General features: G+C 65.9%; 102 protein-coding genes, 2 tRNA genes and 1 pseudogene (1 of these 105 cut by a window edge). 63 read left to right on the forward strand and 42 right to left on the reverse strand.

Going from position 1 to position 113,938, the window contains the following annotated elements:
• The first annotated feature begins 678 nt into the window (after window positions 1–678).
• Window positions 679–1,844: pseudogene (locus EDF57_RS07440) on the forward strand (IS3 family transposase).
• 48 nt (window positions 1,845–1,892) lie between these two features.
• On the opposite strand, the gene EDF57_RS07445 reads toward EDF57_RS07440, so the two are convergent.
• The 4 genes from EDF57_RS07445 to EDF57_RS07460 all read right to left on the reverse strand — a co-directional run bounded on the left by EDF57_RS07445 (window position 1,893) and on the right by EDF57_RS07460 (window position 6,663).
• Window positions 1,893–3,332, reverse strand: coding sequence for a lipopolysaccharide biosynthesis protein (locus EDF57_RS07445; protein ID WP_134093765.1), 1,440 nt, complete (start codon window positions 3,330–3,332; stop codon window positions 1,893–1,895).
• Between the two features lie 46 nt (window positions 3,333–3,378).
• Entirely contained in the window at window positions 3,379–4,314 is a 936-nt protein-coding gene (locus EDF57_RS07450; RefSeq protein WP_134093766.1) for a glycosyltransferase family 2 protein, read from the reverse strand.
• A gap of 199 nt (window positions 4,315–4,513) precedes the next feature.
• Entirely contained in the window at window positions 4,514–5,806 is a 1,293-nt protein-coding gene (gene opgC / locus EDF57_RS07455; protein ID WP_134093767.1) for an OpgC domain-containing protein, read from the reverse strand.
• A gap of 179 nt (window positions 5,807–5,985) precedes the next feature.
• Complete coding sequence (locus EDF57_RS07460; RefSeq protein WP_134093768.1) at window positions 5,986–6,663, reverse strand: TetR/AcrR family transcriptional regulator; 678 nt, start codon at window positions 6,661–6,663, stop codon at window positions 5,986–5,988.
• Between the two features lie 90 nt (window positions 6,664–6,753).
• Here EDF57_RS07460 and EDF57_RS07465 point away from each other — a divergent pair, with 90 nt between their 5' ends.
• The 5 genes from EDF57_RS07465 (at window position 6,754) to EDF57_RS07485 (ending at window position 12,255) form a co-directional block, all read left to right on the forward strand.
• Window positions 6,754–8,259, forward strand: a complete 1,506-nt coding sequence (locus EDF57_RS07465; protein ID WP_132269779.1) for an efflux transporter outer membrane subunit — start codon at window positions 6,754–6,756, stop codon at window positions 8,257–8,259.
• A 49-nt stretch (window positions 8,260–8,308) separates the two neighbouring features.
• Window positions 8,309–9,259, forward strand: coding sequence for an HlyD family efflux transporter periplasmic adaptor subunit (locus tag EDF57_RS07470; RefSeq protein WP_134093769.1), 951 nt, complete (start codon window positions 8,309–8,311; stop codon window positions 9,257–9,259).
• The gene (locus tag EDF57_RS07475; RefSeq protein WP_134093770.1) at window positions 9,256–10,188 is read left to right on the forward strand and encodes an ABC transporter ATP-binding protein; all 933 of its coding nucleotides are present in this window, start codon (window positions 9,256–9,258) and stop codon (window positions 10,186–10,188) included. Before EDF57_RS07470 ends, EDF57_RS07475 begins: the two co-directional genes overlap by 4 nt.
• Complete coding sequence (locus EDF57_RS07480) at window positions 10,185–11,324, forward strand: ABC transporter permease (protein ID WP_134093771.1); 1,140 nt, start codon at window positions 10,185–10,187, stop codon at window positions 11,322–11,324. The genes EDF57_RS07475 and EDF57_RS07480 overlap by 4 nt, the downstream gene beginning before the upstream one ends.
• A 241-nt stretch (window positions 11,325–11,565) precedes the next feature.
• Window positions 11,566–12,255: a hypothetical protein gene (locus EDF57_RS07485; protein ID WP_134093772.1), complete on the forward strand. Its 690-nt coding sequence runs from the start codon at window positions 11,566–11,568 to the stop codon at window positions 12,253–12,255.
• Between the two features lie 100 nt (window positions 12,256–12,355).
• Here the strand turns inward: EDF57_RS07485 and EDF57_RS07490 are convergent, their stop codons facing one another.
• From EDF57_RS07490 to EDF57_RS07520, 7 genes are all read right to left on the reverse strand, one after another.
• Window positions 12,356–13,093 carry a FadR/GntR family transcriptional regulator gene (locus tag EDF57_RS07490; RefSeq protein ID WP_132269788.1) on the reverse strand — a complete coding sequence of 246 codons (738 nt, stop codon included), beginning with the start codon at window positions 13,091–13,093 and terminating at the stop codon, window positions 12,356–12,358.
• 129 nt (window positions 13,094–13,222) lie between these two features.
• Window positions 13,223–14,125, reverse strand: coding sequence for a rhamnogalacturonan acetylesterase (locus EDF57_RS07495; protein ID WP_243840946.1), 903 nt, complete (start codon window positions 14,123–14,125; stop codon window positions 13,223–13,225).
• A 62-nt stretch (window positions 14,126–14,187) separates the two neighbouring features.
• Complete coding sequence (locus EDF57_RS07500; protein ID WP_134093774.1) at window positions 14,188–14,940, reverse strand: glucose 1-dehydrogenase; 753 nt, start codon at window positions 14,938–14,940, stop codon at window positions 14,188–14,190.
• Window positions 14,941–14,953: 13 nt separating this feature from the next.
• Window positions 14,954–16,216: an MFS transporter gene (locus EDF57_RS07505; protein ID WP_208324819.1), complete on the reverse strand. Its 1,263-nt coding sequence runs from the start codon at window positions 16,214–16,216 to the stop codon at window positions 14,954–14,956.
• The gene (locus tag EDF57_RS07510) at window positions 16,213–18,504 is read right to left on the reverse strand and encodes an alginate lyase family protein (protein ID WP_208324820.1); all 2,292 of its coding nucleotides are present in this window, start codon (window positions 18,502–18,504) and stop codon (window positions 16,213–16,215) included. Before EDF57_RS07510 ends, EDF57_RS07505 begins: the two co-directional genes overlap by 4 nt.
• Window positions 18,501–20,807 carry a polysaccharide lyase 6 family protein gene (locus tag EDF57_RS07515; protein WP_243840947.1) on the reverse strand — a complete coding sequence of 769 codons (2,307 nt, stop codon included), beginning with the start codon at window positions 20,805–20,807 and terminating at the stop codon, window positions 18,501–18,503. The genes EDF57_RS07510 and EDF57_RS07515 overlap by 4 nt, the downstream gene beginning before the upstream one ends.
• A 105-nt stretch (window positions 20,808–20,912) precedes the next feature.
• On the reverse strand, window positions 20,913–23,714 hold the full coding sequence (locus tag EDF57_RS07520; RefSeq protein ID WP_166675203.1) for a TonB-dependent receptor: 2,802 nt from the start codon (window positions 23,712–23,714) through the stop codon (window positions 20,913–20,915).
• Between the two features lie 377 nt (window positions 23,715–24,091).
• Between EDF57_RS07520 and EDF57_RS07525 the strand changes: the two genes are divergently transcribed.
• Entirely contained in the window at window positions 24,092–24,751 is a 660-nt protein-coding gene (locus EDF57_RS07525) for a redoxin domain-containing protein (protein ID WP_134093777.1), read from the forward strand.
• Between the two features lie 4 nt (window positions 24,752–24,755).
• Window positions 24,756–25,172: a metalloregulator ArsR/SmtB family transcription factor gene (locus EDF57_RS07530; RefSeq protein ID WP_166675204.1), complete on the forward strand. Its 417-nt coding sequence runs from the start codon at window positions 24,756–24,758 to the stop codon at window positions 25,170–25,172.
• A gap of 5 nt (window positions 25,173–25,177) precedes the next feature.
• Here the strand turns inward: EDF57_RS07530 and EDF57_RS07535 are convergent, their stop codons facing one another.
• Window positions 25,178–26,788, reverse strand: a complete 1,611-nt coding sequence (locus EDF57_RS07535; protein WP_243840948.1) for an ATP-binding cassette domain-containing protein — start codon at window positions 26,786–26,788, stop codon at window positions 25,178–25,180.
• Window positions 26,785–28,368, reverse strand: coding sequence for an ATP-binding cassette domain-containing protein (locus EDF57_RS07540; RefSeq protein ID WP_243840949.1), 1,584 nt, complete (start codon window positions 28,366–28,368; stop codon window positions 26,785–26,787). The genes EDF57_RS07535 and EDF57_RS07540 overlap by 4 nt, the downstream gene beginning before the upstream one ends.
• A 159-nt stretch (window positions 28,369–28,527) precedes the next feature.
• Between EDF57_RS07540 and EDF57_RS07545 the strand changes: the two genes are divergently transcribed.
• Genes EDF57_RS07545 through cydX form a run of 3 tightly spaced genes read left to right on the forward strand, consistent with a single transcriptional unit; the run spans window position 28,528 to window position 31,412 of the window.
• A complete protein-coding gene (locus EDF57_RS07545; protein WP_208324835.1) occupies window positions 28,528–30,123 on the forward strand; it encodes a cytochrome ubiquinol oxidase subunit I in 1,596 nt (531 codons plus the stop codon).
• Between the two features lie 13 nt (window positions 30,124–30,136).
• The gene (cydB, locus tag EDF57_RS07550) at window positions 30,137–31,285 is read left to right on the forward strand and encodes a cytochrome d ubiquinol oxidase subunit II (protein ID WP_132267957.1); all 1,149 of its coding nucleotides are present in this window, start codon (window positions 30,137–30,139) and stop codon (window positions 31,283–31,285) included.
• A 10-nt stretch (window positions 31,286–31,295) separates the two neighbouring features.
• Window positions 31,296–31,412 (forward strand): cytochrome bd-I oxidase subunit CydX, encoded by a 117-nt coding sequence (cydX, locus tag EDF57_RS07555; protein WP_132267958.1) that lies wholly within the window; start codon window positions 31,296–31,298, stop codon window positions 31,410–31,412.
• Between the two features lie 73 nt (window positions 31,413–31,485).
• On the opposite strand, the gene EDF57_RS07560 is transcribed toward cydX, so the two are convergent.
• Window positions 31,486–32,937, reverse strand: coding sequence for an NAD-dependent succinate-semialdehyde dehydrogenase (locus tag EDF57_RS07560; protein WP_134094141.1), 1,452 nt, complete (start codon window positions 32,935–32,937; stop codon window positions 31,486–31,488).
• Window positions 32,938–33,175: 238 nt separating this feature from the next.
• On the opposite strand from EDF57_RS07560, the gene EDF57_RS07565 reads away from it, so the two are divergent.
• The 6 genes from EDF57_RS07565 (at window position 33,176) to EDF57_RS07590 (ending at window position 39,978) form a co-directional block, all read left to right on the forward strand.
• Window positions 33,176–34,600, forward strand: a complete 1,425-nt coding sequence (locus EDF57_RS07565) for an aldehyde dehydrogenase family protein (protein WP_243840950.1) — start codon at window positions 33,176–33,178, stop codon at window positions 34,598–34,600.
• A gap of 13 nt (window positions 34,601–34,613) precedes the next feature.
• Window positions 34,614–35,414: an SDR family oxidoreductase gene (locus EDF57_RS07570; RefSeq protein WP_134093781.1), complete on the forward strand. Its 801-nt coding sequence runs from the start codon at window positions 34,614–34,616 to the stop codon at window positions 35,412–35,414.
• Window positions 35,415–35,416: 2 nt separating this feature from the next.
• A complete protein-coding gene (locus tag EDF57_RS07575) occupies window positions 35,417–36,739 on the forward strand; it encodes a cytochrome P450 (protein WP_134093782.1) in 1,323 nt (440 codons plus the stop codon).
• Between the two features lie 8 nt (window positions 36,740–36,747).
• Complete coding sequence (locus tag EDF57_RS07580; RefSeq protein WP_208324821.1) at window positions 36,748–37,770, forward strand: NADP-dependent oxidoreductase; 1,023 nt, start codon at window positions 36,748–36,750, stop codon at window positions 37,768–37,770.
• A gap of 33 nt (window positions 37,771–37,803) precedes the next feature.
• Window positions 37,804–38,841, forward strand: a complete 1,038-nt coding sequence (locus EDF57_RS07585) for a DUF2889 domain-containing protein (protein ID WP_243840951.1) — start codon at window positions 37,804–37,806, stop codon at window positions 38,839–38,841.
• Window positions 38,842–38,973: 132 nt separating this feature from the next.
• Window positions 38,974–39,978, forward strand: a complete 1,005-nt coding sequence (locus EDF57_RS07590) for an LLM class flavin-dependent oxidoreductase (protein WP_134093784.1) — start codon at window positions 38,974–38,976, stop codon at window positions 39,976–39,978.
• Between the two features lie 44 nt (window positions 39,979–40,022).
• On the opposite strand, the gene EDF57_RS07595 is transcribed toward EDF57_RS07590, so the two are convergent.
• From EDF57_RS07595 to EDF57_RS07615, 5 genes are all read right to left on the reverse strand, one after another.
• Entirely contained in the window at window positions 40,023–40,475 is a 453-nt protein-coding gene (locus EDF57_RS07595; protein ID WP_132267969.1) for a MaoC family dehydratase, read from the reverse strand.
• A 63-nt stretch (window positions 40,476–40,538) separates the two neighbouring features.
• Window positions 40,539–40,958 (reverse strand): hypothetical protein, encoded by a 420-nt coding sequence (locus EDF57_RS07600; RefSeq protein WP_134093785.1) that lies wholly within the window; start codon window positions 40,956–40,958, stop codon window positions 40,539–40,541.
• Between the two features lie 107 nt (window positions 40,959–41,065).
• Complete coding sequence (locus tag EDF57_RS07605; RefSeq protein WP_132267972.1) at window positions 41,066–42,910, reverse strand: acetyl/propionyl/methylcrotonyl-CoA carboxylase subunit alpha; 1,845 nt, start codon at window positions 42,908–42,910, stop codon at window positions 41,066–41,068.
• The gene (locus EDF57_RS07610; protein WP_134093786.1) at window positions 42,907–43,218 is read right to left on the reverse strand and encodes a DUF3088 family protein; all 312 of its coding nucleotides are present in this window, start codon (window positions 43,216–43,218) and stop codon (window positions 42,907–42,909) included. The genes EDF57_RS07605 and EDF57_RS07610 overlap by 4 nt, the downstream gene beginning before the upstream one ends.
• 5 nt (window positions 43,219–43,223) lie before the next feature.
• A complete protein-coding gene (locus EDF57_RS07615; RefSeq protein ID WP_134093787.1) occupies window positions 43,224–44,825 on the reverse strand; it encodes a carboxyl transferase domain-containing protein in 1,602 nt (533 codons plus the stop codon).
• Between the two features lie 125 nt (window positions 44,826–44,950).
• Here EDF57_RS07615 and EDF57_RS07620 point away from each other — a divergent pair, with 125 nt between their 5' ends.
• Entirely contained in the window at window positions 44,951–45,826 is an 876-nt protein-coding gene (locus tag EDF57_RS07620) for a LysR family transcriptional regulator (protein ID WP_134094143.1), read from the forward strand.
• Here EDF57_RS07620 and EDF57_RS07625 read toward each other — a convergent pair.
• On the reverse strand, window positions 45,823–46,614 hold the full coding sequence (locus EDF57_RS07625; protein ID WP_134093788.1) for an IclR family transcriptional regulator C-terminal domain-containing protein: 792 nt from the start codon (window positions 46,612–46,614) through the stop codon (window positions 45,823–45,825). The genes EDF57_RS07620 and EDF57_RS07625 overlap by 4 nt on opposite strands.
• Window positions 46,615–46,732: 118 nt before the next feature.
• Here EDF57_RS07625 and EDF57_RS07630 point away from each other — a divergent pair, with 118 nt between their 5' ends.
• The 5 genes from EDF57_RS07630 to EDF57_RS07650 all read left to right on the forward strand — a co-directional run bounded on the left by EDF57_RS07630 (window position 46,733) and on the right by EDF57_RS07650 (window position 52,847).
• On the forward strand, window positions 46,733–48,310 hold the full coding sequence (locus EDF57_RS07630; RefSeq protein ID WP_134093789.1) for an AMP-binding protein: 1,578 nt from the start codon (window positions 46,733–46,735) through the stop codon (window positions 48,308–48,310).
• 33 nt (window positions 48,311–48,343) lie between these two features.
• A complete protein-coding gene (locus EDF57_RS07635; protein WP_134093790.1) occupies window positions 48,344–49,486 on the forward strand; it encodes a MaoC family dehydratase N-terminal domain-containing protein in 1,143 nt (380 codons plus the stop codon).
• A gap of 102 nt (window positions 49,487–49,588) precedes the next feature.
• Window positions 49,589–50,611 (forward strand): alpha/beta hydrolase, encoded by a 1,023-nt coding sequence (locus EDF57_RS07640; protein WP_134093791.1) that lies wholly within the window; start codon window positions 49,589–49,591, stop codon window positions 50,609–50,611.
• Window positions 50,611–51,819 carry a CoA transferase gene (locus EDF57_RS07645; protein ID WP_134093792.1) on the forward strand — a complete coding sequence of 403 codons (1,209 nt, stop codon included), beginning with the start codon at window positions 50,611–50,613 and terminating at the stop codon, window positions 51,817–51,819. Before EDF57_RS07640 ends, EDF57_RS07645 begins: the two co-directional genes overlap by 1 nt.
• A gap of 110 nt (window positions 51,820–51,929) precedes the next feature.
• Entirely contained in the window at window positions 51,930–52,847 is a 918-nt protein-coding gene (locus EDF57_RS07650; RefSeq protein WP_134094144.1) for an SDR family NAD(P)-dependent oxidoreductase, read from the forward strand.
• Window positions 52,848–52,944: 97 nt separating this feature from the next.
• Here EDF57_RS07650 and EDF57_RS07655 read toward each other — a convergent pair whose 3' ends face one another.
• The 4 genes from EDF57_RS07655 to dcd form a co-directional block, all read right to left on the reverse strand.
• Complete coding sequence (locus tag EDF57_RS07655; RefSeq protein ID WP_134093793.1) at window positions 52,945–55,881, reverse strand: TonB-dependent receptor; 2,937 nt, start codon at window positions 55,879–55,881, stop codon at window positions 52,945–52,947.
• A 290-nt stretch (window positions 55,882–56,171) separates the two neighbouring features.
• Window positions 56,172–56,247, reverse strand: a tRNA-Val gene (locus EDF57_RS07660).
• Window positions 56,248–56,490: 243 nt separating this feature from the next.
• Window positions 56,491–57,078, reverse strand: coding sequence for a DoxX family protein (locus EDF57_RS07665; RefSeq protein WP_134093794.1), 588 nt, complete (start codon window positions 57,076–57,078; stop codon window positions 56,491–56,493).
• Window positions 57,079–57,151: 73 nt separating this feature from the next.
• Window positions 57,152–57,706 carry a dCTP deaminase gene (dcd, locus tag EDF57_RS07670; RefSeq protein WP_132267991.1) on the reverse strand — a complete coding sequence of 185 codons (555 nt, stop codon included), beginning with the start codon at window positions 57,704–57,706 and terminating at the stop codon, window positions 57,152–57,154.
• 142 nt (window positions 57,707–57,848) lie between these two features.
• Here dcd and wecB point away from each other — a divergent pair, with 142 nt between their 5' ends.
• Together wecB and wecC are read left to right on the forward strand one after the other, a co-directional pair.
• Complete coding sequence (wecB, locus tag EDF57_RS07675) at window positions 57,849–58,985, forward strand: UDP-N-acetylglucosamine 2-epimerase (non-hydrolyzing) (protein WP_132268707.1); 1,137 nt, start codon at window positions 57,849–57,851, stop codon at window positions 58,983–58,985.
• A complete protein-coding gene (wecC, locus tag EDF57_RS07680; RefSeq protein ID WP_132267993.1) occupies window positions 58,963–60,264 on the forward strand; it encodes a UDP-N-acetyl-D-mannosamine dehydrogenase in 1,302 nt (433 codons plus the stop codon). The genes wecB and wecC overlap by 23 nt, the downstream gene beginning before the upstream one ends.
• Window positions 60,265–60,319: 55 nt before the next feature.
• Here wecC and EDF57_RS07685 read toward each other — a convergent pair whose 3' ends face one another.
• From EDF57_RS07685 to EDF57_RS07695, 3 genes are all read right to left on the reverse strand, one after another.
• Window positions 60,320–60,541 carry a hypothetical protein gene (locus EDF57_RS07685; RefSeq protein ID WP_132267994.1) on the reverse strand — a complete coding sequence of 74 codons (222 nt, stop codon included), beginning with the start codon at window positions 60,539–60,541 and terminating at the stop codon, window positions 60,320–60,322.
• 205 nt (window positions 60,542–60,746) lie between these two features.
• Window positions 60,747–62,126 carry an L-serine ammonia-lyase gene (locus tag EDF57_RS07690; protein ID WP_134093795.1) on the reverse strand — a complete coding sequence of 460 codons (1,380 nt, stop codon included), beginning with the start codon at window positions 62,124–62,126 and terminating at the stop codon, window positions 60,747–60,749.
• 152 nt (window positions 62,127–62,278) lie between these two features.
• Window positions 62,279–62,695 (reverse strand): secondary thiamine-phosphate synthase enzyme YjbQ, encoded by a 417-nt coding sequence (locus tag EDF57_RS07695; RefSeq protein ID WP_134093796.1) that lies wholly within the window; start codon window positions 62,693–62,695, stop codon window positions 62,279–62,281.
• Window positions 62,696–63,162: 467 nt separating this feature from the next.
• Between EDF57_RS07695 and accD the strand changes: the two genes are divergently transcribed.
• From accD to EDF57_RS07725, 6 genes are all read left to right on the forward strand, one after another.
• Window positions 63,163–64,011, forward strand: coding sequence for an acetyl-CoA carboxylase, carboxyltransferase subunit beta (accD, locus tag EDF57_RS07700; protein WP_132268000.1), 849 nt, complete (start codon window positions 63,163–63,165; stop codon window positions 64,009–64,011).
• A complete protein-coding gene (accB, locus tag EDF57_RS07705; RefSeq protein ID WP_132268001.1) occupies window positions 64,008–64,451 on the forward strand; it encodes an acetyl-CoA carboxylase biotin carboxyl carrier protein in 444 nt (147 codons plus the stop codon). The genes accD and accB overlap by 4 nt, the downstream gene beginning before the upstream one ends.
• Window positions 64,452–64,465: 14 nt before the next feature.
• The gene (accC, locus tag EDF57_RS07710; protein ID WP_132268003.1) at window positions 64,466–65,815 is read left to right on the forward strand and encodes an acetyl-CoA carboxylase biotin carboxylase subunit; all 1,350 of its coding nucleotides are present in this window, start codon (window positions 64,466–64,468) and stop codon (window positions 65,813–65,815) included.
• Window positions 65,816–65,850: 35 nt separating this feature from the next.
• Window positions 65,851–66,798, forward strand: coding sequence for an acetyl-CoA carboxylase carboxyltransferase subunit alpha (locus EDF57_RS07715; protein ID WP_134093797.1), 948 nt, complete (start codon window positions 65,851–65,853; stop codon window positions 66,796–66,798).
• Between the two features lie 152 nt (window positions 66,799–66,950).
• A tRNA-Gly gene (locus tag EDF57_RS07720) sits at window positions 66,951–67,024 on the forward strand.
• Between the two features lie 107 nt (window positions 67,025–67,131).
• Window positions 67,132–67,398, forward strand: coding sequence for a hypothetical protein (locus tag EDF57_RS07725; RefSeq protein ID WP_132268007.1), 267 nt, complete (start codon window positions 67,132–67,134; stop codon window positions 67,396–67,398).
• Between the two features lie 74 nt (window positions 67,399–67,472).
• On the opposite strand, the gene EDF57_RS07730 is transcribed toward EDF57_RS07725, so the two are convergent.
• From EDF57_RS07730 to EDF57_RS07745, 4 genes are all read right to left on the reverse strand, one after another.
• Entirely contained in the window at window positions 67,473–70,436 is a 2,964-nt protein-coding gene (locus EDF57_RS07730) for a TonB-dependent receptor (RefSeq protein WP_134093798.1), read from the reverse strand.
• A gap of 219 nt (window positions 70,437–70,655) precedes the next feature.
• Window positions 70,656–72,077 (reverse strand): aldehyde dehydrogenase family protein, encoded by a 1,422-nt coding sequence (locus EDF57_RS07735; protein ID WP_134093799.1) that lies wholly within the window; start codon window positions 72,075–72,077, stop codon window positions 70,656–70,658.
• Window positions 72,078–72,171: 94 nt separating this feature from the next.
• The gene (locus tag EDF57_RS07740) at window positions 72,172–73,947 is read right to left on the reverse strand and encodes a thiamine pyrophosphate-binding protein (protein ID WP_134093800.1); all 1,776 of its coding nucleotides are present in this window, start codon (window positions 73,945–73,947) and stop codon (window positions 72,172–72,174) included.
• A 138-nt stretch (window positions 73,948–74,085) separates the two neighbouring features.
• Entirely contained in the window at window positions 74,086–75,285 is a 1,200-nt protein-coding gene (locus EDF57_RS07745; protein ID WP_134093801.1) for a CoA transferase, read from the reverse strand.
• A gap of 151 nt (window positions 75,286–75,436) precedes the next feature.
• Here EDF57_RS07745 and EDF57_RS07750 point away from each other — a divergent pair, with 151 nt between their 5' ends.
• The 4 genes from EDF57_RS07750 to EDF57_RS07765 all read left to right on the forward strand — a co-directional run bounded on the left by EDF57_RS07750 (window position 75,437) and on the right by EDF57_RS07765 (window position 79,658).
• Window positions 75,437–76,603: an acyl-CoA dehydrogenase family protein gene (locus EDF57_RS07750; RefSeq protein WP_134093802.1), complete on the forward strand. Its 1,167-nt coding sequence runs from the start codon at window positions 75,437–75,439 to the stop codon at window positions 76,601–76,603.
• Window positions 76,604–76,718: 115 nt separating this feature from the next.
• Window positions 76,719–77,606 carry a CoA ester lyase gene (locus EDF57_RS07755; protein ID WP_134093803.1) on the forward strand — a complete coding sequence of 296 codons (888 nt, stop codon included), beginning with the start codon at window positions 76,719–76,721 and terminating at the stop codon, window positions 77,604–77,606.
• The gene (locus EDF57_RS07760; protein WP_243840952.1) at window positions 77,603–78,874 is read left to right on the forward strand and encodes an acetyl-CoA hydrolase/transferase C-terminal domain-containing protein; all 1,272 of its coding nucleotides are present in this window, start codon (window positions 77,603–77,605) and stop codon (window positions 78,872–78,874) included. The genes EDF57_RS07755 and EDF57_RS07760 overlap by 4 nt, the downstream gene beginning before the upstream one ends.
• 1 nt (window position 78,875) lies before the next feature.
• Window positions 78,876–79,658 carry an enoyl-CoA hydratase-related protein gene (locus EDF57_RS07765; protein WP_243840953.1) on the forward strand — a complete coding sequence of 261 codons (783 nt, stop codon included), beginning with the start codon at window positions 78,876–78,878 and terminating at the stop codon, window positions 79,656–79,658.
• Window positions 79,659–79,716: 58 nt separating this feature from the next.
• Here EDF57_RS07765 and EDF57_RS07770 read toward each other — a convergent pair whose 3' ends face one another.
• Together EDF57_RS07770 and EDF57_RS07775 are read right to left on the reverse strand one after the other, a co-directional pair.
• Complete coding sequence (locus tag EDF57_RS07770; RefSeq protein ID WP_243840954.1) at window positions 79,717–81,603, reverse strand: NAD(P)/FAD-dependent oxidoreductase; 1,887 nt, start codon at window positions 81,601–81,603, stop codon at window positions 79,717–79,719.
• Between the two features lie 101 nt (window positions 81,604–81,704).
• Window positions 81,705–82,661 carry an SDR family NAD(P)-dependent oxidoreductase gene (locus EDF57_RS07775; RefSeq protein ID WP_243840955.1) on the reverse strand — a complete coding sequence of 319 codons (957 nt, stop codon included), beginning with the start codon at window positions 82,659–82,661 and terminating at the stop codon, window positions 81,705–81,707.
• Between the two features lie 239 nt (window positions 82,662–82,900).
• Here EDF57_RS07775 and EDF57_RS07780 point away from each other — a divergent pair, with 239 nt between their 5' ends.
• The 5 genes from EDF57_RS07780 (at window position 82,901) to EDF57_RS07800 (ending at window position 88,523) form a co-directional block, all read left to right on the forward strand.
• Window positions 82,901–84,511 carry an SMP-30/gluconolactonase/LRE family protein gene (locus EDF57_RS07780; protein WP_134093805.1) on the forward strand — a complete coding sequence of 537 codons (1,611 nt, stop codon included), beginning with the start codon at window positions 82,901–82,903 and terminating at the stop codon, window positions 84,509–84,511.
• A gap of 1 nt (window position 84,512) precedes the next feature.
• Window positions 84,513–84,926 (forward strand): EthD domain-containing protein, encoded by a 414-nt coding sequence (locus EDF57_RS07785; protein ID WP_134093806.1) that lies wholly within the window; start codon window positions 84,513–84,515, stop codon window positions 84,924–84,926.
• On the forward strand, window positions 84,919–86,148 hold the full coding sequence (locus EDF57_RS07790) for an MFS transporter (protein ID WP_243840957.1): 1,230 nt from the start codon (window positions 84,919–84,921) through the stop codon (window positions 86,146–86,148). The genes EDF57_RS07785 and EDF57_RS07790 overlap by 8 nt, the downstream gene beginning before the upstream one ends.
• 88 nt (window positions 86,149–86,236) lie before the next feature.
• Window positions 86,237–87,595 (forward strand): aromatic ring-hydroxylating dioxygenase subunit alpha, encoded by a 1,359-nt coding sequence (locus tag EDF57_RS07795; protein ID WP_134093808.1) that lies wholly within the window; start codon window positions 86,237–86,239, stop codon window positions 87,593–87,595.
• A 19-nt stretch (window positions 87,596–87,614) separates the two neighbouring features.
• The gene (locus tag EDF57_RS07800) at window positions 87,615–88,523 is read left to right on the forward strand and encodes a glyoxalase (RefSeq protein ID WP_134094148.1); all 909 of its coding nucleotides are present in this window, start codon (window positions 87,615–87,617) and stop codon (window positions 88,521–88,523) included.
• A gap of 67 nt (window positions 88,524–88,590) precedes the next feature.
• Here EDF57_RS07800 and EDF57_RS07805 read toward each other — a convergent pair whose 3' ends face one another.
• Window positions 88,591–89,181 (reverse strand): TlpA disulfide reductase family protein, encoded by a 591-nt coding sequence (locus EDF57_RS07805; RefSeq protein WP_132268029.1) that lies wholly within the window; start codon window positions 89,179–89,181, stop codon window positions 88,591–88,593.
• Window positions 89,182–89,200: 19 nt separating this feature from the next.
• Here EDF57_RS07805 and argH point away from each other — a divergent pair, with 19 nt between their 5' ends.
• The 7 genes from argH to EDF57_RS07840 all read left to right on the forward strand — a co-directional run bounded on the left by argH (window position 89,201) and on the right by EDF57_RS07840 (window position 95,305).
• Window positions 89,201–90,574: an argininosuccinate lyase gene (gene argH / locus EDF57_RS07810; RefSeq protein ID WP_134094149.1), complete on the forward strand. Its 1,374-nt coding sequence runs from the start codon at window positions 89,201–89,203 to the stop codon at window positions 90,572–90,574.
• Window positions 90,575–90,579: 5 nt separating this feature from the next.
• Entirely contained in the window at window positions 90,580–90,819 is a 240-nt protein-coding gene (locus tag EDF57_RS07815) for a hypothetical protein (RefSeq protein ID WP_132268031.1), read from the forward strand.
• A gap of 71 nt (window positions 90,820–90,890) precedes the next feature.
• Window positions 90,891–92,150: a diaminopimelate decarboxylase gene (gene lysA / locus EDF57_RS07820; protein WP_134093809.1), complete on the forward strand. Its 1,260-nt coding sequence runs from the start codon at window positions 90,891–90,893 to the stop codon at window positions 92,148–92,150.
• An 81-nt stretch (window positions 92,151–92,231) separates the two neighbouring features.
• Complete coding sequence (locus tag EDF57_RS07825; protein WP_134093810.1) at window positions 92,232–93,035, forward strand: NAD(P)-dependent oxidoreductase; 804 nt, start codon at window positions 92,232–92,234, stop codon at window positions 93,033–93,035.
• A 180-nt stretch (window positions 93,036–93,215) separates the two neighbouring features.
• Complete coding sequence (locus EDF57_RS07830; RefSeq protein WP_132268037.1) at window positions 93,216–93,398, forward strand: hypothetical protein; 183 nt, start codon at window positions 93,216–93,218, stop codon at window positions 93,396–93,398.
• Between the two features lie 6 nt (window positions 93,399–93,404).
• A complete protein-coding gene (locus tag EDF57_RS07835; RefSeq protein ID WP_134093811.1) occupies window positions 93,405–94,409 on the forward strand; it encodes a hypothetical protein in 1,005 nt (334 codons plus the stop codon).
• A complete protein-coding gene (locus EDF57_RS07840) occupies window positions 94,409–95,305 on the forward strand; it encodes a transposase (RefSeq protein ID WP_243840958.1) in 897 nt (298 codons plus the stop codon). The genes EDF57_RS07835 and EDF57_RS07840 overlap by 1 nt, the downstream gene beginning before the upstream one ends.
• 83 nt (window positions 95,306–95,388) lie before the next feature.
• Here EDF57_RS07840 and ruvX read toward each other — a convergent pair whose 3' ends face one another.
• From ruvX to pyrE, 7 genes are read right to left on the reverse strand one after another with little or no spacing between them, the layout of a single operon-like run.
• Window positions 95,389–95,874, reverse strand: coding sequence for a Holliday junction resolvase RuvX (ruvX, locus tag EDF57_RS07845; RefSeq protein WP_134093813.1), 486 nt, complete (start codon window positions 95,872–95,874; stop codon window positions 95,389–95,391).
• Complete coding sequence (locus EDF57_RS07850) at window positions 95,856–96,971, reverse strand: DUF3089 domain-containing protein (protein ID WP_134093814.1); 1,116 nt, start codon at window positions 96,969–96,971, stop codon at window positions 95,856–95,858. Before EDF57_RS07850 ends, ruvX begins: the two co-directional genes overlap by 19 nt.
• Before the next feature lie 32 nt (window positions 96,972–97,003).
• Window positions 97,004–98,101 (reverse strand): AI-2E family transporter, encoded by a 1,098-nt coding sequence (locus EDF57_RS07855; protein ID WP_132268046.1) that lies wholly within the window; start codon window positions 98,099–98,101, stop codon window positions 97,004–97,006.
• Window positions 98,101–99,069, reverse strand: a complete 969-nt coding sequence (lepB, locus tag EDF57_RS07860) for a signal peptidase I (RefSeq protein ID WP_134093815.1) — start codon at window positions 99,067–99,069, stop codon at window positions 98,101–98,103. The genes EDF57_RS07855 and lepB overlap by 1 nt, the downstream gene beginning before the upstream one ends.
• 19 nt (window positions 99,070–99,088) lie before the next feature.
• Entirely contained in the window at window positions 99,089–99,499 is a 411-nt protein-coding gene (acpS, locus tag EDF57_RS07865; protein WP_134093816.1) for a holo-ACP synthase, read from the reverse strand.
• A 16-nt stretch (window positions 99,500–99,515) separates the two neighbouring features.
• Entirely contained in the window at window positions 99,516–100,256 is a 741-nt protein-coding gene (locus tag EDF57_RS07870) for a pyridoxine 5'-phosphate synthase (RefSeq protein WP_132268051.1), read from the reverse strand.
• 47 nt (window positions 100,257–100,303) lie between these two features.
• Window positions 100,304–100,888: an orotate phosphoribosyltransferase gene (gene pyrE, locus EDF57_RS07875; protein WP_134093817.1), complete on the reverse strand. Its 585-nt coding sequence runs from the start codon at window positions 100,886–100,888 to the stop codon at window positions 100,304–100,306.
• A 279-nt stretch (window positions 100,889–101,167) separates the two neighbouring features.
• Here pyrE and coxB point away from each other — a divergent pair, with 279 nt between their 5' ends.
• The 15 genes from coxB (at window position 101,168) to EDF57_RS07945 (ending at window position 112,721) form a co-directional block, all read left to right on the forward strand.
• Window positions 101,168–102,160 carry a cytochrome c oxidase subunit II gene (gene coxB, locus EDF57_RS07880; RefSeq protein WP_314468302.1) on the forward strand — a complete coding sequence of 331 codons (993 nt, stop codon included), beginning with the start codon at window positions 101,168–101,170 and terminating at the stop codon, window positions 102,158–102,160.
• A gap of 27 nt (window positions 102,161–102,187) precedes the next feature.
• The gene (ctaD, locus tag EDF57_RS07885; protein WP_132268057.1) at window positions 102,188–103,876 is read left to right on the forward strand and encodes a cytochrome c oxidase subunit I; all 1,689 of its coding nucleotides are present in this window, start codon (window positions 102,188–102,190) and stop codon (window positions 103,874–103,876) included.
• A 92-nt stretch (window positions 103,877–103,968) separates the two neighbouring features.
• Window positions 103,969–104,880, forward strand: a complete 912-nt coding sequence (locus EDF57_RS07890; protein WP_132268059.1) for a heme o synthase — start codon at window positions 103,969–103,971, stop codon at window positions 104,878–104,880.
• A gap of 11 nt (window positions 104,881–104,891) precedes the next feature.
• Window positions 104,892–105,023 (forward strand): hypothetical protein, encoded by a 132-nt coding sequence (locus EDF57_RS26190; RefSeq protein WP_279388332.1) that lies wholly within the window; start codon window positions 104,892–104,894, stop codon window positions 105,021–105,023.
• Complete coding sequence (locus tag EDF57_RS07895; protein ID WP_134093818.1) at window positions 105,023–105,628, forward strand: cytochrome c oxidase assembly protein; 606 nt, start codon at window positions 105,023–105,025, stop codon at window positions 105,626–105,628. The genes EDF57_RS26190 and EDF57_RS07895 overlap by 1 nt, the downstream gene beginning before the upstream one ends.
• A 90-nt stretch (window positions 105,629–105,718) precedes the next feature.
• On the forward strand, window positions 105,719–106,540 hold the full coding sequence (locus EDF57_RS07900; RefSeq protein ID WP_132268062.1) for a cytochrome c oxidase subunit 3: 822 nt from the start codon (window positions 105,719–105,721) through the stop codon (window positions 106,538–106,540).
• A gap of 100 nt (window positions 106,541–106,640) precedes the next feature.
• Window positions 106,641–107,207: an SURF1 family protein gene (locus EDF57_RS07905; RefSeq protein ID WP_134093819.1), complete on the forward strand. Its 567-nt coding sequence runs from the start codon at window positions 106,641–106,643 to the stop codon at window positions 107,205–107,207.
• Window positions 107,208–107,416: 209 nt separating this feature from the next.
• Entirely contained in the window at window positions 107,417–108,817 is a 1,401-nt protein-coding gene (thrC, locus tag EDF57_RS07910; protein ID WP_134093820.1) for a threonine synthase, read from the forward strand.
• Window positions 108,817–109,719, forward strand: coding sequence for a class I SAM-dependent methyltransferase (locus EDF57_RS07915; protein ID WP_134093821.1), 903 nt, complete (start codon window positions 108,817–108,819; stop codon window positions 109,717–109,719). Before thrC ends, EDF57_RS07915 begins: the two co-directional genes overlap by 1 nt.
• A gap of 26 nt (window positions 109,720–109,745) precedes the next feature.
• Entirely contained in the window at window positions 109,746–110,117 is a 372-nt protein-coding gene (locus EDF57_RS07920; RefSeq protein ID WP_134094150.1) for a dihydroneopterin aldolase, read from the forward strand.
• A gap of 3 nt (window positions 110,118–110,120) precedes the next feature.
• The gene (locus EDF57_RS07925; protein ID WP_134093822.1) at window positions 110,121–110,441 is read left to right on the forward strand and encodes a Rossmann fold domain-containing protein; all 321 of its coding nucleotides are present in this window, start codon (window positions 110,121–110,123) and stop codon (window positions 110,439–110,441) included.
• A gap of 36 nt (window positions 110,442–110,477) precedes the next feature.
• Window positions 110,478–111,482, forward strand: coding sequence for a GTP 3',8-cyclase MoaA (gene moaA, locus EDF57_RS07930; protein WP_134093823.1), 1,005 nt, complete (start codon window positions 110,478–110,480; stop codon window positions 111,480–111,482).
• Window position 111,483: 1 nt separating this feature from the next.
• Window positions 111,484–111,720, forward strand: a complete 237-nt coding sequence (locus EDF57_RS07935) for a MoaD/ThiS family protein (RefSeq protein ID WP_134093824.1) — start codon at window positions 111,484–111,486, stop codon at window positions 111,718–111,720.
• Window position 111,721: 1 nt separating this feature from the next.
• On the forward strand, window positions 111,722–112,168 hold the full coding sequence (locus EDF57_RS07940; protein ID WP_134093825.1) for a molybdenum cofactor biosynthesis protein MoaE: 447 nt from the start codon (window positions 111,722–111,724) through the stop codon (window positions 112,166–112,168).
• A 118-nt stretch (window positions 112,169–112,286) separates the two neighbouring features.
• Entirely contained in the window at window positions 112,287–112,721 is a 435-nt protein-coding gene (locus tag EDF57_RS07945; RefSeq protein WP_134093826.1) for a hypothetical protein, read from the forward strand.
• A gap of 126 nt (window positions 112,722–112,847) precedes the next feature.
• Here EDF57_RS07945 and EDF57_RS07950 read toward each other — a convergent pair whose 3' ends face one another.
• Window positions 112,848–113,369 carry a hypothetical protein gene (locus tag EDF57_RS07950; protein WP_132268718.1) on the reverse strand — a complete coding sequence of 174 codons (522 nt, stop codon included), beginning with the start codon at window positions 113,367–113,369 and terminating at the stop codon, window positions 112,848–112,850.
• 372 nt (window positions 113,370–113,741) lie between these two features.
• On the opposite strand from EDF57_RS07950, the gene rplU reads away from it, so the two are divergent.
• Window positions 113,742–113,938 carry the 5' portion of a 50S ribosomal protein L21 gene (rplU, locus tag EDF57_RS07955; protein ID WP_132268078.1) on the forward strand. It continues 100 nt past the right edge of the window, so 197 of the gene's 297 nt are visible here — the first part of the coding sequence; the start codon lies at window positions 113,742–113,744; its stop codon lies off the right edge, out of view.

Below are 113,938 nucleotides of genomic sequence, written 5' to 3' on the forward strand. Positions count from 1 at the left end.
TTGACTGCTCGATATCCACTCGCAAGGCCTCCATGTGCCCCGCGAAATTCACACCAATGCCGCTCTGTACAAGGCCGGGTTCCGTCGGCGCTTACAGATCGGTCTCGCCAACATCGCGTTCAACTTCAAACGCTTCCTATGCTGGGAATGTCGGCCGAACTCGGCATGATGCACGCCGCCACCGCGCTGATGCCTCCACAGGGCGCCCCCGGTGGGCAGAAAACACCCCGTAGCCGCACGCGCGATGCCCAAGACTGCGTCTGATACCCTCAGTCCAATACACAAGCCGGGTAAATCAGGGTGTCCGATTGGGTTCCGATTCGATATCGCAACGTGATCAGCGGTTGCCATGAAACGTTCGAGGCTAGAAGAATCGAACCAAGTAATTCTTGCTTGACAGGGGTATGTTAAATGGACCGAAATCGAAAATAAAATCGGATATTTCTGGAATAAACAAGGGCTTGTTTTAAAAATTATACTCCCGCTACCGCTACATTTTCAAAAAATTCTCAGATCACAGCGGTATCGGTTCACACCGCTGCTGTGAATGGCGAGGGCACGCTGTCGGGGCCTTTGCCAATCTGCCAAAGCGCTTGTGACCCTGTCCCGGATAATGCCTCCAGCGGGAATGAGAGGAATCTGGCAAAAATCGAAGCGGATTTGAGCTGGAGATTTTGCATGAAGAAGTCGAAGTTCACAGGCGAGCAGATTGCGTTTGCGCTGCGTCAGGCGGAGGTTGGCACGCCAGTCGCCGAGGTGTGCCGGAAGATGGGCGTCTCGGAGGCGACGTATTAGCGATGGAAGCAGCTATACGGGGGCCTGGGGCCTTCGGAGCTGCGCAAGATGCGGCAGCTTGAAGAAGAGAACCAGAAGCTGAAGCGGCTCGTGGCCGATTTCTCGCTGGACAAGGCCATGCTCCAGGAGGTTCTGGCAAAAAAATGTAGCGCCTGGTCGACTGCGCGAGATCGTCCATTGGGTGCAGGATCGTTATCGGGTGAGCGAGCAGCGTAGCTGCGCGGTTCTCCGGTTCGATCGCAAGACGCACCGTTACCGGTCGATCCGAAGCGACCAGGCGCCGCTCAGGAACAGGATCAAGGAGATCGCCGCGACCCGCGTCCGCTATGGCTATCGTCGCATCCACGTCCTGCTTCGGCGAAGGTTGGACGGTGAATGTGAAGCGGGTACACCGCCTCTATCGCCTGGAAGGCCTTAATTTACGGGCCAAAAGGCCCCGCCGGCACGTCATGGCCGCGCGGCGAGTGGAACGGCCGCTGCCCTCGCACAGGAACGAGATCTGGGCAAAGGACTTCGTGTCCGATGCCCTGTTCGATGGTAAGCGCTTCCGCGCCTTGACCGTCGTTGATGCCTACACTCGCGAGTGCCTGGCAATCCATGTCGATCAGGGGATCAAGGGTGTGCAGGTCGTCGCTGTGATGGATCGCCTGCTGTTCGAGCGCGGCGGCGCGCCTGAGAAGATCAGGGTGGACAACGGCCCGGAATTTATATCTCGGGCGCTCGATCATTGGGCCTATGTCAACCGCGTAACGCTGGACTTCAGCAGGCCTGGAAAGCCGACGGATAATGCCTTCGTTGAAAGCTTCAACGGCCGGTTTCGCGACGAATGTCTGAACACGCACTGGTTCTTGTCTTCGAACGACGCCAGGAGCACGATCGAGGCGTGGCGGACGGACTTCAATGAGACCCGACCTCACACATCTCTGGGGTTCACCCCGGCCGATGAAAAGCCGGATCTCTCGTTCTGGCCGGTGGCAGAACTGGGACAGGGTCACTTGCCGTACCGGCTTCAGCATTTGGAGCAGCTCAAAGCGAATCGCTCGAGTTAGGTCATGGGAGCCTCACACCTGCTGCGTTCGCCGCGCAAATTCCGCCCGTCAGGAGCGCTTTATCAGTCTCCGGGCTTCGCTTAACAGGGTGAGAAGGGTTGCGCGGCCGCGGGGGGTGGCGGCGACGAGGGACCAGAAGAGAAGGTATCCTGCCGCCAGGAGCATGAAGACGTTTACCCACCCCACGCTCAGGTATTGGGTCCAGATCCACACCATCAGCGAGGTTATCGCTATGGAAAAGGCGTAAGGGGAGAGGGCTCGCAGCAGGGTGCCGAAGCTGACTGGCCCCTTCCGGGTTGCGGCGTACCAGATCAGCGGGCCCTGGACGCAGCCCGTGGCGATGTAGGCGTTCGCCACGCCCTGTATCCCCCACGGCAATCCCACGATGAATGAACCGACGAAGGCCAGCGAGCTGAAGAGCCCGAAATTCCTCATCTCGCGCGTGCGGTTCTGCGTGGTGAACAGCCAGCCCGTGCTGTTGCTGACGGGTGCGAAGAGCGCTCCTATCGCCAAGACCTGGAAGATGGGCGCTACCGCGTGCCATTTCGACCCGAGCACGGTGTAGATGACCAGCTTGCTCCCCACGCCGGTAACGGCGATGCTGGGATAAGTGAGGAGTATGATCGTCTCCAGGAGCATCAGGTACGACTTGGAGTATTTCTCGCGGTCGTCGTTCAATCGGGAGAGCAGGGGGGTCGCCACTTTGGCGATCGGGCCGGTGATCTGGCTGAGCGGCAGCAGCAGCAGTTTGTAGGCGCGGTCGTATATGCCGAGCTGGACCTCGCCGAGGTGCCGGCCGATGAGAATGTTGTCGAGGTTGCGGGCAAAATAGTTGAAGATGTTGAACGAGGTGACGTTGCCTCCAAAGCCCAGGATCTCTCGCGCTTCCGGCGCTTTTCCCGGCCTGGAAGGGACCCAGCGGGCCAGCGACCAGGCCAGCACGAGCGCGGTGGTCGTCAGCGTGGCCTGGCTGATCACGAGCGACCAGTAGGAAAACCCCAGCAAGGCCGCCGAAATGCCCGCTATCGAACTGAGGACGTAAGAGCCGAGGTCGACGGCCACCAGTGAACCGAATGCCAGTCGCCGGTTGAGGATGGCGACATGCTGGTTGTAGAAGCCGGTGAGCATCAGGATCGCGCCAAGCGCGACCAGCACGGGCGCAACGCGGGCGTCGTGGTAGAAGATCGATGCAAGCGGCGCGCCCAGCATCACGATTATGCCGGACGTGACGCTTACCAGCGCGCTCGTCCAGAAGATGAGGCTGAGCTGTGCCTGCGTGATCTGCGGCCTCTGAACGGTGGCCTGGCTCAAACCCAGGTCGGCGAACAGCGCCACGAACGCCAACAGGGGCGCCGCCATTGCCAGAATGCCGAACTCGGTCGGGCCCAGCAGGCGAGCCATGACGATCGACACGACGAATTGCAGCCCGAAGCGCACCGCCTGGGCGCTCATGTTGATGGCGATGCCCTGCGCCGACTTGCGGCGCATCGAGGAGTGGTCGCCCGGCGTCAAACCGGAGTCCAGGGCTGAGGGATTACCGGCCAACGTATTTCACAATCTTGGTTTTCAGCCAGTGCTGTCCTGCGGAACTCGTGAGCGATTTCGCCAGGACTCCCAGCTTCGATGAGAGATTCGGTGCATCCCCGTAGAGCACGTTCAGTTCATGCGTCCTGAGCGCGTCCGCGCGGCGGGTTAGTGCGCCTGCGACCGCTGGATTGCTGGCAAAGGGGGCGCGGCGGGAGAGTTTTTCCGTCTCCGAGATCATCCGGCTGTAGTCCACCCGCGTGCGGCTGAGGCCGGAGTCCCGCGTGGTATAGATATAGCTCAGCACCTCGCGGGCGAGCACGTATTTTGCGCCTTTCGACAGCGCATCGATGATGAAATGAAAATCTTCTCCGTGCCGGATGTCGGTCCGGTAGCGAAGGCCGTTGTCATTCAGGAAGGCGATCCGGAACAGAGGTTTCAACAAGCCGTAGTCCGGCTCCCTGTTGGCCGGCCGGGCCGCTTCCACGAAATCGCCGAGGCTGAGGGTCGTTATCGGGGCGTTCTCCTGGAAGACCGGCCCCGAGACCTCCTGACGCTGATGCGAGAAAAAGCGGATGGATCCGGCGACGATGTCGGCATCGCGATCTTCGGCAATCTGCACGAGACGGCTCAGAGCGCCGGGTTCCAGCGCGTCGTCCGCGTCGAGAACGGCGCCCCATTCACCGGCGGCATGGTCGAACGCGAGATTTCGGGCGCCGGATGGGCCAAGGTTTTCCTTGCTGTCGATGACGCGCAATCGCGGGTCCTTGCGCGCGATCGCCTGCAGGACGTCCAGTGTCGCGTCGGTCGAGCAGTCGTTCACCGCGACGATTTCCACCGAGAGCCCCTGCTGATCGAGAGCCGAACCGATCGAGCGCTCCACGAAGTCGGCGCAATTGTAGGCCGCCAGGATCACGGACAGTTTCGGCTGCATCACCGGGTTCATCCTTCAACACCGGAAGCGGGGAATGCATCGAGGCCGGAGCAATGGCTTCGCGCCCCCAGAGATCTCGGGCGGTGATCCAGTCTGTGCTTCAACAAAGGCACCAGTCTTCTCCTGATCAAGACTTGACCGATTATCGAGACGCGCACTTCCATTCATACCAAGCGCCGCTGATCGGCGGGAGCAGCCGGCCGATGGTCCCTCATCGCTGGCTGCTCTGCACTTCCCGCTGCGAGAAGAGGGGAACCCATGAGAGCAGGGACGTCAGCCGCAGGGCGGCCGTGCGCAGCAGGCGGTTCACCGGATCGGTGATCGCGCGCCACCATCGCGACGACACTCTCACGACCGGATTTGGCGACGTGAGAGCGTCCGGCTGCATGACGATGTCATAAAGCGCGGCAAGGCCGACCACGACCACGAAGAACAACCCGCTCAGCAACAGTCTTTCCGGGATCGACTGATCGTAATCCCGCGTGACGAAGATCAGGAATGCATTGCCCGCCGAGAAAGTGAACAGGCTGCGCCGACCCAGCATCGTCGCGCGTTCAAAGCCGGGGCCGCCTTGTCTGACGGAACGGCAGAGCGCGACGATCATCGCGGTGCCGAGCGCGCCGCAGAAGAAATAGAAGGGATGGTTGGCGTTCCTGAGGACCATTCCCGCTGCGGTTTCGGCAGTCACTTTCTCCGGCCCCATGAAATAGGTTGCGAGCGCGCCGACGCCAAGTGCCCCGCAAAGGAGGAGGAAGCGCCGGGTCACGGATTTTCTCACTTCGGCGTCCGCCGACCGATCCTCGCTGAGCAGCCAGCCGATCAGCATGCCCACGGCGACGAAAAACAGGCTGTGCAGCACGGAGGGACCGGCGACGGCATCGCCTATGCCCAGAAGCAGGTCAGCCAGTCGCGCCGGCACATAGTGGGCGAAATTGGGGGGCGGGGCGGGCAGCAACACGAACAGGGGGTGCAGGAGCAGGATCGCGGTCGAGGCGATCAGCAGCGGCGCCAGGCCCCAGCGCAGCCGGGCCACGAGGATCAGCGGGGCGAGGAAGAAGAGAATGGCGTAGTATCGAAGGATGTCGCTCAGCGGAATTTTCCCCGCGAGCAATGCGCCGAAAAACGCGCTTTTCAGGCTCAGTCTTCCCATCCAGAGCACGGGAATCAAGGTCAGGGCGTACAAAAGCCAGCAGAGAAAGGCCCGTTCGAACAATCTGGCCGTCACCGACTGGATGCCGTCGCGATCGGCGCGATTCCTGTAGACGACCTCCAGCAGGGCGCCGAACAGAATGATGAACATGGGAGTCGCCAGTCTTACGACGAATGCAAAATGCGGCTTCTGCTCGAAGAAATCTTCCCAAACGTTCGTAGCGATGAAGGAGTGGTTGAGCATCGCCAGGGTGATCGCCACGGTCCGAGCTATATCAAGTCCCAGGATCTTGCGACCTGGCGGCATCGCAGCGTACTCCCTATCTGAGCGTCCCGGCGGCACATTATCCCGCATGGAACCACAATGGGCATTCTAAAAAGGGTGATGGAAGGCTTCTTTTTTGCCTTCATTTAGAAGGACGAAGCCGATTTTCGTGGCTTTGGAGACGGCGCAGGCCAGGCCCCGGCGACCGGGTCGCGATTCGCGCTCCGAGGTTCGCGCTCCGAGGTTCGCGGAACCCGCTCCGGCGCCGGTCAGCCGCCCGTCTCGGTCAGCATGCCCTTCAGGACCACGCCTGCGTGCTGCACCGCGAGTTCGTGCAGGTCGGGCATTCGGGCGCCCGTGTTACCCAGGACTTCGCGGAACAAGGTTCCGGCCAGCATCGGGCCGATGATCGACATGGCATAGAGCAGCGGATCGCCGGCGCGCACTTCGCCGCGTTGCTGCCCCTGCTCGATAGCCCGTGTCACGAGGGCGAGCACCTTGGACACCACCTCGTCGTGCCAGACTTGCGCGAGATCCGGGAAACGCGAGCCTTCCGCGATCAGCAGGCGGACCATGGCCGGAGCCTGGCTGCCTGCCGTTGCCGCAACCTTGCGCAGGAGCGCCGGGACGAATTCGGCCAGGGGCGGTGCGAATTCGGCGGAAGGCGCCGGAAGCAGGCTCAGGTGAGTCGCGAGAATGCTGCGCGCCACGGCCCTGAACAATTCCTCCTTGTTGGCGAAGTAGACGAAGACCGTGCCTTTCGAGACCCCGGCCCGGCGCGCGACTTCTTCCACCCTGGCGGCCCCGAAGCCATGTTCGGCAAAGACCTCCAGCGCGGCGTCGATGATCTCGCTGGGCCGGGCATCCTTGCGCCGACGCCGCCCTTGCGCCGCGCCCTTGGCGGGAAGCTGCATGGAATCCTGTTTCGGTTCGGTGGTCTTCTTCACGTCTGGTCCCTGATTCTACCGATCCCGTGCCCAGGCAGAAAACGATATAATTATTGACCTGTTGGTCAATAGGTAGGATTGAATTGCGGCATGGCATCCGCTCGAATCGCCGTTGTCGCTACAGTGCTCCTTCTGGGAGGCTGTACGGTCGGTCCAGATTATCACGCTCCTGTCGTAGAGATGCCCACCGCCTATAGTTCGGCCGAGCCCGCCACGCCAACGGCGGACGACCCCGCCGTCTGGTGGCAGGCGTTCCGCGATCCCGTGCTCGACGATCTGGTGGCCCGCGCCATGGCCGGCAATCTCGATATCCAGCAGGCGGCCTCGCGGGTGAAGCAGGCCCGCGCCCAGGAACAGGCGACGCGCGCGGCCGGCGGGCCATCCGTCAATGCCAGCGCGCAAGCCGGCTACACCCGCCTCAGCAGCAATGCCCTGCCATCTGCGCTGGCCAATTTCGGCACGGGTAACACGGGGTCGGGCTCTGGTGGCCCGGGCATCGGCCTTGCGGGCGAGGACTTCGCCACGTTCCAGACCGGGTTCGACGCCGCCTGGGAACTCGATCTGTTCGGCGGCCAGCGCCGCGCGAACGAGGCGGCAGGCGCGCGGGTGGCCGCGGCGGTCTGGTCGCAGCGTGATGCGCAAGTGCTGCTCGCCAGCGAAGTGGCAAATACCTACCAGCAGCTGCGCGCCTTGCAGCGGCGCATCGCCGTGGCTGACGAAAGCATCGCCGCCGCGCGTGACCTGCTCGGTTTCATCGAGGTGCGTTCGGCCAAGGGGCTCGTCACGACGCTCGACGCGCGCCGCCAGCAGCAGGACATCCAGAGCCAGATCGCCCAGCGCGATGATCTGGCGGCGCAGGCAGAGGTCCATGTCCACGCGCTGGGCACACTGCTCGGACTGGCGCCGACGGGACTGGCTCCGACAGGACTGGCCGCGCAGCTTGCGGCCGCGCCCGCCGCGCCGCCCGACCCGGTCGCCGTGCCCGCGGGTCTTCCCTCCGATCTCCTGCAGAGACGGCCCGATATCCGCGCCTCGGAGCGGCAGCTGGCTGCGGCGACGGCCGATATTGGCGTGGCGACGGCGGACCTCTATCCCAAGTTCAGTCTCACCGGCGCTTTGCAGCTGGCGTCGCGGTCGCTGACTCACCTGCTGGAAACCGACAGCATCACGGCCAATGGCGCCGGGAGGCTTTCGTTGCCGCTGATCGGGGGCGGGGCCTCGCGCGCGACGGTCCGGCTGCGGGAAGCGCAGGCGAACGAGGCGCTGCTCGCCTATCAGTCGACCGTCCTTGGCGCCTTGCGCGATGTCGAGGATGCCCTGACCCGGCTGGCCGCCGACCGCCGCCGGGCGGAGAGCCTGCGGACGTCGCTGCAGGCGGCGCGCGATGCCTCTGAGACGATGCAAGTGCGATATCGGCACGGCCTTGTCGCCTATACCGATGTGCTGACCGCGCGGCAGACCGCGCTTTCGGTGCAGGACGGGCTGGCGCAGGCGGAAGCCGCCGCGGCGCAGGACGCCATCGCGCTCTACAAGGCATTGGGCGGCGGCTGGGACGAGCGCCGCGAACAGCAGGAAGTGGAGCGAACGCGTGGTTGACGCACCTGGAAATTCCCCGCGCAGAGGGGGGCGATTTCCTGTCCGCCGGTTGCTTATCGCCGCCATCGTGGTGGTGGCGGGCCTCGTGCTCTGGCTGCTGCTCAAACCGGGACGGCATGCCGGTGACGAGCAGTTCACCGGCTATGTCGTGAGCGACGACATCTACATGTCCTCTCCCGTCGGCGGCACGCTGACGCGCGTTTCGGTGCGGCGCGGCCAGCGGGTGAACGCCGGTGCCGCGCTGTTCCGGGTCGATCCGACCGTGCGCGAAGCCCAGACCGAGCAGGCGCGCGCGACCATCGCGGCCAACCGCGCCCAGGTCGAACAGCAGAGAGCCGGCCTTGGCCATGCCCGCGCCGATCTTGCCGCCGCCCAGGCCGATGCCGATCGCTATGGCACGGAAGTGCGCCGCCTGACGGCGGCGCAGCGGGAGAAGCAGGGGGCGATCGCTCAGCTCGATCTCGACCAGGCGCGCGCTTCCTATGAAGGCGCCCTGCGCAAGCGCGACGCCGCACGAACCCAGCTTCAGTCCGCCTCGGCCGCGATTTCGGCAGCAGAAGCGCAAGTGCGGCAGGCCGAGGCGGGCCTTACCTCGGCAAAGCGGGAATTGAGCGACCTTTCCCCGCCGGCGCCCGCCGCGGGCCGGATCGAGGATGTGATGTTCAAACCCGGCGAGAGCGTCCCCGCCAACACGCCGATCGTGTCGATCGTGCCCGACGGCGAGGTGAAAGTGCGGTTCTACGTGCCGCAGAGCAGGGTCAACGCCTACCGCCCGGGCCGCAAGGTGGCGATCGGCTGCGATGGCTGCGCGGGCGGGATGACGGCGACCGTGGAATTCGTCGCCAACCGGCCCGAGTATACGCCGCCCGTCATCTACAGCGTCGATGCCCGCGAGAAGCTGGTGTTCCTGGTGGAGGCTCTGCCCTCCAACCCGCGCGCGCTCACCCCCGGCCAGCCGATGGACGTGGCGCCGGATGCCGCGGCCCTGCCGCGCCGATGACGGACTCGCAGGCTGCCATCGACGTCAAGGGGCTCAACAAGAGCTTCGGAGACAAGCACGTCGTGCAGGACGTCTCGATCAGGGTGGAGGAGGGCCGGATCACCGGCTTCCTGGGGCCGAACGGTGCGGGCAAGACCACGACGCTGCGCCTGCTTTGCGGCCTGCTGACGCCCGACAGCGGCGAAGGCGAAGTGCTCGGCCTGGACTTTCGCTCGCAGACCGACGCCATCAAGCGCCAGACCGGGTACATGACCCAGCGCTTCTCGCTCTACGAAGACATGACGATCGAGGAGAACCTGAGCTTCATCGCCCGGGTCTATGAACTCGGCGACCGCAGGGGCCGGGTCGGCCAGGCCCTGGAGCGGCTGGGCCTCCAGGACCGGCGTGGTCAGCTGGCGGGCGCGTTGTCCGGAGGCTGGAAGCAACGCCTCGCGCTCGCCGCCGCAACCCTGCACGAGCCCCGGCTCCTGCTGCTCGACGAGCCGACCGCCGGCGTCGATCCCAAGGCCCGGCGCGAATTCTGGGACGAGATCCACACCCTGGCCGACGGCGGGCTGACCGTGCTGGTCTCCACGCACTACATGGACGAAGCCGAGCGCTGCCACGACATCGGTTACATCCTCTATGGGCGCCTCATCGCGCGCGGGACGGCGGCTGAGATCATTGCGGGGTCGGGTCTCGTTACCTTCAACGGCCAGGGAGCGGATATCGGCAAGGCCGCCCATGAGCTGGAGCATCAGGACGGCGTGCTGAGCGCCTCGGCTTTCGGCGCCGCCGTCCATGTCTCGGGCACGGACAGGGCGGCGCTGGAGCGGGCCATCGCGCCCTGGCGCAAGCCGCCGTTCCGGTGGGACGAGGTCGAACCCTCGCTGGAGGACGTGTTCATCCAGCTGATGGGCAAGACCAGCGATGACAGGTACGCATCGTGAGCGGCCTCTCGTTCGCGCGGATCGCGGCCGTGATGGTCAAGGAGTTCACCCAGCTCCGGCGCGACCGCATCACTTACGCCATGATCTTGGTGATGCCGCTGATGCAGCTCCTGCTGTTCGGCTATGCGATCAACACCGACCCCCGGCACATGCCGGCCGCGGTGCTCTCCCATGACCATGGCCGCCTTGCCAATGCCGTGGTCGCGACGCTGGAGCGCACGACGTATGTCGATGTGAAGCATGTGCCGGGTTCCGAAGCCGAGATGGACCGGCTGATGCGGCGGGGAGAGATCACTCTCGCCCTGACGATCCCGCCCGACTTCAGCGAGCGCGTCCTGAAAGGAGACCGGGCGCAGATCCTGGCCGAAGTCAATGCCACGGACCCCACGGCTGCGGGCGGCGTTGCCGCGGCGGTCGCGACTCTGCCGTCGAATGCCTTCCGGGCCGAACTGAGAGGCCCGGCCGCAAAGCCCGTGTCCCCCGCGCCCTTCGAAGTCGTGGTGCACCGGCTCTACAATCCAGAGGGCATCACCTCGTACAACATCGTGCCGGGCCTGCTGGCGATCATCCTTTCGATGACGCTGGTGATGATGACCGCCATGGCCGTCACCCGCGAGGTGGAGCGGGGCACGATGGAGAGCCTGCTGTCCACCCCGGCCACGGCGTTCGAGGTGATGATCGGCAAGTTGCTGCCTTATATCGCGGTCGGCCTGGTCCAAACCGTGATCGTGCTGGCTCTGGCCCGGTTGCTGTTCTCGGTGCCGATGGCGCAGACTCTTGCCGGCTGGATCGCGCTGACGGTGGGGATCGTGCTGTTCATCACCGGCAATCTCGCGCTGGGATATCTGATCTCCACCGTGGTGCGCAGCCAGCTTCAGGCCATGCAGATCTCGATGTTCTACATGATGCCTTCGCTGTTCCTGTCCGGCTTCATGTTTCCCTTCGCGGGGCTGCCGGGCTGGGCGCGGGTCCTGGGTGAGATCATCCCCATCACTCATTTCCTGCGCATCATCCGCGGATCGCTGCTGAAAGGGCAGGTGCTCGCGGACATGGGCACCGATCTGCTCGCCCTCGGCGGATTCCTGGTGGTGGTTGCCGTTCTGACGGTCGCCCGTTCGCGCACCACACTCGATTGATCCCCTTCGGCTTTCGCCACATCAGCCGCGAAGCCCGGTCAAAAGCCCCGATTTCCGGCATTTTCACCGGCCGCGATCAAGGCCACCAGCCAGGCTTAGGCCGGCTGATGGCGGGATCTTTTCCAGATCGGACGCATCGCGTCTGCTCCCCTAGGGGTCCGACCATCTACAATAGGGACGTGATCGAAGATCGCGGTGCGATGCCCGGCAAATTCCGCCGGAATGGAAAAGGAAAGATTACGTGCGAGCCTATTTCGGAGCAGCCCTTCTTGCAGCCGCCAGCCTGGGCGCCGCTCCCGCCCTTGCTCAAGGCGATGACGCGCGCGTCAGCCTGGGTGTCACCGCCGGCACGCTCGGGATCGGGCCAGAGGTCGGGTACCGGGTGTCGGAAAACATCGGCGTCCGCGCGAACGCCACGTTCTTTTCGTTCAGCCACAACATCCATTCGGACGACATCCGATACGATGCGAAGCTGAAGCTCCGCTCGGGCGGTGCCATGGTCGATGTCTATCCGTTCGGCGGCGGTTTCCGCATTTCCGGCGGTCTGCGCGTCAACGGCAACAAGGGTCGCGGCGTCGGCGTACCGAACGACGGCACCAGCTATACCATCGACGGCACGACTTACACCGCAGCCGAGATCGGCACGCTCCACGCCGAAACGGATATCGACAAGCTCGCCCCGGCCCTGACGCTGGGTTACGGCGGCGGCTTGTCGAAGGGGCTGACCGTGGGCATCGAGGCGGGCGCCCTGTTCCAGGGCAGCGTCAAGGTGAAGCCGCTGACCGTCACCGGTCTCTGCGCCGATATCACCCTTGGTCCCTGCTCCACCCTCGCCGCCGATCTCGAAGCGGAGCGGCAGAGCGTCAACGACGATATCAACGACTACAAGGTCTACCCGGTGTTGCAGGTTACGTTGGGCTACCGGTTCTGAGTGCAGGGCGCCGGTCCATCCGGCGCCCGACCCGCCGGGACATGGCGGGAAGCCTTCGGCGCCCGCGTTAGAGACGGCGGTGCCGGATTACGGGTGCGGGTCAGATCTTCGCGCTGATCAGGAAACGCTCGCGGCTTTCCTGCGACTTGCGTCGCAGTTCCGAGATGGCGTGCTCTTCGGTGGCGTCCAGCATGGAGGCGAGCAGGCGCTGGAAGTGCTGACGCATGGCAAGGCGCGCGCCTTGCGGGTCGTGCTTGCGAAGCGCTTCAACGACCGCTGCGTGTTCGTCCTGCCGCGTCCTGCCGTCATGGTGACAGACGCTTTCGTGGGTGTACTTCACTTCCGGCAGTTCGGTGCGCAACCGCCAGAGCGTGTGGATGACATGGGTGATCGCCGCATTGCCCGAGGCGGAAGCGATCGTCATGTGGAACTCGCGGTCGATCTCGGTCGACTTTTCGTCGTCGCCCTCGGCCGCCATGGCTTCCAGCAGTGTGTCGAGCTTGGCCAGCGTGGCATCCGAAATGACCGGCGCGGCCAGCGCCGCGGCCTCGGATTCGAACAGCGAGCGGGCCTCGGTCAGTTCGAGCGCGCTGACCTTGGGCAGGGCATCGTCGGTGCGATCGCTGAGTTCCGAAACGTAAATGCCCGAGCCGGTCTTGATCTTGAGCACACCCACGGCCTGAAGCGCGATTGCGGCCTCGCGGATCGTGACCCGGCTGACGTTGAACCGCTCCGCCAGTTCGCGCTCGCCCGGCAGCCGCGTTCCTGGCGGAAACGCGCCTTCATTGATCAAGGCAACGATCTGGTCGGCAATGCCCTGGAACAGCCTGTCAGCCATGGTGTGTCTTCTTTCTTTCCATCACGCCTGCATGAGGTTTGAGACCTAATAGCTTCCATGCCAAAACGAAGCAATTGTCCGACCAGTTATGCAGCGCACTTAATGGTGCGCTGAACGAAGCGCCGAAAGTCAGGGCGCGATCTGGCTGCGCAAGTCGGGAACCGCGCGGGCAAGGTCACGCGCCACCAGGGCAGCGAAGACTTCCGCGCCCGCATCGCCGATATGGGTATAGTCGAACTTGCGCGTGAACTGCCCGTGCGGGCCGTCCGGCATGGTGGGGACCGGCGGCAGGCGGGCTTCCTCGGCCGTGCGGGGCTTGAGGGTGGTGCCGCTGCGTGCAGCCGCCCGTTCGGCCTCGTTGGGAGCGGTCTGGGCCAGCGCCATCGCGGGTTCCGCGCCCATCTGCTGCACGGCGGCCGCGCTGGAGGCGTTGAGATCGACCAGCGGCACTTTCAGCGCGCGGGCCACGCCGCGGACCTTCTCGGCCCAGGGCTCCAGCGTATTGTTGAGCTTGCCGCCCACGAATTCGCGCCGGGTGAGCGGAGTGACCAAGACGGGCACGGCCTTAACGGCGCGGACTTCCTCGACCATGCGCCGCAGGTTGTCAGGGAATTCCTTGTCCATTTCGGTCCAGCGTTCCGAGGCGGAAGACTGATCGTTGTGGCCGAACTGGATCAGCACGTAAGTGGCGTGGTAGCCGGGCACTTTCGCCTCGGCCAAGGCGCCGTCCCACGAGCCTTCCTGCCGGTAGCTGCGGGTCGAGCGGCCGCCGCGCCCCAGATTGAGGCAGGCGACCGAAGACTTGACATGATGTGCGCAGAAGATCGAGGCCCAGCCGCTGGTCGGCGCCATCGTGGAATCCCCGACCAGGATGATCTTGTAGGGGCTGAGCGGCTTTGCATCGGTGCGCACCGTGCGGCCCTTGCTGGTGTCGCCTTCCCGCGATGCCGGGGCGCCGGTGGGCATTCCCAAGGTCTTTACCTGGGCCGTAGCCGCACCAGTCCCTGCGACCTGCGCGAGCAGCGCTGCCATTACAGCCGCTGCAATCCTTGCCTTTCGGGTCATCCTCTAGTCTCCCTTGCGAATGCTACGGCCTACGAGAAGAACAGGCCGCCGTTGATGTCGAGATTGACGCCCGTCAGGAACGCCGCCTCTTCGGAGAGCAGGAAGCCGATGGTGGTGGCGACCTCGTCCGGGTGGCCTTCGCGGCGCAGGGGGGTGTTGTTCGCGGTAGCGGCGCGGCCCTCGGGCTTGGAGAACACGTCGTGGAAGCTCGTGCCGATGAGGCCCGGGCAGACGGCATTCACGCGGATGCCCTGCGGCCCCAGTTCCTTGGCCCAGCCGCGCGTCAGCGTCATGAGCGCACCCTTCGACGTGGCATAGACGGTTGCGCCCGGGCCGCCGCCGTCGCGGCCGGCCAGTGAGGCGACGTTGACGATGGCGCTGCCCTTGGCGAGCTGCGGCAGCGCGGCCTTGGTGACGAGGAAGGCGGACTTGAGATTGAGGTCCATCACATGGTCGAAGAAGGCTTCGTCCATTTCCGCCAGCGTTTTGCGCGCGACCATGCCGCCCGCAAGGTTGACGAGGAAGTCGATCCGTTCGCCGAAGGCGGCGACCGAGGCGGCGATCAGGCCCGCGACATCCTCGGCATTGCTGACGTCGGCCTGGTGGAGGATTGCGGTGCCGCCCTCGGCCTCGATCTCGGAAAGGGTCCTGGCCGCTTCCTCGTGGTTGCTGCGATAGTTGATGACGACCTTGGCGCCTTCGCGCGCGAGGTATTGCGATACCGACTTGCCGATGTCGCGGCCGCCGCCGGTGACGATGGCGATCTTGTCCTTGAAACGCATGGGTTTGCCCTTGTTATCTGTGGGGGGAGGAGAGAGGCGCGATCCGGCCGCCGAGCAGCCAGATGCAAAGAAGCGATGCCGGCACCAGTGCGGCGGCCAGCGCGAAGATGGGGGCATAGCTCGCCTTGGTCATGGCCGGCACGAGCCAGGTGGTGACCAGGGTTCCGGCGACGGCCGCAGTGCCGCCCAGGCCGGCGAGCGAGCCGACGGTACCGCCCGCGAAGTAGTCCGCCGGCAGGGTCTGGATATTGTTGATCGCCATCTGGAAACCGAACAGGATCACGGCGATCAGCAGCACGGCATAGAGGGGGCTGCCCGCATGCATGGTCAGCAGCAGCGGTGGCAACATGATCGCGCAGCCCAGGGTGATGGCAGTCTTGCGCGCGAAGTTCACCGTCTTGCCGCGGGCGATCAGCGCGCCCGACAGCCAACCGCCGATCAGGCTGCCCGCCATGGCGCCGACGAAAGGCACCCAGGCGAAGAGGCCGATCTGCTGGACATCGAAGCCGAACGTCTCGGCCAGATAGATCGGCAGCCAGGAAACGAACAGCCACCAGACGGGATCGAGGAAAAAGCGGCTGAGGATGATGGCCCAGCTCTGGCGATGGCGCAGCATCTCGGTCCAGCCGGGCGCATAGCCATCGGCCTTGCGGCTCTGCGCTTCGGCGGTGCCGAGGATGTGGTTGCGCTCGCCCGGAGTGAGCCAGGGGTTGGTCTCGGGATCCGCGCGGTAGAGAAACAGCCAGGGCACCAGCCAGAGGAATCCCAGCACGCCGATGAACAGGAAGGTCATGCGCCAGCCGAAGGCGGTGAACAGCAGCGCCACCAGCGGGGCCGAAACGATGGCGCCGAGCGATGCGCCGGCGTTGAAGATGCCTTGCGCCAGAGCGCGTTCTTTTTGGGGGAACCACAAGGCATTCGCCTTGGCTGCGCCGGGCCAGTTGCCTGCCTCGCTCACGCCCAGGGTCACGCGCAGCACGGCCAGGATGCCGAGCGAGCGGACCACCGAGTGCAGCCCGATCGACAGCGACCAGAACAGGATCGAGACGGCAAAGCCCAGCCGGGTGCCGATTACGTCGAAAATCCTGCCGAAGACCGACTGGCCGAAAGCATAGGCCAGCATGAACACGGTCACCAGTAGCGCGTAATCGGACTTGTCGGCGCCGATCTCCTTGGAGACGGCGGGCCACATCACGGCCAGCGCATTGCGGTCGATGTAATTGATGACCGTGGCCAGCCCGATCAGGCTGATGACCATCCAGCGCAGGTTCTTCACCGGGATGCCTCCTGCGTCATGTCGAAGCGGCCGACCGGGCCCGCCCAGGTCTGGGACCTGCCGCCGATCTGGAGCGTGTGGTTCTTGGCGGGATCGGTGTCGTCGGCGATCGCCAGCACCAGGCTGCCGCCCTTGCGGAAGGTGATCGTCACGAGGTCGAAGTCGCCCTTTCGCTCATGGGTGAGCGCTTGCACGGCACTGTCGCTGCCGATGGTCGTTTCGGCGGAGGCGTCATACCGGCCGTGGGGCTCCAGCAGGCTGACGAAGGCGGCATCGGTGGCGCCGTCCAGCCGCTGGAGAATGAAAGGTTCGCGCCGCAAGTTGAAGCGCGGGTCGTTGGCGCCGCTTTCGCCCAGGATCATCGTTACGCCGGGCGTGGCGACGCGATAGCTGTAGAAGCGCCCGTCCTCGATCCAGGTGACGACATTCCCCGATGCGTGCCCGTTCCGCGCTTGCGATGCCGGGTTCGGCTGGCTGGTGGCATCCACCCAGAGGTGCTGGTAGCCGTTCGCCTTGCCCAGCACCGGCCGGGCCGCGACGTTCGACTGAAGCGGGAAGTTCGTGTCGATCAGCTGACCGGTATAGTGCAGCGGCAGGTCGTAGCGAGCGGGCTTGCCGCCGTTCACCTTCAGCAGGTCGACGATGAGCGGGCTCTTGAGTCCGTCCACTTTCACCTGGAGCAGCGCGCGGCGGAAGGTGACGCCGGGATAGGCATCCGTCATCTCGGCTATCGAAGCGCGGGTCTGGCCGTCGGCCGAGAAGTAGAGCTGGCGCGGTGAGAGGGTCTCCCCGCGCTTCCAGTCGCCGCCAAAGTGGCTGGTTTCATCCACCACCAGGGTGTTGTGAGCGACCGTCTGCTTGGCCCAGGTCTCGTTTTCGGGAAGATAGCGGCCGCCGTCCTTGGCCTCGATATTGAGGAAGCGCGCGGCGCCGTAATCCGTGACGATGGGCTGGCCGTTGTCGTATAGGATCCAGTTCAGCTTGTCGAAATGGCCGTGGCCCATGCCTTGCGCGGTGTTCTTGACGGCCAGCAACTGGTCCTTGCTGCCCGGGCCATCGCGCAGGACGGCGATCCCGCCATGGTCGCCGTCCGGTCCATCGCGCAGCAGCATCGAGGCGAAAGGGAAGGGCTTGGCCTTGCCCGCGGCCAGGTCGCGCGCGACTTCCAGGCCCTGCGGGGTGAGCACGGTGCGGTCCTGCCACTGTGCGATCGAAAGCAGCGCCGGGTCGTGGGTTTTGCCGTATCCGATGGCCACGGCCTGGTAGAGTTCCTCGGTCTTGAGGCTCTTGTCGGGCATGGCATCGTTGAAGGGCAGGAAATAGCCGTCAGACGTGAGCTGGATCGCGGTGCGGATCGCCTTCAGCACGATGCCGTCGCGATATTCGAAGATGCGGCGCTGCGGCTCGTTGGCGTCGACGGCGGCCGCGAAGATCACGAAGGGCTGGAGCGCGTAACGCTGGTAGTAGGGTCCTTCGGCATAATAGCCGTCCGGCGAGAACAACAGGTCGAGTTGGCGCAGGAAGCCCGCCTTGCCGCTCTTGTCGAGGCCCTTCAGCGCCTGCTCCACGAGATCGGGATCGCGCAGGACATAGCCCGTCATGCCGACGCCGGCATTGGCCCAGGTGGCGTGGTTGTGAATGCGGTCGAAGACCTTGGGCGATCCGGTCGAAAGGAACTCGGCCATCTTGCGGAAGACCTGATCGTCGATGGTCTTGCGATCCCGAGGGGTGAGTGCATCGCGCACCGCGTCGTAGCCCTGAATGCCGTAGACCAGCCAGACGCTGTCGTTGAGGCTTTGCCAGAACAGGCGTCCCGCCGCTTCGTTCTTGGCGGCCGGGTGCGGGCCGAGCGTGGGGTAGAGCTTGGCATAGGCAAGCAGAAGGTCGCGCGCAAAGTCGGCATAGCGGCGATCGCCGGTGACACGATAGAGCAGGCCGGCGCCGTAGAGCGCAGTGTAGTTGCGCTTGTGCTGTTCGTGACTGGCGCCGCCGCCCGCGTCCTTGGGCACGGGTACGTTGACCCCCGCATGGATCGCGGCGTCGACATCCTTGCGCACCCGCGCAAGTTCCGCCGCGAACAGCGGATAGCGCTGGGCCTCTGCGCCGAGGCCGGAGAGCACCGCGGCATTCATCAAGACCGGATGGGCATCGTCCGCCTTCACCGGGGACGCCGGAGCGGCGCTGGACGGGGCGGCGAAGACGGGAACCGGCGTCAGCGCAAGCAGCGCTGTGCCGAGAAGGAGAGGTCCGAGAGCGAAGGGCCTGGGAAGGAGGGGCCTGGCGATCATGATGCGTCTCCGCCGATACTGTTGCCGGAGACCAGGACGCGCGGCGAACCTTGCGGGTAGAGCTTGGTCACGGTCGGCTCCGGGGTCTGGATGAAGTGGTTGTCGATGATCCGGGTTTCCGGCGTGCCGACACTGTTGGCCACGGCGATCCTGCCGCTGCTGCGGAAGGTATTGCCCTCGATGAGGATCGACTGCACGCCGGACAGGCCGAGCATAACCGGGCCGCTCTGCACGACCGTGTTGCCGCGCAGGATCAGCTCGGGGCCGAACGTGCTCTCGTCGGTGCCCGCGCGCAGGATCTGGGCCAGGCTGCCGATTTTTTCGAAACGGGAATCGGCGATGGCGATGTGCTCGGCGGCATAGCGTCCCTTGCCTTCCGTCTCGGCCGCAGCCGCGAGCACCGCGCCTGAAAGACCGTTCACTGCGGCCTTCGTGATGGCGATCCGGTCGGCGAAAGTGCCGGGCGTGGTGGCGATCAGGTCGAAGGCCGGGGCGCTGTCGAGGCGGGAGAAGGCTGTACCGTCGATTTCCAGCGCATAGTTGGCGACGGTCGACAGGGCGGAGGTGCGGATGACGGCATTGCCGCTCTGGCGCGGGGCCTTGTCGCCGGTGATGCTCAGGCCTTCCAGGCGCAGCGCTGCGCCTTCTTCCAGTTGAAAGAGCGTCGGAGCGGAGAAGGCGATATCGGCATCCCTGGGGCCGGACACCGTCAGCGGCACGGAGATGCGCAGCGGCGCTTCGGCGGTATAGTGGCCGGCCGCCAGTTTCAGCGTGTCGCCCGGCCTCGCAGCGGCCACGGCGGCTTCGAGACCGCCGGCCTTTACCGGAACGGCGCGGCCCGATCCGAATGCGGCGATGCCGGTCGCCTTCGGATACCAGGCCGGGCCGACCTCCGCGACCATGACCGGCCTGAGGTCGCGCGGCGCACCCTGTGCGGCAAGAGCCGGGTCGGTGGGATAGAGCAGCCCGTTCGCCGCGCGCTTCGTCGCGATCCCGGTCTTCCGCAGGCCGGAAGGGATCGCGCCCGGCACTTCGCCATCGGTCACGTTATCCGTGAACGTGACGCCCACCATGTCGGCTTCGACCCGGAAGGGCTTGCCGTCCTGTCCGGTGATCAGGTTGTTCGTGAGCCGGCTGCCGGTCGGCGCCGCCGTGCGCTCGGCATCGGCGCCTGCTCCCAGCGTCACCCGGGCGACCTCGAACATTGAATTGTTGGCGATCTCCGCCCCGGAGACCGCGTGGTAACGGTTGATCGCGGACCCCGGAACGCCGTTCATCACCGCCAGCGCACTGGTGAAATCGGTGCCCGCGAGCCCTTCCATGTAGTTGTCCCGCACGATCTGGCCTTCGTTGATCACGCGCACCCCGCCGGTATGGGGCTTGGCCTTGCCGAGGAAGACGTTGCGCTCGACGCGGTTGCCATTGCCGTGTCGCAGCACGATCGCGCCCTGCGATTCCAGGATCAGGTTGCTGCGCACGACGTTCGCGCCGGACTTCACCGAGACGATCTCCACCTCGCCGTCGCAGCGATCGAAGACGTTGGCCTCCACCAGGTTGGCGGAATCGGACAGCGATTCGTCGCTGGTGCCGAGGCGGATGGTCTCGCCCCCGTTGGAGCCGAGCGGTGGGCGCGGGCCGAAGTAGTTATGGTCGATCCGGTGGCGGTTGGCTTCCGGCTGGCCCTTGGGCCGGATCACCGCGAGCGTGACGCCCAGATTGCCTTTGCCGGCGAACCAGCTGTGATCGACGCGATTGTCGCTGCCATAGATCGAGACCCAGCGGTCTTCGGTACGGCGGTCGGCCTTGTTGTAGCGATCGATCACCACTTCGGTGAGCCGCGAATGGCGGGCGTAGCTGCGCGGGTCGCGTCGAAAACTGATGACCTCGGCGCCCGGCGCACTGCCGTCCCGGAAGACGAGGCCGGAGACGAGCAGGTGGCTTCCCGCCATGCGCAGGCTGGAGGCGCCGGTCAGGATGACCTTGCCCTTGGTTTGCACGGTGAGCGTGATCGGCTGCTTGGCGGTACCCTGGCCCTCCAGCAGGATCGGGAAGTCCTTCCACTCGCCCTCCGCAAGCCGGATGACATCGCCTGCCTTCACCGCGCCAGCCGCTGCCCGATACTCTTTCTGGTCGTGCACCAGGTAATCGCGGGCCAGCGCCGAGGCAGGCGCCGCGGCGAGAAGCAGGCCGCTGAAGGCGAGTGTGGTAGATCGTGCCATCAGGCTGCTCTCTTCCAGTTCAGACCGGCCCTTGGGGAGGCCCTTGAAATTGGCATAATGCCGCGCGGCAGATTGGGCAATCATTGTCCATACCAAATATCATGACAAATTGACAAGTTTGGTTTGAACAAGGCTGCTTCCTTTTGTGGAGCGGGCTGCTTGGCTACGCTCCCACGCGGTTTTCCGAGATCAGCGCAGACGCAGGCGCAGACTGAGGAAATATTGCGGGCCGTAGTATTCCACGTTCCGCGTGCTGCCGATGACCGGCATGTATTCGACCCGAGGCTCGTTGAAGATATTGAGGGCCTGGAAGCGGATGTCGGCGGCCTTGTTGATCGTGTAACGCACGTTGACATCGAACGTGTCGTTGCCCTTCACGTAGCGCAGTTGGGTATTGTCGCTGGTGAAGGCCTGGTAGTAGCGCGAGCGGTAGCGATAGATGCCCTGGATCGAGAACTTGCCGATCTCGTAGAAAGCCTGCGCCGAGAAGACGTGCTTGGAATAGCCGCTGAGGCTGGCGGCCGGGATCAGGCCGGGCGTGACGTCTCCGGTCGCGCTGTCGATCACGTCGCCGTAGCGGATGTCCTGGGTCTTGAAGTTGGTCCAGGCGTAGTTGTAGCTCAGCTTTGCGCCCAGCCCATCAAGCGGGTGGGGCAGCCAGGTGAACTGGTTGCTGGCCGTCAGTTCGAGCCCGTACAGGTCGCTCTGCTCGTCGCTGTTGGTGGTCTGGGTGACGGGCACCGAATAGCTGGTGCCGCCGATGGTGAAGTCCTCGTCCTCCTCGATCGGGATGCGTCCGCCGGTGAAGCGCTTGTAATAGACCGCCGCGGCCAGCAGTGTGTCCTTGTTCGCGTAGTATTCGAGACTGAGGTCCGCGTTCCACGACATCGTCGGCTTCAGGGCCGGGCTGCCGGTGGCGATGATGGTATTGATGGCGTCCGTTACCGAGGTGAAGCCGGTGCCGGTCTCCAGCGTGATCTGCCGCCCGGCGCCAAGCGCGCTGGGCGCCGGGCGCGACATGGCGCGGTAGAGCCCGGTGCGCAGGCGCGCCTTGTCCGAAATGTCGAAGATCGCATTGAGGCTGGGCAGCCAGCGCATCGAGCTGGAGCCGATCTTCGTCTCGGTGAAGTCGCCGTTTTCCCGCAGCGAGATCGAGCCGTCGGCATTGTTGATGACGTCGAGTCCGCTGCGCAGGCCGCGCGCGGTGACGCGGGTGTGCACGCCGCGTAAGCCGAAGTTGCCCCGCACCGGTATGCCGCCGAGGTCGCCCGAGTAGGTCGCCATGACGTAGCCGGCGAGGGTCTTTTCGGTGACGTCCGAGTTTTCGACCGCCCGCAAGTCGCCGGTGTTGCCCGGGTCTTCGGTGCCAAGGTAATTGCGGAACTGGCAAAGCACGTCGAAGGTGGCGAAATTGGTGATTGCGCCGGCGGGGCCATCTGCGAAGAAATTCTTCTGCGCGAATGGCGTTCGGCAGGCGAGGTTGACGTCGCGGTCCACCGCCGGGTCGGTCTGGTCGATATTGACGTCGTTGCTGTAACCGAAGAACGTGCGCTGCGACCAGCGGCCGCCGATCGCCACTTCCTCAAGGAAACCGTCCATTTTGTACCGCCCGTCGAGGCGAGCGGAATAGATCTCGTCGTCACGGCCGTCCTGCGAGCGGGTGAGGCGGGCATCGTCGCTGAAGAGGTCGGCATTGGTCGGGTCGAAGCGCTGGTCGAATGTGAAGACCGGCAGGAAGCTCTGGCTCAGGTCGACATGGTAGGGGATGCGCTGGTTGTTGATCGCGGTGCGCTGCCCGTAGATGTCGAAGGGATCGGTGCGCAGGCGAACCTGGCGGGTGATGTCGACCCGCTTGGTATGGGAATAGCCCGCATCGGCGCTCAGCGTCAGGCGATCGGTTGCTTCCCAGGCCAGGTTGCCGCCGAGCCCGAGGTATTTCTCGTCACGCTGGAACAAGCCGGAAACCGATTGCATCGTCGCCGAGCCATCGGCAGCGAGCAACTGGTGGTTATCGCCGATGACGACGTTGTGAAGATTGTAGCGGCCTTCCGCCGTGCCGAAATCGTGGCGCTCCTCGCTATATTGGCGGCGCGAGTACTGAACGTCGAAATTGATGTCGAGCGTGGGGCTGGGCTTCCACTGCAGGGCTCCGAACAGTGCGTTACGCAAGTCCGAGGTGGTCATCTGTCGGAAGGCATAGGAATTCGAGGCGTGGTAGAAAGGCGTGCCGGAATTGCCCTGTTCTCGGCTCACTTCGGTGCAATTGCCGGTGGAGACGATTGCGGCGTTGCAGGTGAACCAGGTCGAGCTGGTGTAGAAGCGCTCTACCGGATCGCTTACCTTGTTGCGCTGGAAGCCGAGGGATATTCCCACGTCGCCCAGAGCGCCGAGATTGAATTGGTCTATATAACTGGCCGTAATTCGATAGCCATAGGGGCTCTCTCCGTCGATCCGGTCCTGATAGGGGTTCATGTTCCCCTTGATCTCGGCCTGGATCTGGCGCCGCTTGTGATCGAGCGGCTTGCGGGTTTCCAACTCTATCAGGCCGGCCACGCCGCCTTCGATGAGATCGGCCTGCTGGGTCTTGTAGATCTTGATCGCATTGAAGAGTTCGGCGGGAAACTGCCCGAAATTGACCGCGCGGTCACCCGAGCCGTTGGTCGCTTCACGCCCGTTGAAGGTGGTCATGCTCAGGCCTGAACCCAGGCCGCGGATCGAGACTTCGGTAGGACCGTAATTGGCGCGGTCGATGGAGGCGCCGGTTATCGTGGCGATCACCTCGCCCACCGACTGGCCAGGAAGTTCGCCGATTTCCTTCGATGAGATGGCATCGACGATCGCATCCGCGCTGCGCTTGGTCTCGATCGAATTCTGCATCGTCTCGCGCACGCCGGTGACGAGGATGTCCCCGGAGGCGGGCTCCTGCGCAGGAGGCGGCGCGGCGCCAGCTTGCGCAACCTGCCCGAATGCCGGCCCGGCCGCACATGCCATCAAAGAGCCACCAACGAGAAGTGTTGCTCGCAAGCGTGCAAAACCAACGCCAGCCGATTGCTGCCCCATAGCCACTCAGACTCTCCTCGCCTTTTTTATATACCGCATACTTGGTCCGATGGACGCTTATATGTCAACCAATATATTCATACCAATCGTACTGTCACAACAGGCATGAATTCAGGGCCAGTGGGCTGAGTGTGGTCCGGACGGATACGGCGTTTCGGTAAATGGGTGGGAGATGGCGCCTTTACCGGGGTGCATAGGGGTCGGAAAAAGAATTATCAGACGGGGAATGGCCGTGGCATTTCCGATATGCAGGCGGCGCTTGCAGCGTTCACTTTACCGTAGCGGGCAAATCTGTAACTGATGGCCCCATGACAGGCCAATTGGACGACATCAGGCGCGAGAGCGCTATCCTGCCGCTCCAGATTGGCGATCAGGCGCCGCGGTTTCTGGCGCGGAGTACTTTGGGGTCTTTCGATCTCGAAGACTATCGGGGGGGCTGGTTGGTCCTGTTTTCCCATCCGGCGGATTTCACGCCGGTCTGCACGAGCGAGGTCATTGCTCTGGCGCGGGCGGCGGATGAGTTTGCGGGGTTGGGGTGCCGGCTGGTCGGGCTCTCGGTGGACAGTCTCTATTCGCATCTCGCGTGGATAAGGCTGATTCGCGATGCGACCGGGGTGACCGTTTCCTTTCCCATCATCGAGGACCCGACGATGGAGATCGCGCGGGGCTACGGCATGGTCGGCAGCGATGCGCGGGATAGCGGCACGGTGCGGATGACCTATTTCATCGATCCCGAGGGCGTGATCCAGGCGACCAGCGCTTATCCGCTCACGGTCGGGCGCTCGATTCCCGAGATGTTGCGGGTGCTGAAAGCGCTTCAGGCAGTGCGGGCGCAGGCCGGGCTGGCGCCGGCGGACTGGCAGCCGGGCGCGCCGCTGTTGCGGTTGCCGGGCGAAACGGCCGAGGCGGCGCTGGGGTCGGAAGATGCGGCTGGATGGTTCCATGCGCCGCTGGGCGACGGAGCCTGAGATGATGGACCCGGATATCGCCGCCGAACTCGATGGGACCGCGGAATTGCTGCGTGCGCTTGCCCATCCGGTGCGGCTGCAGATCCTCCATGCGGTGAGGGCCGGGCCATTGGCAGTCGGCGAGATCGAGGAGGCGACCGGCATCGGCCAGCCAGGCCTGTCGCAGCAGCTCTCGATCCTCCGCAAGGCGGAGCTGGTGCGTTCGGAGCGGAGCGGAAAGCAGGTTTTCTATCAGGTCGATGGCGAGCGGATGGCCGAAGTGGCCGAGGCGCTCGCGGCCTTGAGCGGTACCGGTGCGGGGGAGGCCGCGTCTCGGCACGCTTCGGCGGCGGCAGCCGGCCTAGGCGCAGCACGCGGCACGAGGGGCGCCGGCCCGACGCCGCCGGGCGGCGCGGCCCGATTCGCACGCGTGTTTCGCTGAGCGGATCAGGCCAGGTCGGTCACGTCGATCGTTTCGCTGCATAGCGTCAGCGGCGCCTTGCGGTGAGAGACCAGCACCAGGCCGGTGCCGGTGCGATCCAGCCAGCGGCGCAAGCTTTCCACCAGGGCCGCTTCGGTGGCGGCGTCCAGACCTTCGCTCGGCTCATCCAGGAGCAGCCAGGGCCGCTCGGCCAGCAAAGCACGGGCCAGCGAGAGGCGCTTGCGTTCGCCGCCCGACAGCACGCCGCCGCCCTCGGAGACGGGCGTGTCGAGCCCCGCTTCGCTGCGCGCGATTCGCTGGTCGAGCTGGGCGACCTTCAGGACCTCCCACATTTGCGCCTCGGTCACGCCGGATCGTGCAAGCCGCAAGTTGTCCGCGACGGTGCCGATCAGCATGGGCGCGTCCTGGGGAGACAGCGCGAACTGGCTGTTCAGGCGCCATGCCGGAAGCGAGGCGAGCGGCGTCGCGTCCATGCTCAGATCCGCGACGGGTTGCTGCATGCCGGCAAGGGCCAGCAGCACGCGGGTCTTGCCTGAGCCCGAGGGCCCCGTGATCGCAAGACGGGCGCCGGTCGGGACGTGGCGAGTGCCGAAAGCCAGCGGCGCGGCTGCGGCGGAGACGGGCTCCTGCAGAGCGGCGTCGAGGGCATTGAGCGAGGCGATGCGGCGCAGCCCGGCCTCCAGTGCGGCGCGGCGCAGCAAGCTGCGCGAAAGGCCGCCCATGGCTTCAACCGCCGATGCCGTCGCCAGCATGGCCAGGGCGACCATCGGCGCCGATTCGCGGGCGAGCAACAGGACTCCGGCGACGCAAAGGCCGCCGTAGATGGAGAGCAGGGCGCCTTGCAGCGCCTCGGCACGGAACAGGTCGGCGCGGGCCTTGTCGAAGGCGCTGGCGGACGGCTCCAGTTGGGCGATGGCTTGGTCGGCCAGGCCATAGGCGGCGATTTCCGCGCGCGCGCTGGCCAGTTCGACATAGCCCTTGCGCAAATCCCCCAGCGCGGCAGCGGCGGCTTCGGCCGGCGCGCGGGTGAGGCGCTCGGAAATGCGGCGGAACAGGAAGGGCAGGCCTGCCATCATCGCGGCGAGGAAGAGCAGCGCGCGCCATCCGCCGAAAGCGACGAGCACCAGGCTCACCAATGCCGAGACCGCCGCGGCGTGGCGTGCGGGTTGGCGGATGACGAGGTCTTCGAGCGCTTCGACATCGTCGATCAGCCGGTTGCTGGCCTCTCCGGGCGAGGTATCGGGTGCGGTGCGGCTGTCCTGCGCCGCCAGCTTGTCGAACAGCGAGCCGCGCAAGTCCGCCATGCCCTCCAGAGCGACTTTATGGGAGAGCAGGCGTTCGCCATAGCGGGACAGGGTGCGGACGATGGCGAGCAGGCGGATGGCGGCGCTCGGGATCAGGTAGTTGAAGCCCATGGCGGTGGCGACACCGGCCGAGCCTGCCAGCGCGGCAGCCGTGAGGAACCAGCCGGAGAGCGCCAGCAGCCCGATCGCGGCGATGGCGGCAAGGCCGGCGCAGAGGCTGGCGTAGGCCAGGCGGCGGCGGGCGAGGCCGGCCGTGGCGAGAAGCGCGGGCCGGGCGGCGGCGGGGAGCGTGGCGGCCTGGGTCGGAATCAAAGCGCGATCTCCTGGCGGGCGGCGCGAATCAGCGCAGGGTCGTGGGTGGCGACGAGGATGCAGCGCTCCGCCGCGAGTTCGCGCAGCAGGGCGATGATGCCGGTGGCGGAGTCTTCGTCGAGGTCCGCGGTGGGCTCGTCGCAGAGGATCAGCGGGCGCGCGGAGAGAATCGCGCGGGCCAGGCCGATGCGCCGACGTTCGCCGCCGGAAAGGCCGGAACCCGCATGATCGATGGGCATGGCGAGCCCGCCGCGCCGCGCGAGCACAGGGCCGAGGCCGACTCGCTGCGCGACGGCGAGAATCTCGGCTTCGGTGGCCTGGGGTGCGGCGAGCGCCAGATTGTGGCCAAGGTTGCCCGTCATCAACAGTGGGCGCTGCGCCGCCCAGGCGGCGGCGTCTCCGGCGAGCGGTGTGCCCGCGCGGCTGGAGATGCTGCCGGAAGAGGGGGCAAGCTGGCCGGCAATGGCGGCCAGGGTGCTCGTCTTGCCGCTGCCGGTGGGGCCGGACAGGGCGGCAAGGTCGCTGGATTCGAGGTCGAAATCGAGCGGGCCCACGGCGAGGCCGGGGAAGGCGAGCACGAGGCGCTCGACATGGAGGCCGTCGAATGGCGCTGGGCTGGCGTTGTCGCTGACGGCGCTGCCACCGGCGGCGCCATCGGGACCGCCATCTCGGCCATAGGTTTCAGGCTCCGCTGCGAAGGGGGCAAGGGCCTGCTCTGCCGCTTCGCCCAGCTGTTTCTCGTGATAGGCCGCGGCCAGGCGGCGCATAGGCAGGTAGAATTCCGGGGCCATCGCAAGGACGAAGAAGGCGGGGACCAGCGTCAGCTTCTCGGGCGCCGGGAAGGGCAGGAGGCCGAGCAGCGAGAAGCCGCAATAGACCGCGACCAGCGCGATCGACAGGGCCGAGAAGAACTCCAGCACCGCGTTCGAAAGGAAGGCCGTGCGCAGGACCGCGACCGTGCGGTGGGCCACTTCGCCGGTGGCGGTGCGGACTTGCCGGCCGATCCGGGCTTCCGCGCCGAAATGGCGGATCAGCGGCAGGTGAGTCACGCGGTCCACGAAAAGGCCCGAGAGCGCTCCCAGCGCCGCGAGCTGGCGCTCCGCGGCGCGGCGCGATGCGGTGCCTGCCAGGATCATGCCGAGCGTGAAAGGCACCAGGGTGCCCAGCATGATTGCCGCCGCCACCCAGCTTGCAGGGGCGACGACCAAGGCGACCACGAGGGGGCCGACTACGGCGTTGATCCTTATAGGGGAAAACCGCTGGTCCCGATTCTCGATCGCGGTGTTATGATCGAGGGCAAGGTTTGCGCTTTCGCCTGAGGAGATCAGTCTCGCCAGTCGTCCGCCCAGAAGTCTGTGCCACAGGCCGGCCCGCCTTGTGCGGCTTGCGGCCTGTGCCGACGCCACTGCGATCCGGTCGACCGTGCAGGTCGCCACCGCGCGCAACATCACCCCGCACAGGATCCATGCCGCAGGCAGCGCGAGCGCCGCATGGCCGGCAACCGCGCCCACGCCGCTCGCCACGCCCCACGCAAAGAGCGCGGCGCCCGCAATATCGACAAGCCAGGCTCCGGGTATCAAGGCCCGGGCAAATTTGACATAGATCAAATTAAGTAAACCATGTAAGTAAAGTTTGACAGCTTTCAGATGCAGGCCTAACGCGACCCTACGAAACCAACCAGCTTGAGGCAATCGCTTTCTCTCCGCCTCAAGCCGCTAAAAACAGCGGGATTCGACATGATCGACATGGCAGTGGTGGAACTATCGCGGCTGCAGTTCGCCTTGACGGCGCTGTACCATTTTCTCTTCGTGCCCCTGACATTGGGGCTTTCTTTCATTCTAGTAATTACCGAAAGTGTATATGTCATAACCGACCGTCCCATCTGGCGGGACGTCACGCGGTTCTGGGGCAAGCTGTTCGGAATCAACTTCGTGCTGGGCGTGGCCACCGGCCTCACCATGGAGTTCGAGTTCGGCACCAACTGGGCCTATTACTCGCACTACGTGGGGGACATTTTCGGTGCCCCGCTGGCGATCGAGGGCCTGATGGCCTTCTTCCTCGAAGCGACGTTCGTGGGCTTGATGTTCTTCGGCTGGGACCGGCTGTCCAAGCGCGGCCACTTGCTGACGACGATCATGGTCGCGGTCGGCTCGAACCTTTCGGCGCTGTGGATTCTCATCGCTAACGGCTGGATGCAGCACCCCACGGGCGCGGTATTCAATCCCGAGACGATGCGCATGGAAGTCTCGAACTTCAAGGACGTGATCTTCAACCCGGTGGCGCAGGCGAAGTTCGTCCACACCGTCAGCGCCGGCTACGTCTGCGCCAGCGTCTTCGTGCTGGGCGTGTCCTGCTTCTACCTGTTGCGCGGTCGCCATATCGAACTGGCCAAGCGCAGCTTCACGGTGGCCGCGGCCTTCGGCCTGGCGTCCTCGCTCTCGGTCGTCGTGCTGGGTGACGAGAGCGGTTACGCGCTTACCGACAACCAGCAAATGAAGCTGGCGGCGATGGAAGCCATGTGGGAAACCGACAAGGCGCCCGCCGGGCTGGCCCTGTTCGGCATCCCTTCCAACTCGGCGCACGAGACCGCTTACGAGATCAAGATCCCCTACGTTCTGGGCCTGATCGCGACGCGCAGCCTTTCGGGCGAAGTCACCGGCATCATCCCGCTGGTGGAACGCGCGGACCATCGCATCCGCACCGGCATCCTAGCCTATGACGCGGTGGAAAAGCTCAAGGTGAACCCGCGGGACCTGGTCGCGCGCGAAGCCTGGGAGCGGAACAAGAACGACCTCGGCTATGCCCTGCTGCTCAAGCGCTTCGTGGCCGATCCGCGCCTGGCGGACGACGCGACCATCGACAAGGCCGCCTGGAGCACCGTGCCCAACGTACCGGCGCTGTTCTTCATGTTCCGCATCATGGCGGGGCTGGGCTTCTTCCTGATCGTGTTCTTCGCCACCGCCTTCGCCTTTTCGGTCCGCCGCCGTTTCGACCGCAAGTGGTTCCTGCGCCTGGCCGTGATCGCCATGCCCGCGCCGTGGATCGCGATCGAAGTGGGTTGGGCCGTGGCCGAGTTCGGCCGCCAGCCCTGGGCGGTGGAAGGGGTTCTGCCCACGTTCCTGGGCGCATCCAGCCTGACGACCACCCAGATCTGGGCGACGATCTTCGGCTTCACCGCGCTCTACAGCGTCATGGCGGTGATCGAAGTGAAGCTCATGCTCTCGGCGATCCGCCACGGCCCCGACCGTTACGAGCCCTACGAAGGCGGGCCTGCGCTCGAACACGCAAGCCGGCAATCTTCGGCCAGCACTTTCACCGCCATCCCGGCCGAGTAAGACGGAGGCAACAATGTCCATTCCCTTCGACTACGAAACGATGCGGCTGATCTGGTGGGCGCTCATGGGCGTCCTGCTCATCGGCTTCGCCCTGACCGACGGTTTCGACCTCGGTTCGGCCGCCCTCCTGCCCTTCGTCGGCCGCACCGACGCCGAGCGCCGCATGGTCATCAACGCCATCGGCCCGACCTGGGAAGGCAACCAGGTGTGGTTCATCCTGGGCGGCGGCGCGATCTTCGCGGCCTGGCCTTTCGTCTATGCCGTGAGCTTCTCGGGCTTCTACCTCGCGATGTTCCTGGTGCTCTGCGCCTTCATCCTGCGCCCGGTCGGCTTCAAGTACCGGTCCAAGCGCCCCGATCCCGCCTGGCGCGCGCGCTGGGACTGGGCGCTCTTCGTCGGCGGCTTCGTGCCGGCGCTGGTCTTCGGCGTGGCGGTGGGCAATGTCCTCCAGGGCGTTCCCTTCCGGCTCGATAGCGACTTGCGCAGTTTCTACGAAGGCTCGCTGCTCGGCCTGTTCAGCCCCTTCGCGCTCCTGGCGGGCCTCGTCTCCGTGGCGATGCTGGTCCTGCACGGTGCGGGCTGGCTGACGCTCAAGCTGGAGGACGGCCCGGTTCGCGACCGCGCCCAGCGCTATGGGCAAGTGGCGGCACTGGCGGCTTTCGTGCTCTATGCCCTCGGCGGCGTCTGGCTGGCGATGGGAGACATCGGCTACCGGGTAGCCGGCGTGGCCGAGGCGGGCGGTCCCTCCAACCCGCGCATGACCGAGACGGTCCATGCCGCCGGTGCCTGGCTGGCCAACTACGGCGCGCATCCCTGGATGATCCTGGCCCCGCTGCTTGGCCTGGCCGGTCCGCTGGTGGCGCTCGTCGGCATTCGCGGGCGCAAGGACGCGGTGGTTTTCGCGGGATCCTCGATGGCGAACCTGGGCATCATCGCCTCGGTAGGCCTGTCGATGTTCCCCTTCATCCTGCCCAGCTCGATCGATGCCCGCTCCAGCCTGCTGGCCTGGAACGCCTCGTCCAGCCACACCACGCTCTTCATCATGCTGCTGGTGACCGCGGTGCTGCTGCCGATCGTCCTTGCCTACACCGCCTGGGCCTACAAGGTCATGTTCGGCCGGATCACCGAGCGGGAAGTGAACCTCAACCCCGATTTCTACTGAGGAAACGACGATGTGGTATTTTTCCTGGGTCCTCGGCGTCGGCCTGGCTGTCGGCTTCGGCATCATCAACGGCGTGTGGCATGAGTTCCACACAGACCCGTCGGATGAGAAGACGGTGCTCGACTGATCGAGTGGACCGAGCATGAAAAAGGGCAGGGGGCCGATGGCCTCCTGCCCTTTTCGTTGTTTCAGGCTGCGTCTCAGGCGGGTTTGATACCCATGCAGAGGTACTTCACCTCCATGTAGTCATCGAGGCCGTAGTGCGAGCCTTCGCGGCCCAGGCCGGACTGCTTCACACCGCCGAACGGCGCCACTTCGGTGGAGATCAGCCCGGTGTTGATGCCCACCATGCCGGCCTCCAGCGCCTCGGCCACGCGCCAGACGCGGCTGATGTCCGATGCGTAGAAATAGCTGGCGAGGCCGAACTCGGTGTCATTGGCCATGCGGATCGCCTCGGCCTCGTCGGTGAAGCGGATCACCCCGGCCAGCGGCCCGAAGGTCTCCTCCTTCGCCAGTTTCATGCCGGGCTTCACCCCGGCGACGACGGTGGGGTTGAAGAACGAACCGCCGCGTTCGTTGCGCTGCCCGCCGGCGAGGACTTTCGCGCCGCCGTCCACCGCATCCTTGAGGTGTTCCTCGACCTTCTCGACCGCCTTCTCGTCTATCAGCGGGCCGACTTCGGTGCCGGCATCCATGCCGTAGCCCACTTTCATCCCCGAGACGCGCTTGGCCAGCTTCTCGACGAATTCGTCATAGACGCCGTCCTGCACGTAGAACCTGTTGGTGCAGACGCAGGTCTGGCCGCCGTTGCGGAACTTGGAGATCATCGCGCCGTCGATCGCGGCATCGACATCGGCATCGTCGAACACCAGGAACGGCGCATTGCCGCCCAGTTCCATCGAGGTCTTCTTGATCGTCTCAGCACATTCGCGCAGCAGGTCGCGGCCGATCTCGGTGGAGCCCGTGAACGTCAGCTTGGCGACCTTGGGGCTGGCGGTCAGGGTGCCGCCGATCTGCCCGGCGCTGCCGGTGACGACATTGACCACGCCTGCCGGGATGCCCGCCATCTCGCAAAGCTGCGCGATGGCCAGCGCCGAGAACGGGGTGGCCGAGGCCGGCTTGATGACCACGGTGCAGCCCGCCGCCAGCGCCGGGCCGAGCTTGCGGGTAATCATCGCATTGGGGAAGTTCCAGGGCGTGATCGCCGCGACCACGCCCACGCCCTGCTTGATGCAGACGATGCGGCGATCCGGCGCATGGCCGGGGATCACGTCGCCATAGGCGCGCTTGCCCTCTTCGGCGAACCACTCGATGAAACTGGCGCCATAGGCGATCTCGCCGCGCCCCTCGGCCAGCGGCTTGCCCTGTTCGCGGGTGAGCAGCTCGCCCAGGTCGTCCTGGTGCTGAAGCATCAGTTCGAACAGCTTGCGCATCAGCTTCGCGCGTTCGCCCGCCGTCTTGGCGCGCCACGCAGGGAGGGCCTTTTCGGCGGCATCGATGGCGCGCGAAGTCTCGTCGGCGCCCATCTTCGGCACGGTGCCCAGGGTTTCGCCGGTGCCTGGGTCGGTCACGTCCAGCGTGGCGCCGCTGTCGGCGTCGCACCATTTGCCATCGATGTAACACTGCTGCCGGAGGAAGTCGGTGAAAGCCATTTCGTGCTGATCCTCGCTCGTTGCGGCCATGCCGTGCGCATCGCCTCGCTTTGCGGGCATGAAATAGGGTCAGCCCGAAGGAGAGGCAACTGTGACAGGTGATCGGAGAGCGGGCACCGCGCCTGCGATTGACGGGAGCATATTGCTTCGATAGTCTCATTTGCGAACATAAGTTCACAATAACGAATTAATCGGGAGAGAGTCGCTGGATCAGGCTGGCTATGTCGATGGCGCTTTCGTGGCCGGGGCGGGCGCTTCGTTCACGGTGCTCGATCCCTCGGACGAGAGCGCGGTGGCGCAGCTTTCCGGGCTGTCGGGCGCGCAAGTGGAGGCGGCGATAGCGGCGGCGCGGCGGTCTTTCGACTCGGGTATGTGGCCCGGCCTTTCCATGCACGAGCGCGGCGCGGCGATGTTGCGCTTCGCCGATGCCATGGCCGCCCGCGCGGATCGGCTGAAGGACCTGGCCGTGCGCGAAGCGGGCTGTCCGGTGTCCTCCACGGTCATGGGCGCGCAAGTCGCCGCGCCGCTGCGCATGGCGCGCGAGATCGTCGAGATGTTCCTGCGCCTGCCCGAAATCGAGGACAATGCCCTGCCGCTGCACGAGCGGGTCAACGCGCACTTCGCGGTGCAGAGCGTCAAGCGCTGGTCGCCGATCGGGGTGGTGACGGCGATCTCGGCCTACAACGTGCCGTTCTACACCGCGCTCTGGAAAGTCGTGCCGGCGCTGATGGCGGGCAACACGGTGATCCTGCGGCCCAACCCGCTGACGCCGCTGTCTTCGCTGGTCTTCGCCGAAGCGGCCGAGGAAGCGGGGCTGCCCAAGGGTGTGTTCAACCTCGTGATCGAGGCGGGCGTCGAGGGCGCGCAGGCGCTGACCAGCGACCGCCGTGTGGACATGGTGAGCTTCACCGGATCCTCCTCCGTGGGTGTGGAGGTCGCGAAGCAGGCCGCGCCCACGCTCAAACGGCTGGTGCTCGAACTCGGCGGCAAGTCGGCGCAGATCTATCTGCCGGATTCGGTGGAGCGCGCGGCCATGGCGGCGCTTTCGGTCTGCACCTCGCATGCGGGGCAGGGCTGCGTGCTCGGCACCCGGGTCTTCGTGCCGCAGGAAAGCAAGGCCGATGTGCTGGAGGCGATGGCGAAGCTTCTCGCCGGCGTGAAGATCGGTCCCGCCCGCGATCCGGAAACGCAGCTTGGCCCCGTGGTCAGCGCCGCCCAGCGCGCCCGGTGCGAGCATTTCGTTGCCGCCGCCGTGGAGGCTGGCGGCCGCGTCGTCTGCGGCGGCAAGCGGCCCGAGGGGCTGGAGAAGGGCTATTTCTTCGAACCCACCGTGCTCGACCTGCCCGACAACGCCAATCCCGCCGCGCAGGAGGAGATCTTCGGTCCGGTCGTTTCGGTGATCGGCTACCGCGATCTCGATCACGCGGTGGACATGGCCAATGACAGCCGTTTCGGCCTCTCCGGCTGGGTCCACGGCAAGGACAAGGTCAAGGCGCTGGAAGTGGGCCTGAAAATCCGCAGCGGCGCGGTGAACGTCAACGGCGCGCTCGCCTCCAGCCATGCCAGCGGCGGCGGCATCAAGATGAGCGGCCTCGGCCGCGAGCGCGGCGTCGAAGGCCTGCGCGAATTCCAGATCATGACCACGCTCAATATCGGCGGGTAGGGGGAGGACCGGGATGAAAGGACTGCTCGAAGGCAAAGTCGCATTGATAACCGGGGCCGGATCGGGAGTCGGCCGCGCGGCCTGCCTGCTCTTTGCCGAACACGGCGCGAAAGTGATCGCGGCGGATGTGAATGCCGACAATGCGGCGGAAACGGCAGAGTTGGTCCGCGCCCAGAACGGTGAGGCCATCGCCGCCGCGTGCGACGTTGCCGATCCGGCCTCCGTCGATGCTGCCGTGGCGGCGGGCGTCGAAGCTTACGGCCGGCTCGACTGCATCTACAACAATGCCGGCGTGACCATCAGCCCGATCCCCGGCAAGGGCTTGCGCACCCTCACCGAATGCGATGGGGAGGACATGCGCCGCGTGGCCGAAGTCAACCTGATGGGCGTGGTTCACGGCTGCCAGTCCGCCATTCGCCAGTTCGAAAAGCAAGGGGGAGGCGGCGCCATCGTCTCCACTGCCTCGGTCGCCGGGCTGATCGGCTATGGCGGCGTGTTCTACGGCGCTACCAAGGGTGCGGTGGTCCAGTTGACCCGCGCGCTCGCCATCGAAGTGGCGGACAAGGGCATTCGCGTAAATGCAGTCTGCCCGGCGGGGATGCTCACCCACTATGCCGGGATGGACCCCGACAGCGAACACCGGGGCCGCATCCTCGAAGGCATGGGCCGCGTCCACCCGCTCGGCCGCGCGATCGACCCGCGCGACACCGCTTCGGCGGCGCTGTTCCTCTGTTCCGATCTCGCAAGCAACGTGACCGGCGTGAACCTTCCCGTGGACGGGGGGCTCTCGGCCGGACGCAAGGTAGGAGGCTGACCATGGCGACTTGTCCCTATTCCGGAAGCGATTCGCGCTCGAACGCGCTGGCATCGCTGCTCTCGGACAATCCGCGCTATGCCGAGATGTTCGATGTCGACAAAGTGGACGCCAATTCCGGCGTCGATCCCAGCCGCGACTATACGGAGGATATGAACCGCCTGCGGGCGGCAGGCGCGGTGCACAAGGGCACCCTGCGCGAACTGCTCGGCGTGCCGGAGATGGTCTCGATGCTAGGTGCGCCTCGCGAGAGCATGACGTTCTTCTCCTACCGCGCCTGCGAGATCGGTTTTCGCGAGAACCAGCTCTATTCCTCGGAAGGCTATAACGAGAGCGCGGGTGTGCGGACGCTGGGCACCACGATCCTCTCGATGGTGGGCAAGCCGCACAAGCGCCTGCGCTCTGCTGCGCAGCCGTTGTTCAAGCGGCCCAAGGTGCTGGACTGGTGGAACAAGCGCTGGATCGAGGAGACGGTGGACGTCCTGCTCGATCAGCTGCTCGACCGTGAGACCGCCGATCTCAATACCGAACTTTGCGCCCGCCTGCCGATGGCCACCGTCACTCGCGCCATCGGGCTGGAGGGCGAGGACGTGATCGAGTTCCGCTACCAGCTCAACCGCGCAACCTTCGGCGCCCGATACTTGAAGCCGGAGGAAGCCGCCGAGGCGCGCGCCTGGGTGGACGGCACGCTGCGCCGCTTGATCGCGGAGAACCAGCGCGAGCCGGGCGACAACCTGATCGCCGGGTTGATCGGCTGCGAGATCACGCACGAGGACGGCACCAAGCGACCGCTCACCGAAGATGAACTGTTCGGCTACTGCAAGCTCGCGATCTTCGCGGGCGGCGGCACCACCTGGCGGCAACTCGGCATCACCATCGACGCGCTGATGAACCACCGCCACTTCTGGGAAGCCTGTCGCGCCGACCGCAGCCTGATCGACCTCGCCGTGGAAGAGGGTCTGCGCTGGCGCGCGACCGACCCGGTGTTCATGCGCCTCTGCATGGAAGATACCGAGATGGAGGGCGTGAAAGTCCCCGCCGGCACCCGCATCCACTTGTGCCTCGGCGCTGCCAACCACGATCCAGACGTGTTCGACAAGCCGGAGGAATACGACATCTTCCGCCGCAAGGAGCATCATATGGGCTTCGGCTTCGGCCCGCACCGTTGCCTCGGCATGGATGTCGCCCGGCAGGAGATGGTGGTGGCGATCAACGGCCTGCTCGACCGCTTCCCGAACATGACGCTCGATCCCGCCAAGCCGAAGCCGGAATACCGGGGCCTCGACCATCGCGGCATGTCGGCGGTGACGGTCTCGCTGCGGTGAGCGGCACGATGAAGCAAGTCGTGCTGGCCAGCTATGCCAGCGGCAATCCGAAACCATCGGACTTCCGCGTGGAGGACGCTCCGATCCCGCAGCCGGGCGAGGGCGAGGTGCTGCTGCGAACGCTGTGGCTTGGGCTGGACCCGCTGATCCGCTTCGCCATCGACGAGAAGCGGCTCTCCGGTGTCACCCAGGTTCATCCGGGAGAGGTGATGTACGGGCCGACCGTCAGCGCGGTGGTCGCCTCCAACCACCCCGGCTACGCGGTGGGCGACCTAGTGGAGGACCGCACCGGCTGGCGCGAATATGTCGTGGTCGCGCCGGACAAGGCCGACTGGCGCGGCCCGCCGAGAAAGCTCGATCCCGCACTGGCGCCGGTCTCCACTGCGCTCGGGGCGCTCGGCATGCCGGGGCAGACCGCCCATGCCTGCGTCATCGGCATCGGCCGCGTCGCGGCGGGCGAGACGGTGGTGATCTCGGCCGCAGCAGGCGCGGTGGGCAGCCTTGCCGGGCAGATCGCCGGGATTCGCGGTGCGCGAGTCGTCGGCATCGCCGGCGGGCCGGACAAGTGCCGGGGCCTGCTCGACCTCGGCTTCGATGCCGCAGCCGACTACAAGGCGCCGGATTTTGCCGAACAGCTCGCCAAGGCGCTGCCCGAAGGCGCGGACGTTTTCATCGACAATGTCGGCGGTGACGTGATGCTCGCCGTGCTGCCGCACCTGAAGCGCGGCGCGCGCATGCCGGTCTGCGGTTTCATAGCCTATTACGGCATGGGCATGGAGGGTCCGGGCCCCGACAAGCTCCCCGGTTTCTTCCGCACGATCATGTCCAAGGGGCTGGAAATCAAGGGCTTCGGCGGCTTCCTTATCGGCGGTCAGCAAGCGCTCGACGACATCGCCGGCTGGATCGCCGAGGGGCGGATCCGCTGCCCCGAATCGGTGGTCGAGGGGTTGGAAGCCGCACCCGAAGCCTTCGCCGGGGTGTTTTCTGGCAACAGCCATCTAGGCAAGTTGCTGGTGAAGGTGTCAGGCTGACTCGCGATAACGATAAAATCGCAGGATGCCGCCATGACCATGCATACCCCTTCCGCGTCCTACCCGCCGCCGCCGCGCAAAACGGCGAACCCGGCGCCTCCGCGCCCGGCGAATTCGCTGCGCCGCACGTCCAGTATCGACGTGGCTTGGCCCGAGGGTGTCGATGGCGAGCGCCTCTTCGTTGGCCGCGCGCGCGATTTCCTCACCGGCGCGGACGGACAGGGCCGCACGCTTGCCGAGGGCGAATTCACCCTGCGGATGAGCGAGGACAAGACGATCACCCGGATCGCGGCCGATCCCGCCCCCGCGGAAATCGGCCGGCTTGTCGGCGCCCGCGCGGGCGGCCACTTGCGCATGCTGCTGCGCGAGGTCGTGCCCGAACTGATCGCGCGCGCGGACCCGCTCTATCTCGTGCTCGACGACTTGTCCGGCACCGCGCTGGTCTCCGCCTTCGCGTGGGGGCAGTGGTTCCCAGAGCGCATGGAAGTGCTGCGCAAACGGCTGAGCGGCGGGAATGAGGACGGCTCGGTGCTGGCCCAGCGCGCCAATGTCTGCTGGGGCCTGCAGGACGGCAACAGCGGCGTTACCGGCGGCGCCGCGCTGGAGAACGTCGCCGATGCCGATGCGGGCCACTTGCGCAATCCGGCGGACCCGGCGGGCTGGCACGCGTTCCTCGATCACGATGGTCCGGGCTTCCGCCGTGCCCGCCGGATCGACGTGACGCACGGCGCCGATCGCGGGACCATCCACATCGATTCCGCGTTCCAGGACAGCGCCAGGCTGCGCGAGGGCGGACGTGTCGCCATTCACGAATATAGCCTGGGCGCGACGGTGGACGCTGGCACGCTCGAAGTGATCGCCCTCGAACCGAAGGCACACATCCTGCCGTTTCGCGAGTGTCCGGGGGCCGTGCACAATGTGGCGCGGCTGGTCGGTCGCAATCTGGGCCAGGTGCGGGAGGACGTGCTGGAGATGCTGCGCGGGCCGGAAGGCTGCACCCATCTCAACGATGCACTGCGCGCGCTGGCCGATGTGCCGCGGCTGGTCGAGCAATTGCGCCAGCCGGCGTGATCGGGACAAGGTGACCGGGCGCGACGGCCGGTTCGCAGGCAGACCGCCCCGGCGGTATCTCCCGCGGCGGATTTGCGGCGGACAACCGATTGGCGCACCACCCGGGCAGGTTTGCCGCAGGGGAGTGAGGCCGTGAACAATATCCGCATCAATGTCTCGTTCGACATGCGCTCGCCGGATTGGGCGACGCCGACGCCGCAGCTCTACCGGGCCGCGATCGAGATGGCGGCTTTCGTGGACGGTATCGGCGCCGACCAGATCGGGCTGATGCAGCACCACGGGTCGGACGACGGCTATCTGCCGCAGCCTTTCACCCTGGCCGGGGGCATGGCCGCGGTCACCAGCCGGATCCGGTTCATGCTGGGCGCGGTGGTGCTGCCGCTGCACGATCCGGTGGAACTGGCCGAGCAGATCGCCATCGTGGACCAGATGTCCAACGGGCGGCTCAACGTCATTTTCGGCGCCGGCTACGTCCCGTTCGAATTCGCCATGTTCCGCAAATCGCTCAAGGACCGTGCGCGGCTGATGGACGAGGGACTGGAGATCATCCTGCGCGCGCTGAAGGGTGAGAAGTTCGAGTTCGACGGCCGCCCGATCTTCGTTCGCCCGCTGCCGGTGCAGGCACCCGAGGACATCGTCATGGTCGGCGGGGGCGTACCTGCCTCGGCGCGGCGCGCGGCCAAATTCGGCGTGGGCTTCGGGCCGATGAAGCCGGACCTGATCGATCTCTACCTGTCCGAATGCGAGCGGCTCGGCCATGCCCCCCGGACCTATTTCCGCCCGGTTCCGGGGATGCCACTGGCCGTGCATCTATGCGAGGACCCGGAGGCGGGCTGGGAAGCCATCGCGCCTCACGCCGTCCACGTCATCACCGAATATGCCAAGTGGGCCGAGCAGGAGGGCGATGGTTCGAACTCGCCTTTCAAGGGCCTGACCGATCCGGCCGCGCTGCGCCATGCCGGCATGTTCGCGGCCTGGACGCCGGACCAGCTGGTGGAAAGAGTGCGGGCCCTGGGGCCGGGCGGGCAAGTCGGCTTCCAGCCTCTGCTCGGCGGATTGTCGCCGGAAGAGGGCTGGAAGAGCCTCAGGTTGCTGGAGCGGACGATGCCGCGCCTGAAGGAAGCCGTGGCGGCCTGAGCCGCCCCTGCAAAATTCGTCTACCGCGAATTTTCAGCGGGCTTTCAGGCGTCCTTCTTTTTCAGCAGCACCGAACGCAGGCAGGACAGCGCCACTTCGCCGCGCTGGTTGGTCAGCTCGTGCTTGAACACGACGATGCCCTGCGTGGGCCGCGACTTGCTTTCGCGCATTTCCATGACTTCGCTCGTGCAGGTCAGCGTATCGCCGATGAAGGTCGGCTTGGGCGTCACCACTTTGTCGAAGCCGAGGTTGGCGACGAGCGTCCCCACGGTGGTATCCGCGATCGACAGACCTACCGCCAGGCTGAAGGTGAAAGTCGAATTGACGAGAATCTGGCCGAATTCGCTCTTCTTTGCGAATTCCGCATCGAGGTGCAGCGGCTGCATATTGTGCGTCATGGCCGAGAACATCAGGTTGTCGGTCTCGGTGACCGTACGGCTCGGCTGGTGAGTGATCCGGTCACCCACGGTCCATTCGTCGAAAAAGCGCCCCGGCACGATCCTCTCTCCTTTTCATGATGTCCGGCCGGACCGCGGCAGCGCTCCGGCCGGAAACAGTGTTCAGCGTCCGACCACCCGGATTTGCGGAGCGCGTGTACCGCGCGGGATCGGCTGGTAGGCCAGGTCCACGCGGTCGATCCGGCGCGGCGGATTGGTCAGGTTGATGGCCCGGCTGCAGCCGCCGGTGTTGATGCGGGTATTCACGCGCACGCTCTGCTGGCGGCCGTTGTCGAAACGGAAGGTGTAGTTCGACAGGCGGATCGGGGCATTGCGCGTGCAGAGCTGGATCTGCCGATAGCGATTGCTGCCGGGAATGCGGATCGTGGTGCGGCTGCTGCCGGTGGCCACGGTCTGCGAGGCCAGTACCCGCCAGTTGGAGGGCGGCGCGGCATCGGCAGGGGCGAGGGAAACGGCAAAGGTGCCAACAAGCGCGGCAGCGAAACAGGCGAATGAGCAGGCAGGAAGATACGAAAATTTCACGGGAAGTCTCCTCGTATCGAGTCCGCGCGAAGGCGCGGATGCAAAAGGGCTAGGCCGATCCGGATGAACTGAAAATGCGGATTCTTCGGCCCAGCCCGTAACCTGCCTCAAGCCTCCGTCGGTTCGACCCGCGCGAGAAGCGCATCCACCTGGATCTGTGCGCCCGTTACGGCGTTCAGCTCCGCCACCACGCCGTCGAACGGCGCGGTGAGCGTGTGCTCCATCTTCATCGCTTCCAGGGTCAGCAGCTTCTGTCCCTTGGTGACGGCCTGCCCTTCGGCAACGGCTACCGCGATCACCTTGCCCGGCATCGGCGCCAGGATCGCGCCGGAGCCATCGGCCCCGCCATGCACGCCGTCGCGCCGCCAGGGGGTAAGCAGCCAGGCCTGCCCCTGCTCGGTCACCAGAACGGCGTCGTCAGGCTCCTCGCTGCCTTCTCCGGTCAGCGCGATCTCGACTTTCTCACCGTCGAGCGAGAACCATGCCGACTGCGCAGGCGCGGCATTGAGGCGGAAGCCGGGAAGCGCGCGCACCGGAACCAGCGAATTGGCGGCCGCCTCCAGCACTTCGTCCGAAGGCCGGGGCGCTTCTGCCATGGCCTCGCCGTCGCGGCCGATCAGGCCGGTGTCGACCTTGCCCGCGGCGAAGTCGGGATGTTGCAGCGCTTTCACGAGGAAGGAGGCATTGGTGCGCACCGGCCAGACGGCGCTGTCTTCCAGCATTTCGCCCAGCCGTTCGCGCGCCTCTTCGCGGTCCTCGCCCCAGGCGATGACCTTGGCGATCATCGGGTCGTAGAACGGGGAGACTTCGGCGCCCTGATAGACGCCGGTATCGATACGGCCCCCTTCAGCCTCGCCGAATTCCAGCAGTTCCAGCTTGCCGATGCTGGGGAGGAAGCCCTTCGCCGGGTCTTCGGCATAGAGGCGCGCTTCCATCGCCCAGCCGTCGATGGTGAGGTCTTCCTGCGACATCGGCAGCGCTTCGCCGCTGGCAACGCGAAGCTGCCATTCGACCAGATCGACACCGGTGATTTCCTCGGTCACCGGATGCTCGACTTGAAGGCGGGTGTTCATTTCCATGAACCAGATGCGATCGGCGGAAAGCTTGCCCGAACCGTCAGCGATGAACTCGATGGTGCCAGCGCCGACATAGTCGACCGCCCTGGCCGCACGCACCGCCGCCGCGCAGAGCGCCTCGCGCGTTGCCGAATCCATGCCCGGCGCGGGGGCTTCCTCGATCACCTTCTGGTGACGGCGCTGGAGCGAGCAATCGCGCTCGAACAAGTGGACGACGTTGCCGTGGCTGTCACCGAAGACCTGCACTTCGATGTGGCGCGGGCTGGCGATGTACTTCTCGATCAGCACATGGTCGTTGCCGAACGAGGACGCCGCCTCGCGCTTGCACGATGCCAGGGCGTCGACGAAATCCGCTGGCGCCTCGACCAGCCGCATGCCCTTGCCGCCGCCGCCGGCAACAGCCTTGATGAGCACCGGATACCCGATCTTGGCGGCCTCTTCGGCCAGGAAAGCCGGCTCCTGGTTGGCGCCCATGTAGCCGGGGGTCACCGGCACTCCGGCCGCGGCCATCAGCGTCTTGGCCGCATCCTTGAGGCCCATCGCGGTGATCGAGGACGGGTTCGGGCCGACCCAGATCAGCCCCGCGTCCTTCACCGCCTGTGCGAACGCGGCGTTCTCCGAGAGGAAGCCGTAGCCGGGGTGGATCGCCTCGGCCCCGGTCTGCTTCGCGGCGGCGATGATCTTTTCGCCGACAAGGTAGGATTCGCGCACGGCCGAGGGGCCGATATGCACGGCCTCGTCCGCCTCGCGCACATGCAGCGCGTCGGCATCGGCGTCGGAATAGACCGCGACGGTACGGATGCCGAGTTCCCGCGCCGTGCGGATGACGCGGCAGGCGATTTCGCCGCGATTGGCGATCAGCAGCGACTGGATCATGGGTGACGCTCCGGGAAACCGTGACGGGTGTGCAGCGCCGCAAGGACGCCCTCGATATCGTTGGCGAAGCCGCCCTCGGCAAAGGCGAGCGCGGGAAGGTTCTGGTTTTCCTCACCCAGCGCCGCGACCACCGCCGCACGCGGACGCGGCCAGCCGACGCGGACGACCTCGATATTGCCCCCGCGTTCAGGGAACAGCGCCAGCAGGCCCTCCACCGTCACGCAGTCCTTGCAGTAGAAGCGCCGCTCGCCGCCGAACGCCGGATCGGCATAGTCGGTGTCGAGGACGAAGAGAGTATCCTTGGCCATCGCCATCACATCCTGAACACGCCGAACTGCGGCTTTTCGGGGATCGGAGCCTCAAGGCAGGCGGCCAGCGCCAGCCCCAGCACATCGCGGGTCTGCGCCGGATCGATCACGCCGTCGTCCCAGAGACGCGCGGTCGCGTAGTAGGGATTGCCCTCATCCTCGTACTTCTGGCGGATCGGAGCCTTGAACGCCTCGGCCTCCTCGGGCGACCACTTGGCCGCGTCGCGGTGGACGGTGGCCAGGACCGAGGCCGCCTGCTCGCCGCCCATCACCGAGATTCGGGCATTGGGCCAGGTGAACAGGAAGCGCGGATCGTAAGCGCGTCCGCACATGCCGTAGTTGCCCGCACCGAACGAGCCACCGATCAGCACCGTGATCTTCGGCACCGTGGCGGTGGCGACGGCCGTAACGAGCTTGGCGCCGTGCTTGGCGATGCCCTCCGCCTCGTACTTGCCGCCGACCATGAAGCCGGAGATGTTCTGGAGGAACAGCAGCGGAATGCGGCGCTGGCAGGCCAGTTCGATGAAGTGTGCGCCCTTCTGCGCGGATTCGGAGAACAGCACGCCGTTGTTGGCGAGGATGGCCACCGGCTGGCCATGGATATGCGCGAAACCGCAGACCAGCGTGCTGCCGTAGAGCGCCTTGAACTCGTGGAATTCGCTGCCGTCGACAATGCGGGCGATCACTTCGTGCACGTCATAGGGCGCGCGCACGTCTTCCGGCACGATCGCGTAGAGTTCCTCGGGGTCGTACTTGGGCGGGCGCGGGGTCCGCAGCGGCTGGTCGTGGTGATGCAGCGGGCCAAGGTGGCTGACGATATCGCGCACGATGGTCAGCGCATGTTCGTCGCTGTCGGCGAGGTGATCGGTCACACCCGACTTGCGGCTGTGCAGATCGCCGCCGCCAAGGTCCTCGGCCGAGATCACCTCACCCGTCGCCGCCTGAACCAGCGGCGGACCGGCCAGGAAGATCGTGCCCTGCTCCTTCACGATCACCGATTCGTCGCTCATCGCCGGCACATAGGCGCCGCCCGCTGTGCAACTTCCCATCACGCAGGCGACTTGCGGAATGCCCTTTGCGGACATCTGCGCCTGGTTGAAGAAGATGCGGCCGAAATGGTCGCGGTCCGGGAAGACTTCCGCCTGGTGCGGCAGGTTGGCGCCGCCGCTGTCGACCAGGTAGATGCACGGCAGGTTGTTCTCCTGGGCGATCTCCTGCGCGCGAACGTGCTTCTTCACCGTGATCGGGTAATAGGTGCCGCCTTTCACGGTGGCATCGTTGCAGACGATCATGCACTGGCGCCCTGAGACGGTACCGATGGCGGTAATCAGCCCCGCGCCGGGAATGTCGTCCTCGTAGAGACCCTCGGCCGCGAGCTGGCCCAGCTCCAGCAGCGGAGAGCCGGGGTCGAGCAAGCGCTCCACCCGTTCGCGCGGCAGCAGCTTGCCGCGCGCGACATGGCGTTCCCGCGATTTTGCGTTCCCGCCCAGCGCCGCCGCGGCGACCTTGGCTCGCAATTCGGCAACCAGCGCGCGGTTATGGGAATCGCGCGCCTGCGCCTCGGGACTGTCGAGATTCAGGCTCGTCTGGAGCACCGGTGCGCTCATGCTTGTTTCTCCGGTCCGGCCATTTCAGCCTCTTCCCAAGTTCGGATGATTTGTCTCACCTATGTAGACAAGCCCAAGCCTCAGCGGAAATTGAAAGTTTCCGCGCTTCGTAATAGATCGTGTCTATGATCGACCAATATCTCCTGCGCTATTTCCTCGCCGTGGCGGAAACCGGCAATTTCAGCCGCGCGGCGCGGGCGGTCAGCGTTACCCAGCCGACGCTTTCGGCGGGAATCGCCAAGCTGGAACGCGAACTGGGCGCGCGCCTGTTCGACAGGAATCGCCAGCGCGTTGCCCTGACTCCGGCGGGCAGCCGCTTCCTCATCCGCGCGCGCCGCATCGCCGCCGAATACGAGCACGCCCTGGTCGAACTGGCCGAGCCTGCCGAGCCCAGCCTGCTGCGCGTGGGCGTGCTGAACACCATCCCCACCCCCCTGATCGGCCGTGCCCTGGCGGCGCATCACGCGCGTTCGGGCGAAGCGCTGGAACTGCTCGACGGCAGTGAGCGCGATCTTGCCGAGCGCCTCGAACGCGGCCGGATCGACGTGGCGCTGACCGCCGTGCGGCCGCACCACGCCCGTTACCAGCCCGAAGTCCTGTCCCGCGAACGCTACATGATGGTGCTTCCGCCCGATCATCCCCTGGCCGGAGAGCGCGAGGTGCTTGCCGAACAACTCGCGCAGGATCGCATGGCCCTGCGCCGCCACTGCGAGGCGCTGCCCGAGATCAACCGCTTCTTCACCCAGCGCGGCGTGCGCCCGCGCTTCGTGCTCAAGACCACCAGCGACGAGCGCGTCCTCTCGGTAATTCGCAGCGGTGCCGGGATCGGAATGATGCCGGAAGGTTTCGCCGATGGTTCGCTGCGCTTCGTTCCGGTGCGCGATTTCGAATTGGTGCGCGAAGTGGGGTTGCTCCATGCCGCGGCTCCGCGGGAAAGCGCATTCCTGGACAGCCTGCGCCGGCAACTTGGCCTGGCGACGAAGCGAGCAGAGACAGCCTAGGTTGCGAGTTGCTCGCTCAGCGATCGGGCGGAAGTGGCGAGCGCGGTTTTCAGGCTTGTCAGATCGCTGCGCAGGGCCGCGCCGATGCCGATGGCGACGAGGGCGTGGCTGGGCGCGACTCGCCGTTCTTGCCCCGTCTTCCACACCGGGGCGGCGATGACCGTGACCCCGGCGATATAGTGCCCGGCATCGACAGCCACGCCGCTCTCCCGCGCCTCGGTCACCTGGGCGCACCAATCCTCCCATGACGGCGCCTCATCCCAGCGCAGGGCCTCGAAACGGGGCTTGAGGTCTGCAATCTCATGATCGCCGAAAGCGGCGATGCAGCGCCCCGTGGCGGAAACCAGCGCGGGGAAGCGGCTGCCGACTTGCGTCGAGAGCTGAAAATTCTGGCCAGACTGCGACATCGCGGTGACGATGATGTGGTCCAGCCCGAAGATCTGGACGCCGAGCGTGGTCAGCCCGAATTCGCGCGCCACCCGGTCGAGGATCGGTTGGGCAAGGTCGTTGAACTGGTCCCGCCGCAGCCAGGCACGGGCGAGCGTCAGCACGCCGGCATCGAGGGCATAGCGCTTGGTATCGGCATCGAAAGCCACGAGATCCTCGGTAACGAGCGCCCGCAAGACATAGAGGCAGGTGCTGGGCACGAGGTTCAGCTCGCGGGCGATGGCCTGCACCCCCATCGGCGTGCCGCGCTTGCCCAGCAGACGCAGTATCGCCGCCGCCCGGGCGATGGCGGGGGCCTTGCTGGCGCGCACGGCGTCTTCGAGAGGGTCTGGTCTGCTCATCGTTCAATATACAGAATAACATTCAATATTTACAAAACAAGCCTGCTTCCGCACATTTGTTGAACACAAGGACAAATGGCCGGCCGCTGAGTCGTGTCGGTGCGGAGTGGGATGAGCGATGGTTAGGCTGACGGAACTGACAAGCTATGCCGATGCGCAGGCGCAGGCCTCGTCGGCCGCGCTGTGGGACCTGTTCGACGGCGACCGCGACGTGCTCAACATCGCTCACGAATGCATCACCCGTCATGCCGACGGTTCGGGCCGTCCCGCGGTGCGCATCGCGCATGCAGATGGTCGTGACGAGATCCTGAGCTTCGACAAGATCGCTGCCGGTGCCGCGCGGTTCGCGCATTGGCTGGACGCGGAAGGCGTGAAGCCGGGCGAGCGCATCGCTTTCATGCTCGAACCCTCGCTGCCGTTCTACGTCTGCCTGTTCGGCGCGATGCAGACGGGTGCGATCTCGGTGCCGCTGTTCACACTATTCGGGCCGGACGCGCTGAAGCTGCGCATTGACGACTGCAAGCCCGCCATCCTCATCACCAATGCCGAGAAGGCCGACCTCGCGCGCGGCGCGGTGACGGCCGAGAATGGGCTGCGCGTGATCGTCGCCGACGATGGCCTGCTGGACGAGATCGCGAAGTTCCCGGCGACTTACGAGCCCAGGACCAAGGCCGGCGACCTCGCCGTGTTCCAGTATACCAGCGGCACCACGCGTGAGCTGCCGGAGGCGGTGAAGCATACGCACAAGGCGCTCGTCACCCTCATGTTCGCGGCGCTCTATGGCACGGGAATCCGTCCGGGCGACGAGTTCTTCTGCCCGTCTTCGCCCGCATGGGGGCATGGCCTGTGGCACGGCACGCTGGCGCCGCTGGGCCTCGGTGTCACCACGGGCACCTTCGCCGGGCGCTTCGATCCGGTGCGGCTGATGCAGGCGCTGGACGATTACGGCATTACCAATATGTCGGCGGCGGCCACGCACTACCGGATGATGAAGAACAGCGGCGCGGCGGGGAACTTCGCGTTCCACTTCCGCAAGCTGTCCTACACCGGCGAGCCGATCGACCCGGCGACGCTGGAGTTCATCGACGGCGCGTTCAAGGTTCCGGTCTGCTCGATGTACGGCACCACCGAGATCGGCGTGGTGCTGGTGAACTATCCAGGCGCGAGCGACTTCACGGTGAAGCCCGGATCGCTGGGCAAGGCGGTTCCCGGGCAGAAGCTGGAAGTGCAGCGCCCCGATGGCACGCCCACAGCTCCCGGCGAGATCGGCGAGCTGATGCTCTGGCGGGGCGGCAATTGGATGACCACCAAGGACCGCGCGAAGATCGACGAGGAAGGCTACTTTTATCACTGCGGCCGCGCCGATGACGTGATCATCTCGGCGGGCTGGACGATGTCTGCCGTCGAGATCGAGAACACCATGCTGCGGCATGAGAACGTGCTCGAATGCGGCGTGATCGGCGTGCCGGACGAACAGCGCGGGCAAGTGGTGAAGGCCTTCGTCGTCGCCAACCGCGCGGGCGATGATGGCTTCGTCAAGGAGCTTCAGGACTTCACCCGCGAGCGTCTGGCCCAGCACGAATTCCCGCGCGTGGTGGAGTTCGTGGAAGAGCTTCCCAAGAACCCGGCCGGCAAGGTCCACCGCAAAATGCTGCGCGACCGGGAGGCGGCGAAGGCCGCTGAAGCGGTCGGCTGAAAACCAATCTCGAGAATTTAGGAGAGTACCGAAATGGCAACCACAGCAGAGCCCCAATCCAAGTTCCCCAAGATCACCGAGGCCGGTCTCGATGACCTGCGCGCCCGCATCGGCGTGAAGATCGAGAACACCGTCGAGCCGTGGAACTATGAAGCCACCCGCGACGCGATCCGCCACTATGCCCACGGCATTGGCGACGACAATCCGCTGTGGTGCGACCCGGAATATGCGGCGAAGACCAAGTACGGCTCGATCGTCGCGCTGCCTTCGTTCCTGTTCACCACCAGCCGCATCGTCTCGGGCTACTGCGGCGGTCTTTCGGGCGTGCACGCCATGTGGGCGGGTGCCGACTGGACCTGGCAGAAACCGGTGCTGCGCAACGACACAATCACTACGGTCGCCTATCTGAAGGATCTGGTCGAGCATCAGACCAAGTTCGCCGGCCGCTCGTTCCAGCAGATCTACCACGTCGACTTCTTCAACCAGAACGGCGAACAGGTTGCCGGCGCGGATTCGTGGGTGTTCCGCACCGACCGTGACGAGGCGCGCGAGCGCGGCACCAAGTACACCGAGGCACGCGGCCGCGTGGAGCCGTTCACGCAGGAACAGCTGGACGAATTCTACGACATCTACGACCAGGAAGAGATCCGCGGCGCCACCCCGCGCTACTTCGAGGACGTGAACGTCGGCGACAAGCTGCCGCCGATGATGAAGGGCCCGATGACCGTCACCGGCTTCATCTGCTACGCGCAGGGCTGGGGCGGCCTCTACATCCGTGCCAACAAGCTGGCCTACAAGATGCAGAAGGCGCACCCGGGCCTGGGCATCCGCAACCGCTTCAACGTGCCGGACTGCCCCGAGCGCGTGCACTGGGACGAAGCTTTCGCTCTCGAAGTGGGCGCGCCGGGCGCATACGATTACGGCCCGGAGCGTTGCTCGTGGCTGACGCACCACATGACCAACTGGATCGGCGACGACGGCTTCCTCACCAAGTCCGACTGCCAGATCCGCCGCCACAACCCGGACGGCGATGCCATCATCATCACCGGCGAAGTGACGCGCAAGTTCGAGGAAGGCGGCAAGAAGTTCGTCGAAGTGGCGCAGAAGGCCACCACCCATCGCGGTGAACTTTCGGCCTTCGGCACCGCCGTCGCGGAACTGCCCAGCAAGGGCTGATCGTCGGCCGTCCCGCATAACGGGGGAGCGATTTCGGCCCGGACCTTTGCAGAAGGTTCGGGCCGTGTCGTATGCTGGCCCGGAAAAGAGAACGGAGTGGAAATGGGACAGGATCACGCGGCAAGGCCGCAGTTCGATGCCAATGGCGACGTGCGCGTTCCGGCTTTTGTCCTGCCCGTCTCCACCCTGCTGAGCGAAGAGGCCGCGGCGATGCAACGCGCCCGCGCAGACACACCGGCGTTCGACGCGGCGGGTGAGCAGGAAGCCGATGTCGCGGTGCGGCGTGAGCAGATCAATGCCTATGCCGCGCAAGGTGTCGCGCGGCTGCGAGAGAACTTCGCGGTCGAGATCGTGCCCAGGGTGATCGGCGGCGTGGAGGTGCTGGACGTCACCCCCGCCGATAGTGGCCACGATCCGCAGCGCGTGCTGATCAACCTGCACGGCGGCGCCTTCACCGTGGGGTGGGACGGCATCGCGCTGATGGAGGCGATCCCCATCGCCGCGCTCGGCAAGTTCCGCGTCGTCAGCGTCAACTATCTCATGGCGCCCGAGCATCGCCATCCGGCCGGTGTGGAGGATGTCGCGGCGGTCTATGCTGCGCTGCTGACGGACTATGCCCCCGGCCGGATCGGCATCTACGGCGGATCGGCAGGCGGTGCTCTCACTGCGCAGGCGGCGGCATGGCTTCCCGCACATGGGCTGCCGCAGGCGGGCGCGGTCGGCATTTTCGGCGCGGGCGGCGTGCCGTTCGGGGCCGGAGAGTCGGCCTACGTCGCAGGCTATATCGACGGCTCATTCCCACCGCCGCCCGCTGACGGCAGCACGGCCATCGACATCACCCGTGGCTATTTTGACGGCTGCGACCCGCGCGATCCCAGCGCCTGGCCGGGCTATCATCTCGATGTGCTGGCCACGTTCCCGCCCACGCTCGTCATCACCGGCACGCGCGCCATGGACCTCAGCCCGGCGATCTTCACCAACTCGCAATTGCTCAAGGCAGGCGTGCGCTCGACGCTGATCGTGGGCGAGGGAATGGGCCACTGCTACCACTACAATATCGGCATTCCCGAGGGGCGTGATGCCGTGGCGGCGATCCTCTCCTTCTTTCGCGAGAACCTGGCCTGATGTCTGCAAAAGAACCTTGGGCCGGCCCGCTCGCCGGGGTGCAGGTGATCGATTTCACCCGCGTGCTCGCAGGCCCCGCCGCCTCGCTGGCGCTGGCCGACATGGGCGCCGAAGTGTTCAAGATCGAACCGCCCGGCACTGGCGATGAGACGCGCACGTTTCCGCCCACGCGGGACGGCGAGAGCCACTATTACCTCGCGGTCAATCGCGGGAAGAAGTCCATCGTCGTCGACCTCAAGAGCGAGGAGGGGCTGGCGCTCGTCCGCGATCTGGCGGCCAAGTGCGACGTGCTGGTGGAGAACTACCGCCCCGGTGTGATGGACCGGCTGGGCCTCGGTTACGAAGCGATGAAGGCGATCAATCCGCGCCTGATCTACTGCTCGATCTCCGGCTATGGCCAGACTGGGCCGCTGAAGGACCGGCCCAGCTTCGATATCGTGCTCCAGGCCATGTCCGGCGCGCTGTCCATGAACGGCGAGCCGGACGGACTGCCGACCAAGCTGGGCATTCCGCTGGGCGATCTGGTTGGCGGGATCAACGGGCCGATCGGCATCCTCTCGGCCCTCTACGAGCGCGAGCGGACCGGCGTGGGGCGGCATATCGACGTCAGCCTGATGGACGGGCTGATCGGCATGCTTGGCTACATTGCGCAACTGGCCTTCTTCAACGGCACCGACCCGAGCCGCGTGGGGTCGCAGCATCCCAATCTCGTCCCCTACGGCATCTTCCCGGCGCGCGAGGGTTCGATCGTCGTCGCCTGCCTGACGCCGGGGTTCTGGAGCCGCATCTGCCGCTCCATCGATCGGCCCGAGCTGATCGAGGATCCGCGTTACGACACGCTGGAAAAGCGCCGCGATGCGCGGGCTGACGTGAATGCGATCGTCAGCGCCTTCACCGAGCGGCACAGCGTGGACGAACTGGTGGCGATCTTCACCGCGCACGAAGTGCCGCATGCGCCGATCCTGGGCGTGTCCGAAGCGCTGGCGCAGCCGCAGGCGGTGGAGCGCGAGATGGTCGTGGAAACGCAGCACAAGACCCTGGGACCGATCCCCATCGTGGGCCGCCCGATCCGCTTCACCGATGCCCCGCAGCCGGTGCCGACCGCGCCGCCGGTGCTGGGCGAGCACACCGATTCCATTCTGGAAGACGTGCTCGATCTATCGCCCGAGCGGATCGCGGCGCTCAGGGCGTCGGGCATCGTTGCGTGAGGCCCGAACCTTCGTCATTGCGAACGCAGTGAAGCAATTCAGGGCGGTTGGGGCGGCCCTGGATTGCCGCGCGGCTTTGCCGCTCGCAATGACGATGAGTGGAGATGACTATGCCAGACTTGCGCTTCGACAATAGAGTCGCCGTGATCACCGGCGGCGGGCGCGGGCTGGGCCGAGCCCATGCGCTGCTGCTGGCGAGCCGAGGCTGCAAGATCGTGGTCAACGACCCCGGCGTGTCGATGGCGGGCGACGCCACCGAAGAAGGCCCCGCCGAAGCGCTCGCCGCCGAGATTCGCGCCTTGGGCGGAGAGGCCGTGGCAAACACCGACAGCGTCGCCACGCCGGAGGGCGGCAAGGCGATCGTCCAGTCGGCGCTCGATGCTTTCGGGCGGATCGATATTCTGATCCACTCGGCTGGCAACGTGCGGCGCGGCAGCCTCAGCGAACTCGCCTACGAGGATTTCACCGCCGTCCTCGATGTCCACCTGAAGGGCGCCTACCACGTCGTGCGGGCGGCGTTTCCGCACATGATGGCGCAGGGCTACGGCCGCATCGTGCTGACCAGTTCGATCAACGGCCTCTACGGCAAGTCGGACAATGTGACTTACGCGATGTGCAAGGCCGGTTTCATGGGCCTGTCCAACACCGCCGCGATCGAGGGCCAGCACGCCAATGTGAAGTCCAACCTGATCGTCCCGGCCGCCGTCACCCGCATGTCGGAAGGGATCGACACGAGCCAGTTCCCGCCGATGGAGCCGGAGCAAGTGGCGCCGATGGTCGGCTACCTCTGCCACGAAAGCTGCGAGGCTTCGGGCGAGATGTTCGTCGCCATGGGCGGCCGTCTGGCGCGCGCCAAGATCGTCGAGAACGAGGGCGCCTTCCGCAAGGACTGGAGCCTGGAACAAGTCGCCGCCGAGATCGGCGCGATCCGCGATGGCGGCGAGACGCTGGCATTTCCGCCAGTGCCGGACGGGCAGCTCGAACATCTGCTCTATGGCTTCGGCATGATCCGCGCCGCCACGGCCTGACCGCCAGAACGGAAAAGCCCGCCCGGTCTCGCGACCGGACGGGCTTTCCTGAAAAACGACCCCCGGGTGGGTGGAAGGGGTCGCTGTTCCTCCTGGATCAGAAGTTGGCCGTGAAGCCGACGAAGATCGTACGGCCCAAGGCGTCGTAGACACCGGGGTAGGTATTGCCGTTGCCGAAGTTCTGCAGCAGGCCCGAGTCGAGAGCCGGCGGATCCTTGTCGAACATGTTGTTCACGCCTGCGCGCAGGGTGAACCGCTTGTCGATCGCCTGGGTCAGCGACAGGTCGAAGTAGTTGTAGGCGCTGATCTTGCGGTTCACGACGGTCTTGTCTGCCGAAAGCAGCGGATTGTCGGTCAGGCTCGACAGCTTGGTGCCGCCGATGTGGCGCCAGGACAGCGAGACGGTCGTGTCGGTGGGGGTCATCCACGAAAGACGCGCGACATGGCGCCATTCGGGGGTGGGCTGGCCGCAAGTATAGCCGAACAGGCCCTTGCAGTCGTAGGAGCCACCATCGGGCACCGGCTGCGAAACCTGCTCGATGAGGTAGGTGCCCACGAGACCCAGATTGACGCTGCCCAGATTGCCGACGTCGAAGGTGTAATCCGCATTCACGTCGAGACCAGAGGTCTTGAGGTAGCCCGTGTTCATCGTGGTGGAGATGATGTAGCCCGAATTCTGGCCGAAGACCTGGCCCGAGCGCGGATCGCGAACGAACAGGCCGCAGAAGTACGGATCACCCGTGGCGGCGCACTGACCCATGATCAGCGACGGCGCGATCGAACCGATGTAGTCCTTCACCTTGATGTTGTAGTAGTCGATCGACAGCGAGAAGCGGCGCAGCGCCTGCGGTGTGATGACGACGCCAAGGGTATAGGTGTCTGCGGTTTCGGGCTTGAGTGCGACGTTGCCGCCGCCAAGACCGGAGCACTGGTCGGACGGGCATCCGGGGATGCTGCCGTACATGGCCTGGGTCACGCCGGTGGCCTGGCAGATCTCGAACGAGGCGCTCGGATTGGCACCGGCGCAAGGGTCGGTGCCGTTGACGTTGCCAACCGCCTGCGAGGCGAAGAGTTCAGCCACGTTCGGCGCGCGGATGGCGCGGTTGTAGCTGGCGCGCACGCGCAAGTCGTCGACCGGCGCCCACGAGATTTCGCCCTTGTAGGTCCAGACGTTGTAACCCGACTTGATGCCGGTCGAGTTCTGCTTGTTGTCGTAAGACGAGTAGCGCAGGCCGCCGTTGATCGTGAGCGAGCGGAAGAACGGCTTGTTCTCGATCAGCGGGATTTCGATTTCGCCGAAGGCCTCGGTCACGGCGATGATACCGTCGGAGGGCAACACGCCGTTCTGCTGCGCCACTTCGTCGGCCGTGAAGTTCAGTGTTTCGCGGCGGCGTTCGACGCCAAGCGCGATGCCGACGCCCGATTCCGCCCAGGGCAGGGTCACGCCCATCTGGCCGAGGTCGCCGCTCAGCGATCCGGAGATCACACCCAGCGAATTGCGCGAGGCGGTGTTGCTTTCGCCGAAGATGTAGGCGGCCTGGTCTGCCGTCACGCCGCTGGGCGTGAAGACGTTGATCGGAATGCAGTTCGGATCGGTACCGTCGATGACCGAGCGGCAGGTCGGCACGCCGTTGACGCTGACGGCGTTGAGGGCGAGGCCCGCCTTCGCCTGGTTCACGTCGTTCAGGTACGTTTCCTTGAACTTCACCAGCGAGTACATGTAGTTGACGTCGTAGCTGAAGCCGCTGCCGATGTCGCCGCGCAGGCCCGCCGAATAGCGGTAGTCGTTGAAGCGCAGGTTGTCGCGGCGCGGCTGGCCGACGACGCGGTAGCCCACGTTGGTCGGAGCGGTCGCGTCGGTGCCGGCAGCCGAACCGCAGATCGCGGCAAGCTGGGATGCGTTGGCGTAAGGGTTGTTGCAGGATACGTCGAACGCCGTCCCGAACCAGACCGCCGAAGGCGCGACCTGAGAGAACGTCTGGTCGTTCATGTACATGAAGCTGCCGTAGACTTCGGCCGCCTTGCTGAATTCGTACCGTGCGAAGCCGCCCGCCGTGATGCGCTCGTCGGAGCGCTGGAAGTAGTTGTCCGGCGAGGTGTTGTAGGCATACGAAGGATCGTAGGGCACCAGCGTGCCGCTGCCGTCGCGGTTGTTGATGAGGGTCTGGCCCTTGTACGGGCTCAGGTCCGAGAGCGGAATGAACGAGCCGTAAGGGGTGTTGCTGGAACCGCCGCAGAACAGCTGATCGAAGCTGCCGGAGCCGGCAACGGATTCACGGTCCTGCAGGGCGCAGGCGGAGACGTCGCGGCTCGACTGGCGGACCGGGCTGAACTTGCGGTAGCCGCCATAGACGGTGATGTTGCCGCGGCCATCGGCGAAGTTCTTGCCCGCCGCGATGGTGACATCCTGCTTGCCGCCATCGATGACCGAGGACGGGGCCGTTTCGTAGCCCGAGCCGCTCTGCAGCGCGCGGAGCGAACTGTTGTTGTTATTGTGCTGCGAGAAGCCGGTCTGCGCGTCGATGCGAACGCCGTCGAGGTCCTTCTTGAGGACGAAGTTGACGACGCCCGACAGCGCGTCCGAACCGTAGACTGCCGAGGCGCCGCCCGACATCACGTCGACGCGCTCGACGAGGGCGCTGGGGATGAAGGAGAGGTTGATGGCCTGCGAAGGCATCAGGCGCTGACCGTCGAGCAGCGTAAGCACGCGGTTCGAGCCGAGGTTGCGCAAGTTGATCTTGGACGTGCCGTCCGAACCGTTCGAGACGTTCTCGTTGGCGTCGGCGGTGAACTGCGGCAGGCGGTTCAGCACCTGCTCTACCGTGGTTGCGCCCTGGTAGCGGAACTCGTCGGCGCCCACGACGGTCTGCGGGCTGTTGCTCTCAAGGTCGGCGCGCTTGATGCGGGTGCCGGTGACGACGATGTCGTTGGCAACGCCGGCATCGGCCGGCGCCGCTTCTTGGGCCTGGGCCGTGCCAGCGATGATCGCTGTCAGTGCGGCCGCGCAATAAAGTTTCCTTCTGTGACCCCTCATGGTCGTAACTCCCTTTTGATTGCGCCAACCTTGCGTCACAAATCCGACATTGTCAAATATCGTATACGAAATATCGTATCGCGGTGAAATTGGGTTAATTCATGCGCAACAAGCGGGCGAATCTGCCCGCGGGACGGCCGAATCGAGGCCGCGCCGAAAAGACGATGCAGGGAGCTTGAAAGGGGAAAGGGGCGCCTGCCGAATCGACGGCAGGAGTGGTCAGCGTGCCAACGCGATGCGCCGCATCGGACCGGAAATCCGGTCTGAGACGCATTGCCAGCGATATGGAATGGTGGGCGGTGAGGGGCTCGAACCCCCGACCCTCTCGGTGTAAACGAGATGCTCTACCAACTGAGCTAACCGCCCGAAGCGACCCGCGTGGGGTGGCTCGGAGGCCGCTTTACGAGAAATCCTCACCGGGTCAACTGGGAGCTGGGCAGTTTTCGTCGTTTCCGCAGGTTTCCGGGGAAGGACTGTCCTACAGGGCCCGATCGCGCGGGCGCATACGCCGCGGAAAAAAGGCGGTTGTCGGTGGATTCAGGCAGCGGATCGCCTTCCCGTTCCACCAGATGCGCGGGACGGGAAGGCGATTCGGTCTTCGTGGAGGGGTTACCAGTCGAACCAGCGGCGATGGCGGGCGCGGACTTCGGGGATGCCGTCGTGGTTGTAGTCGGTCACGACGGTGCGCGGGGTGGTTTCCACGTAAGTCGGTGCGGTCTGGTTTTCGGCGATGGCGTCGGCGCGGGCTTCGGCGCGGGCGGCGCGCAGTTCGGCGTCGCGAATGCGTTCCTCGGCGCTGCGGGCCGCCAGTTCACCGTGACGCTCGCGGGCGATGGCGTAATAGTGGCTCCACATCTGGCTATGTGCGAAGGCCAGCGCGAGGCCGCCGATGATGGCCACGTTCTTCAGGGCCATGACCTGCTGCATGGGGTCGGTGAACTTGTTGTGGAAGAACAGGATCGTCGCGGCGACGAAGACCGCCAGCAGGACAGATACCAGGCGCACCATGAACCCCGCGGCAAGGCACAGCCCGGCCAGAAGTTCGAACAGGCCGACCGGAACGGCGAGCCCTCCCGGCAGGCCGGCAGCAACGATCATGGTCTCGGTAGAGCTGATGTCCATCAGCTTGGAGGCACCGGAAATCACGAAGATCAGGGCGATCAGGAAGCGCCCGATTATGGCAGCGATCTTGGACATGTCTTCTCTCCCGACATGGCGTTCATGCCGGGAGAAGCGGACGTATCGGGGGATTGTTCCCTGGCGCCCGGGCCTAGAGCTTGGGAAGGGTTACGCCGAGCTGGCCCATGTACTTGCCGGCGCGGTCGGCATAGCTCGTCTCGCAGGGTTCGTTGCCCTTGAGGAAGAGGAACTGGCAGGCGCCTTCGTTTGCATAGATCTTGGCGGGTAGCGGCGTCGTGTTCGAGAATTCCAGCGTGACGTGGCCCTCCCAGCCCGGTTCCAGCGGGGTGACGTTCACGATGATGCCGCAGCGGGCATAAGTGCTCTTGCCCAGGCAGATGACCAGGACGTCACGCGGCACGCGGAAATATTCGACCGTGCGGGCCAGCGCGAAGGAATTCGGCGGGATCACGCAGACGTCGGTTTCGCGGTTCACGAAGGAATTGTTGTCGAAGTTCTTGGGATCGACCACCGCCGAATCGACATTGGTGAAGATCTTGAACTCCGGCGCGACGCGGGCGTCGTAGCCGTAGGAGGACAGCCCGTAGGAGATGCAGCCGTCGCGGCGCTGAGCCTCGACGAAAGGCTCGATCATGCCGTTTTCCAGCGCTTGGCTGCGGATCCATTTGTCGCTCAGGATAGACATGAAAGCGTGATTGCCGATGGGCGGGGCGGGGGCAAGCCCCCCGGCCACCTTGTCCACGCCCGGAAATGGAGCGGCGTTCGGTCTTTTAACTTCACCCTTACCCCTCCGCTGCTATGTCCGCCGCATGACCGCCCAGACCCGCATGACCCCGGCCCGTATCCTCGTCGTCTTCGGCACGCGCCCGGAAGCGATCAAGCTGTTTCCCGTGATCCACGCGCTCAAGGCCGATCCGCGTTTCGAATGCGTGGTCTGCGTCTCGGCGCAGCATCGCCAGATGCTGGACCAGGTGCTGGAGATTGCCGGGATCGTGCCCGATCACGATCTCGACGTGATGCAGCCGGACCAGACGCTGGATGCGCTCACGGCGAACCTGCTGACAGGGCTGGGCAAAGTGATGGACGCGGCCCGGCCGGACCGCGTCATCGTGCAGGGCGATACGGCCACGGCGATGGCCGGGGCGCTGGCGGCCTATTATCGCAAGCTGCCGGTCGACCATGTCGAGGCGGGGTTGCGCTCGGGCAATATCTACCATCCCTGGCCCGAGGAGGTGAACCGCAAGATCATCGGCGGCATGGCCAGCCTGCACTTCGCGCCCACCGAAACGTCGCGGAACGCGCTGGTCAACGAGAACGTCGATCCCTCGCGCGTCCATGTCACGGGCAATACCGTGATCGATGCGCTGGAATGGGTGACGGCCGAAATCGCGCGCGAACCGGCGCTGGCCGCGGGGCTGGCCGATCTTGAGACGCGCTTTGCGGGCAAGCGGATCATCGGCGTCACCAGCCATCGGCGCGAGAATTTCGGAGAGGGCATGGAGCAGATCGCCCAGGCCATTCGCCGCATCGCCGAACGGAGCGATACGGCCGTGATCTTCCCGGTCCACCTCAATCCCAATGTGCGCAAGGTCATGAACGAGCGGCTTTCCGGGCTGGACAACGTCGCCCTGATCGAGCCGCTGGACTATCCGCACTTTGCACGGCTGCTGGCGATCTCCGAGATCATGCTGACCGATTCGGGCGGGGTGCAGGAAGAAGCGCCGGCGCTGGGCAAGCCGGTGCTGGTCATGCGCGAGACCACCGAACGGCCGGAAGGCGTCGCGGCCGGCACCGCGAAGCTGGTGGGAACCTCGGCCGAGACGATCGTTACCGAAATATCAACCTTGTTGGATGATAGGGGAGCCTACGAGACCATGGCGCGCGCTCACAATCCTTTCGGAGATGGGCAGACTTCGCGCCGAATCGTGGAGCTGCTTGCGCATGAAATCGGATTCGAAGCCTGACGTCTGTGTCGTGGGTCTTGGCTATATCGGCCTTCCCACCGCTGCCGTGATCGCCCGCGCCGGGTGCAAGGTGCTTGGCCTCGACGTCTCGCAGAACGTCGTGGACACCATCAACCGCGGCGAGATTCATATCGAGGAAGTCGATCTCGACGGCCTTGTGCAAGGCGTCGTGTCGCGCGGGCTGCTTTCGGCCGCCACCGAGATCGCGCCTGCCGATGTCTTCGTGATTGCGGTGCCCACGCCGTTCGACAAGGACCACGCGCCGGACATCTCCTATGTCCTCGCCGCCGGCCGCTCGGTCGCCGCGGTGCTCAAGGCGGGGGACGTGGTGATTCTCGAATCGACGTCGCCGGTCGGCACGACCGATCAACTGCGCGACCTGATCGCCGAGCTGCGGCCGGACCTGAAGATTCCGGGCAAGACGCGCGACATCCCGGATGTCTCGATCGCCTATTGCCCCGAGCGCGTGCTGCCCGGCCGCATTCTTGAGGAACTGACCAACAACGATCGCTCGATCGGCGGCATCACCCCGCGCTGCGCGCGCAAGGCGCTGGCGTTCTACAAGCGCTTCGTGCGCGGCGAGTGCGTGACCACCGATGCCCGATCGGCCGAGATGACCAAGCTGGTCGAAAACGCCTATCGCGACGTCAACATCGCTTTCGCCAACGAGCTGTCGATGGTGGCGGACCGCATGGGGCTGGACGTGTGGGAAGTCATCCGCCTCGCCAACCGCCATCCGCGCGTCAACATCCTGACGCCGGGACCGGGCGTGGGCGGGCACTGCATCGCCGTCGATCCCTGGTTCATCGTCCACGGTGCGCCTGAGGAAACGCCGCTGATTCGCACTGCGCGCGGCGTCAACGACCACAAGATGAGCCATGTCATCGCCAAGGCCGAAGCGCTGGTAGAGGCCAATCCCGAGGCGAAGGTCGCCTGCCTGGGGCTCGCCTTCAAGGCCAATATCGACGATTTCCGCGAGAGCCCGGCCCGCTTCGTCACGAGCCGTCTGGCCCGCAAATTCGGCAGCCGCATCCATGTGGTGGAACCTTACGCGGCGCAGTTGCCCATCGAGTTCACCGATACGGGCGCTGTCCAGATCGACATCGACGATGCGCTGGAGACTTGCGAAATCCTGATCGTCCTGGTCGACCATGACGTGTTCCGCGTGGTGCCGCTGGCCGAGCGTGCGGAAAAGCTGGTCTACGATACGCGCGGCATCTGGCCGGACCAGCCCCGCGTCGTGCGCGAGGAAGAGGCGCGGCTGGCGCTGACGGCCTGAGGCCAGCGCCCTTCCATCAGGTCCGGCCCCCGCGTGAACGAGGGCCGGGAAGGCGTCAGCGGCAGACCTTTACCTTGCGGCCGTGCTGCACGACGTAGCGGCAGGTGACCTTCTTGTGCACGGGCTTGCGGACGGCGGTTTTCTTCACCGTCGTCTTCTTCACCACGGTCTGGTGATGCGGCGTGGGATGACGCTCAGGCTGGGCCATGGCGGCACCGGCAGGAACGAGCGCGCCCAGTGCGAGGGCGGCAAGGAGAGTGGCGCCGGTCTTCGTCATTGTTGGTATCCTTCTGAAATTCAAACATTCGCCTGACTTTTCTGGCGATCGCAGCGTCGCACCCGCCGCGCGGGAGGTGCAAAGCACGAGAGTGCCTGAAGTTGCGGTGAACATCGGAAAGGATGAGGCGTGGGAACGGGCCGGCTCGCCCCTGATGCGCGGCCCCGTGCGAGGTCCTGAGTGAAGCCGCGCGCGAGGCTTGCCGTCAGCAGGCCACCACGTTGATCGCCAGCCCGCCCTGGCTGGTTTCCTTGTACTTGCTGGACATGTCGAGCCCGGTCTGGCGCATCGTCTCGATCACCTGGTCAAGCGACACCCGCGGGGTCTCGCCCGCATGGAGCGCGAGCTTGGCGGCATTGACCGCCTTGACCGAGGCGATCGCATTGCGTTCGATGCAGGGGATCTGCACCAGACCGCCGACGGGATCGCAGGTGAGGCCGAGGTTGTGCTCCATGCCGATCTCGGCCGCCGCACAGACCTGTTCGGGCGTGCCGCCCCAGACCGCCGCCAGCCCCGCTGCCGCCATCGAGCAGGCGACGCCCACTTCGCCCTGGCAACCCATTTCGGCCCCCGAGATCGAGGCGCGCTGCTTGTAGAGCAGGCCGATCCCGGCAGCGGTGAGCAGATAGCGGCGCGCCTTGCCGGGGACGGCCTTGCGTCCTTCGCTGCAATATTGCCGCAGAAGCGAGGGGATGATGCCGGCCGCGCCGTTGGTGGGGGCTGTGACGACCCGGCCGCCGCTGGCATTTTCCTCGTTCACCGCCATGGCATAGAGGTTCAGCCAGTCCATCAGCGTCTCGGCCTGGTTGTCCTGCGGGCGCGAGATCAGGTTCTGGTGGATCGCGCGGGCGCGGCGGCGGACCTTGAGCGCGCCGGGCAGCAGGCCCTCGCGTTCGAGGCCGCGGTCTATGCAGGCATTCATGGCATCGGCGATGGCGTCCAGCCCGGCGAGGGTCTCCGCCTCTTCGCGCCGCGCGGCCTCGTTGGCCAGCATGACGCCGGCGATGTCGAGCCCGCTGGTCTCGCAGACTTCCAGAAGCTGCGCGCCCGAGCCGAAGGGCCAGGCGACCGGCGGGCCGTGCGTCACCTGATCGTCCGGCGCGGGTTGTTCCAGCTGGTGGCGGCTGGAAAAGAAGCCGCCGCCCGTCGAGAAATAATCGTGCCGGGCGAGTTCCGCGCCGGTTTCGTCGAAGGCGGTCAGCACCATGCCATTGGGATGAAGGTCGGGAATGTGCTCGAAATCGAGCACGAGATCGGTGGCGGGATCGAAGGCGATCTCGCGCCGGCCGAGCAGCGCGATCCGGTGTGTCTCGCGCACGGCGGCGGCGGCGGCCTGGGCTTCCTCGGGTTCGGCGGTCTCGGGCTGGAAGCCGATCAGCCCCATCAGGCAGGCGTCCGGCGTGCCGTGGCCTTCGCCCGTCAGCGCCAGCGAGCCCTGCAATTCCACCAGCACCCGCGCGATCGCGGCGAATTGTCCGGCGTCATCCAGCGTCTGGAGGAACCGGGCGGCGATTCGCATCGGGCCGACCGTGTGCGAACTGGAAGGGCCAAGACCGATGCGGAAAAGGTCGAGTGCCGAGATCAAGAGAGAGACTCATGCAGGAAAAGGGGGAAGAACACGGCACAGTCTCCGAAATCCAGGTAGCCAGCGTGGATAGGCATCGCGGGGGCGGATGCAAGAGCCGCGAGCGCGATCCGGGCGGAACAGTCCGCCCGGCCGCCGGGAGGGTGCATGGGTCAGGTGCCGATCAGGTGCAGCGCCAGTTCCCGCCGATGCGGCCTGCGCCGATGCTCGGCCAGGTAGATCCCCTGCCAGGTGCCCAGCGCCAGCCGGCCGCCGATCACCGGAACCGCGAGATTCACGCCGGTGAGCACGGCCTTGAGGTGCGCGGGCATGTCGTCCGGTCCCTCGTCGTCATGGGCGTAGTGCCCGCCTTCGGGCGCGACGCGGTCGAGCCATGCCATCAGGTCACCGCGCACTTCCGGCGCCGCGTTTTCCTGGATCAGCAGCGAGGCCGAGGTGTGGCGGCAGAGCATGGTCAGCAGCCCTTCGCCGATGCCGCTCTCCTGCTGCCATCGGGCTATCGTGCGGGTGATATCGGTGAGGCCCCGGCCGGGTGTCTCGAACGCGAGGATCGTGGTCGCCTGTTTCATCGCCCGCCACCCTGAACCGCTCCGCCCGCGGCATCAATCGTGTGCTGCCAGGCCGGCGCGGGGAGGGGGCGGAATGGCCAAGCCGTGTTCGAAAGGTCACGCATTTGCCGCTTGACCTATTGGTAAAGGGGTGAAAAAACCCTGTTTTCGCCGTTTCCATGGATCTTTTGAGGGGGTGCCCGATGGCCTGCCGGATTCGCGGATTTCTGCGCCTTTCACCCTCCCTTCGGCAGGGCGTGCGGCACTTTTTGCGCATACCGACGCGTTCTGGCGATTGATCAACCCATTGTCCCCGCGTATTGCCGCGCTCGGCGGCGGGCCCGACAGGCCAGCGCGGAGCACGTCGCACATAGAGATCGTTCGGTCGCAAGGGGCGCAGGAATACCAGCCCCAGGCATTGCGCCCGGTCGATCCAGCAGGCGAGCCCGGACTCACCGGGCCGCATGAGATTCACGCAAGGGTTCGTCATGAGTTGGCTTAGCAAGGTACGCAATTCCCTCGGGAGCCTGAAGAAGCGGGATACGCCCGACAACCTGTGGACCAAGTGTCGCGGGTGTGGCGAGATGCTCTTCACCAAGGAGTTCGAGGACAATCTGTCGGTCTGCCCGCGTTGCCAGTTCCATGGCCGCATCGGTGCGCAGACCCGCTTCGACCAGCTGCTCGATGCCGGTTATTCCGTGCTGCCCGCGGCCCGGGTCCCCGAGAACCCGCTGAACTTCCGCGACAGCAAGAAGTATTCCGACCGTCTCAAGGCCGCTCGCGCCGCCAATCCGTTCCCCGATGCGCTCACCAATGCGCTCGGCGCGATCGATGGCCGCAAGGTCGTGCTAGGCGTGCAGGACTTCGCCTTCATGGGCGGGTCGATGGGCATGGCCGTGGGCGAGGCCTTCGTCGAGGCCGTCGAACGCGCCATTGCCGAAGATTGCGGCTACGTGATCTGCACGGCAGCAGGCGGCGCCCGCATGCAGGAGGGCATCCTCTCGCTCATGCAGATGCCCAAGGCCACCGTGGCCATCCGCCGCCTGGCGCGGGCCGGGCTTCCCTATATCGTCGTCCTGACGGATCCCACCACCGGCGGCGTCACTGCCAGCTACGCGATGCTGGGCGACGTCCAGATCGCCGAGCCGGGCGCGCTCATCGGCTTTGCCGGCCAGCGCGTGATCCAGGACACCATCCGCGAAAAGCTCCCCGACGGCTTCCAGCGCGCCGAGTACCTCCATGCCCACGGCATGGTGGACATGGTGGTCCAACGCAAGGACCTCAAAGACACGCTGGCCTCGCTGCTCGAATATCTTGAACGAAAGGAAGTTGCGTGAACATCGACAGCGCGCTGGTACGCGAGCTCGCCGAGCTCCTTGCTGAAACCGGCCTGACCGAAATCGAGGTCGAGGACGGCGAACGCAAGATCAAGGTCGTGCGTCAGGTCGCACAGCAGATCGTTGCCGCTGCCGCCCCGGCCCTGGCCGCCGCGCCGGTTGCCGCTGCTGCCGCGCCGGTCGCCGAAGCGGCTCCGGCCGCTCCGGTCGATGCGGTCAAGTCGCCCATGGTCGGCACCGTCTACCTCGCGCCCGAGCCCAGCGCGCCGAACTTCATCAGCGTCGGCCAGCAGGTCAAGGCGGGTGACGTGCTGCTGATCGTCGAGGCCATGAAGGTCATGAACCAGATCAACGCTCCCAAGAGCGGCACGATCCAGGCCATCCTCGTCGACAACCAGCAGCCGGTCGAATTCGACCAGCCGCTCGTCGTTATCGCCTGAGGACCGGACGCTTCATGAGTATCAAGCGCCTCCTGATTGCCAACCGCGGCGAGATCGCGCTGCGCATCCACCGCGCGGCGCGCGAGATGGGCATCGAGACCGTGGCGGTCCACTCGACCGCCGACGCTGACGCCATGCATGTGCGGCTGGCCGACCATGCCGTCTGCATCGGCCCGCCGGCGGCCAAGGACTCGTATCTGAACGTCGCGGCGATCATCGCCGCGGCCGAGATCACCCAGGCCGACGCGATCCACCCCGGCTATGGTTTCCTTTCCGAGAACGCCCAGTTCGCGGAGATCGTCGAGGCGCATGGTCTGGTCTGGGTCGGTCCCAAGCCCGAGCACATCCGCACGATGGGCGACAAGGTGGAAGCCAAGCGCACCGCCGGTGCGCTCGGCCTGCCGCTGGTTCCGGGCTCCGATGGTGCGATCGAGGACTTCGACGAGGCGCGCGCACTGGCCGAGACCATCGGCTATCCGGTCATCATCAAGGCCGCTTCCGGCGGCGGTGGCCGCGGTATGAAGGTCGTGAATTCGGCCGAGGAACTGGAAAGCCAGATGGGCCAGGCCCGCTCGGAGGCCAAGGCGGCCTTCGGCGACGCCACGGTCTACATGGAAAAGTACCTCGGCAACCCGCGCCACATCGAGTTTCAGGTGTTCGGCGACGGCAACGGTGCGGCCGTGCATCTTGGCGAGCGTGACTGCTCGCTCCAGCGCCGCCACCAGAAGGTGCTGGAAGAAGCGCCTTCGCCGGTCATCACCCCCGAAGAGCGCGATCGCATGGGCGGCATCGTCTCCAAGGCGATGGCCGACATGGCCTATCGCGGCGCCGGCACCATCGAGTTCCTCTGGGAAAACGGTGAGTTCTACTTCATCGAGATGAACACCCGCCTGCAGGTGGAGCATCCGGTGACCGAGGCCATCACCGGCGTCGATCTCGTGCGCGAACAGATCCGCGTTGCCGACGGCAAGCCGCTGACCTTCACGCAGGACGCCATTGAGTTCAAGGGCCACGCCATCGAGTGCCGCATCAATGCGGAAGACCCGTGGAACTTCACGCCCTCGCCCGGCCAGGTCACCAACTACCACGCGGCCGGCGGCATGAACGTGCGCGTCGATTCGGGGCTCTATTCGGGCTACCGGATTCCGCCGTACTACGATTCGATGATCGGCAAGCTGATCGTCTCCGGCCGTACCCGCCAGGGTGCGATCATGCGCCTGAAGCGCGCGCTGGAGGAAATGGTGATCGACGGGGTGAAGACCTCGATCCCGATGCACCAGGCCCTGCTCGAGGACCCCGAGTTCCAGAGCGGCGAATATACGATCAAGTGGCTGGAAGAATGGCTGGCCAAGCGCGCCGGTTGAGGCGCGCTGGACCAGGCAGGTAGACGGAAAAGAGCATGATCTCGTTCCTTGAATTCGAAAAGCCGATCGCCGCGCTCGAGGCGCGCATCGCGGAACTGCGCACGACCGCCAGCGACAGCGACCTCGACATCGCGGGCGAGATCGCCCGGCTGGAGAAGAAGAGCGCCGGCATGCTGGCGGCGACTTACGGCAAGCTGACGCCCTGGCAGAAGACGCAAGTGGCCCGCCATCCGCAGCGGCCCCACTTCCTCGACTACCTGCGTCTCGGCTTCACCGACTTCGTTCCGCTCGCGGGCGACCGCGTCTATGGCGAGGATGCGGCGATCATCGGCGGCCTGGCCCGGCTCAATGGCCGCAAGGTCATGGTGCTCGGCCATGAAAAGGGCCACGACACGCCCAGCCGCATCAAGCACAACTTCGGCTCCGCCAAGCCAGAGGGCTATCGCAAGGCGATCCGCCTGATGGAAATGGCGGGCAAGTTCGGCCTGCCGGTCGTCACGCTGGTCGATACGGCCGGTGCATTCCCGGGCATCGAAGCCGAGGAGCGCGGCCAGGCCGAAGCGATCGCGCGTTCGATCGAGGCCTGCCTCGCCGTGCCGGTGCCGATCGTCTCGGCAATCGTGGGCGAGGGCGGTTCGGGCGGCGCCGTGGCGCTGGCCGCGGCCGACCGCGTGCTCATGCTGGAACACTCGATCTACTCGGTGATCTCGCCGGAAGGTGCCTCCTCGATCCTGTGGCGCACGCCGGACAAGGCTCCCGACGCAGCGGAGGCCATGAAAGTTACCGCCCAGGATCTGCTGTCGCTGAACGTGATCGAGCGCGTCGTTTCCGAACCCGTCGGCGGCGCTCACCGCGATGCCCCGGCCACCGCCCGGTCGCTGTTCGCCGCGATCGAAGAGGAACTGGACACGCTGAACGCACTTCCGGCCAGCGACTTGCTGGCCCGCCGCGAGGAACGCTTCCTGGCCATCGGCCGCGCGTGATTTCCAGGAAGAGGCGCCGGCCGGTGGGTCGGTGCCTCTTCCGGTCGCTCTTCCTGCAGGGAAAGGGCGGCGCCATCCCCATTGACCGTCCCGGCCCGCTGTGTCAGAGCGCGGGCTTACCGATCGCCGATGCGCTGCATCGCCGCCGATCCGCGGGTGTAGCTCAATGGTAGAGCAGCAGCTTCCCAAGCTGAATACGAGGGTTCGATTCCCTTCACCCGCTCCAAACTTCCCATTTAGATCCGATCTCGCTGCCGGATTCTGGCGTCCCGGCTGGACAAATCCGGGCGCATGGTGTGTCTGGACGGGCCTTGGGGCTATGAGGGATGCGAAATGACGCCTGTCGAACGGGGAATGCGGGCTCTGGCGGAGACGCTGGGCTACGGCGATTGGGATGCAGTGGACGCGCTTTCGCGCGACAAGCTGAAGGCCGCCGCGCGGGCGGTGCTCGAAGCGATCCGGGAGCCGGACCTGTACATGACGGAATCGGGCGCGGAAATCGTGCGTCATGTCGGCAGCAACGAGAGCGAGGAGGCTTATCGCAACGACGCTGCGAACACCTGGCGCTTCATGATCGCGGGCGCCCTGGGACAGGATTGAGCGCCGGGGGCCGGGCATGAAAAAAGGGGCCGCAGCGACGCGGCCCCTTTTTTCGTTCCCTCGGGACTCCCCGCTTAGCTGGCGCCGCCGAACAGGTCGGCCAGCTTGACCCGGGCGCCCAGGAAGAGATAGCGGCCCACCGCGCTGATCGGCGTGTTCAGGCTGCCGAGGTCGGGCTTCTGGTTGAACAGGTTAGTCACGCCGCCATAGAGCGTGAACTGGTCGCCCACATCGTAAGTCAGGCTCAGGTCGTGCGAGAAGCGCGCCTTGAACTTGAGATATTCGGGCGCGACGATGTCCGGATTGGCGGCGATCGTCTGGCGGTCGTAGCGATAGACGGCCGAGGCGTAGTTGATCTGCCAGTCGAGGCCGAAGGCGCCGCTCTGCCAGGTGAGGTCGGCCGTGACCTGGTACTTCGGTGCGCCGGCCACATAGGCGTTGTTCACCGTGGCCGCGCCGGGGATCGGCACCGAATCCAGGCGGTGCAGGTAATTGGCCATGACGCGCGCGCCGAAGGTGCCGGCGCTCGCCGTCGGGACCGCATAGGCGAGCGCCAGGTCGAGCCCGGAAGTGCGGATCTGCGCCACGTTGAACGGGGTAAGCTGGAAGCCGGTGATATTGCCCGCGCCGGTGCCGCCGTTCTGCCGCGTGACCACGCCGCAATAGGGATTGTCGAGGCTGGACTGATCCACGCAGAGATTGGCCAGGTTCTGGGCGGTGGTGACGTTGATCGCATTGCGGATGCGGATGTCGTACCAGTCGGCCGAGAGCGTCAGGCGCGGCAGGAAGGTGGGCTGGAGCACCACTCCTGCGGTCCAGGTCTTCGCGGTTTCCTCCTTCAGGTCGGGATTGCCGGCGCCGTAGCCGGGAATGACCTGCCCGGTTACACCGTTGAAGCCGGAAGGGTCGGCGCCCAGCGAGGTGAGCAGGGCGCTGCAGTTCGCTGCACGGTACTGCGTACCGTTCTGCAGATAGGCGGAGCCGCAGGGATCGTTGATCGCCTGATAGGTCTGCGTGGCGCCGGTGTAGAGTTCGCTGATGTTCGGTGCGCGGACCGACTTCGAGTAGGAGCCGCGGAACGTCACGTCCTGCACCGGGGCCCACTCGCCGCCCAGCTTCCAGGCGCCGGTCGAACCGACGGTGGAATAGTCCGAATAGCGGACAGCGCCGTTGGCGGACAGGCGATGGGCGAAGGGCATGTCCGCCAGGATCGGCAGGTTCACTTCGCCGAAGACCTCCCACACGTCGAACGCGCCGCGGGTGTCGCCCAGGGCGCTGGTGAAGGTCAGGCCCTGCGAGACGAGTTCGTCTGCCACGAACCGGCTGGTTTCCTTGCGATATTCGCCGCCCAGCGCGAAGGAGATCGGACCGCCGGGAAGCTCCAGCAGGCCCTGGCTGTCGCCGGTCAGGGTGCCGCTGACGACATGCTGGGTCATCGTCGTGCGGTCGGTCGTATCGGCCATGATCCAGTCCAGCGCGGCCTGGTTCGCGGCGTTGTTCTCACCGAAGAGGTTGAGCGGCAGGCAGTCGCCCGGCGCGAAAGTCACGGGCGGGATCGGCGCGCGGTTGCGGTTGTAGGGCTGGAACGGCGTCCATCCGGCCTGGGTGTTGACGCGGCAGGTCACGCCGCCCCCACTGTTGTTCGCGCCGTCGCTCACCGCGTCGATCGCGGCGAGGTAGCGGTCGGTCAGCATGTTGTTGACGTAGCGCGATTTCACTTTGGTCTGGCCGAAGACGTAGGACAAATCGTAGCGCAAGTTGGGGCTGATCTGCCCGCGCGCGCCGACCACGCTGCGGATCGTCTCGCGCGTCACGTCCTCGCCGCGGCGGCCGAAATCGAAGTTGTCGCGGTTGACGAGCACGCCGCCCATCGCCGGATCGATATAGGGCTGGACGGCCGCGGGGATGTACGGATTGTCCTGGGGGATGAAGAGGTAATAGTCGAAAGTCGGCTGCCCCAGCGAGAAGGAGCGGCTGCTGGCATACTTGCCCTCGGCGTAGAGCGTCAGCGCACTGTTGACGTCGAAATGGGCCGAGGCGCTCACCACGTCGCGCTTGATCTGCGGCAGGAGGTCGTTTCCATAGTCGGAAACGAGCGTGCCCGAGCCGCCTTGCTGGTAGGCCGGGGCCACGAGGGTACCGTGGTCGAAGGGCTGTCCGTCGGCGCCGACGAAATCGGGCACACCGTCGAAATTGACGTCGATTCCGCCCGCGCGCGAGGTGTCGAAATAGCGGATATTCCGCATCGGCACGTAGTCGGGGATACCGTCGTCATTGGTCAGCCCGGCCTCGGTATCGGCAGGGTTGAGGTAGAAGTCGACCTTGTTCTCGCCGTCGAGATAGCGGCGCGAATGGGCGCTGAGGCGGTCTTCCTCGCCGTGCTCCCAGGCCAGGGCGAAGTTGCCGCGGCCGCCGGCGAAATTGTGACCCGCGGTGAGGGCGATCAGGCGCTGGCCGGCATCGCCGTGGCCCGAAATGCCCGTCTGGACACGGGCGGTCAGGCCTTCGAAGTCCTGCTTCTGGATGAAGTTGACGACGCCGGATACCCCGTCCGCACCGTAGACCGCCGAAGCGCCGCCGGTGAGCACTTCGACGCGCTCGACCAGATCGAGCGGGATGGTGTTGATATCCACCGACTGCACGCCGGGGACCGAAGCGACCTGGCGGCGGCCGTCGATCAGCACCAGAGTGCGCTGGGTGCCGAGATTGCGCAAGTTCAGCAGGTTGAGCCCGGTGAAGCCGATGCCCGCGCGGCTCCCGCTGGTGTCATAGGACCCGACCGAGTTCTGCAGGGCCGGAATGGTCCTGAGAAAGTCGGTCAGGTTGGTCGTGCCTGATTCGAGCACGTCCTTCGCCGTTACCACGGTCACCGGATTGGGCGCGTCGGACGAGGCCTGCGCGATCCGCGATCCGGTAACGACGATCGCTTCGCCTGCGGCATCGCCGGCTTCCTGCGCCAGAATGGGCTGCGGGAAGAGCAAGGCGAGGGTCGGCACAAGCGTTCCGCCGAGAAGGACCTTGTCCTTGCGGGTCATCATTTTTCGCGTTCCTTAGACAGTCGCATCGGCCCATCGGACCGAGAAGTGGTCAGAAGGGAACACGGCGGCGGTACGCGAAGAGATTTACGTAGCGATTAACAAGAAATGTAACGACGCATTGGCGGAATTATCACGGATGTCCGTTGTAGGATTGCAACAGTTTAATGCGGGGGCGAGTCGGAGGGCACGGCCAGGTGCCGCTCCGATCCCCCGCCGCAATCAGGCCTGGTTCCAGCCAACTACCGATTTTGTTTCGAGATATTCGGCAAATCCGTGCTCGCCCCATTCGCGTCCGTTGCCGGAACGCTTGTAGCCTCCGAAGGGCGCGTGGAAGTCGAACCCGCCGTTGACCCAGATCGCCCCGGTGCGCATCCGCCGCGAAACCGCCCGCGCCGCGTCGAGATCCTCGCCCGAAACGTAACCACCCAGGCCGAAGTTGGAATCGTTGGCGATTTTCACCGCGTGATCGACGTCGTCGTAGCCGATGATGACCAGCACCGGGCCGAAGATTTCCTCGCGCGCGATCCCCATGTCATTGGTGCCGACGAATACGGTGGGCTTCACATAGTAGCCCTTGTCGAGCCCTTCGGGCTTGCCGGGACCGCCGGCGATCAGCTTGGCGCCCTCCTCGATGCCCTTTTCGATGTAGCCCTGGATGATCTCGTACTGGCTCTTGGAGACGACCGGGCCCATCGCGAAGTTGCCCTTGGGATCGCCGACGGTCACGCCGTTGGCGGCCTCGGTGGCGGCGGCCACGGCATCGTCCATGCGCGCGTTCGGCACCAGGAGGCGCGAACCGGCCGAGCAGGTCTGGCCGGAATTGCCCATCATCCCGCCGGTAGCGGCAGCGACGTTGGCAGCGAGTGAGGCATCGTCGAGGACGATCCATGCAGACTTGCCGCCGAGTTCGAGGCCCACGCGCTTCACGGTATCGGCCGCGTCCTTCTGGATCTGCACGCCCACCGGCTCCGATCCGGTGAAGGAGATCATGTCCACGTCCTCATGCGTGGACAGCGCGGTGCCGATCTCGCTGCCCTTGCCCTGCACCATGTTGAACACGCCGGCGGGAACACCCGCGTCATGCAGGATTTCGGCCAGGACCTGGGCCGAATACGGCGCCAGTTGCGGCGGCTTCAGGATCATCGTGCAGCCGGCGGCGAGCGCCGGGAAGATCTTCACGCAGGTCTGGTTCATCGGCCAGTTCCACGGCGTGATCAGACCGCAGACGCCGATCGGCTCCTTGCGGATCATGGTGACGCCGCGCTGTTCCTCGAACTTGAAGTCCTTCAGCACTTCGATCGCGGTGGAGAGGTGACCCTTGCCCAACAGCGTGTGGAACCCGCAGGCGAGCGACATCGGCGCGCCCATTTCCTCGCTGACGGCCTCACCCAGTTCGGTTTCGCGCTTCAGGTATTCGGCCAGGATCGTTTCGAGCAGGTCGAGGCGCTCCTTCGCGCTCGTCTCGCCGAAAGTGGCGAAGGCGCGGCGGGCGGCAGCCACGGCCTTGTCGACATCGGCAGCCGAACCCAGCGAGATCGTGCCGGAGACTTCCTCGGTGGCCGGATTGACGACTTGTGCGGTGCGCGGCGCGATGGGATCGACCCACTGCCCGTCGATGTAGAACTGGGTGTAATTGCGCATCGTTCTCTCCCGTTCCTAAAGCAAAACCGCCCCGCACTCGGATCGAGAGGGAGCGGCTTCGCTTCAGGTCTGCATTGGTTTTCCGGTTTCCGGCTTACTGGGTGCCCTCAGCATACCAGGTGCGGAATTCGGAATAGTTCGGCATTTCTTCCGAGTTCGCGGCCGGGTCGATCGGCACGTGGATCACGGTGCAGCCGCCACGCTCATAGGCGCGCTGGATGGCCGGGCCGATGTCTTCGGCCTTCTCGACGTATTCGCCTGCCGCGCCGAAGCCTTCGGCGATCTTGTCGAAGCGGACCTTGTCGGACCAGTGCACGCCGGTTTCCTTGGTACCCTTGCCGAAAGTGCGCTTGTAGACGCCCACTTCGAGGCCCCACTGGAAGTCGACGCCGACGATCACCACCAGCGGCAGGTTCTTGCGCACCGCCACTTCCAGTTCGCCCACGTGGAACAGGAACGAGGAGTCCGAGGTAATCAGCATGCCCGGGCGCTGCTTGCCGGTCTCGGCCTGGTCGGCGAGCATGGCGCCGGTGGCATAGGGCAGGCCGGTGCCGATGTGGCCGTAGTTCTGGTTCCAGATCACGTCGTGCGGCTTGGCCTGCGAGTAGGTCCACTGGAAGATCACCGTGGCGCCGCCGTCGCGGATCAGGATGCCGTCCTTCGGGAAGGCCTTGGTCGCTTCGGTGACGAACTGGCTGGTGTGCATCTTCGCGGTTGAGCCATCGGGCTTGCCGGCGGCTTCCTCGGCCAGTTCGACAAGCTGGTCAGCATCGCGCTGGATATATTCGGCCAGCGAAGCTGCCGCCTTGCGCGGCGTATCCTTGAGGGCGCGGACAAGCTGCGGCACGACGGCGCGCACGTCGCCCACCAGCGGCACGTCGATCGGGCGGTTGACGCCGATCGCGGTCGGGTCCTGCTGGACGTAGATCCACTTGCGGTTGGCTTCGTTGTCCACCCAGTGACGCCAGCGGCCATAGTGGCTGGGCTCGCCCAGTTCGGTGGCGAGTGCCACGCAGCAATCGCTTTCGACCACCGCGTCGATCGAGGCTTCCGAGAAGCCGTAGGGGAACGTACGGTCCTCAAGCCCCTCGATGAACGAGGTTCCGCCCGAGGTCTGGATGACCGGGCACTGCATCAGTTCGGCCAGTTCCTTGACCGAGGCGCCGGCCTTGGCGGTGTAGACGCCGTGGCCCACCAGCAGCACCGGGTTCTTGGCATTGCGGATGATTTCGGCCGCTTCGGCAATGCGGTCGCCGTCGGCGCCCTGCATGGTCAGGCGATAGCGGTGTGGCGGCAGCACTGGCGGCAGGTCCAACTCTTCCAGAATGACGTGTGCGGGATACTCGATATAGGCCGGTCCCGGCGTGCCCGACATGGCGACGCGGATGGCTTCGCGCACGATCTCATCGGTCTGGTCGGCATATTCGATCGAGCTGGAGAACTTCACCGAATCCTCGATCATCGGCTCCTGGCGGACGAACTGGATGCGGCCACGGCGCACGCGGCGCTCGGTGATGCGGGCGCGCTGGCCGCCCATGAAGATCACCGGATCGTTCTCGACCTTGGCGCACTGGATGGCCGGCATCATGTTCGCCATGCCCGGCCCGAGGGTACCGATGCAGAGCGCGGGCTTGCCGGTGATGCGGGCGGCGGCGGCGGCCATGTGGCCGGCGGATGCTTCGTGGTGCGGCGAAACGACGGTCCAGCCGCGCGATTCGGCTTCGAGGAACAAGTGGACGAAGTTGGGATCGGGAATGCCGAACAGGGTCTTGATGCCCTCAGCCTCGAACAGGTCGAGAATGCGCTTGAAAACCGGGGTGCCCTTGCGTGCCGAAACAGGCGCTTCGGCCTGGGGTTGATCGTCGTACATCGTCTTGCCTTCCTCTCGATCCGTTTTCTGCCCGCGATGCGGGGGGAATCAGGTTGCCGTTCTTTTTCCCAAGGCACGGCTTGAACATGTGGTTAGCCCAAGCCTCGGGACACTGTCAGGTGAAATCAACAGTACTGTTCACTTGGAATCGACTGCTATCGCCGGGGCGACGCTGGGGGCCTCTTCGGCCAGTTCTGCGAGCACCGCGTCGTTGTCCTGCCCCAGCGTCGGCGCCGGCCCGCGTACCCGGCCCGGCGTGGAGGAAAACCACGTGGGCACGCCGGGGAATCGCACCGGGCCCTGCTCGGTCTCGACCTCTTCGAAGAAGCCGATGGCGTTCAGGTGCGCGTTGTCGAACAATTCGTCGGTGGAGCGCAGCGGCGCGCAGGGGATGTGCAGACCCCGCAAGGTATCGAGCCATTCCTGCGTGGTGCGCGTCAGGAACGTCTCCCCCAGCAGACCGTAGACGCGGCCGATCTGGCGGGCGCGCTTTTCCAAGGTGGAGAACTCGTCAGTTGCCCATTCCGGCTGCACCGATTCGACGAAGGCGTTCCAGTGCTTGTCGTTGTAGACCAGCGCCGCGACGTAGCCGTCCTGCGTCTTGTAAGGCCGCCGGTTCGGCTCGACCGCGCGGTGGTAGTGCGCAGGCGTGGTCGGCGGCGTGAACATCGCGCCGTTGGCATGCTCCACCAGCATGAACGAGGTCATCGCCTCGAACATGGTGACTTCGACTTCCTGGCCCTCACCCGTGCGCTCGCGGTGATAGAGCGCCATCATCGTCGCGTAGAGCGCGTGGAGGCCGGCCACCTTGTCCGCCATGATCGTGGCGACATAGCCGGGCTCGCCGTTCATCAGGCCCTGCACATGCGGGATGCCGCATTCGGCCTGGATGGTATCGTCATAGGCGGGCTTGTCGCCCTCCGGACCGCGCCGCGAATAGCCGTAGCAATTGGTGTAGACGATGTCCGGCCGGATCGCCCGCACCGCCTCGTAATCGAAGCCCAGCTTGCGGATCGCGCTGCCGCGCATCGAATGGATGAAGACGTCCGCCGTGGCGATCAGCGCGCGCAGGCTCTCGCGATCCTGCTCGGCGCGCAAGTCCAGAACGATGCCACGCTTGCCGCGATTCACGTTGACGTAGATGCCGCCCATGCCGGGCACCGGGCCCTGGGTGATCCAGCGGGTGTTGTCGCCCTCCGGCGGTTCCACCTTGATCACTTCGGCGCCCATGTCCGCCATGATCTGCGTGGCATAAGGGCCGAAGACCACGCTGGTGAGGTCCACCACGCGCAGGCCGGCTAATGGTCCGCCACCTTTCGAATCCTTGCTCGCGGTCAAGGCCCTCTCCTTCTCGTTGGCCTATGGGTAACGCAACGCCCGAGCGAAAACCATTCGTATTTGCGTTTGATGGGCGCATATCGGCACGATGATGGTTGTGAGGCAAAGGGCCCGCTGCTAGTTCGGGGAGCGGGAAGACAAGAGGAACGCCATGGATTTCGCCCTGACCGACGACCAGCAGAATATCCGCGAGGCCGTTCTCAAGCACTGTTCGCAGTTCTCTGACGAGTACTGGCTGGAAAAGGATCGCAGCGGCGAATTCCCGTATGAGTTCCACAAGTCGATGGCCGATGCCGGCTGGCTGGGCGTGGCCATGCCCGAAAGCGTGGGCGGCGCGGGGCTGGGCATTACCGAGGCGGCGGTGATGATGCAGGCCGTGGCCGAGAGCGGCGGCGGCATGACGGCGGCATCCTCCATCCACCTGCCCGTCTTCGGGCTGGAGCCGGTGATGCTGTTCGGCACCGAGGAACAGCAGCAGCGGATGATCCCGCCGATCCTTTCGGGCGAGGAGAAGATGTGCTTCGCCGTGACCGAGCCGAACACCGGGCTCGACACCACCAGCCTCAAGACCCGCGCTGAGAAGGTGCCGGGCGGCTACCGCGTCAATGGCGAGAAGGTGTGGATCACGCAGGCCCACATCGCCGATCGGATGCTGATCATCGCCCGCACCACGCCGCTGGAACAGGTGAAGAAGAAGACCGACGGCCTCAGCCTTTTCTACACCAAGCTGGACCGTGAACATATCGAGACGCGGATCATCCCCAAGATGGGCCGCCACGCCGTCGGCTCCAACATGATGTTCATCACCGACCTGTTCATTCCGGACGAGGATCTGATCGGCGAGGAAGGACAGGGCTTCCGCATCCTGCTCAAGGGCCTCAATCCCGAACGCGTGCTGCTGGGCGCGGAGGCGACCGGGTTGGGCCGCGTCGCGATCCAGCGAGCCTCTCGCTATGCACGGGAACGCGTGGTGTTCGGGCGGCCGATCGGCCAGAATCAGGGCATCCAGCACCCGCTCGCTAAGGCATGGATGCAAGTGGAGGCGGCCAGCCTGATGGTCTTCAAGGCCGCGACCCTGTTCGACAAGGGGCTGGACTGCGGCGTGGAGGCGAACTCCGCCAAGTACCTTGCCGCCGAAGCCGGGTTCGAGGCGTGCCAGACCGCCGTGATGTCGATGGGCGGCATGGGCTATGCGCAGGAATACCATGTCGAGCGCTATCTGCGCGAAGTGATGATCCCGCGCATCGCCCCGGTCAGCCCGCACCAGATCATGAACTTCATCGCCGAGAGGGTTTTGGAACTGCCCAAGAGTTATTGAGGCCGCTCCACTTGAGAAAGCCCGTCATCCCGGCGAAAGCTGGGATCGTAATCGGAAGCGCGGGGTCTGGCTGCCCGCGATCCCGGCTTCCGCTGGGATGACGACTGGAGAGAACATGCCCAAGCACGAAGCAATCGCCGCCCGCTCCTGGCTTTTCGCGCCGGGCGACAGCGAGAAGAAGATGACCAAGGCGATGGAGGGCGAGGCGGACATCGTCCTGATCGACCTGGAAGACGCCGTCGCGCCCGATTCCAAGGCCGCCGCGCGCCCGATGGTGCATGACTTCATTGCCGCCAACCCCGATCAGCGCGGCCGCCTCTGGGTGCGGATCAACCCGCTCGACGGCCCGCACACGCTGGACGACCTTGTGGCGATCATGCCCGCGCGTCCCGGCGGGATCATGCTGCCCAAGGTCTATGGCCGGCAGGACGTGGAGACGCTGGACCGCTACCTCGAAGCGCTGGAAGTGGCGAACGGCATCGAGCAGGGATCGACCCCGGTGATCGTGCTGATCACCGAGACCGCCGAAGCGATGTTCCACACCGGCGACTACAAGGGCGCACCGCGCGTGGTGGCGCTGACCTGGGGCGCGGAAGATCTGGCCGACTCCATCGGCGCTTCGTCCAACAAGAATGCGGACGGCTCCTACTCCTTCACCTACGAACTGGCGCGCAGCCTTACCGTGCTGGGCGCGGCGACGGCGGGCGTGACCGCGATCGAGACGATCTCTGCCGACTTCAAGGACCTCGAAGCGCTCAAGGCCCGCGCCGAGAAGGTGCGCCGCGACGGCTATCGCGGGATGATGGCGATCCACCCGGCGCAAATCCCGGTGATCAACGAAGCCTTCACCCCCACCGAGGCCGAAATCGCCGAAGCGCAGGAGATCGTCGACGTGTTCGCCGCCAACCCCGGCGTCGGCGCCATCGGCTGGAAGGGCGGCATGCTCGACCGCCCCTACCTCGCCCGCGCCGAACGTCTGCTGCGGCAGGCTGGGAAGCTGTGACCATCAAGCTCGCCGCATCCGAACTCGACCTCTCCCGGTTCCTGAAACCGGGAGACCGCATCGTCTTCGGCCAAGCCTGCGGCGAGCCGACCACCTTGGTCGAAGCGCTGATCGAACAGGGGGAGGCCATCGGCGGCCTCCACGCGTTCATCGCCACCAGCTTCTCCGGCCTGTTCACGCCCGAGAGCGCACGGTCCTTCCGCCTCTCCAGCATGGGCGCGATCGGTGCGCTGCGCGGCATGACCAAGGCAAACGCGCTGGACGTCATCCCCGTTCACGTCAGCCAGATCGCCTGCCTGATCGAAGCGGGCATCATGCCCTGCGACGTGGCGATGATTCAGGTCAGCCCGGCCGACGCGCAAGGCAACCACAGCTGCGGCCTGATCTCCGACTACGTGCGCGCGGCAGTGGACAAGGCGCGCGTCGTGATCGCTGAAGTCAACGAGCAAGTGCCTTACGTTCCCGGCGAGACGATCCCCGGCGCGTCGATCGACGTTGCCGTACATGTCAGCCGCGCGCCGGTGGAAGTGGCCCCGGCGAAGATCGGGCCTACGGACGAGGCCATCGCCCGCCATTGCGCCGAATTCATCGGCGACGGCGCCGTGCTGCAAACCGGCGTCGGCGCGGTGCCCGATGCGATCCTGCGCCTGCTGCACGACCGCAAGGACCTGGGCGTCCATTCCGGCATGCTGGGCGACGGTCTGGTCGACCTTGCCGAGGCCGGGGTGCTGACCAATGCCCGCAAGGCAATCGACCGCGGCGTCTCGATCAACGGCGCGCTGATCGGCACGCGGCGGCTCTACGAGTGGGCCGCGCACAATCCGGCGATCCGCATGACGCCCACCAGCTACACTCACGACGCGGGCACGCTTTCGCGGTTATCCCGCCTCGTCACGATCAATTCGGCGCTGGAAGTGGACCTCACCGGGCAGGTCAATGCCGAACAGTCCGGTGCCAGCTACCTGGGGGGCACCGGAGGGCAGGTCGATTTCGTGCGCGCCGGCGCGCGCTCGCCGGGCGGGGCTTCGCTGATGGTGCTGGCCTCGACCGCCAAGGGCGGCAGTCTCTCCAAGATCGTGACCGCACTCTCCGGCCCGGTTACCACTGCGCGGACCGAGGTGGATGTGATCGTCACCGAATACGGCGCGGCGCAGCTCAAGGGCCAGACCTTGGCCGAACGCGCGAAGCGGCTGGTCGCCATCGCCCATCCCGACTTCCGCGAAGACCTGTCGCGCACCGCCCATGAGATCGAGAAAAGGGGCTTTTGAAGTGTCGAGTTCGCAAGAAAGTCGGGCCGTCCTCTACGATGCCCATGACGACGGCATCGCGGTCATCACCATCAACCGCCCCGAACAGCGCAACTGCCTGAGCCGCGAAGTGCGCGAGGGGCTGCGTGAGGCATGGGCGACTTTCGAGAACGACGCCTCCGCCCGCATCGCCATCCTCACCGGCAGCGGCGACAAGGCCTTCTGCGCCGGCGGCGACCTGAAGGAGATGGTGGAAACCGGCATGGCCGTGCCGCCGCGCGATCTCTATGCGCTGCCTTACGACACCATCGAACTGACCAAGCCCACCATCGCCGCCGTCAACGGCCATGCCTTCGCGGGCGGCTGGATGATCGCGCAGGCCTGCGATCTCTGCGTCGCCAGTACCAATGCGAAGTTCGCGATTACGGAGGTGAAAGTCGGACGTGGCAGCCCCTGGGCCTCGCCGCTGATTCACATGATCCCGCAGCGGATCATGATGGAGATCATGCTGACCGGAAAGCCGATTACCGCCCAGCGCGCCTACGAGATCGGCCTCATCAACCGCTTGGCCGAGCCCGGCGCAGTGCTCAATGCGGCGATTGAACTGGCGCTGGAAGTGCTGGAAGGCGCCCCGCTATCGGTAAAGGCCGCGCGCGAGACCGTGATGCTCTCGACCGAGATGGGCCGCTCCGCCGCGCTACAGGCGGCGCGGGCGGCGCATGAGCTTACCTACAACAGCGGCGACGCGCAGGAAGGCCCGCGCGCCTTTGCCGAGAAGCGCAAGCCGGAGTGGAAGGGGCGCTAGGCGGGCTACCTCTCCCGGCCAGGATGCCGGGGAGAGGTTTGGTCCACCGTGTGACGCCTCAGCGCTCTTCCACCAGGCTTTCCGCGGTTGCTCTCGCCTCGTCGGGGGAAGCGTCCTCGAACTTCACGCCAGGATGCCCGTCGCCCTTGCGCCAGTCGCCCAGCATGTCGCGGAAGGCGTCCCAGCCGGGCAGATAGCCGCGGAACAGCGCCCACTTCAGTTCCTTGTCGCCCTCGTTATTGAAGTAGCTGGGCGTGCAATCGTTCTGGAAGCCGGACATGTCGACTTCATTTTCCTTGCAGTGCGCGCAGTAGCCTTCGACGCCTTCTTTCGTGGCCGAGACAGTGCTGGCGCCCCGGCGCTTGGTCTCGCCGATCATGAAGGCGATGTGTTCCGCCTGGCGCCCGAACTGCTCGGTGGTGGACGAGTTCGTCGCGCCCTGGATGTAGCCCATGTAGAACATCGCCGGGAACTCGTCGGTGATCACGCCGTGGAACGTGCTCGCGCCATTGGTCCAGTGTTCGTAGATCGATTTGCCGCCGCGCCCTTCCACCGTGTCGATGCCCCAGCGGCGCTTGAGGTCGCTGGTCACCTCGAAGCCGCTGGCGAAGATCACCAGATCGACTTCGTGCTCGACGCCGTCGGCGATGAAGCCCTTCTCGGTCATCCGCTCCACGCCCTGCGTCGCCGAAACGTCGATCAGCGTGACGTTGGGCTGGTTGAACGCGGGGTAGTAATCGTTGTTGGACAGCGGCCGCTTGCACATGAAGCGGAAGTACGGCTTCAGCTTCTCCGCCGTGTCCTTGTCCTCGACGATCGAATCCACGCGGCGGCGCAGGCGTTCCATCACCTGGAAGTCCACGACTTCGCGGCGGTCCATGAACTCCAGCGGTTCGAGCGCGGGCCAGCCTTCCTCGCCCAGTTCGATGGCGAGGTTGCGGCTGATCTCGGTCCAGATGTCGCAGATCAGATCGGGCTCGCCGGGGATGAAGAACTGCTGCGCGGCGCGGTGGAAGTTGGCCATGCGCTCCTGCTGCCAGCCGGGCTGGAGCGAGGCGGCCCATTCGGGATTCGTCGGCGGATTGGGCCGCTCGTCGATGTTCGATGGCGTGCGCTGCAGCACGTAGAGGTGCTTGGCATACTTGGCGAGGTGCGGCACCGCCTGGACCGAGGTGGCCCCGGTGCCGATGATGGCGACGCGCTTGTCGCGCAGCTTTTCCAGTTCCGGCGCGGTCCACGAACCGCCGGTATAGTCATGCTCCCACCGGCTGGTGTGGAACATCTTGCCCTTGAAGTCGTGAATGCCGGGGATGCCGGGCAGCTTGGGCATGTTCATCACGCCGCCCGCCATAACCACGAAGCGGGCGCGGATGTCGTCGCCGCGATTGGTCGTCACATGCCAGCGCTTGATGCTCTCATCCCAGCGGATGCCGGTGACCAGCGTGTGGAACAGCGCCTTGTCGGCCAGCTCGAAGCGCTCGGCCATGTCCTGGCAATACTGCTGGATTTCCCAGCCGTCGGAGAACTTCTTGCTGGGCATGAAGCCCGTTTCTTCCAGAAGCGGCAGGTAGCAGTAGGCGTCGTTGTCGCACTGCACGCCGGGATAGCGGTTCCAGTACCAGACGCCGCCGAAACCGCCGGCATGGTCGATGTTACGGACGTTGGAAACGCCCTGCTTGTGCAGGTGATAGCCGGCCAGGATGCCCGAAAAACCGGCGCCCAGGATGGCAACGTCGATATCCTCGACCAGCGCTTCACGCTTCGCCACCGGGGTGAACGGATCGTGGGCATAGTTGTCCGAAAAGTCGTCGGTCGGCCGCACGTACTGCTCGCCGCCCTCACGGCGCAGGCGCTTGTCACGCTCCTGAAGATACTTGGCCTTGAGCGCCGGGATATCGAGTTCCTCGGGCGAAGGCACGTCGGACTTGAGGCAGGTCATTTCCATCGCGTGGCATCCTCTTCGCGGCGTCTCTGCTGAGGCCGCCCTTTGATTCCAGAGTTGCGAATTGCAGTGCTAGTTGTCAACACTGTTGTTCATTAAGCGTGTCAGGCATCCGCACCCGCCGTGGCCATCCTGAACGAATAGCCGATATGATCGACGTGCCCGTGCAGGCCGAAATCGAGCACTTCGGCCTTGTCATGAAACGCGTCCGAAGCCGCGGCGACATCCTCGATCGTCCATTCCGGACGATAGACTCCGCGCGTTTCCGCCACGAACATCCGCGCCACGCGGCCCGCCATGGAGGCGAACATTTCGCCGGTGACAGGGCAGCTCTCATGCGCCAGCCAGCCGACGACCGGGGCGACCAGTTCGGGCTCCATCGGCGGATATTGCGAGATGTCGATGCCTTCGGCCATGCGCGTCACCGCGCCGGGCACGATGACGTTGCACTTCACGTCGTGCGCTTCGCCCTCCAGCGCGGCGATATTGTTCAGACCCAGCATGGCCGACTTAGACATGCCGTAGTTCACGCAGTTGAGATTGCCGTAGAGCCCGCCGACCGAACTGGTCAGCACGATGCGGCCATATCCCGCGTCGCACATCGGCCCGAATGCGGCCTGCACTACATGGAACGCGCCCAGCAGATGGACGTCGAGCACGGAATGGAGGTCGGCACCGGAAAGATCGCGGATCGATCCGTAGCGGACGTTGCCGGCGTTGTGGACCAGTACGTCGATCCGGCCCCACTGGTCGAGCGCGGCCTGGATGATCGCCTTGCCGCCTTCGGGGGTGGAAACGGAATCGGTGTTGGCGATCGCCTCGCCGCCCGCCGCCACGATCTCATCCACCACCTGCTGGGCGACGCTGACGTCCGCGCCCGGCGCATCGAGATCGCCCCGGATCGCGCCGCCGAGATCGTTGACCACCACTTTCGCGCCGCGTTCGGCCAGCAGCAAGGCATAGGCCCGTCCCAGTCCGCGGCCGGCCCCGGTAATCACGGCCACCCGGCCCTCAAAGCGCAACGGGGCAAAGCGCAGGGGGGCGAAACGCATCTCTTCCATGGTAAGCTCTCCGGCTTGCCCGTTCTCGGCCGGGCAGTCTCTTTTCCGTCTGACGGTCGAATATGCGCACGGGGCGAGCGGGGGCAATCGAACAAAGCCCTGCGAACGTCGCCGGGGCGATAGTGCGTCGCGGCAAGGTCTTCGTCCCGGTCCTCACGTTGCCTGCCCCCGACACGCTGGATAGGCTCGGCGGGAAAAGAACGGCCGCAAGAGCGCCGGACGAGAGGACAATTTCACCAATGCTCGAACCCGCAGGACGTAATCACGGCGTCGTTTCCGCCCGCGCCTCGGAAGGCTGGATGCTGCACCGGCTGACCCCGCCCACGCGCCTCTACAGCGCCAACGGCCTGCGTACCGGCGCGGACGGGCGCATCTATGTCGCGCAAGTGGGCGGCAGCCAGATCAGCGCGGTCGATCCCGATAGCGGCGCGGTGGAGATCATCAGCCCGATGGGCGGCGCGATCACCGCACCGGACGATCTGGCCTTTGACGAGGCAGGCAACCTCTACGCCACCGAGATTACCGAGGGCCGCGTCACCATGCTGCGCCCGGACGGCACCAGCGCCGTGGTCTGCGGCGACCTGCCGGTGGCCAACCCGATCACCTATTCGCAAGGGCGCCTGATCGCGGCGGGTTGCCACATGGGGGCGCAGATCCTCGAACTCGATCGGAACGGCGGCGCGCCGCGCGTGATCGCGGGCGATGTGCCGATGCCCAACGCCTTCGAAGTCGGCCCGGACGGCAAGCTCTATATCCCGGTGATGGGCGCCAACGCGATCTGGCGCATCGATCTCGACGGCAGCGGCGAGCCCGAAGTGGTCTGCGGCGATCTTGGCGTGCCGGACTCGGTGAAGTTCGATAGCGAGGGGATGATCGTCTCCACCCAGGTCGCCAGCGGGCAGGTGCTGCGCATCGATCCGCGCACCGGCGCGAAGACCGTGCTGGCCGATATCGGCGCGGGCCTCGACAACTGTACGTTCGTAGGCGACCGTCTGTTCATCTCGCACATCCTCGGCTCCATCCACGAAATCACCACACCCAAGGCAGCGGGCGGTCTGGTGAAGCCGCTGATCGAGAAGGGCCTGCAATGGCCGCTGGACGTCGCCATGGGCGAGGACGGCGTGCTGTGGATCGCCGATGGCGGCTTCGTGTTCTCGCTCCGCGCGGGGGAGGCGGTGAAGCTGGAAGGCATGCTGTTCAGCCCCAGCTTCCCCGGTTACTCGCGCGGCGTCGCGGCGGCGGGCGCGGGGACGATGATCGTCACCACCGCCAATGGCGAAGTCGCGAAATTCCATCCTGCCGGTCCTTCCAGTGAGGTTTTGGCGAGCGGCTACGACCAGTTGATGGGCGTGGCGCTGGCTCCTTCCGGGGCGGTGGTCTTCGCGGAATACGGCCCCGGCAAGGTCCACTCGGTGCACAATGGTAAAGTAGAGGAACTGGCCTCCGGGCTCGACCGGCCCAAGGGCGTGGCGGTGGCCGGGGACGGCACCGTCTACGTGGCCGAAAGCGGCGCGGGCCGGGTGGTGAAGCTGGTCGGCGGACGGACCGAGACGGTGCTGGACGATCTCGTCCGCCCCGAAGGTCTCGCGATCCGCAACGGCACCGTGACCGTGCTCGATGTGAAGCGCCGCGAAGCGATCCAGTGCGACTTGTCCGGCGGCGCGCGCGCAGTGATCGCGGCCGGCTTGCCAGTCGGCGCGCCCGAGGGCACCGATCCCAAGCCTCTGGGCGGCGTGGGCGACATGTGCGGGCCGATGGGCAACATGACCGGGCTCGACGTGGGGCCGGACGGCACGGTGTGGATCTGCGGTGACCTCGAAGGTACCGTTCTCGCACTCAGGAGAGCGTAACATGCTCAAGCAAATCTGCTTTTTCCGGAAACGCCCGGATATGACCATGGACGAGTTCATGGACTACTACGAGAACCAGCACTCGCAGCTGTCGAAGAAGATGGGCGCGCAGCCGGCGATCCCCGGTGCGGTGCGGTATGTGCGGCGCTATCTGGTGCCGGAGAAGAACCCGATCACCGGCGAAGTCCACGATCCGGGCTTCGACTGCGTGATGGAAATCTGGTGGAACAGCCGCGCCGACTTCGAACGCTCGCAGGCGATCATCAGCGATCCCGCGCGCCTGCCGATGACCAAGGCGGATGAGGAAAAGCTGTTCGCCAGCCACGCCAACCCGGTCTGCACCTGCATCGAATACGATTCGCCGATGGGTCCGAATGGCGAAGCGACGCAAGTTGAGCTGCGCTACGGTGACTGAACTGACGGCCCGGCAGGAGTGGCGGCAGTTCGGGCTGGTGCCGGTGGCGGCCGGGCTCGGCTACGCGACCAGCGTGATCCATATCTACGGCATCGGCCCCTACATCGGCCCGGTGGCCGAAGCCATGGGCTGGAGCCGCACCGAAGTGACCTTTGGGCTCACCATCGCGACTCTCGTACAGGCCATCGGCGGCGTGTTCATCGGCCTTGCGGTCGACCGCTTCGGCCCCCGCCGGTTCGGGGTGACCGGCATCGTGCTGCTGACTCTGGCCTTCGCGCTGCTCGGCACGACCGGGGCCAGCCTGTCGCAATGGTACTTGCTCTGGGGGCTGATCGCGATGGTTTCGCTGCCGGTGCAGGCTTCGGTCTGGACCAGCGCGGTGGCGTCCCGGTTCGAGCTTTCGCGCGGGATGGCGCTGGCGGTTACGCTCTGCGGCGCCTCGATCGCGGCAGGGCTGTTCCCGATCATCGGCACCTGGGCGATCAAGACCTTCGGCTGGCGGCTGGCCTTCGCGGTGCATGGCGGGCTGTGGTTCGTGATGGCGGCGCCGGTGATCTTCCTGTTCTTTCGCGGCGCGCATGACCGGGGTCGGCGCAAGGAACCCGCCCCGGCGAAGCGCGACTTGCCCGGCGTTTCGCTGGGCGAGGGGCTTCGCTCCAGCGTCTACCACCGGCTTTTCATGGCGAGCCTGCTGTTCACTTTCACGATCATCGCCATCGTCGTCCACTTCGTCTCGATCCTCGGCGATCGCGGCGCTGACCCGATGACAGCGGCGGCGATCGCCTCGTTCGTCGGCTGGTTCTCGCTGGCCGGGCGGCTGGGGACGGGCGTGCTGCTGGACCGATTCCCGGCCTCGCTGGTCGGCGCGGCGGTGTTCATGCTGCCGGTGATGGGCTGTCTGCTGCTGCTGGGATCGGGCACGTCGCTCGCCGCGCTGGCGCTCGCCTCGGGGCTGATCGGGCTGACTTTGGGGGCGGAAATCGACGTGGTGGTCTACCTGATCACCCGGCATTTCGGCCTCAGGAACTTCGGCGGGCTCTACGGCGGCGTGCTGGCCGCGCTGTCGATCGGCACGGCAGTCGGCCCGCTAGTGGCGGCGCTGATTCACGACCGCACGGGCAGCTACGCAATGTTCCTCTATCTGGCGATTGCCACGATGGCGGCCAGCAGCCTCGCGATCGGCTCGCTGCCGCGCGGCCGCCTCAAATTTGCGCCAGCGTAACCGATGTAGCGCCTCGGCGATTGGCCTCGCGTGCGAATAATGGGATAACGGCCGCAAATCGGCGCGATACGAAATTGGGAAGAGAGCAATGGGTGAGCAGGGTAAGATCGTACAGGCTCCCGAGGATCTGACCGTCCCGGTCCGCGTCCCGGCGGAAGCTTACATCTCCCCGGAATACGCCAGGGCGGAACGCGACAAGCTCTGGCGCAAGGTCTGGCTCCAGGCCGGGCGGCTGGAAGACATTCCGGAAGTGGGCGATTTCATCACGTTCGACATCATCGACGATTCGGTGATCGTGGTCCGCGCCTCCGAAACCGAGATCCATGCTTTCTACAACGTCTGCCCCCATCGCGGCCGCAAGCTGGTCGATACCCCGGCCGGAAAACGCAATGCGCGCGGCACGCGTCGCAGCTTCATCTGCGGCTATCACGGCTGGACCTTCGCCCTGGACGGCGCGAACACCTATCTGGAGCATCCGGAGGACTGGCAGGGCCATCTCTGTGCCGGCAAGGCCGACCTGGGTGTTGTCAAGGTCGATACCTGGGGCGGCTGGATCTGGATCAATCTGGACCCCGACGCCATGCCGCTGGCCGATTATCTGCACCCGGCGGCGGGCATGCTCGATCCCTACGGCCTCCAGAACATGCGTCCGCGCTGGCGCAAGTGGGTGGTGTTCGAGTGCAACTGGAAGGTCGCGATGGAGGCCTTTTGCGAGACTTACCACGTCTCCACCACGCACCCGGAATTCATGGAATTCGGCCAGTTTCGCGGCTGGGCGCGCAACCAGGGCCTCCATTCGAACATCGGCTATGACGCGCCGAAGGGGCAGGAGGAAGACTCGGGCAAGCTGCGCCTCGGCGCCGGTGAGGATCCGCGCCTGACCACGGCGGACATGCAGAACTTCACTTGGGCGAACGCCAATACCAACACGACGATGACGCTGGTCGGCGTGGCCAACCGCCTGAAGGACGAACTGCCCGAAGGCACCCCGGCGGCGGAAGTCTCCGCCTATTGGATCGGTACCGCGCGCAAGGAAGATGCGGAACGCGGCGTGGTTTGGGCGCAAGTCGACCCGCAGCACACCGCGCAGGCGGGCACGGCCTGGCAGATCTTCCCGAACTTCCAGATCGGCCACGCGGTCAACAACATGCTCTGCTATCAGGCGCGGCCTTACGGCACCGATCCGGACAAGTGCATTTTCGAAGCCGCCGTCTACGAACTCTGGCCCGAGGGCGAGGCGCCCGAGACGGAGTGGGAATATACCGCCCCCACCGACTGGCCGCCGGTGCTCCAGCAGGACTTCGCCAATATGGCCGCCGTCCAGCAGGGCATGAAGAACGTCGGCTTCCGGGGTGCCCAGCCCAATCCCTACATGGAGCGCTCGGTAGCGTCGCTGCACATGAACCTCGCCCGGTTCATGGGCTCGGGCGCGCCCGAAACCTACTGAGGTCTCTGCCTTGGATCCGATGCCCCTGGTGCATGTCAGCTGGGCGCTGGCCGACAACGCTGCGCGCCCGGCGTGCGATGCCTTCTTTCGCGAGGTGTTCGGCGCGCGAACCGCGCACGAGATCCTGATTACGCCCGAGACCGAGAAGCTGGGGCTCGACCGCGAGGAAAGTCTGCTCATGATCGGCGACACCATGGTGATCCCGATCGCTCCGGCCGGTTGCGGTGCGCAGGAGGGCAATCCGCTGGGCGACATGCTGCGCCGCTCGGCGGCACCGAATCGCTGGATCGGCATTGCCCTCAAGGTCGGCGATCTGGCCGTGGCCGACGCCTGGTTCGGCCAGCGCGGGTTCAAGCGGCACTATGATCCCGGCATGGAAGCCTTCTACTTCCTCGTTCCGCGCGGGCAGGCGATGGGCCTGCGGCTGGAAATCGTGAAGCAGGACATGCCGGGCGATCCGCGCCGCGATTCGGCCTGGCGCCCGGACTGCGAGGATCCGCTGGGAATCGAGGGCCTTCAGGCCATCGGCATTTCCGCGCCATCGTTGGCCGAGGCGCGCGAATTGTTCCACGGGAAACTTGACTGGCCCGAACTCGGCACGCGCGCCTTGCCGGAGGCCGACTGCGCCGCCTTCGCGATGGCCGACACCGTGATGGAAGCGCTGGAGGGTAGAGAAGAGGGCGATGCCGTTGCCGTCCACGCGCGCGAGGTGAAGGGCATCTTCCACCTCGTCTTCAAGGTTCGCGATGCCGGCCGCGCGGCGCAATATCTTCGCGGCAGGGGCCTGCCGCTGATCGGCCGAGTCGCGGACCGCTTCGCCATCGCCCCCGAAGCGGCGCAGGGGCGGTTGATCTGGCTGACTGAAACGACGCCGCAGGGCTACCCCGTGCCGGGATCGCGGCTCCATCGAACCACGGTTCCCGGCTGAACGGGCAGCCCGGCATGTATCGCGAATGCCTTCGGGGGAGAGGCGCCAGGCCCCTGCCCCCTGAGGATTACTTCGCTTCCGCCAGCAGCTTGGCCGCTTCCGGCGAGGACCAGTCGTTGCCGCCGGTATAGCGCCAGACTTCGCGGCCCTGGCTGTCGAACAGGACGGTGACCGGCAGGTTGCCGCCGTACTGGAAGCCCAGGTCGCCGTTCTCGTCGACCCAGGGCTGGATGTTGTCGAGCTTGCGGCGGCGAAGGATCTCCACGACCTTGTAGGTATCGCCGGTGTCCTCGGAGATCGGCAGGATCTGCACGCGTCCGTTGGGATCCTTGGCCAGGGCCTCCAGGGTGGGCATCTCGGCGATGCAGGGCGCGCACCAGGTGGCCCAGAGATTGATCAGCAGCGGCTTGCCCTTGAGCGACATGAGATCGAGGCTCTCGCCGGTGTTGTCGACCAGCGTCACGTCGGGCAGCGGATCGCCCTTGTGCGAACGGTCGACTTTGCCGGTCGCGGCGGGCTGGGCCGTCGGTGCGGGGCTTTGCGAAGCCTCTTGTTGCGCGTCCTTCTTGCTTTGCCTATCGCAGCCCGCGGCCAGGAGGGCGCCGGCCCCCGCGATGGAACACAGGACGAGCGACTTGAGCGATTTCGAAGACAGCAAGGGTGGAAGCTCCAACCAGATGTGGGGTGGACGGTTCGAAGGTGGACCGTCTGCGATCATGCGCGAGATAAATGCCTCGATCCCCTTCGACAAGGCGCTGTGGAGACAGGATATCGCGGCCAGCAAGGCGCACGTCGCTATGCTGGGTGCCTGCGGGGTCGTTTCGGGCGAGGACGCGATCACCATTCGCGACGGCCTGGACCAGGTCGCGGCCGAGTACGAAGTCTCGGGAGTCCCGGAAAACTGGGACCTTGAGGACATTCACATGACCACCGAGGGCCGCCTTGCCGAACTGATCGGCCCCGTCGCCGGCCGTCTGCACACCGCGCGTTCGCGCAACGATCAGGTCGCAACCGATTTTCGCCTCTGGGTGCGCGATGCCGTCGATCAGGCCGACGCCGGCCTTGAAGCGCTGCAGAAGGCGCTCGTTTCCCGCGCCGGCGAGCATGCCGATTCGATCATGCCCGGCTTCACCCATCTCCAGACCGCGCAGCCGGTGACGCTGGGCCATCACCTGATGGCCTATTACGAGATGATCGGCCGCGACCGTTCGCGGTTCGCCGACGCCCGCAAGCGCATGAACCGCAGCCCGCTGGGCGCGGCGGCGCTGGCCGGCACCGGCTTCCCGATCGATCGCATGATGACGGCGCAGGCGCTCGGTTTCGATGCGCCGACCGACAACAGCCTCGATTCGGTGTCGGACCGTGACTTCGCGCTCGATTACCTGATGGCCGCCGCGCAGTGCTCGCTGCACCTTTCGCGGCTGGCGGAAGAATTCATCATCTGGGCCAGCCAGCCCTTCGGTTTCGTGGCGCTGCCCGATTCGCTGTCCACCGGCAGCTCCATCATGCCGCAGAAGAAGAACCCCGACGCGGCCGAGCTGGTGCGCGGCCATTCGGGCCGGATCGTCGGCTGCCTCACCAGCCTGATGATCACCATGAAGGGGCTGCCGCTCGCCTATTCGAAGGACATGCAGGACGACAAGCCGCCGGTGTTCGAGGCCGCCAGCCTCCTGGCGCTGTCGATCGCGGCGATGACCGGCATGGTCGCCGAAACCCGCTTCCGCACCGATCGCATGCGCGGCGCCGCCGAACTGGGCTTCGCCACCGCCACCGATCTGGCCGACTGGCTGGTGCGCGAAGGCAACATTCCCTTCCGCGAGGCGCACCACATCACCGGTTCTGCGGTGAAGCTGGCCGAGCAGCGCGGCGTCGCGCTCGATCAATTGCCGCTGGAAGACCTCAAGGCCATCGACAGCCGCATCGACGAGCGCGTATTCAAGGCGCTCTCGGTCGAGGCATCGGTCGCCGCGCGTCGGTCGCACGGCGGCACCGCGCCTGAGCAAGTACGCCTGCGCGTGGCCGAAGCCCGGCTCGCGCTCGGTCTGGAGTAAGCCTGATGCGCAAGACTGCCGCCCTGATCCTGCTTCTCGCGCTCTCGGCCTGCGGCCAGAGGGCGGCGCTGGCATTGAAACCGGGGCAGCAGCTTCCGCCCGCACCATACGGCCGCGAGCAGAAACCGGGCAGCGCCGAGCTGCTCCAGACGCCGACGTTGGCGATCCCCGAACGCAGCGTCGAGCTGCGCACCCGCTCGGAACCACGGGACGACGATCCCTTCGATCTCCCGCCGCCTGAGTAGTTTTCAGGCCAAATCGCTTTAGGCCGGATACACTTCCAGGCCGATCAGGCCTTCCAGATACCGAGACACCCATGGACCATTTTGCCCTGACCAACGGCGAGCTTTTCGCCGAAGACGTGCCGCTGGCCGTCATCGCCCGCGAAGTCGGCACGCCCGTCTACGTCTATTCCCGTGCGACCCTGAGCCGCCACGCCCGCGTGTTCCGCGAGGCGCTGGCCGAATTGCCCAGCGTCCACATCGCCTTTGCCGTGAAGTCCAACCCCAACCTTGCCGTGCTGCGCCTGCTGGCGAGCGAGGGCTACGGTGCCGATGTCGTCTCGGAAGGCGAGATGAACCGCGCGTTGGCCGCCGGTATCCCGGCCGGTGACATCGTCTTCTCGGGCGTCGGCAAGACCCGCCGCGAACTGACCGCGGCCGTCAAGGCAGGGATCGGCCAGTTCAACCTCGAAAGCGAGGAAGAGGGCGTCGAACTGGCGGAAATCGCCGCTGAACTCGGCTTGCGCGCCGCTTGCGCGCTTCGCGTCAATCCCGACGTGGACGCCCGCACCCATGCGAAGATCTCCACTGGCAAGGCGGACAATAAGTTCGGCGTCGCCTACGACCGCGCGGGCGGGATCTACGCCCGTCTCTCGGCTCTGCCCGGGCTGGAGATGAAGGGCCTTGCCGTCCACATCGGCAGCCAGATTTCCGACCTCGAACCCTCGCGCCTCGCCTTCCTCAAGATGGGCGAGCTGATGGAGGCGATTCGCGCCGAAGGTCATTCGGTGACTCACATGGATCTCGGCGGCGGCCTTGGCGTGCCTTACAAGGCCAGCGATTCGCTGCCGACCCCGCAGGACTACGGCGCGATGGTCGCTTCGGTCGCCAAGGACTGGGGCGTTACCCTGATGTTCGAACCGGGCCGCGTGATTACCGGCAATTCCGGCGTGCTCGTCACCGAAGTGGTGCGCGTGAAGGAGGGCGTGGTGAACCCCTTCGTCGTCGTCGATGCGGCGATGAACGACCTTGCCCGCCCGGCCATGTACGACGCCTGGCACGACTTTGCGGCCGTGAAGCCCAACGGCGCCACGATGACCGCGAACATCGTCGGTCCGATCTGCGAAAGCTCGGACACCTTCGCCATGGGCCGCGAGATCGACGAAGTCGCCGCGGGCGATCTGGCGATCTTCCGCACGGCCGGTGCTTATGGCGCGACGATGGCGAACACCTACAACAGCCGCGCGCTGGTGCCGGAAGTCATGGTGGATGGCGAAAAGTGGGCGGTGGTGGCCGCCCGCATCGAGCCCGAGACGATCCTGGCGGCCGAAACCGTGCCCGACTGGCTCGCCTGAGCGCCGGCTTCGACAAGCGCGGATCGAACGGATAGGAACGGCACGGTTTGCCGTTCCTTTTCGTTTCGAGGCCCTGTTTCCATGATCGAAAGCCTGCCCCTGTTTCATCGCCTTTCGGGGCGTCCGGTCGTGGTCACCGGGGATGGCGAGGCGGCCGATGCCAAGCGGCGCCTGGTGGAGCGGGCGGGCGGCCGGGTGGTTCGTGACCTGGCCGAGGGCATGGCGGCGGGCGCCCGCATCGCCTTCATCGCCCAGGAGGACGAGGCGGCCGCCCAGGCCGATGTCGGCCGCGCGCGCGCGGCCGGGATGCTGGTCAACGCCCCGGATCGCCCCGCGCTCTGCGATTTCACCGTCCCCTCGATTCTCGACCGCACGCCGGTCCTGCTGGCGATCGGCACGGGCGGGGCTTCCGCAGGGCTGGCCAAGCAGCTGCGCCTGCGGCTTGAGGCGCTGTTGCCGCAGTCGCTGGGCATTCTGGCCAGCGCCTTGCTGGCGGCGCGTCCGGCGCTGCGCGCACGCTTTCCAGAGGCAGGCGAGCGCCGGCGGGCGCTGGATGCGGCGCTGGGGCAGGGCGGCGCGCTGGACCCTCTGGAGGACGCGGGCGCGGAGCGGGTGGCCGAGTGGCTGGCCCATGCCCCGCAGGCGCCGCGCGCGCCGGTGGAAATCACCCTGCGCAGCGCCGATCCCGAAGACCTGACCTTGCGGGAAGCGCGCCTGCTCGGTTCGGCCGATCTGATCGTGCACGAGTCGGAAGTGCCACCGGCCATTCTAGACCGCGCGCGCGCCGATGCGGCCCGGCAGCTGGCCGGGGCCGACGAGCAATCTTTCGAAATGCATCGCGGACTGGTCGTAACCCTCCGCTTCCCCGCCGCGAACCGGGATTGATCGCGGTGACAGCTCTTGTTCGACAATAGTGTCGAACAATTTGCGCGGTTAAAAACAAGTTTACAATTTCAAGGAATTAACTCATTCAAAGGCGCGGTGTGCGGCAGACTTTGCCCAGTGTGACTTGAGACTACTGCGGCGCAGGAATGGCCGAAGGAACCGGTTTTGCAAATATCCGATGTGACGACTATCAAATTGCCGCAGATCGACTTTGCCAGCCTTCCCGATCTCGCCAGTTTTTCCGACTGCGATCGTCCCACCGCGCTGCACGGCGCGCTGACGGACCGACCCCGCCTGCAAAGCCTGGACGACAACCGCGCCCTGCTGCTTCCCTGCCTGTACGAACTGCATCCGGGAACGTGAACCGGGATGCAGGTGCATGACGACCTGAAGGCGCTTTCGCGCGACGCTGCCGCTTGGGAACAGGGCCAACGGACGCTCGCCCGGACGATCACGGCGTGGCGGACTGCGCCGGAGGCCGCGTCGGTACTGGCCGCTCTCGACAGGTTCGGGCGGAAGGAACCTCTCGATTCCTGCGCTGCGCTGGCGGCGCTCTTCGCGAAAGTCGGCGACGTTGCCCCCGATCCGGCGGCCGATACGCCCCCCGATCCTGCACGCGCGCTGGTGAGTGGGCTGATGCGCCGAGGATTGGCGGCGCTGGCGGCCCATCCGCTTGGCCAGATGCCGTTTCGCCATGCGCACAGGCAGGCGGCCGATACGCTGCTCCTGGCCCATTCGGGCACTGCCACGCTGGGGCTCGCGGTGTTCGACGGTGCGGCGCTCGCGCGGCAGCCCGCGCCCAGAACAGCGGAATTCGCGCCTGTCGAGACGTGGTTTCGCGTGCTGGCGGGAAGCGGGCGGGGCGATCTCACCACGCGCGATCCGGAAAGCGCCGCCTTGCGCACCAAAGCGCTCGATCTGGTGCCCAGCATGACATTCCACCGGCATGGCGCGCGGCAGGCCCTGCAATTGCGGGAGGTTTCAGGCAGCCTCGTCGTCTTGCGGCTGCAACGGCTCACGTCGCTCCACGATCCCGTGCGCGAGGTGGCGCTGGGAGACGGCGACTTGCGGTCGCAAGCAGCGCTGACGGCGGAATATAGCCGAATGGACATGGCCATGGCCGCTCTGGCGGCGCTCGGGCGGCAGGACGCGGTTCCGGCGCTCTCGCGCCTGGTCCATGGCCAAGGCCCCGCCGCCCTGCGCTGGCAGGCGCTGCGGGCGATCCTGGCGCTCGATACCCGCGCCGGGCTGGTGCTCCTGAGAACGGTTGCGTCGAGCGATGATCCGGCCTTGTCCGGGCCCGCGCGCGACTTGCACCGCACTTTGGTCGCCCAATGGCCGGAGCTGGAGAAAGTGGCGCAATGGCGCGGATGATGACCATGCGCGACCCGACGAGCGCCTCGCTCGCGGAGTTCGTCGATGCGCTGTCGAGCTGGGGCTTCGATCCGCGCGATGACGTGAGCCTGTCCCACGCGGCGAACTGGTTGCAGCGGCTCGGCAATGACCGGACGTTCCTGGGCGACATGCTGATCGACCTGATCTCCGGTCTGGCGCCTGTGCCGGACGGGGCGGACGCGCTGGAAGGGATCGGCGCGCATTCGATCATGCTGGTGACGCCGGGCCAGGGCAATTTCTTCCTCAACGCCCGCATCTGGCCGGCCGAGCAGGACGCGCTCTACCGCGCCAGCGGCCCCGAGGCGCTAGGCTACGGTCAGGCGCACGACCACAACTTCGACATGCTGGCGCTGGGCTATTTCGGGCCGGGCTACGCGGCGGACGAATTCGAATACGACTATGGGGCGGTGGTGGGATACGAAGGCGAGCCGGTGGCGCTGCGCCCGGCCGGCCGGTTCGTGCTGGCACCGGGCAGCATGGTCCATTACCGCGCGCACCGCGACGTTCATGTCCAGCAACCCCCGGCCTCGCTGTCGGTGGCGCTGAACCTCGTGCATACGCAGGCCGTGCAAGGCTGGATGGACAGCTACGATTTCGATGTGGCGCGCGGCACCGTCACGCGGCTCCATGGCCATGGGCCGAGCGAGAGCTTCCTGCGGATCGCCGTCGCGCTCGGCGGCGGGGAGGCGCAGGATCTTGCGAGCCGGTTCGGCCAGTCCCATCCCAGCGACCGCATGCGCTTGGCCGCTTGGGAAGCGCTGGCTGGCGCAGCCGCGGGCGCCGAAGCGCGCGACGCCGTCTGGCGAGAGGCGGAAGGCTGCGGAAGCCGCCTGGTTGCCGCCGAGGCGCTGCGGCGGCGGGGAGGCGACGGCTAGGGCGGCGCCTGTCGCGGACCGTCGGCAGGCGCCGCCTTGGCGCCGGCAGTCTTCAGGCGCCGGCGTTCGGAATGACGGCCTTGTCAGAACATCCCGCCGACCAGGGCGTCGACGGCGCCTTGCAGGATCACCGCGGCGGCCGCGGAATCGATCCGCGTGGCGCGCTTGGCGCGGCTCATGTCCTGGTCGATCAGGCCGCGCTCGGCGCTGGTGGTGGACCAGCGCTCGTCCCAGAGCAGGATCGGCAGGCCCACCACCGAGAGGTTGCGGGCATAGGCGCGGCTCGATTGCGCGCGGGGGCCTTCGGAGCCGTCCATGTTGAGCGGCAGGCCGATGACGATCCCCTTGATGCCGCGTTCGCGGATCAGTTCCTCCATCAGCGCCTTGTCGGCGCCGAACTTGCTGCGCTTCAGCGTCTTGCCGGGGGAGGCGATGCGCCAGCCGGCATCGCAGAAGGCCGTGCCGATGGTCTGGGTGCCCAGGTCGAGGCCCATCAGCGCGCCCCGGTTTTCCGCCAGTGCGGCGCGGTAGTCCAGCGCGTTGGTGGTGATCAATGTGCCTTCTGCCATGCCGCGACGCGTCCTTCGAAATCCGCGCGAAGGTTCGCCCAGAACAGCGTCACGTCATAGAGGTGGTAGTTGTTTCCGGGAAGCACGTAAGGCCCCAGATCCAGCGCTGGTGGCGGTCCGATGTGGAGAAAATGGTCGGATCCGCAGCTGGCCGGGACGGTCGCCTTGGCCAGAGTGCCGGTCCCGGTGCGGAAATCGGGCACCAGCGTGCCGAGATTGGCGGCAGCATCGGCGCTTCCGCCTTCGGTGCCGGTCAGCGGATTGGTGCAGAGGAATGGGCTGGTGGCCACGCTCTGCCCGTCGAGGCCGGTGCGGCGGGCGTAGGCGTTTGTTAGCATCTGCGTCTCGGCGGGATCGGCCACCGAAAGCCAGCTTATCACGCAGCCGGTCTGGTCGGAGCGGAGGCACGCGGGCAGGCCCATCCGGGGCAGGTCATGCGCCAGCGAGACCGGCCAGCCGATCACGTAGGCGGCGACGATGCGCTTGCCGAGCGGCTTCCCGGCTGCCCGGTCCCGCAGCACGCGGCGCAGCAGGAAGGCACCCTGGCTATGTCCGGCCACGACGATCGGGCGGCCCGCGGGTACGCTCTCCACGAACTGGTCGAAGGCGGCGAGCACGTCGGAATAGGCCAGGTCGATCGCGCGGTTGGCCTGGGGCGCGGCGGTAAGGAAGGCGCCGATGGCCGCCTGGCGGTAGCGCGGCGCCCAGATCTCGGCGCGATTGAAGGGGCTCGCCATGCCTTTCACGAAAAGCTCTGCGCGGCCCTGCGAGAAGTCATCCGCGAGATCGCCGTTCCAGGCGCTGCGCACGACGAGGCTGGTGGGGTGCACGAAGAACACCGCGACCGGCAGGGGGCTGGCCGGCTTCTCCACGCCCGGCGGCAGCCAGCGCGCGGGATCGTCCTTCATGTCGGGCCGGGCGATCCACATCTTCGGATCGCGCCAGGCTTCCGGCCCGAGGGCGTCCTTGGGGGCGTAATCCACCGTGGGCACGAAGGCGATTTCGGTCAGGTCTTCCGACCAGAGCCGCATGGCCGCCAGCAGGCCGATGGCGAGGATGACGAGAATGGCGATGACGTAGAGGAACTTGCGGGCCATGGTTCAGGATCTCGCCCGAGTGTGGCGGCGGGTCAAGCCGAAGCCTCCAGGCCGGCGGCAGTCTTGCCCCCGCCGTTGCGATCGGCCTCCCGTTCGAGCCAGATCTTGATCATCGCCACCAGCGGATCGGCCAGCGCCAGCCCGAGCAGGCCGAACAGGACGCCCATGATGAGCTGGGTCGCCAAGACCAGCGCGGGCGGCAGATCCACGGTCTTGCGGGCGATCATCGGCACGATCAGGTAACCGTCGATCAGGTGGATCAGCAAGTAGACGACGATGGTGTAGAGCCCCATCTCGTATCCGCCCGAGAAGCCGACCAATATCATGATCATGCCGGAAATCGGCGCACCGATATTGGGCAGGAAGGCGAGCATGCCGGTGATGAGCCCAAGCAGGACCGCCATCGGCACGCCGTAGAATTGCAGCATCGCCCAAGTGAACAGGCCCTCCACCGTCATGCCGATCAGACGGCCGAACATCAGGCGGCGCAGGGCCTGGCCCATCATCTCCACCGTCGTTTCGAAATGATCGCGCCTGTCTATGGGCAGCATCCAGCCGACGCCGCGCTGGTATAGCCGGGGCTCCAGGGCAAAGTAGATGCCCAGAACCAGGATCAGGAACAGGGTCGTGACCACCCCGATCAGCCCGCCGACCACGCGCGTCACTTGCCCGATCCCGCCAAGCGCCTCTTGCGCCATGCCGCGCAGTTCGGTGATGCGCGGCTGGATGCCATGGGCGTGAAGCCAGGTGAGGCCGTGGCGGAACTGGCTTTCGATCGTTGCGGGCAGCTCGGCCGCCTGCATGGCGATCTGACTGCCGGCAAAGCGCCCGACCCAGAGCAGGAACAGCAGGGCCAGGAGCAGAACCATGCCCACGCGCAGTCCGCGCGGGATCTTCAGCACTTTGCCGATCAGGCGGGCGCCGCCGTCGATGAGGGCGCCGAAGACGATGCCGCCGAAGATGACGAGCAGCGATTGCGCCAGGAATACGGTGAGCGCCAGAAGCGCCGCCATCCCGATCCACACGAAGGCCTTGCGGGCTTCGGTGCGGATCAGCGGATCGGAAATGTCGGTCGGACCGGCACGCTCGGCAAGATCGGCTCCTGCCTCCCGTTCCGGCCCCGTCGCCATCAGTTCGCGGCTCCGGAGGCCATGCGCGGCTGGTCGGCGCCGGACGGCCAGGTCTTGGAGGGATCCACGGGCGGACGCAGGCTGGTGAAGGCGCGGCCGGGGCGCAGCGCGCTCCACCAGGTCAGCGGGTTCCAGCTCTGTGTGCCGTCGAGAGAGAATGTGATGAATTCGGCCCGTCCGCCCACGTCGGACAGCGGCACGGGACCGCCGAGGCCGCCGCCGGGCTGGCCGAACATGTCGGTTTCGAACGGCGCCCGGCTGTCGGCCGAACGGTCGCGATCGTCGCCCATCAGGAAGACGTGACCTTCAGGCACCCTGACCTCCCCGTAATTGTCCAGTTCCTGGTTCAGATAGTCGATCACCTGATAACTGGCGCCGTTGGGCAATGTTTCACGGTAGGTCGGCATTTCGTAGACGCTTCGGCCACTGGGCAGGCGGGTGCGGAACTGTTCGAAGCCCTCGTAGCAATGGCCGGGCTCGGCATCGCCCTCGCAGGTCAGCGAATCGTCGGCGGCGATGCGGACGGGTGGCACCATTTCACGCGGCACGAAGCGGCCGTTGAGGCGGATGCGGCCGTCGATCACGGCGATGCGGTCTCCGGGCAGGGCGACCACGCGCTTGATCAGGTCGGCCTTGCGGTTGCCGGGCACGACGATGACGATGTCCCCGTATTCCGGCGTCCGGCCCAGCAGGCGCCAGGTGCTGCGCGGCAGCAGGTGGAAGCTGATCGAGGACCAGTTCCAGCCATAGGGATATTTGGAAACGACCAGCCGGTCGCCCACCAAGAGCCCGGGCATCATCGAGATCGAAGGGATGTAGAACGGCTTGGCGATGAAGGAATGGAATGCCAGCACGCCTAGCAGCATGAGCATGAGGCCGCGCAGCTCCTGGAACCAATTGACCTTCTCCGCGACCGGCGGGGCCTGAAGGGGCGCCGGGTTTACGGTCGGCTTGGGCTGTTGGATCATGTCCCGGGGATACTCGGCGTCAGGATTGGGGGAGGGGGCGTGCTTCGATGACCACGAAGGCCTGTGCCCATGGATGATCGTCCGTGAGCGTGAGGTGAACCACGGCCTCGTGTCCGGCCGGAGTCAGGCTGTCCAGCCGCAGTTTCGCGCCGCCGGTCAGCGCCAGCGTCGGTGCGCCCGAAGGGGCGTTGACGACGCCGATGTCCTTCATGAACACGCCTGCCTTGAAGCCAGTGCCGACGGCCTTGGAGAAGGCTTCCTTGGCGGCGAAGCGCTTGGCCAGCGTGCCGGCAACGGTGTGGGGACGGCGCGCCGCCTTGGCACGCTCCACATCGGTGAAGACGCGCTGGAGGAAACGTTCCCCGAATCGGTCGAGCGAGTTCTGGATCCGCTCGATGTTGCAGAGATCGGAGCCGAGGCCGATAATCATGAAATTCCGGTCCTTTTCACCGAACCTCGTCCATCAACTGGCGCATTTTCCGCACGCTGGTTTCCAGCCCGCAGAAGATCGCCTCGCCGATAAGGTAATGGCCGATGTTGAGTTCCGCCAGTTGCGGAATGGCGGCCACTGGCTGGACGTTGTCGTACGTGAGGCCGTGGCCGGCGTGAGGCTCGATGCCGTTCTTTGCGGCCAGAGCGGCCATGTCGACGATGCGGCGCAGTTCCACCGCGACCTGCTCGCCTTCGGCATGGGCATATTCGCCGGTGTGGAACTCCACCACCGGGGCGCCCAGCTTCATCGCCGCTTCGATCTGCCGCGGCTCGGGCGCGATGAACAGGCTGACGCGGATGCCGGCGTCCGACAGGCGGGCGACGATCGGGGCGAGCCGGTTGTGCTGGCCGGCCGCATCCAGTCCGCCCTCGGTCGTGCGTTCCTCGCGGCGCTCCGGCACGATGCAGGCGGCATGCGGCCGGTGGCGCAGCGCGATCTCGAGCATCTCGTCGGTCGCTGCCATTTCCAGGTTGATCGGCAGGCCGGTGGCCTCGAACACCCGCTGGAGGTCTTCGTCGCGAATGTGGCGGCGATCCTCGCGCAGATGGACGGTAATGCCGTCACCCCCCGCCTGGGCCACGATCTGCGCGGCGCGCGCCGGATCGGGATGCTCGCCGCCGCGCGCGTTGCGGATGGTGGCGACGTGGTCGATATTGACACCGAGACGCAGACGGGAAGGGGTGAGGACGTTCATTCGCTCATCCTGAACGGGATAGGGGGCGGGCGGAAGATCGGCGGGGATCAGGGCTGGGCGCGGCTGCCCGGCTTGATCGCGGGGGTTGCGGCCAGATCGGCCGGCAGCTCGTCCGCGGCGTACGTCGGGAAGTTCAGCGCCACCAGCGGGAAGAAGGGCACGCCGAGGTCCACCGCGCCCGCCGAACGGTCGATCAGCGATGCGGCCGCGACCACTTCGCCGCCGGCTTCCTCGATGGCCTTGATCGCCTCGCGGCTGGAAAGACCGGTGGTGACCACGTCCTCCACCATCAGTACTTTGTCGCCCGCTTCCAGCGAAAAGCCGCGGCGCAGTTCGAAAGTGCCGGTCGGGCGTTCCACGAACATGGCGTCGACCTGGAGGGCGCGGCCCATTTCCTGGCCGATGATGACCCCGCCCATCGCCGGCGAGACGACCTTGGTGATGGACTTGCGAATATCGTGGGGGAGTTTTGCAGCCAGGGCGACGGCGAGTCTCCCGGCGCGGTCCGGGTTCATCAGAACGCGGGCGCACTGGAGGTAGAAAGCGCTGTGTCGACCCGAGGAAAGCAGGAAATGCCCCTCAAGCAAGGCCTTGCTGGCGCGGAACTCGGCGAGGACTTCTTCTTCCTGCATCGACGGGTAATCCTTTGGTGCAATTTGCAATGTTCTGGCAGGGCGTCATGGACGCTTGCGTCAAAAATCCCCTAGAGGCGCTTGAGACAGGCGGCAAGGCCGCGTATAGCCCCCGGTGAAGGGGGGCACCAAGCCTCCGCAATAGGGGTGCGCGCTTGGGAGGCGACTCACTTGGGCGTTCATAAAGAAAACGGAAGCGCTATAACCATGATATTGGGCAAAACCGTTCGTACTTTGGGCGAGGCTGCAAGAGCTCTCGGTCTATATTCCGTCGCGGCCATGGCGTTCTCGTCGACTTTGGCAGTTTCTTCCGCAATCGCGGCGCCGGCTGCTTCGGCTGTCGTTCCGGCACCCGTCGCCAGCTATACGCCGCTGAAGCCGACCCCCGGCATCGGCATGCCGGTAGAGGGCGGAATCGGCCTCCAGCAGCAGTTTTCCAAGCTCGGCGAATATGGCGAGTGGATCCACGACGGCGTGCTGATGCCGATCATCACGGTCATCACGCTCTTCGTGCTGCTGCTCATCGTCATCATCGCGGTGCGCTACAACCGCCGCGCCAATCCGGTGGCCTCCAAGACCAGCCACAACACCATCCTCGAAGTGGTGTGGACGCTGGTTCCGGTGCTGGTCCTGATCGGCATCGCGGTTCCTTCGATCGACCTCATCGCCAAGCAGTACAAGCCGGCTCCCAAGGGCGCGCTGACCATCAAGGTCACGGGCAACCAGTGGTTCTGGACTTACGGCTACCCCGACAATGGCGACTTCGAGGTCGTCTCCAACATGCTCAACCTGCCCGGCCAGCCGATCATCAACAACGGCGTGCGCGAAGTGGGCTCCAAGCCCTGGGACGGCCCCTCGCATCTTGAGGTGGACAACCGCATGGTCGTGCCGGTGGGCGAACCGATCCGTCTGCAGATCACCGCGGCGGACGTGATTCACTCGTTTGCCGTGCCTTCGCTCTGGTTCAAGCTCGACGCCGTGCCCGGCCGCATCAACGAAAAGGTGCTGCTGGTCGAAAAGCCCGGCGTCTATTACGGCCAGTGCTCGGAACTGTGCGGCGCCAAGCATGGCTACATGCCGATCGCGGTCGAGGCGCTGCCGCGCGCCCAGTACGATGCCTGGGTCCTGACGCACGCCGGCGGCGTGATCGACGGACAGGCCAAGCCCGCCGCTGCCGCAGCAGCAGCGGCACCCGCAATGAGCCCTGGCGCCGTCGCCACGGCCGAAGCGACGGAGGCCTCGGCCTCCGAAGCCACCGCCGCAGCAGAATAAGCGCGAATCGAAGGACAGGGCTCCACCATGGCAACCACCGTTCCAGAACATTTCCAAGGGCATGCCGATCATCACGGCCATGCCGACCACGACCACAAGCCGAGCTTCTTCGCGCGCTGGTTCATGTCCACCAACCACAAGGACATCGGCACGATGTACCTGATCTTCGCGATCTTCGCGGGGATCATCGGCGGTGCCTTCTCCGGCATGATGCGCATCGAACTGGCCGAACCGGGCATCCAGTACCTCGATATCTTCGCGCGCTGGTTCGGCGCGACGAACCCTGATTTCAACTCGACGCTGCATGTCTGGAACGTGCTCATCACCGCCCACGGCCTGATCATGGTGTTCTTCATGGTCATGCCGGCGATGATCGGCGGCTTCGGCAACTGGTTCGTGCCGCTCATGATCGGCGCGCCGGACATGGCCTTCCCGCGCATGAACAACATCTCGTTCTGGCTGACCGTGGCGGGCTTCATCTCGCTGCTGTGCTCCGCCTTCGTGCCCGGCGGCACGGGTCTCGGCGCGGGTACCGGCTGGACGGTCTATGCGCCGCTCTCGACCACCGGCTCGCCCGGTCCCGCGGTCGATTTCGGCATCTTCGCGCTGCACCTTGCCGGTGCCGGCTCGATCATGGGTGCGATCAACTTCATCACCACGATCTTCAACATGCGTGCCCCCGGCATGACTATGCACAAGATGCCGCTGTTCGTGTGGTCGGTGCTGGTCACCGCCTTCCTGCTGCTGCTCTCGCTGCCGGTCCTGGCCGCCGCGATCACCATGCTGCTGACCGACCGCAACTTCGGCACCACCTTCTTCGATCCTTCGGGCGGCGGCGATCCGGTGCTTTACCAGCACCTGTTCTGGTTCTTCGGCCACCCCGAAGTCTACATCATGATCCTGCCCGGCTTCGGCATCATCTCGCAGATCGTCTCGACCTTCTCGAAGAAGCCGGTGTTCGGCTACCTCGGGATGGCCTACGCCATGGTCGCCATCGGCGTGGTCGGCTTCATCGTCTGGGCGCACCACATGTACGCCACCGGCATGTCGGTGAACACCAAGATGTACTTCACCGCCGCCACCATGGTCATCGCGGTGCCCACGGGCATCAAGATCTTCTCGTGGATCGCGACGATGTGGGGTGGTTCGGTCGAGTTCAAGAGCCCGATGGTCTGGGCCATCGGCTTCATCTTCCTCTTCACCGTCGGCGGCGTGACCGGCGTGGTGCTGGCGAACGGCGGCGTCGACGACGTGCTGCACGACACTTACTATGTCGTGGCGCACTTCCACTACGTGCTGTCGCTGGGTGCCGTCACCGCGCTCTTCGCCGGGTTCTACTACTGGTTCCCGAAGATGAGCGGCCGGATGCATTCCGAGTTCCTCGCCCACGTCCACTTCTGGATCTTCTTCATCGGCGTGAACATGATCTTCTTCCCGATGCACTTCCTCGGGCTGCAGGGCATGCCGCGTCGCTATCCGGACTATGCCGAGGCGTACCAGCACTGGAACCACGTCGCGACGATCGGCTACATGGTCATGGCGACCAGCCTGGTGGTCTGGCTGATCAACATGCTCTATGCCTTCACGGCCGGTCGCAAGGCCGAGGACAGCTACTGGGGCGAAGGCGCCACCACGCTGGAATGGACGCTGACCAGCCCGCCGCCGTTCCACCAGTTCGAGACGCTTCCCGTGATCGAGGAAGCTGCTCACCACTGATCGAAGCGTCGTCCCGGGGCTGACCCGGGACGACGCCCGATTCGCAAGGAACTCGCTTTTCGCGGCTTTGCGGGTGTATGGGGCCAACCACCATGACGACAACGAGTCCCTCTCCCGCCGCAACGCTCCCCGCCGATTGGCGCGACCTTTTCGCGCTGACCAAGCCGCGGGTGATGAGCCTGGTGATCTTCACCGGCCTCTGCGGCCTGCTTGCCGCGCCGGAACGGATCCATCCGGTCCTCGCCTTCACCGCCATCCTCTGCATCGCCATGGGCGCCGGCGGTGCCGCCGCGCTGAACCAGTGGTGGGAGGCCGATCTCGACGCCGGGATGAAGCGCACGGCGAAGCGCCCCCTGCCGCAAGGCCGGCTGGACCGCACGACCGCGCGCGACTTCGCGGGCGTGCTCTGCGCCGTCTCGGTCTTCCTGATGGGCTTTGCAGTCGGCTGGTTGCCCGCCGCGATCCTGGCGATCTCGATCGTCTACTATGCCGTCATCTACACGATCTGGCTTAAGCCGCGCACACCGCAGAACATCGTGATCGGCGGCGGCGCCGGGGCCTTCCCGCCGCTGATCGGCTGGGTGGCCGTCACCGGCGAGATCACGCTGATGCCGGTGCTGCTCTTCGCCATCATCTTCTTCTGGACCCCGCCGCACTTCTGGGCGCTCGCGCTCTTCGTGAAGAGCGATTACGCCAAAGTCGGCATCCCGATGATGCCGGTGGTCGCGGGCGAGAAGGCGACGCGGCACCAGATCCTGCTCTACGCCGTCCTCCTGCTGCCGCTTTCGGCGCTGCCCTGGTGGTTCGGTGCCCATGCGATCTACGGCGTTTCCGCCTTGGTCCTCTCCACGCTGTTCCTGGCGCTTTCCATCCGTGTCGGCCTGCGCGAACGCAGCGGGCCGGACGATGACATGAAGCCGGAAAAGCAGCTTTTCGCCTATTCGGTGCTCTACCTCTTCGCCCTGTTCGCGGCGCTGGTGGTGGATCGCTTCATCGTCCTGTGAAAGATCGAAGCATGAACGACGTCCAGCAGCCCGATCCCCGCACGCCGCAGCAGATTCGCCGGAGCCGCAACCGCGTGCTGGCGCTCAGCCTGGCGGGCTTCGTGGTGCTGGTGTTCTTCATCTCGATCGCGAAGATGAGCTGATGGCAGGCGCAGCCGCTCCTTCCTCCGACGGCAAGACGCGCAGCAACCGGCGCGTCGCTTTCATCGCCCTGTCGATGGCTCTCGGCATGCTGGGGCTGGGCTATGCCTCGGTGCCGCTCTACCGGATCTTCTGCCAGGTGACCGGCTATAACGGCACCACCCGCCGGGCGGACGAGGCGCAGGCGGCAGCCGTGCAAGTGACCGACAAGACCGTGTCGATTCGCTTCGACGCCAATGTCGAACGCGGCATGCCCTGGCAGTTCAAACCGCTCCAGCGCACCGACACGGTGACCATCGGCGAGCGCGACATGGCGCTTTTCTGGGCCAAAAACGATTCAGACAAAGTGATCACCGGCACGGCGAGCTTCAATGTGGAGCCCGAGCAGGCAGCGCGCTACTTCAACAAGATCCAGTGTTTCTGCTTCACCGAACAGACGCTCCAGCCGGGCGAAGCGGTGAAGATGCCGGTGATCTATTACGTCGATCCGGCGTTCCTGAACGACCCGGATAACAAGGACGTGGAGCAGATCACGCTGAGCTATACCTTCCATGTCACCAGCACCTCGGATGCAAAGACACTGGACCACAGCCAAACGGGCGGTTAAGTCCCGGTACGGGAAACAAATCACGGGGGGGAGCATTACCCCACCGGAAGAATCGAACACTGAAGTTTCGAGAACGGGGACGAAGGCACCATGGCCGGTACCAAGAATCACGATTACCATATTCTGCCGCCGGACATTGCGCCGCTGGCGACCACCATCGGTGCGCTCACGTTCACTTCGGGCATGGTCCTGTTCATGCACGACATGGCGGGCGGCAAGTTCGTGCCCTGGCTGGGCCTCGCGATCCTGCTCGCCTCGATGTTCATGTGGTTCTCCAAGATCGTCAATGAAGCCCATGCCGGCGATCACACGCCGGTCGTGCAGCTTCACCAGCGCTACGGCATGATCCTGTTCATCGCTTCCGAAGTGATGTTCTTCGTCGGCTGGTTCTGGGCCTTCTTCGACTTCTCGCTGTTCCCTTCGACGCTTGCCGAAGTGGTCGGAGGCCAGTGGCCGCCCAAGGCGATCGAAGCCGTCATGGACCCGTTCGACCTGCCGCTGCTCAACACGCTGATCCTGCTCTGCTCGGGCACGACCGTCACCTGGGCGCACCATTCGCTGATCCACGGTGACCGCGAAGGGCTGAAGAAGGGGCTCTGGGCCACGATCCTGCTCGGCCTGCTGTTCTCCAGCATCCAGGCCTACGAATATATCCATGCGCCCTTCCCCTTTGGGAAGAACACCTATGGCTCGGCCTTCTACATGGCCACGGGCTTCCACGGCTTCCACGTCATCGTCGGCACCATCATGCTGATCGTTTGCCTGAAGCGCACCTACAACGGCGATTTCACGCCGCGCCAGCACTTCGGCTTCGAAGCCGCGGCCTGGTACTGGCACTTCGTGGACGTGGTCTGGCTGTTCCTTTTCATCGCCATCTACGTCTGGGGCGGCTGGGGCTATCCCACGCACTGACCGGCCGGCCTGCCGGTCAACGGCAGTCCCATCGTTCGAACAGGAGGGCAGCCGCGCACCGCGTCTGCCCTCTTTCGGTTGAATGACCCAAGGAACGTCCATGCGCCCGATCCCCCTGATCCCCACGTTCCTGGTGCTGGTGGCGGTGGCCGTCATGGTCTCGCTCGGCTTCTGGCAGTTGCGCCGCCTTCACGAGAAGGAGGCTTTGCTGGCGCACTACGCCAGCGCCAAAGGCGCGGCGCAGGAAGTGGCATGGCCGCGCGATCGGGCCGGGCAGGAAGACCTGCTGTACCGCCGCGCCCGGCTCGACTGCGCGACCGTGACCGGCCATTCGAGCATCGCCGGCCGCAACGACAAGGACGAATCGGGCGCGGCGCAAACGGCGGACTGCACCCTTGCGGATGGAACCCGTGCCTTGGTCGTGCTTGGATGGTCGCGCTTGCCGATGGCGGCGGGCGGCTGGGAAGGCGGCCCGGTTCACGGCATCGTAGCGCCGGGCCCTCGGCTCGTGGCGACCCCTCCACTTGCAGGGCTGGAGGCGAATGCCATTCCCGATCCCTCGGAGATTCCCAACAACCACTTCGCTTATGCGATCCAGTGGTTCCTCTTCGCGGCGACCGCGCTGGTGATCTACACGCTGGCGTTGATGAAGCGGGGGCAGAAGTAAGCTCGCACGCCATTCGCAGGCGGCAGGTGCGGCGCGCCGCGAGACGATGATGCGCGGCGTCGAGAGTGGCCGTGAGCTGCCCGCACTCTGGCCGCGCCTTAGTTGCCCGCCTCGATCGGTCCCGATCTACGCCCCCCTTTAGGAATTGTTCGCGCGCCAGCCCAACGACAGGCTTTTCATTTCGCGCCCCTGCGGCTAACCGCGCCACCATGGATTACATCAGCACCCGCGGCAGCGCACCGGCGCTCGATTTCGAAGGCGCCACGCTCGCCGGCCTCGCATCGGACGGCGGCCTTTATGTGCCGCGTGAGTGGCCGCGCTTCTCCGGCGAAGAGATCGCTGCGATGGCGGGCCTGCCTTATGCCGAGCTGGCGGCGAAAATCATGTTCCCCTTTGTCGAGGGCAGCCTGACCTACGACCGTCTGCTGGAACTGACCACCCAGGCTTACGGCCGCTTCGCGCACAAGGCGGTGACGCCGTTGAAGCAGCTCGACGAGCAGCAGTGGGTGCTGGAACTGTTCCACGGCCCGACGCTGGCTTTCAAGGACGTGGCCTTGCAATTGCTCGGCCTGCTGTTCGAGGAATTCCTCGGCCGTTCGGAGCGTAACCTGACGATCGTCGGCGCCACTTCGGGCGATACCGGATCGGCCGCGATCGACGCGGTGGCCGGCCGCGCCAAGGTCGACATCTTCATGCTGCACCCCAAGGGCCGCGTGTCCGACGTGCAGCGCCGCCAGATGACGACGGTGCTGGCGCCCAACGTCCACAATATCGCCATCGACGGCTCGTTCGACGACGCGCAGGCCACCGTGAAGCGCATGTTCAACGACAAGGCGATGACCGACCGCTTCGCCATCGGCGCGGTGAACTCGATCAACTGGGCGCGCCTGATGGCCCAAGTGGTTTACTACTTCGCTGCCGGCCTCCAGCTGGGTGCGCCGCACCGCAAGGTCGCCTTCTCGGTGCCGACCGGCAACTTCGGCGACGTCTTCGCCGGCTATGTCGCCGCGCAGATGGGCCTCCCGGTCGAGAAGCTGATCGTCGCCACCAATGTGAACGACATCCTTCACCGCGCGCTGGCGGACGGCGACTATTCGCAGGGCACCGTCACGCCCACCGCCGCCCCGTCGATGGACATTCAGGTCTCGTCGAACTTCGAACGCCTGCTGTTCGACCTGGGCGGCCGCGACGGCAAGGCTCTGGCCGCGCAGATGGCCGGGTTCGAATCGACCAAGGCCATGCAGCTCACCAACGCGCAGCGCGAGGGAGCGGCCGCGCTGTTCGCTTCTGCCCGTACCGACGCCGACGAAATGGCCTCCACCATCCGCTGGGCCTGGGAAAACTGCGGCGAACTGATCGATCCGCACACCGCCTGCGGCCTGTTCGCCGCCCGCAACGCCGGAATCGACGCGAGCGTCCCGGTGGTCACGCTGGCGACCGCGCATCCCGCCAAGTTCCCGGACGCCGTCGAGCGTGCCACCGGCCAGCGCTCGGGCCTGCCCGCGCGCGTGGGTGACTTGTTCGAGCGCGAGGAAAAGTGCGTCGAACTCACCGGCGACTACGATTCGATCGCCGATTTCGTGGCCGAGCACGCGAGCCCGAAGGTCTGATGGCACGCCTCGAAACCCAACCCGTCATCCTCGCCGGAGAGGGCTGGGACGATTACGGCCTTGTCGATTCGGGCCACGGCCGCAAGCTGGAGCGCTATGGCGATTACCGCTTCGTGCGCCCCGAACCGCAGGCGATGTGGACGCCGCGCCTTGAAAACTGGGATGCGCACGGCGAATTCGTGCCCGGCTCGGACGAGGATGGCGGCGGCCGCTGGCAGTTTGACAAGGCGGTGCCGCGTGACGGTTGGCCGCTCGCCTGGAACGAAGTGAGCTTCACCGCGCAGTGCACGCCGTTCCGCCATCTCGGCTTCTTCCCGGACATGGCGCCGGTGTGGGACTGGATGCGCGAGATGCTGGCCGGTCGCGGCGATGCCAATACGCTGAACCTGTTCGGCTACACGGGCGTCGGCACCCTGGCGCTTTCGGCGCACGGCCCCGTCACCCATGTCGATGCGTCGAAGAAGTCGGTCGGCCAGGCACGCGAGAATGCGGCGCTGGCCGGGCTTCAGGATCGTCCGGTTCGCTGGATGATCGACGATGCCGCCAAATTTGCCGCGCGCGAAGTGCGCCGGGGCAAGCGGTATGACGGCATCATTCTCGATCCGCCGAAGTTCGGCCGCGGCCCGACCGGCGAGACGTGGCGCCTGGAGGAGAACCTCCCCGGCCTGCTCGCCGATTGCCGCCAATTGCTCGACGCGGACAGCAAGTTCCTGTTTCTCACCGTCTATGCCGTGCGCATGTCCTCGCTGGCACTGGCCGGGCTGATGGAAGAACTGTTCCGCGACCTGCCCGGCACCATCGAGCACGGCGACCTTTCCGTTCGCGAGGACGGCGTCTCTGAAAACGACGGGGGCCGCCTGCTGCCGACGGCAATCTTCGCGCGCTGGCGCAATAACGGCTAAAGGCCCCCGCCATGCACCTCACCGCCATGACCGATTCGCTCATTCTGGAAGTCGCCGATTTCGAACACGATGTCCTTACCGGCATCTATTCGGAAGAGACCGGCAAGCCGCAGCCGCTGCGCTTCACGATCTCTGTGCAGCTGAAGCCCATCGATCGCTACGCGCCCGATACCCCGCTCACGGCCAGCAAGAACTACATGGACCTCAAGTTCGCGGCCAGCGAAGCGCTGCCGCAGGGCGTCCACTTCAAGCTGATCGAAGCCGTGGCCGATCACGTGTGCGAAACGCTGTTCCTCCAGGACGAGCGGGTCGAGGCCGTGACGGTGAAGATCGTCAAGCTCGCCATCGCCGAAGCGGGCGAGAAGATCGGCATGACGCTCACCCGGCATCGCCGCTGAGCCGTGATCCTGCGCGTCGGACCTCTGGCGGAAGACCCGCTCGATGCCGCCGCGCAGTTCCATGCCGATATCCTGCCGCAGGTCCGCGCCGCGCTGGCGGCGGAGGCTGACCTCACGCTGGTCTTCGCCCCGGCCGGGCACGAGCATCGCGGCTGGCGGCTGTCCGTGATCCAGGCGTTGGCCCGCAGCCACGCGCCGCGGCGGGTAAACGCCCTGACCGGAGACGGCGAGGCGGCCATTGCCGCCGCCGCTGCCTGGCTGGCCGAGGCTCCGGGCGTGACCGGGCAATACCTCCCCCTCGATGGCTCCCATTCTTTCGCTTGATGGGAATGGCGCACGGGGCCTACTATATGGGCTTCCATGAGCACTGCTGCGCCTCTCATTGACCAGTTCCAGCGCCGAATCACCTATCTGCGGCTTTCGGTGACGGATCGGTGCGACTTGCGCTGCGCCTATTGCATGCCGGAACGCATGACCTTCCTGCCCAGGAAGGACGTGCTCACGCTGGACGAACTGCACGAGCTGTCGCTGGGGTTCATTGCGCGCGGCGTGACCAAGCTGCGGCTGACCGGCGGTGAGCCGCTGGTGCGGCGGGACATGATCGAACTGGTCCGCGCGCTCGGCCGCAAGCTGGGCCACGGCCTGGAAGAACTGACGCTCACCACCAACGGCACGCGCCTGCCCGAATTCGCGGACGACCTGTTCGCGGCGGGCGTGCGGCGAATCAACGTCTCGCTCGACACGCTGGACCGCGCGGCGTTCGAGAAGCTGACCCGGCGCGATTCGCTGCCGCAAGTGCTGGAAGGCCTGAAGGCTGCCAAGGCGGCAGGCTTGCGGGTGAAGATCAACACGGTCGCGCTCAAGGACGTGAACGAGCGGGAAATTCCCCGGATCGTCGCTTGGGCTCACGACCAGGGATTCGAATCCACGCTGATCGAGGTCATGCCGCTGGGCGAAGTGGAGGAAGACCGCTTCGACCACTACCTGCCTTTGTCGGAAGTTCGCGCCGATCTCGAGGAGCGCTGGACGCTGCATCCCAGTCTCCACCGCACCGGCGGCCCCGCCCGCTACTTCGACGTGGCGGAAACCGGCGGCCGCATCGGCCTCATCACGCCGCTTACCCAGAATTTCTGCGAGGGCTGCAACCGCCTGCGCGTCACGGCGACCGGGCAGCTATATGCCTGCCTCGGTGGTAACGAGCAGGTGGACTTGCGTGCGGCGCTGCGCAGCGCCGATCCGCAGGCCGGGCTGGACGCCGCTCTCGACACGGCGATGCGGATCAAGCCGGAGCGTCACCATTTCGCCATCGACCGGCGCGGCGCGGCGCCGGCGCTGGCCCGGCACATGTCGATGACCGGCGGCTGACATGGCGCTTGAACTCGTGTTTCTCGGCCGGCTGGAAGACTTGGCCGGCAGCTCCGGCCGCGCGGTATCCTTCGCGCCTTCGCTGGCGGCGGTGATCGCAGCCTTGGAGCCGGACCTCTCCGCCGCCGTCAAGCAACCGCGCATCCGCTACGCCGTGAACGGCACGCTCGTGCAAGGCGACGTGGAACTGCGCGAGGGGGACGAAGTGGCTTTCCTTCCCCCGGTTTCCGGCGGCTGAGGTGAGCAGCACGGTTCGCCTGTCCACCGATCCCTTCGATCCTGCCGAAGCGCTGCGCCAGTTCGCCGCGGGGGTGCCGCAGGCGGGCGGTATCGTCAGCTTCCTGGGGCAGGTTCGCGAGGGCGGCGGCGTGAAAGCGCTCGAACTGCGGCACTATGCGCCGCTGACCCTGCCCGCGATGGAAGCGCTTGCCGCGCGAGTGCGTGAGCGCTGGTCGCTGGACGGCCTGCTGGTCATCCATCGCAGCGGTACCATGCAGCCGGGTGAACCGATCGTCCTGGTCGCTGCTGCCGCGCGTCACCGCCGCGATGCTTTCGCTGCGGCCGATTTCGCGATGGACCATCTCAAGAGCGAATCGTGGTTCTGGAAGCGCGAGAAAGTGGCGGGCGAATGGCGCTGGATCGAACCGCGCCCGCAGGACATCGAAGACCTCGCGCGCTGGGCCTGATCGTGGGGCGTCCGATTGCCTGAGGCGGACCCCGTTTCGTAACTTTTCCGCGGTTTGACCGGCATCAATTCCTCCGGCGCGCAAACGGCCCATGGGTGCTCCACAAGGAGATCACGCCATGACGCAACGTCTCGACAAGCAACGACTTCGCGAACTGGCCATCGCGGTCAGCTTGCCCACAGGCGCCAACCCGTCGCCTGCGACCGTCGATCGCGGTTTCGGCCTGCCGACGGGCCTCTACCTCGCGACCGTCGCGCTCTATCTCGGCTTCATAGGCGTCATGGCCGCCTCGTTCCTCAATCCGGAACTGGCGATCCCGATGGTGATCTTTGCGGGCTTCGTCGTCTTCGCCTTCGCCCTGGCCGGCTACTGGACGCGCATGAAGCCCGCAAACGATACCGCGCCGCCCGATTGGGCGCAGTTCCGCGCGCGCGGCATCGAAACTTCGAGCGGAAGGCTGACTGCGGGCGAGGCGACCGTTCAGGTCCTCCTGCTTCCCGTGCTGATCCTGGGCTGGGGACTGGCCGTCGCGGTCATAGTCGCTCTGAGGTGATCCTGCCTCCCGTTTCCCGACCTGAGCCGGGGGGCTTCCGGTCGGGAACGGTCCGTTCGGACGACCCCTCCCTCGCAAGGGGGAGGGGTTTTTCGTGTCTCGACGCCTTGGGCGGCCGGACGAGGTTCAGGTCTTGAGGCGGGCGTCGAGGCCGGTGATGACGTCGTTCTGCGTGTTCACGAGGCCCTGGACCTGGCTGCGCGCGGTATCGATGGCGAGGGCGCTGGGCGATTCGTCCACCGGCTCGGCCTGCCGGGCATCGGCATAAAGCGAATCGAGATCCGCCAGGGCGGCAACGGCACTGTCGCGGCTGGACTGAAGGGCCGCCACGGCCACTTGCGCCGAAATCCACGCATCGCTCGTGCGAGAGGACCGGGCCGCGGCCGCCACGGCGCGATCGGCGGCGGGGCGCTTGGCCGCGAACTGCTTGTCCGCGTCGCGCGCGGCGGCAACCAGCCCGTCGATTCGGGTGGTGAGGTCGGCCGTGGGCGGGGGCAGCTGCACGGGCGGCGGCGTGGGCTCGGCCGCGGCGGGCATGGCAGAGCGTTCCACCGCGCGATAGGACAGGGAGGGATAGCTCCCCGCCGTCGAGCAGGCGCTCAGGCCAAGGGCCAGCATGCCGAGGGCCAGAGCCCCCAGGGGCTGCATGGGCGCCAGCGTTCGCGCGGCTATGGGGGAAGCCTTCCGATTCGCGGGGCAGGGCGGGGTCAGCGGCTGGAAACGGGCTGGTACGCGGGTCATGGTGCTGCCATAGCATGGTCATGGCCGATCGCGAGGGCCAATCCAAGGCCATCCATGCGGATGTCCGGGTTGAATCGCGTTTCGCGGCCTGTGCCGGGCGACTCCTTGGTTGACACGAATCGGGTGGTGGACTAACGGCACCCTTCTTTCCGGTACCCCGTGCAAATGGGGACGCCGGTGCGTCGCCCGCAAGGCTCCACGGTTCCTTCCTGGACCAGAGCGGCCGGGGCAGAGTTGTTTCGGCCTGTTTAGGGCTCATTGATATTAGGTAAGGGCACCATGTTCGCAGTTGTGCGCACGGGCGGCAAGCAGTATCGGGTTGCCGCCGGAGACAAGATCGCGGTTGAAAAGCTGGCTGGTGAAGCCGGTGAGACCATCACGCTGGGCGACGTTCTGCTCGCCGGCAACGACGGCGAAGTCGCTGACGCCTCGAAGATCACGGTTTCGGCCGAGATCATCGCTCAGGCCAAGAGCGA

This window comes from Novosphingobium sp. PhB55 (genome assembly GCF_004368805.1).
Taxonomy (GTDB): domain Bacteria; phylum Pseudomonadota; class Alphaproteobacteria; order Sphingomonadales; family Sphingomonadaceae; genus Novosphingobium.

Coding starts and splice junctions, on each gene's coding strand:
- EDF57_RS07855 (WP_132268046.1), bottom strand. CDS start 98,101: ATGGCGACGGGGCCGGAACGGGAGGCAGGAGCCGATCTTGCCGAGCGT.
- EDF57_RS07850 (WP_134093814.1), bottom strand. CDS start 96,971: ATGGCCCGCAAGTTCCTCTACGTCATCGCCATTCTCGTCATCCTCGCC.
- lysA (WP_134093809.1), top strand. CDS start 90,891: ATGGACCATTTTGCCCTGACCAACGGCGAGCTTTTCGCCGAAGACGTG.
- EDF57_RS07905 (WP_134093819.1), top strand. CDS start 106,641: ATGCGCCCGATCCCCCTGATCCCCACGTTCCTGGTGCTGGTGGCGGTG.
- lepB (WP_134093815.1), bottom strand. CDS start 99,069: ATGATCCAACAGCCCAAGCCGACCGTAAACCCGGCGCCCCTTCAGGCC.
- pyrE (WP_134093817.1), bottom strand. CDS start 100,888: ATGCAGGAAGAAGAAGTCCTCGCCGAGTTCCGCGCCAGCAAGGCCTTG.
- EDF57_RS07620 (WP_134094143.1), top strand. CDS start 44,951: ATGATCGACCAATATCTCCTGCGCTATTTCCTCGCCGTGGCGGAAACC.
- EDF57_RS07640 (WP_134093791.1), top strand. CDS start 49,589: ATGGGACAGGATCACGCGGCAAGGCCGCAGTTCGATGCCAATGGCGAC.
- EDF57_RS07775 (WP_243840955.1), bottom strand. CDS start 82,661: ATGGAAGAGATGCGTTTCGCCCCCCTGCGCTTTGCCCCGTTGCGCTTT.
- EDF57_RS07495 (WP_243840946.1), bottom strand. CDS start 14,125: ATGGCAGCGCTGCTCGCGCAGGTCGCAGGGACTGGTGCGGCTACGGCC.
- EDF57_RS07570 (WP_134093781.1), top strand. CDS start 34,614: ATGAAAGGACTGCTCGAAGGCAAAGTCGCATTGATAACCGGGGCCGGA.
- EDF57_RS07650 (WP_134094144.1), top strand. CDS start 51,930: ATGCCAGACTTGCGCTTCGACAATAGAGTCGCCGTGATCACCGGCGGC.
- EDF57_RS07560 (WP_134094141.1), bottom strand. CDS start 32,937: ATGGCTTTCACCGACTTCCTCCGGCAGCAGTGTTACATCGATGGCAAA.
- EDF57_RS07835 (WP_134093811.1), top strand. CDS start 93,405: ATGCAGGTGCATGACGACCTGAAGGCGCTTTCGCGCGACGCTGCCGCT.
- EDF57_RS07825 (WP_134093810.1), top strand. CDS start 92,232: ATGATCGAAAGCCTGCCCCTGTTTCATCGCCTTTCGGGGCGTCCGGTC.
- argH (WP_134094149.1), top strand. CDS start 89,201: ATGTGGGGTGGACGGTTCGAAGGTGGACCGTCTGCGATCATGCGCGAG.
- EDF57_RS07735 (WP_134093799.1), bottom strand. CDS start 72,077: ATGCGCAATTACACCCAGTTCTACATCGACGGGCAGTGGGTCGATCCC.
- EDF57_RS07665 (WP_134093794.1), bottom strand. CDS start 57,078: ATGTCCAAGATCGCTGCCATAATCGGGCGCTTCCTGATCGCCCTGATC.
- ctaD (WP_132268057.1), top strand. CDS start 102,188: ATGGCAACCACCGTTCCAGAACATTTCCAAGGGCATGCCGATCATCAC.
- EDF57_RS07755 (WP_134093803.1), top strand. CDS start 76,719: ATGCCCAAGCACGAAGCAATCGCCGCCCGCTCCTGGCTTTTCGCGCCG.
- EDF57_RS07520 (WP_166675203.1), bottom strand. CDS start 23,714: ATGGCATGTGCGGCCGGGCCGGCATTCGGGCAGGTTGCGCAAGCTGGC.
- EDF57_RS07890 (WP_132268059.1), top strand. CDS start 103,969: ATGACGACAACGAGTCCCTCTCCCGCCGCAACGCTCCCCGCCGATTGG.
- EDF57_RS07785 (WP_134093806.1), top strand. CDS start 84,513: ATGCTCAAGCAAATCTGCTTTTTCCGGAAACGCCCGGATATGACCATG.
- EDF57_RS07475 (WP_134093770.1), top strand. CDS start 9,256: ATGACGGACTCGCAGGCTGCCATCGACGTCAAGGGGCTCAACAAGAGC.
- acpS (WP_134093816.1), bottom strand. CDS start 99,499: ATGATTATCGGCCTCGGCTCCGATCTCTGCAACATCGAGCGGATCCAG.
- EDF57_RS07610 (WP_134093786.1), bottom strand. CDS start 43,218: ATGGCCAAGGATACTCTCTTCGTCCTCGACACCGACTATGCCGATCCG.
- EDF57_RS07585 (WP_243840951.1), top strand. CDS start 37,804: ATGACCATGCATACCCCTTCCGCGTCCTACCCGCCGCCGCCGCGCAAA.
- EDF57_RS07770 (WP_243840954.1), bottom strand. CDS start 81,603: ATGGAAATGACCTGCCTCAAGTCCGACGTGCCTTCGCCCGAGGAACTC.
- EDF57_RS07655 (WP_134093793.1), bottom strand. CDS start 55,881: ATGAGGGGTCACAGAAGGAAACTTTATTGCGCGGCCGCACTGACAGCG.
- EDF57_RS07465 (WP_132269779.1), top strand. CDS start 6,754: ATGGCATCCGCTCGAATCGCCGTTGTCGCTACAGTGCTCCTTCTGGGA.
- dcd (WP_132267991.1), bottom strand. CDS start 57,706: ATGTCTATCCTGAGCGACAAATGGATCCGCAGCCAAGCGCTGGAAAAC.
- opgC (WP_134093767.1), bottom strand. CDS start 5,806: ATGCGGGATAATGTGCCGCCGGGACGCTCAGATAGGGAGTACGCTGCG.
- EDF57_RS07900 (WP_132268062.1), top strand. CDS start 105,719: ATGGCCGGTACCAAGAATCACGATTACCATATTCTGCCGCCGGACATT.
- EDF57_RS07725 (WP_132268007.1), top strand. CDS start 67,132: ATGACGCCTGTCGAACGGGGAATGCGGGCTCTGGCGGAGACGCTGGGC.
- EDF57_RS07525 (WP_134093777.1), top strand. CDS start 24,092: ATGACAGGCCAATTGGACGACATCAGGCGCGAGAGCGCTATCCTGCCG.
- EDF57_RS07630 (WP_134093789.1), top strand. CDS start 46,733: ATGGTTAGGCTGACGGAACTGACAAGCTATGCCGATGCGCAGGCGCAG.
- accD (WP_132268000.1), top strand. CDS start 63,163: ATGAGTTGGCTTAGCAAGGTACGCAATTCCCTCGGGAGCCTGAAGAAG.
- EDF57_RS07740 (WP_134093800.1), bottom strand. CDS start 73,947: ATGTACGACGATCAACCCCAGGCCGAAGCGCCTGTTTCGGCACGCAAG.
- EDF57_RS07750 (WP_134093802.1), top strand. CDS start 75,437: ATGGATTTCGCCCTGACCGACGACCAGCAGAATATCCGCGAGGCCGTT.
- ruvX (WP_134093813.1), bottom strand. CDS start 95,874: ATGGCAGAAGGCACATTGATCACCACCAACGCGCTGGACTACCGCGCC.
- accC (WP_132268003.1), top strand. CDS start 64,466: ATGAGTATCAAGCGCCTCCTGATTGCCAACCGCGGCGAGATCGCGCTG.
- EDF57_RS07870 (WP_132268051.1), bottom strand. CDS start 100,256: ATGAACGTCCTCACCCCTTCCCGTCTGCGTCTCGGTGTCAATATCGAC.
- EDF57_RS07695 (WP_134093796.1), bottom strand. CDS start 62,695: ATGAAACAGGCGACCACGATCCTCGCGTTCGAGACACCCGGCCGGGGC.
- EDF57_RS07615 (WP_134093787.1), bottom strand. CDS start 44,825: ATGAGCGCACCGGTGCTCCAGACGAGCCTGAATCTCGACAGTCCCGAG.
- EDF57_RS07490 (WP_132269788.1), bottom strand. CDS start 13,093: ATGGCTGACAGGCTGTTCCAGGGCATTGCCGACCAGATCGTTGCCTTG.
- thrC (WP_134093820.1), top strand. CDS start 107,417: ATGGATTACATCAGCACCCGCGGCAGCGCACCGGCGCTCGATTTCGAA.
- moaA (WP_134093823.1), top strand. CDS start 110,478: ATGAGCACTGCTGCGCCTCTCATTGACCAGTTCCAGCGCCGAATCACC.
- EDF57_RS07625 (WP_134093788.1), bottom strand. CDS start 46,614: ATGAGCAGACCAGACCCTCTCGAAGACGCCGTGCGCGCCAGCAAGGCC.
- EDF57_RS07800 (WP_134094148.1), top strand. CDS start 87,615: ATGCCCCTGGTGCATGTCAGCTGGGCGCTGGCCGACAACGCTGCGCGC.
- EDF57_RS07730 (WP_134093798.1), bottom strand. CDS start 70,436: ATGATGACCCGCAAGGACAAGGTCCTTCTCGGCGGAACGCTTGTGCCG.
- EDF57_RS07685 (WP_132267994.1), bottom strand. CDS start 60,541: ATGACGAAGACCGGCGCCACTCTCCTTGCCGCCCTCGCACTGGGCGCG.
- EDF57_RS07795 (WP_134093808.1), top strand. CDS start 86,237: ATGGGTGAGCAGGGTAAGATCGTACAGGCTCCCGAGGATCTGACCGTC.
- EDF57_RS07450 (WP_134093766.1), bottom strand. CDS start 4,314: ATGAACCCGGTGATGCAGCCGAAACTGTCCGTGATCCTGGCGGCCTAC.
- EDF57_RS07530 (WP_166675204.1), top strand. CDS start 24,756: ATGGACCCGGATATCGCCGCCGAACTCGATGGGACCGCGGAATTGCTG.
- EDF57_RS07575 (WP_134093782.1), top strand. CDS start 35,417: ATGGCGACTTGTCCCTATTCCGGAAGCGATTCGCGCTCGAACGCGCTG.
- EDF57_RS07780 (WP_134093805.1), top strand. CDS start 82,901: ATGCTCGAACCCGCAGGACGTAATCACGGCGTCGTTTCCGCCCGCGCC.
- EDF57_RS07500 (WP_134093774.1), bottom strand. CDS start 14,940: ATGCGTTTCAAGGACAAGATCGCCATCGTCACCGGCGGCGGCCGCGAC.
- EDF57_RS07510 (WP_208324820.1), bottom strand. CDS start 18,504: ATGATCGCCAGGCCCCTCCTTCCCAGGCCCTTCGCTCTCGGACCTCTC.
- EDF57_RS07840 (WP_243840958.1), top strand. CDS start 94,409: ATGACCATGCGCGACCCGACGAGCGCCTCGCTCGCGGAGTTCGTCGAT.
- EDF57_RS07915 (WP_134093821.1), top strand. CDS start 108,817: ATGGCACGCCTCGAAACCCAACCCGTCATCCTCGCCGGAGAGGGCTGG.
- EDF57_RS07950 (WP_132268718.1), bottom strand. CDS start 113,369: ATGCAGCCCCTGGGGGCTCTGGCCCTCGGCATGCTGGCCCTTGGCCTG.
- EDF57_RS07895 (WP_134093818.1), top strand. CDS start 105,023: ATGGCAGGCGCAGCCGCTCCTTCCTCCGACGGCAAGACGCGCAGCAAC.
- EDF57_RS07445 (WP_134093765.1), bottom strand. CDS start 3,332: ATGCGCCGCAAGTCGGCGCAGGGCATCGCCATCAACATGAGCGCCCAG.
- EDF57_RS07920 (WP_134094150.1), top strand. CDS start 109,746: ATGACCGATTCGCTCATTCTGGAAGTCGCCGATTTCGAACACGATGTC.
- EDF57_RS07580 (WP_208324821.1), top strand. CDS start 36,748: ATGAAGCAAGTCGTGCTGGCCAGCTATGCCAGCGGCAATCCGAAACCA.
- cydB (WP_132267957.1), top strand. CDS start 30,137: ATGTCCATTCCCTTCGACTACGAAACGATGCGGCTGATCTGGTGGGCG.
- coxB (WP_314468302.1), top strand. CDS start 101,168: ATGGCGTTCTCGTCGACTTTGGCAGTTTCTTCCGCAATCGCGGCGCCG.
- EDF57_RS26190 (WP_279388332.1), top strand. CDS start 104,892: ATGAACGACGTCCAGCAGCCCGATCCCCGCACGCCGCAGCAGATTCGC.
- cydX (WP_132267958.1), top strand. CDS start 31,296: ATGTGGTATTTTTCCTGGGTCCTCGGCGTCGGCCTGGCTGTCGGCTTC.
- EDF57_RS07715 (WP_134093797.1), top strand. CDS start 65,851: ATGATCTCGTTCCTTGAATTCGAAAAGCCGATCGCCGCGCTCGAGGCG.
- EDF57_RS07635 (WP_134093790.1), top strand. CDS start 48,344: ATGGCAACCACAGCAGAGCCCCAATCCAAGTTCCCCAAGATCACCGAG.
- EDF57_RS07815 (WP_132268031.1), top strand. CDS start 90,580: ATGCGCAAGACTGCCGCCCTGATCCTGCTTCTCGCGCTCTCGGCCTGC.
- EDF57_RS07605 (WP_132267972.1), bottom strand. CDS start 42,910: ATGATCCAGTCGCTGCTGATCGCCAATCGCGGCGAAATCGCCTGCCGC.
- EDF57_RS07945 (WP_134093826.1), top strand. CDS start 112,287: ATGACGCAACGTCTCGACAAGCAACGACTTCGCGAACTGGCCATCGCG.
- EDF57_RS07935 (WP_134093824.1), top strand. CDS start 111,484: ATGGCGCTTGAACTCGTGTTTCTCGGCCGGCTGGAAGACTTGGCCGGC.
- EDF57_RS07515 (WP_243840947.1), bottom strand. CDS start 20,807: ATGATTGCCCAATCTGCCGCGCGGCATTATGCCAATTTCAAGGGCCTC.
- EDF57_RS07645 (WP_134093792.1), top strand. CDS start 50,611: ATGTCTGCAAAAGAACCTTGGGCCGGCCCGCTCGCCGGGGTGCAGGTG.
- wecB (WP_132268707.1), top strand. CDS start 57,849: ATGACCCCGGCCCGTATCCTCGTCGTCTTCGGCACGCGCCCGGAAGCG.
- wecC (WP_132267993.1), top strand. CDS start 58,963: ATGAAATCGGATTCGAAGCCTGACGTCTGTGTCGTGGGTCTTGGCTAT.